At 62.8% G+C, this 114,008-nt stretch carries 102 protein-coding genes, 4 tRNA genes and 1 pseudogene (1 of these 107 cut by a window edge); 62 read left to right on the top strand and 45 right to left on the bottom strand.

What is annotated here, in order from left to right:
• The 3 genes in view from AU381_RS05735 to AU381_RS05725 are tightly spaced (at most 56 nt apart) and all read right to left on the bottom strand, a layout consistent with a single transcriptional unit that may run on beyond the window.
• A protein-coding gene (locus AU381_RS05735; protein ID WP_064240810.1) for an undecaprenyl-phosphate glucose phosphotransferase crosses the window boundary here: on the bottom strand, positions 1–483 show its 5' end (the start). It extends 1,080 nt beyond the left edge of the window; the window shows 483 of its 1,563 coding nt (coding positions 1–483); the start codon lies at positions 481–483; its stop codon lies off the left edge, out of view.
• 56 nt (positions 484–539) lie between these two features.
• Complete coding sequence (locus AU381_RS05730; RefSeq protein WP_064240809.1) at positions 540–1,712, bottom strand: glycosyltransferase family 4 protein; 1,173 nt, start codon at positions 1,710–1,712, stop codon at positions 540–542.
• Between the two features lie 4 nt (positions 1,713–1,716).
• Positions 1,717–2,292 (bottom strand): polysaccharide biosynthesis/export family protein, encoded by a 576-nt coding sequence (locus AU381_RS05725; protein WP_064240808.1) that lies wholly within the window; start codon positions 2,290–2,292, stop codon positions 1,717–1,719.
• A 209-nt stretch (positions 2,293–2,501) separates the two neighbouring features.
• Here AU381_RS05725 and AU381_RS05720 point away from each other — a divergent pair, with 209 nt between their 5' ends.
• Entirely contained in the window at positions 2,502–4,634 is a 2,133-nt protein-coding gene (locus tag AU381_RS05720; protein ID WP_064240807.1) for a GumC family protein, read from the top strand.
• 7 nt (positions 4,635–4,641) lie between these two features.
• On the opposite strand, the gene AU381_RS05715 is transcribed toward AU381_RS05720, so the two are convergent.
• From AU381_RS05715 to AU381_RS05705, 3 genes are all read right to left on the bottom strand, one after another.
• Positions 4,642–5,766: a GNAT family N-acetyltransferase gene (locus AU381_RS05715; protein ID WP_244520044.1), complete on the bottom strand. Its 1,125-nt coding sequence runs from the start codon at positions 5,764–5,766 to the stop codon at positions 4,642–4,644.
• Positions 5,767–6,195: 429 nt separating this feature from the next.
• On the bottom strand, positions 6,196–6,936 hold the full coding sequence (locus tag AU381_RS05710; protein ID WP_064240805.1) for a metallophosphoesterase family protein: 741 nt from the start codon (positions 6,934–6,936) through the stop codon (positions 6,196–6,198).
• Between the two features lie 17 nt (positions 6,937–6,953).
• Positions 6,954–7,166 carry a DUF2842 domain-containing protein gene (locus tag AU381_RS05705; RefSeq protein WP_064240804.1) on the bottom strand — a complete coding sequence of 71 codons (213 nt, stop codon included), beginning with the start codon at positions 7,164–7,166 and terminating at the stop codon, positions 6,954–6,956.
• Positions 7,167–7,379: 213 nt separating this feature from the next.
• Between AU381_RS05705 and AU381_RS05700 the strand changes: the two genes are divergently transcribed.
• Entirely contained in the window at positions 7,380–8,483 is a 1,104-nt protein-coding gene (locus AU381_RS05700) for a COX15/CtaA family protein (protein ID WP_064240803.1), read from the top strand.
• Between the two features lie 72 nt (positions 8,484–8,555).
• On the opposite strand, the gene argC is transcribed toward AU381_RS05700, so the two are convergent.
• From argC to AU381_RS05670, 6 genes are all read right to left on the bottom strand, one after another.
• On the bottom strand, positions 8,556–9,488 hold the full coding sequence (gene argC, locus AU381_RS05695) for an N-acetyl-gamma-glutamyl-phosphate reductase (protein WP_064240802.1): 933 nt from the start codon (positions 9,486–9,488) through the stop codon (positions 8,556–8,558).
• A 78-nt stretch (positions 9,489–9,566) separates the two neighbouring features.
• Positions 9,567–10,523, bottom strand: coding sequence for an agmatinase (gene speB, locus AU381_RS05690; protein WP_064240801.1), 957 nt, complete (start codon positions 10,521–10,523; stop codon positions 9,567–9,569).
• A gap of 2 nt (positions 10,524–10,525) precedes the next feature.
• Entirely contained in the window at positions 10,526–10,861 is a 336-nt protein-coding gene (locus tag AU381_RS05685; RefSeq protein ID WP_064240800.1) for an antibiotic biosynthesis monooxygenase family protein, read from the bottom strand.
• A gap of 79 nt (positions 10,862–10,940) precedes the next feature.
• Positions 10,941–11,408, bottom strand: coding sequence for a 30S ribosomal protein S9 (rpsI, locus tag AU381_RS05680; protein ID WP_064240799.1), 468 nt, complete (start codon positions 11,406–11,408; stop codon positions 10,941–10,943).
• 2 nt (positions 11,409–11,410) lie between these two features.
• Complete coding sequence (rplM, locus tag AU381_RS05675; protein ID WP_064240798.1) at positions 11,411–11,875, bottom strand: 50S ribosomal protein L13; 465 nt, start codon at positions 11,873–11,875, stop codon at positions 11,411–11,413.
• Positions 11,876–12,081: 206 nt separating this feature from the next.
• Positions 12,082–12,525 carry a PaaI family thioesterase gene (locus AU381_RS05670; RefSeq protein ID WP_064240797.1) on the bottom strand — a complete coding sequence of 148 codons (444 nt, stop codon included), beginning with the start codon at positions 12,523–12,525 and terminating at the stop codon, positions 12,082–12,084.
• Positions 12,526–12,675: 150 nt separating this feature from the next.
• Between AU381_RS05670 and AU381_RS05665 the strand changes: the two genes are divergently transcribed.
• The gene (locus tag AU381_RS05665) at positions 12,676–13,497 is read left to right on the top strand and encodes an enoyl-CoA hydratase (RefSeq protein ID WP_064240796.1); all 822 of its coding nucleotides are present in this window, start codon (positions 12,676–12,678) and stop codon (positions 13,495–13,497) included.
• Positions 13,498–13,802: 305 nt separating this feature from the next.
• On the opposite strand, the gene AU381_RS05660 is transcribed toward AU381_RS05665, so the two are convergent.
• On the bottom strand, positions 13,803–14,639 hold the full coding sequence (locus AU381_RS05660; protein ID WP_064241824.1) for a DMT family transporter: 837 nt from the start codon (positions 14,637–14,639) through the stop codon (positions 13,803–13,805).
• A 214-nt stretch (positions 14,640–14,853) separates the two neighbouring features.
• Between AU381_RS05660 and AU381_RS05655 the strand changes: the two genes are divergently transcribed.
• From AU381_RS05655 to AU381_RS05645, 4 genes are read left to right on the top strand one after another with little or no spacing between them, the layout of a single operon-like run.
• The gene (locus AU381_RS05655) at positions 14,854–15,282 is read left to right on the top strand and encodes a CoA-binding protein (RefSeq protein ID WP_064240795.1); all 429 of its coding nucleotides are present in this window, start codon (positions 14,854–14,856) and stop codon (positions 15,280–15,282) included.
• Positions 15,283–15,305: 23 nt separating this feature from the next.
• Positions 15,306–16,589, top strand: a complete 1,284-nt coding sequence (locus AU381_RS05650; protein ID WP_064240794.1) for an O-acetylhomoserine aminocarboxypropyltransferase — start codon at positions 15,306–15,308, stop codon at positions 16,587–16,589.
• A gap of 29 nt (positions 16,590–16,618) precedes the next feature.
• A complete protein-coding gene (locus AU381_RS30220; protein ID WP_082909670.1) occupies positions 16,619–16,783 on the top strand; it encodes a hypothetical protein in 165 nt (54 codons plus the stop codon).
• 19 nt (positions 16,784–16,802) lie between these two features.
• Positions 16,803–17,147, top strand: a complete 345-nt coding sequence (locus tag AU381_RS05645) for a cupin domain-containing protein (protein WP_064240793.1) — start codon at positions 16,803–16,805, stop codon at positions 17,145–17,147.
• A 25-nt stretch (positions 17,148–17,172) separates the two neighbouring features.
• Here the strand turns inward: AU381_RS05645 and AU381_RS05640 are convergent, their stop codons facing one another.
• The gene (locus AU381_RS05640; RefSeq protein ID WP_064240792.1) at positions 17,173–18,378 is read right to left on the bottom strand and encodes a NosD domain-containing protein; all 1,206 of its coding nucleotides are present in this window, start codon (positions 18,376–18,378) and stop codon (positions 17,173–17,175) included.
• Between the two features lie 85 nt (positions 18,379–18,463).
• Positions 18,464–19,711 carry a cytochrome P450 gene (locus AU381_RS05635; RefSeq protein WP_064240791.1) on the bottom strand — a complete coding sequence of 416 codons (1,248 nt, stop codon included), beginning with the start codon at positions 19,709–19,711 and terminating at the stop codon, positions 18,464–18,466.
• A gap of 181 nt (positions 19,712–19,892) precedes the next feature.
• Between AU381_RS05635 and AU381_RS05630 the strand changes: the two genes are divergently transcribed.
• From AU381_RS05630 to AU381_RS05600, 7 genes are all read left to right on the top strand, one after another.
• On the top strand, positions 19,893–20,750 hold the full coding sequence (locus tag AU381_RS05630) for an endonuclease/exonuclease/phosphatase family protein (RefSeq protein WP_064241823.1): 858 nt from the start codon (positions 19,893–19,895) through the stop codon (positions 20,748–20,750).
• A 121-nt stretch (positions 20,751–20,871) separates the two neighbouring features.
• Positions 20,872–22,431: a phospholipase D family protein gene (locus AU381_RS05625; RefSeq protein WP_064240790.1), complete on the top strand. Its 1,560-nt coding sequence runs from the start codon at positions 20,872–20,874 to the stop codon at positions 22,429–22,431.
• Between the two features lie 282 nt (positions 22,432–22,713).
• Positions 22,714–23,346, top strand: coding sequence for an ATP-dependent Clp endopeptidase proteolytic subunit ClpP (gene clpP, locus AU381_RS05620; protein WP_064240789.1), 633 nt, complete (start codon positions 22,714–22,716; stop codon positions 23,344–23,346).
• A gap of 286 nt (positions 23,347–23,632) precedes the next feature.
• The gene (clpX, locus tag AU381_RS05615) at positions 23,633–24,910 is read left to right on the top strand and encodes an ATP-dependent Clp protease ATP-binding subunit ClpX (protein WP_018239383.1); all 1,278 of its coding nucleotides are present in this window, start codon (positions 23,633–23,635) and stop codon (positions 24,908–24,910) included.
• Positions 24,911–25,353: 443 nt separating this feature from the next.
• Positions 25,354–27,771, top strand: a complete 2,418-nt coding sequence (gene lon / locus AU381_RS05610; protein ID WP_064240788.1) for an endopeptidase La — start codon at positions 25,354–25,356, stop codon at positions 27,769–27,771.
• 220 nt (positions 27,772–27,991) lie between these two features.
• On the top strand, positions 27,992–28,264 hold the full coding sequence (hupB, locus tag AU381_RS05605) for a DNA-binding protein HupB (RefSeq protein WP_064240787.1): 273 nt from the start codon (positions 27,992–27,994) through the stop codon (positions 28,262–28,264).
• Positions 28,265–28,563: 299 nt separating this feature from the next.
• Positions 28,564–30,759, top strand: a complete 2,196-nt coding sequence (locus AU381_RS05600) for an esterase-like activity of phytase family protein (RefSeq protein ID WP_064240786.1) — start codon at positions 28,564–28,566, stop codon at positions 30,757–30,759.
• A 92-nt stretch (positions 30,760–30,851) separates the two neighbouring features.
• Here AU381_RS05600 and AU381_RS05595 read toward each other — a convergent pair whose 3' ends face one another.
• Entirely contained in the window at positions 30,852–31,325 is a 474-nt protein-coding gene (locus AU381_RS05595; protein ID WP_064240785.1) for a MarR family winged helix-turn-helix transcriptional regulator, read from the bottom strand.
• Between the two features lie 241 nt (positions 31,326–31,566).
• On the opposite strand from AU381_RS05595, the gene AU381_RS05585 reads away from it, so the two are divergent.
• The 3 genes from AU381_RS05585 to AU381_RS05575 all read left to right on the top strand — a co-directional run bounded on the left by AU381_RS05585 (position 31,567) and on the right by AU381_RS05575 (position 36,787).
• Positions 31,567–32,847 carry a metallophosphoesterase family protein gene (locus tag AU381_RS05585; protein WP_064240783.1) on the top strand — a complete coding sequence of 427 codons (1,281 nt, stop codon included), beginning with the start codon at positions 31,567–31,569 and terminating at the stop codon, positions 32,845–32,847.
• Positions 32,847–36,302, top strand: a complete 3,456-nt coding sequence (locus AU381_RS05580) for an ATP-binding protein (RefSeq protein WP_064240782.1) — start codon at positions 32,847–32,849, stop codon at positions 36,300–36,302. The genes AU381_RS05585 and AU381_RS05580 overlap by 1 nt, the downstream gene beginning before the upstream one ends.
• A gap of 86 nt (positions 36,303–36,388) precedes the next feature.
• Complete coding sequence (locus AU381_RS05575) at positions 36,389–36,787, top strand: (R)-mandelonitrile lyase (protein WP_064240781.1); 399 nt, start codon at positions 36,389–36,391, stop codon at positions 36,785–36,787.
• A gap of 60 nt (positions 36,788–36,847) precedes the next feature.
• Here the strand turns inward: AU381_RS05575 and AU381_RS05570 are convergent.
• Positions 36,848–36,923: transfer RNA gene (locus tag AU381_RS05570), tRNA-Val, on the bottom strand.
• Positions 36,924–37,329: 406 nt separating this feature from the next.
• On the opposite strand from AU381_RS05570, the gene AU381_RS05565 reads away from it, so the two are divergent.
• From AU381_RS05565 to AU381_RS05445, 25 genes are all read left to right on the top strand, one after another.
• Positions 37,330–37,406: transfer RNA gene (locus tag AU381_RS05565), tRNA-Asp, on the top strand.
• A 69-nt stretch (positions 37,407–37,475) separates the two neighbouring features.
• A tRNA-Asp gene (locus AU381_RS05560) sits at positions 37,476–37,552 on the top strand.
• 298 nt (positions 37,553–37,850) lie between these two features.
• Positions 37,851–38,216 (top strand): NADH-quinone oxidoreductase subunit A, encoded by a 366-nt coding sequence (locus AU381_RS05555; protein WP_012707618.1) that lies wholly within the window; start codon positions 37,851–37,853, stop codon positions 38,214–38,216.
• Positions 38,207–38,785, top strand: a complete 579-nt coding sequence (locus tag AU381_RS05550) for a NuoB/complex I 20 kDa subunit family protein (RefSeq protein ID WP_012707619.1) — start codon at positions 38,207–38,209, stop codon at positions 38,783–38,785. Before AU381_RS05555 ends, AU381_RS05550 begins: the two co-directional genes overlap by 10 nt.
• An 18-nt stretch (positions 38,786–38,803) precedes the next feature.
• Positions 38,804–39,409 (top strand): NADH-quinone oxidoreductase subunit C, encoded by a 606-nt coding sequence (locus AU381_RS05545; protein ID WP_064240780.1) that lies wholly within the window; start codon positions 38,804–38,806, stop codon positions 39,407–39,409.
• Positions 39,410–39,465: 56 nt separating this feature from the next.
• Positions 39,466–40,656: an NADH-quinone oxidoreductase subunit D gene (locus AU381_RS05540; protein ID WP_064240779.1), complete on the top strand. Its 1,191-nt coding sequence runs from the start codon at positions 39,466–39,468 to the stop codon at positions 40,654–40,656.
• On the top strand, positions 40,656–40,910 hold the full coding sequence (locus AU381_RS05535) for a hypothetical protein (protein ID WP_014327988.1): 255 nt from the start codon (positions 40,656–40,658) through the stop codon (positions 40,908–40,910). The genes AU381_RS05540 and AU381_RS05535 overlap by 1 nt, the downstream gene beginning before the upstream one ends.
• 16 nt (positions 40,911–40,926) lie before the next feature.
• Entirely contained in the window at positions 40,927–41,754 is an 828-nt protein-coding gene (gene nuoE / locus AU381_RS05530; protein WP_064240778.1) for an NADH-quinone oxidoreductase subunit NuoE, read from the top strand.
• Positions 41,755–41,766: 12 nt separating this feature from the next.
• Positions 41,767–43,071, top strand: coding sequence for an NADH-quinone oxidoreductase subunit NuoF (nuoF, locus tag AU381_RS05525; RefSeq protein WP_064240777.1), 1,305 nt, complete (start codon positions 41,767–41,769; stop codon positions 43,069–43,071).
• A 6-nt stretch (positions 43,072–43,077) separates the two neighbouring features.
• Positions 43,078–43,770 carry an NADH-quinone oxidoreductase subunit E gene (locus AU381_RS05520; protein WP_064240776.1) on the top strand — a complete coding sequence of 231 codons (693 nt, stop codon included), beginning with the start codon at positions 43,078–43,080 and terminating at the stop codon, positions 43,768–43,770.
• Positions 43,771–43,869: 99 nt separating this feature from the next.
• Positions 43,870–45,948 carry an NADH-quinone oxidoreductase subunit NuoG gene (gene nuoG / locus AU381_RS05515; protein WP_064240775.1) on the top strand — a complete coding sequence of 693 codons (2,079 nt, stop codon included), beginning with the start codon at positions 43,870–43,872 and terminating at the stop codon, positions 45,946–45,948.
• A 20-nt stretch (positions 45,949–45,968) separates the two neighbouring features.
• The gene (gene nuoH / locus AU381_RS05510) at positions 45,969–47,012 is read left to right on the top strand and encodes an NADH-quinone oxidoreductase subunit NuoH (RefSeq protein WP_064240774.1); all 1,044 of its coding nucleotides are present in this window, start codon (positions 45,969–45,971) and stop codon (positions 47,010–47,012) included.
• Positions 47,013–47,076: 64 nt separating this feature from the next.
• A complete protein-coding gene (nuoI, locus tag AU381_RS05505) occupies positions 47,077–47,568 on the top strand; it encodes an NADH-quinone oxidoreductase subunit NuoI (protein WP_064240773.1) in 492 nt (163 codons plus the stop codon).
• 150 nt (positions 47,569–47,718) lie between these two features.
• Positions 47,719–48,333: an NADH-quinone oxidoreductase subunit J gene (locus tag AU381_RS05500; RefSeq protein WP_064240772.1), complete on the top strand. Its 615-nt coding sequence runs from the start codon at positions 47,719–47,721 to the stop codon at positions 48,331–48,333.
• A 29-nt stretch (positions 48,334–48,362) separates the two neighbouring features.
• A complete protein-coding gene (gene nuoK / locus AU381_RS05495; protein WP_003531854.1) occupies positions 48,363–48,671 on the top strand; it encodes an NADH-quinone oxidoreductase subunit NuoK in 309 nt (102 codons plus the stop codon).
• 7 nt (positions 48,672–48,678) lie between these two features.
• Entirely contained in the window at positions 48,679–50,673 is a 1,995-nt protein-coding gene (nuoL, locus tag AU381_RS05490) for an NADH-quinone oxidoreductase subunit L (RefSeq protein ID WP_064240771.1), read from the top strand.
• Positions 50,673–52,184 carry an NADH-quinone oxidoreductase subunit M gene (locus AU381_RS05485; protein WP_064240770.1) on the top strand — a complete coding sequence of 504 codons (1,512 nt, stop codon included), beginning with the start codon at positions 50,673–50,675 and terminating at the stop codon, positions 52,182–52,184. Before nuoL ends, AU381_RS05485 begins: the two co-directional genes overlap by 1 nt.
• Before the next feature lie 19 nt (positions 52,185–52,203).
• Positions 52,204–53,646 carry an NADH-quinone oxidoreductase subunit NuoN gene (gene nuoN / locus AU381_RS05480; protein WP_064240769.1) on the top strand — a complete coding sequence of 481 codons (1,443 nt, stop codon included), beginning with the start codon at positions 52,204–52,206 and terminating at the stop codon, positions 53,644–53,646.
• On the top strand, positions 53,643–54,410 hold the full coding sequence (locus tag AU381_RS05475; protein ID WP_064240768.1) for a biotin--[acetyl-CoA-carboxylase] ligase: 768 nt from the start codon (positions 53,643–53,645) through the stop codon (positions 54,408–54,410). The genes nuoN and AU381_RS05475 overlap by 4 nt, the downstream gene beginning before the upstream one ends.
• A gap of 23 nt (positions 54,411–54,433) precedes the next feature.
• A complete protein-coding gene (locus AU381_RS05470) occupies positions 54,434–56,101 on the top strand; it encodes a ribonuclease J (RefSeq protein ID WP_064240767.1) in 1,668 nt (555 codons plus the stop codon).
• A gap of 59 nt (positions 56,102–56,160) precedes the next feature.
• Positions 56,161–56,565, top strand: a complete 405-nt coding sequence (gene mce, locus AU381_RS05465; RefSeq protein WP_064240766.1) for a methylmalonyl-CoA epimerase — start codon at positions 56,161–56,163, stop codon at positions 56,563–56,565.
• 162 nt (positions 56,566–56,727) lie between these two features.
• Complete coding sequence (locus AU381_RS05460) at positions 56,728–56,997, top strand: DUF1467 family protein (protein ID WP_064240765.1); 270 nt, start codon at positions 56,728–56,730, stop codon at positions 56,995–56,997.
• A 698-nt stretch (positions 56,998–57,695) separates the two neighbouring features.
• Positions 57,696–59,024 (top strand): proline--tRNA ligase, encoded by a 1,329-nt coding sequence (gene proS / locus AU381_RS05455; protein WP_064240764.1) that lies wholly within the window; start codon positions 57,696–57,698, stop codon positions 59,022–59,024.
• Positions 59,025–59,040: 16 nt separating this feature from the next.
• Complete coding sequence (locus tag AU381_RS05450; RefSeq protein ID WP_064240763.1) at positions 59,041–60,351, top strand: lipoprotein-releasing ABC transporter permease subunit; 1,311 nt, start codon at positions 59,041–59,043, stop codon at positions 60,349–60,351.
• A 17-nt stretch (positions 60,352–60,368) separates the two neighbouring features.
• Positions 60,369–61,055 (top strand): ABC transporter ATP-binding protein, encoded by a 687-nt coding sequence (locus tag AU381_RS05445; RefSeq protein WP_064240762.1) that lies wholly within the window; start codon positions 60,369–60,371, stop codon positions 61,053–61,055.
• A 13-nt stretch (positions 61,056–61,068) separates the two neighbouring features.
• Here AU381_RS05445 and AU381_RS05440 read toward each other — a convergent pair whose 3' ends face one another.
• Complete coding sequence (locus AU381_RS05440) at positions 61,069–61,536, bottom strand: DUF5680 domain-containing protein (protein WP_064240761.1); 468 nt, start codon at positions 61,534–61,536, stop codon at positions 61,069–61,071.
• A gap of 527 nt (positions 61,537–62,063) precedes the next feature.
• Here AU381_RS05440 and dnaE point away from each other — a divergent pair.
• A complete protein-coding gene (gene dnaE, locus AU381_RS05435) occupies positions 62,064–65,558 on the top strand; it encodes a DNA polymerase III subunit alpha (protein ID WP_064240760.1) in 3,495 nt (1,164 codons plus the stop codon).
• 23 nt (positions 65,559–65,581) lie between these two features.
• On the opposite strand, the gene AU381_RS05430 is transcribed toward dnaE, so the two are convergent.
• The 3 genes from AU381_RS05430 to AU381_RS05420 form a co-directional block, all read right to left on the bottom strand.
• Positions 65,582–66,811 carry a L,D-transpeptidase family protein gene (locus AU381_RS05430; RefSeq protein WP_064240759.1) on the bottom strand — a complete coding sequence of 410 codons (1,230 nt, stop codon included), beginning with the start codon at positions 66,809–66,811 and terminating at the stop codon, positions 65,582–65,584.
• Positions 66,812–66,985: 174 nt separating this feature from the next.
• Entirely contained in the window at positions 66,986–68,275 is a 1,290-nt protein-coding gene (locus AU381_RS05425; protein ID WP_064240758.1) for a DNA polymerase IV, read from the bottom strand.
• 170 nt (positions 68,276–68,445) lie between these two features.
• Positions 68,446–68,718 carry a DUF3572 domain-containing protein gene (locus AU381_RS05420; protein WP_064240757.1) on the bottom strand — a complete coding sequence of 91 codons (273 nt, stop codon included), beginning with the start codon at positions 68,716–68,718 and terminating at the stop codon, positions 68,446–68,448.
• A 156-nt stretch (positions 68,719–68,874) separates the two neighbouring features.
• Between AU381_RS05420 and AU381_RS05415 the strand changes: the two genes are divergently transcribed.
• Both AU381_RS05415 and AU381_RS05410 read left to right on the top strand, forming a co-directional pair.
• Positions 68,875–69,246, top strand: coding sequence for a response regulator (locus AU381_RS05415; protein WP_003537642.1), 372 nt, complete (start codon positions 68,875–68,877; stop codon positions 69,244–69,246).
• Between the two features lie 17 nt (positions 69,247–69,263).
• Positions 69,264–70,631: a PleD family two-component system response regulator gene (locus tag AU381_RS05410; protein WP_064240756.1), complete on the top strand. Its 1,368-nt coding sequence runs from the start codon at positions 69,264–69,266 to the stop codon at positions 70,629–70,631.
• Positions 70,632–71,203: 572 nt separating this feature from the next.
• On the opposite strand, the gene rpmG is transcribed toward AU381_RS05410, so the two are convergent.
• The 10 genes from rpmG to AU381_RS05360 all read right to left on the bottom strand — a co-directional run bounded on the left by rpmG (position 71,204) and on the right by AU381_RS05360 (position 83,164).
• Positions 71,204–71,371, bottom strand: a complete 168-nt coding sequence (gene rpmG / locus AU381_RS05405; protein ID WP_012707650.1) for a 50S ribosomal protein L33 — start codon at positions 71,369–71,371, stop codon at positions 71,204–71,206.
• Between the two features lie 95 nt (positions 71,372–71,466).
• Entirely contained in the window at positions 71,467–72,651 is a 1,185-nt protein-coding gene (locus tag AU381_RS05400; RefSeq protein ID WP_064240755.1) for an MFS transporter, read from the bottom strand.
• An 11-nt stretch (positions 72,652–72,662) separates the two neighbouring features.
• The gene (locus AU381_RS05395; RefSeq protein ID WP_064240754.1) at positions 72,663–73,379 is read right to left on the bottom strand and encodes an NUDIX hydrolase; all 717 of its coding nucleotides are present in this window, start codon (positions 73,377–73,379) and stop codon (positions 72,663–72,665) included.
• Positions 73,376–73,831, bottom strand: a complete 456-nt coding sequence (locus AU381_RS05390) for a DUF983 domain-containing protein (protein WP_064240753.1) — start codon at positions 73,829–73,831, stop codon at positions 73,376–73,378. The genes AU381_RS05395 and AU381_RS05390 overlap by 4 nt, the downstream gene beginning before the upstream one ends.
• A 41-nt stretch (positions 73,832–73,872) precedes the next feature.
• Positions 73,873–76,242, bottom strand: coding sequence for a ribonuclease R (gene rnr / locus AU381_RS05385; protein WP_064240752.1), 2,370 nt, complete (start codon positions 76,240–76,242; stop codon positions 73,873–73,875).
• Between the two features lie 2 nt (positions 76,243–76,244).
• Positions 76,245–78,905: a type I DNA topoisomerase gene (topA, locus tag AU381_RS05380; protein WP_064241822.1), complete on the bottom strand. Its 2,661-nt coding sequence runs from the start codon at positions 78,903–78,905 to the stop codon at positions 76,245–76,247.
• Between the two features lie 228 nt (positions 78,906–79,133).
• Positions 79,134–80,294: a DNA-processing protein DprA gene (gene dprA, locus AU381_RS05375; RefSeq protein ID WP_064240751.1), complete on the bottom strand. Its 1,161-nt coding sequence runs from the start codon at positions 80,292–80,294 to the stop codon at positions 79,134–79,136.
• Positions 80,294–80,905 carry a glycerol-3-phosphate 1-O-acyltransferase PlsY gene (plsY, locus tag AU381_RS05370; protein ID WP_064240750.1) on the bottom strand — a complete coding sequence of 204 codons (612 nt, stop codon included), beginning with the start codon at positions 80,903–80,905 and terminating at the stop codon, positions 80,294–80,296. The genes dprA and plsY overlap by 1 nt, the downstream gene beginning before the upstream one ends.
• A gap of 28 nt (positions 80,906–80,933) precedes the next feature.
• The gene (locus AU381_RS05365; protein WP_064240749.1) at positions 80,934–82,226 is read right to left on the bottom strand and encodes a dihydroorotase; all 1,293 of its coding nucleotides are present in this window, start codon (positions 82,224–82,226) and stop codon (positions 80,934–80,936) included.
• A complete protein-coding gene (locus AU381_RS05360) occupies positions 82,223–83,164 on the bottom strand; it encodes an aspartate carbamoyltransferase catalytic subunit (protein WP_064240748.1) in 942 nt (313 codons plus the stop codon). Before AU381_RS05360 ends, AU381_RS05365 begins: the two co-directional genes overlap by 4 nt.
• A gap of 167 nt (positions 83,165–83,331) precedes the next feature.
• Between AU381_RS05360 and AU381_RS05355 the strand changes: the two genes are divergently transcribed.
• The gene (locus AU381_RS05355; RefSeq protein WP_064240747.1) at positions 83,332–84,984 is read left to right on the top strand and encodes an acyl-CoA dehydrogenase family protein; all 1,653 of its coding nucleotides are present in this window, start codon (positions 83,332–83,334) and stop codon (positions 84,982–84,984) included.
• On the opposite strand, the gene AU381_RS05350 is transcribed toward AU381_RS05355, so the two are convergent.
• Entirely contained in the window at positions 84,966–85,901 is a 936-nt protein-coding gene (locus tag AU381_RS05350; RefSeq protein ID WP_064240746.1) for an AEC family transporter, read from the bottom strand. The two genes, AU381_RS05355 and AU381_RS05350, sit on opposite strands and share 19 nt — an antisense overlap.
• Positions 85,902–86,101: 200 nt before the next feature.
• Here AU381_RS05350 and AU381_RS30075 point away from each other — a divergent pair, with 200 nt between their 5' ends.
• Both AU381_RS30075 and AU381_RS30070 read left to right on the top strand, forming a co-directional pair.
• Entirely contained in the window at positions 86,102–86,254 is a 153-nt protein-coding gene (locus tag AU381_RS30075; RefSeq protein ID WP_162273403.1) for a hypothetical protein, read from the top strand.
• The gene (locus AU381_RS30070; protein WP_064240745.1) at positions 86,251–86,595 is read left to right on the top strand and encodes a DUF6105 family protein; all 345 of its coding nucleotides are present in this window, start codon (positions 86,251–86,253) and stop codon (positions 86,593–86,595) included. Before AU381_RS30075 ends, AU381_RS30070 begins: the two co-directional genes overlap by 4 nt.
• On the opposite strand, the gene ruvX is transcribed toward AU381_RS30070, so the two are convergent.
• Positions 86,538–87,026 carry a Holliday junction resolvase RuvX gene (gene ruvX / locus AU381_RS05340; protein ID WP_064240744.1) on the bottom strand — a complete coding sequence of 163 codons (489 nt, stop codon included), beginning with the start codon at positions 87,024–87,026 and terminating at the stop codon, positions 86,538–86,540. The two genes, AU381_RS30070 and ruvX, sit on opposite strands and share 58 nt — an antisense overlap.
• Positions 87,027–87,141: 115 nt before the next feature.
• On the opposite strand from ruvX, the gene AU381_RS05335 reads away from it, so the two are divergent.
• The 4 genes from AU381_RS05335 to AU381_RS05320 all read left to right on the top strand — a co-directional run bounded on the left by AU381_RS05335 (position 87,142) and on the right by AU381_RS05320 (position 90,322).
• The gene (locus AU381_RS05335) at positions 87,142–87,846 is read left to right on the top strand and encodes a metal-dependent hydrolase (RefSeq protein WP_064240743.1); all 705 of its coding nucleotides are present in this window, start codon (positions 87,142–87,144) and stop codon (positions 87,844–87,846) included.
• A gap of 104 nt (positions 87,847–87,950) precedes the next feature.
• Positions 87,951–88,238: an Asp-tRNA(Asn)/Glu-tRNA(Gln) amidotransferase subunit GatC gene (gatC, locus tag AU381_RS05330; protein WP_064240742.1), complete on the top strand. Its 288-nt coding sequence runs from the start codon at positions 87,951–87,953 to the stop codon at positions 88,236–88,238.
• A 48-nt stretch (positions 88,239–88,286) separates the two neighbouring features.
• Positions 88,287–89,768, top strand: coding sequence for an Asp-tRNA(Asn)/Glu-tRNA(Gln) amidotransferase subunit GatA (gene gatA / locus AU381_RS05325; protein WP_064240741.1), 1,482 nt, complete (start codon positions 88,287–88,289; stop codon positions 89,766–89,768).
• Positions 89,769–89,848: 80 nt separating this feature from the next.
• Positions 89,849–90,322 carry a GNAT family N-acetyltransferase gene (locus AU381_RS05320; protein ID WP_064240740.1) on the top strand — a complete coding sequence of 158 codons (474 nt, stop codon included), beginning with the start codon at positions 89,849–89,851 and terminating at the stop codon, positions 90,320–90,322.
• Positions 90,323–90,393: 71 nt separating this feature from the next.
• Here the strand turns inward: AU381_RS05320 and AU381_RS05315 are convergent, their stop codons facing one another.
• The 3 genes from AU381_RS05315 to AU381_RS05305 form a co-directional block, all read right to left on the bottom strand.
• Positions 90,394–90,648 (bottom strand): YjhX family toxin, encoded by a 255-nt coding sequence (locus AU381_RS05315; protein WP_064240739.1) that lies wholly within the window; start codon positions 90,646–90,648, stop codon positions 90,394–90,396.
• A 174-nt stretch (positions 90,649–90,822) separates the two neighbouring features.
• A complete protein-coding gene (locus tag AU381_RS05310) occupies positions 90,823–91,125 on the bottom strand; it encodes a DUF1294 domain-containing protein (protein WP_244520028.1) in 303 nt (100 codons plus the stop codon).
• A 193-nt stretch (positions 91,126–91,318) separates the two neighbouring features.
• Positions 91,319–93,544 carry a DUF3857 domain-containing transglutaminase family protein gene (locus AU381_RS05305; RefSeq protein WP_244520027.1) on the bottom strand — a complete coding sequence of 742 codons (2,226 nt, stop codon included), beginning with the start codon at positions 93,542–93,544 and terminating at the stop codon, positions 91,319–91,321.
• Between the two features lie 76 nt (positions 93,545–93,620).
• On the opposite strand from AU381_RS05305, the gene gatB reads away from it, so the two are divergent.
• Both gatB and AU381_RS05295 read left to right on the top strand, forming a co-directional pair.
• Entirely contained in the window at positions 93,621–95,123 is a 1,503-nt protein-coding gene (gene gatB, locus AU381_RS05300; RefSeq protein ID WP_064240737.1) for an Asp-tRNA(Asn)/Glu-tRNA(Gln) amidotransferase subunit GatB, read from the top strand.
• A gap of 2 nt (positions 95,124–95,125) precedes the next feature.
• Positions 95,126–95,626, top strand: coding sequence for a GNAT family N-acetyltransferase (locus tag AU381_RS05295; protein WP_064240736.1), 501 nt, complete (start codon positions 95,126–95,128; stop codon positions 95,624–95,626).
• Between the two features lie 63 nt (positions 95,627–95,689).
• Here AU381_RS05295 and AU381_RS05290 read toward each other — a convergent pair whose 3' ends face one another.
• Entirely contained in the window at positions 95,690–96,370 is a 681-nt protein-coding gene (locus AU381_RS05290; RefSeq protein WP_064240735.1) for a redoxin domain-containing protein, read from the bottom strand.
• A 208-nt stretch (positions 96,371–96,578) separates the two neighbouring features.
• Between AU381_RS05290 and AU381_RS05285 the strand changes: the two are divergent.
• The 3 genes and pseudogenes from AU381_RS05285 to AU381_RS05275 all read left to right on the top strand — a co-directional run.
• Positions 96,579–96,822 (top strand): annotated as a pseudogene (locus AU381_RS05285) (GNAT family N-acetyltransferase); the annotation flags it as partial.
• A gap of 109 nt (positions 96,823–96,931) precedes the next feature.
• Positions 96,932–97,327: an NADH:ubiquinone oxidoreductase subunit NDUFA12 gene (locus AU381_RS05280; protein ID WP_064240734.1), complete on the top strand. Its 396-nt coding sequence runs from the start codon at positions 96,932–96,934 to the stop codon at positions 97,325–97,327.
• Between the two features lie 129 nt (positions 97,328–97,456).
• Positions 97,457–97,909, top strand: a complete 453-nt coding sequence (locus AU381_RS05275; RefSeq protein WP_064240733.1) for a DUF2155 domain-containing protein — start codon at positions 97,457–97,459, stop codon at positions 97,907–97,909.
• A 102-nt stretch (positions 97,910–98,011) separates the two neighbouring features.
• Here the strand turns inward: AU381_RS05275 and aat are convergent, their stop codons facing one another.
• The 5 genes from aat to AU381_RS05250 all read right to left on the bottom strand — a co-directional run bounded on the left by aat (position 98,012) and on the right by AU381_RS05250 (position 101,853).
• Positions 98,012–98,626: a leucyl/phenylalanyl-tRNA--protein transferase gene (aat, locus tag AU381_RS05270; RefSeq protein ID WP_064240732.1), complete on the bottom strand. Its 615-nt coding sequence runs from the start codon at positions 98,624–98,626 to the stop codon at positions 98,012–98,014.
• A 9-nt stretch (positions 98,627–98,635) separates the two neighbouring features.
• On the bottom strand, positions 98,636–99,979 hold the full coding sequence (accC, locus tag AU381_RS05265; RefSeq protein WP_064240731.1) for an acetyl-CoA carboxylase biotin carboxylase subunit: 1,344 nt from the start codon (positions 99,977–99,979) through the stop codon (positions 98,636–98,638).
• A gap of 12 nt (positions 99,980–99,991) precedes the next feature.
• On the bottom strand, positions 99,992–100,468 hold the full coding sequence (accB, locus tag AU381_RS05260) for an acetyl-CoA carboxylase biotin carboxyl carrier protein (protein ID WP_064240730.1): 477 nt from the start codon (positions 100,466–100,468) through the stop codon (positions 99,992–99,994).
• 23 nt (positions 100,469–100,491) lie between these two features.
• Positions 100,492–100,938, bottom strand: coding sequence for a type II 3-dehydroquinate dehydratase (aroQ, locus tag AU381_RS05255; RefSeq protein WP_064240729.1), 447 nt, complete (start codon positions 100,936–100,938; stop codon positions 100,492–100,494).
• A gap of 147 nt (positions 100,939–101,085) precedes the next feature.
• The gene (locus tag AU381_RS05250; RefSeq protein ID WP_064241820.1) at positions 101,086–101,853 is read right to left on the bottom strand and encodes a DsbA family protein; all 768 of its coding nucleotides are present in this window, start codon (positions 101,851–101,853) and stop codon (positions 101,086–101,088) included.
• Positions 101,854–102,184: 331 nt separating this feature from the next.
• On the opposite strand from AU381_RS05250, the gene AU381_RS05245 reads away from it, so the two are divergent.
• Positions 102,185–103,342 carry a pyridoxal phosphate-dependent aminotransferase gene (locus tag AU381_RS05245; RefSeq protein WP_082909667.1) on the top strand — a complete coding sequence of 386 codons (1,158 nt, stop codon included), beginning with the start codon at positions 102,185–102,187 and terminating at the stop codon, positions 103,340–103,342.
• Positions 103,343–103,433: 91 nt separating this feature from the next.
• Here the strand turns inward: AU381_RS05245 and AU381_RS05240 are convergent, their stop codons facing one another.
• Positions 103,434–106,214 (bottom strand): Rne/Rng family ribonuclease, encoded by a 2,781-nt coding sequence (locus tag AU381_RS05240; RefSeq protein ID WP_064240727.1) that lies wholly within the window; start codon positions 106,212–106,214, stop codon positions 103,434–103,436.
• An 821-nt stretch (positions 106,215–107,035) separates the two neighbouring features.
• Here AU381_RS05240 and AU381_RS05230 point away from each other — a divergent pair.
• The 3 genes from AU381_RS05230 to prfB all read left to right on the top strand — a co-directional run bounded on the left by AU381_RS05230 (position 107,036) and on the right by prfB (position 112,234).
• Complete coding sequence (locus AU381_RS05230) at positions 107,036–108,205, top strand: N-acetylmuramoyl-L-alanine amidase (RefSeq protein WP_082909818.1); 1,170 nt, start codon at positions 107,036–107,038, stop codon at positions 108,203–108,205.
• Between the two features lie 346 nt (positions 108,206–108,551).
• Positions 108,552–111,005 (top strand): penicillin-binding protein 1A, encoded by a 2,454-nt coding sequence (locus tag AU381_RS05225; RefSeq protein WP_064240725.1) that lies wholly within the window; start codon positions 108,552–108,554, stop codon positions 111,003–111,005.
• Positions 111,006–111,102: 97 nt separating this feature from the next.
• Positions 111,103–112,234, top strand: a protein-coding gene (gene prfB / locus AU381_RS05220) for a peptide chain release factor 2 (protein ID WP_156528550.1) whose coding sequence is annotated in 2 segments (ribosomal slippage) — positions 111,103–111,171 and positions 111,173–112,234 — 1,131 coding nt in all. Because the reading frame shifts where the segments join, the coding sequence is not laid out codon by codon here.
• Between the two features lie 60 nt (positions 112,235–112,294).
• On the opposite strand, the gene AU381_RS05215 is transcribed toward prfB, so the two are convergent.
• Both AU381_RS05215 and AU381_RS05210 read right to left on the bottom strand, forming a co-directional pair.
• A complete protein-coding gene (locus AU381_RS05215; RefSeq protein WP_064240723.1) occupies positions 112,295–112,783 on the bottom strand; it encodes a hypothetical protein in 489 nt (162 codons plus the stop codon).
• Between the two features lie 94 nt (positions 112,784–112,877).
• Complete coding sequence (locus tag AU381_RS05210) at positions 112,878–113,648, bottom strand: NAD kinase (protein WP_064240722.1); 771 nt, start codon at positions 113,646–113,648, stop codon at positions 112,878–112,880.
• Positions 113,649–113,802: 154 nt separating this feature from the next.
• On the opposite strand from AU381_RS05210, the gene AU381_RS05205 reads away from it, so the two are divergent.
• Positions 113,803–113,878, top strand: a tRNA-Thr gene (locus AU381_RS05205).
• Positions 113,879–114,008 lie beyond the last annotated feature (130 nt).

Below are 114,008 nucleotides of genomic sequence, written 5' to 3'. Positions count from 1 at the left end.
GCCGCCGACCCAGACGCGCGAATAGAGATGGCCCGATTTCAGAAAGAACAGGACAAGCGCGATCGTGCCGAAGGTCGCCGTCCAGGCGGCCAGAATGCGGGGCGTCATCCGCAGCCAGGCCCGGAGTGCCGGTACCTGGTAGGTATCGGCGCTCTGCATGGCGATCACGGCGAGCGCCGAGCCGAGCGCGAGAATGGCGAGGTAGACGGGCAAGTCCTGAAGCGCCGGACGGACATATTGCGTATTGATGGCATAGCCGATTGCAAAGAGGGCGCAGAGATCGAGCAGCCGGATGAGGCCGGTCATCATGGACGGCGTATAGGTATCGGCGCGGAACTGGAGCGCGATCTGGCGGGCCAGCGGGTTGAGCGGCGTCGGGTTCTTCTCGGCCTTCTTTTCGACGGGAGAGATCGTCCGGATATCGGCGACCTTCTTGCGAATGGCCTCGGTATCGAAGGTTTCGGGCCTGTCAAACTGGTTCATGGTGGCTTTCCGGCGCTGTCCCTTCGCCCGGATAGCACGAAGCCACTAAGAAACGCTTACGTTGTACGAAGACGTGCCTCGGCGAACAGCGATTCCTCTGTGAGTTCGCGATAAAGTTGCATGACGCGCCTGGTCATCACGGCAGCCGAGAAACGGGACTTGAATCGCTCCGCATCGGGCATCGTCCGGGCAGCCCAGTCCTGGTCGACGGCTGCGGCCGCCATGACCTCGGCTAGCGCCCTTGCATCTGTCGGCTCGACGAGGGCTCCGCTGTCGGCACCCAGCACCTCCGGCATGCCGCCGACACGGGATGCGATGACCGGCTTTCCGGCGGCGAGCGCCTCGAGAAGGATGTAGGGCATCGATTCTGCGCGAGAGGGGATCACGACGGTGCGGGCAAGGGCAAACGCGTCGCGAGCCTTCATCGCCGGGAGCATCCTGACGCGATTGCCGAGCCCCATGCGGGTTATCATGTCTTCATATCGGGATTGCTGCGGACCGTCGCCGACCATCAGGGCCGAGAGCGGCCGGCCGGCAAGATCCTCCGCCTTTGCAACGCCTTCGATAAAGACATCCGGGCCCTTCAGATCCCGCATCATGCCTATATAGAGAAAATCGGCCGCATCCCGCCCGGCTGCGACCGGCGCGAACTCCGTGTCGCCGATACCGTTATAGATCAGCTCGTTGCGCCCCGCAGGCCGCCCGACCTTGGCGAAATAGGTCTGCCGCTCGAAATCGCAGACGAAGACGAGCGCGTCGGTGAGACGCTCCTGCAAGCGCTCCATCCGGAAGATGGCGCTGCCGGCCACCGATCTCCGGTCATAATGGAGGCTGCCCCCATGGGGCGAATAGAGGCGGGCTACGCGATACTTGTTGACCCGCAGCGCTGAACCGATGATGCGTGCGAGCGCGCCGCCCTTGGCGCCGTGCCCGTGCAGTACATCCGGTTGCAAGCTTCTGATTTCATTGTAGCTGCGCCAGAGCGCGCGAAGATCCGAAGGCCCGATCGTGCGATGGATCGGCGTGCGGACGACACCCAGAGCCAAAAGCGGTCGGATCTCGTCGAAGAGCGCGTCCTCGTAGGAGCCGCCCGTGGTGCTGTCGCAGAGAATTCCCACCTGATGCCCGGCTTCCGCATGCGCCTCTGCGAGATCACGAACGTGGCGGAAAATGCCGCCGATCGGCGATCTGAAGCAATGGAGAATGCGCAAGGGCCGCTGGTTCGACATGGGCTCAGAACAGCCGTTCGCGAACGTAGATCGTATCGCCCGCAAGCACCGGATCGGTGATCGGCACGCGGCCCGTTATGATGCGGCCATTGATCTTGCGGGTGATGTCGGCATTCGTCTGGTTCGCGCGGGGGGTAAAGCCGCCAGCGACCGCGATGGCGTTCTGCACGGTCATACCCGGAACGTAGCTGTATTGGCCGGACTGGCCCACTTCGCCCATGATGAAGACCGAGCGGTAGCGGTCGACTTCGATCGTCACGTCCGGATCGCGCAAAAAGCCTTCGCGCAGCTTGGATGCGATCATCCCCTCCAGTTCCGGAAGCGTATGGCCGCGTGACGGCACCGCTCCAATCAGCGGGAAGGCGACATAGCCGGCCTGGTCGACCGTGTAGGTTCCGCTAAGGCCCGGCTGTTCGAACACGGTGACGCGAAGGCGGTCGCCGCTGTCCAGCCTGTAGGGCTGGATCGTCGCCTCGCTGAAGGCCTTGGGAGCCGGCTGATAGCTCGTGCAGCCGCTGGCGAGCGCCGACAATATTGCCACGGCGAAAGCGCGTGCTGTCTTCTTGCCTGCGGTCGACATGCGGGTCTTCGGCTCCGGAAATGATCACCTCTCCGCGATGTTATCGATCCGTTAGGGTTAATAGCCGGTAAACTCCCGGTGGAATTCGCCGGCACGGCTGCGTCCGATCCGTCGCCGAGGCGGACACCTCACGGTTGTGCCGACGATTAACCGTTGCGTTACCATGTTCCTTTACCTTCCAGGCAACGCGGAAGTTTTTGGGGTAGGGCATGTCGGGCGTCGGCGGTCAGCAGGATGTGGATATCGATCTCGGCGGGCTCTTTCGCGCCATCTGGCAGCGTCGCGCCCGCGTCATGCTCGCGACAGTCGGTGCCGCTGCGATCGCCTTTGGCGCGGCGAAGATGATCGCGCCGGCTTATGAGAGTGAAACGCGCGTCCTGATCGAGTCGCGCGAGCCGGAATTCAGCGGCCCGAACCAGCTTTCCCAGACGGGCTCGGACCGGATTTTCGACGAGTCCGGTATCGCCAGCCAGGTGCAGGTGCTGCGCTCCGCCGACCTCATCAAGCAGGTCGCCCGCAATATGAAGCTGCACGAGCTGGAGGAGTTCGATCCGTCTGCGCAGCCCTCCGCGATTTCCGATCTCCTGGTCATGCTGGGGCTCAAGAAGAATCCGCTCGATCTGCCGCCGGAAGAGCGGATACTGAAGGAGTTCAACACCAAGCTGCAGGTCTATCAGGTCGAGAAGTCGCGCGTGATCGCCATTGCGTTCACCTCCAAGGATCCAAAGCTCGCCGCTGCAATTCCAAATGAGATGGCCGAAGTCTATCTCTCGCTGCAGAGCGGTGCGAAGCTCGACTCCAACTCCGAAGCCAGCCGCTGGTTGGAGCCGGAAATCGCCAATCTGCGGGAAAAGGTTCGCGAGGCGGAGGCCAGGGTCGCCGCCTATCGTGCCGAATCCGGTTTGCTTCCGACCGGCGAGACGGAGAATTTCGCGACCCGGCAGCTCACCGACATCTCAACCGAGCTGGCGCGGGTCCGGGGGGAAAGGGCGAATGCGGCGGCGCGCGCCGAGGGCGTGCGCGCAGCGCTTGCCGACGGCCGCTCGGTCGATACGCTCACTGACATCGTGGGCTCGCCGATGATCCAGCGACTGAAGGAGAACCAGGCGGGTCTGCAGGCCCAGATCGCCGATATGTCGACAGCGCTGCTTGATGGCCATCCGCGACTAAAGGGGCTGAAATCACAGCTCGAGGGCATCCAGGCGCAGATTCGTGCGGAGACGCGAAAAATCCTCTCCAGCCTCGACAACGAGGCGAAGGTGGGTCAGCTTCGCGAACAGCAATTGCTTCAGCAGTTGAACGCGCTGAAGGCCCAGTCGGCGCAAGCCGGCGAGGAAGAGGTGGGGCTCCGCGCGCTGGAGCGCGAGGCGGCGGCCCAGCGTCAGCTTTTGGAGACCTATCTCGCCCGTTACCGCGAAGCGACATCGCGAACCGCCGCGAACGCAACGCCTGCCGATGCCCGGGTGATTTCGAACGCCGTGGTTCCAACCGTTGCGAGCTTTCCCAAGGTGGTGCCGATCACGATCGTAGCGGCGCTTGCAAGCTTCCTGATCACCTGCGTCGTCATCATGCTGGGCGAACTCTTCAGCGGCAGGGCTCTGAGGCCGGTCTCGGGTTCCGGAAAGATGTCCGAGACTGCTACTCCGACAACGCCGCATGTCGCGGACGAGGCGCCGGCACCCGTTGCCGCGGCCGAAGGACCCGCCGGCAGGGAGCGCGAGGAGCAAGAGCCAAGCATTGCTGCAGAGCACGACTTCTCGATCGAGTCGGTGGCCGAGCATCTGCTCGGCAACGACATTCGGGTCGCCGTTTCGGTCTCACCGGGAGGGGACGAGGGATCGACGGCAACTGTGATGCTGGCGCGTCTGCTCGCCGAAGAGGAACGCAAGGTTGTGGTCATCGACCTTTCCGGCTCCGCGTGCCCGACGCGGCTGATGGCCCAGTCGCCGCATCTGCCCGGAATAACGAACCTGCTGTCTGGCGAGGTCGCGTTCACGGACACGATCCATGCGGACAGATTTTCCGAGGCCCATATCATCCCGCAAGGCGACGCCGACCCCCACGCGGCGATGCGCGGCATCGAGCGCCTGCAGATGATCATCGACGCACTGAGGAACGCCTATGACGTGGTGCTGGTCGAATGCGGTGCGGCCGACGCAACTGCCGTCGCCAAGGTGGCTCGACGCGAGGAGGTCGAAATCATCGTTTCGGCGCCGTCCGTGAGCGAGGAAAAGATCATCGAAGAACTGACAAGCTTCGGGGAGGCCGGCTACCGCGACATCGTGCTGATGACCGGTGGCGGCGAAAGCGGTCCCGACCTTCGCGACCGCCGCGCGGCCTGAAGCGGCCTCAATCTTCCGCGATTTCTGCAGTGGCCCGCAACTGGCGCCGTCGTCGCTGCACGAATGCATAAAGGGTGCGGTTGGCCTTGATGGCGCGCTTGGCGCGGACGATGGCACGGTGCAGGCCGGCTGCCCCATATCCGCGCACCGTCAGCGGCAGGGTGATGTCCCGCAAGGCGGTCTCCATCGTGCACCACGATCGCTTGTAGGGCTGGTCGCCGATGCCGAAATCGAAGAGTGCGACGCCTTCGCCGCAGAGTCGTTCGATCACCCGGTAGAACAGCAGCTCGCCGGGGCTGCTGTCGGCAGCGATCGCGTCGTCGATCGAACCGAACTGGCAGATGACGTGGTCGCCTTTTCGCGACAGCCCGGTCACGGCGATGATCCTGCCCTGATGCTCGCCCTTGAGGCGGATCGCGTTGAGTTCGAGCAGCCTGTCGCCGGCGGACTGCCGTTCGATCAACAGGCGAAAGAAGGCGCGCGTCTGCGGGTCGTCGAAGACGTCCGGCAGGCCCTGGGCCTCCAGGCGCGCGGCCTTCTGTCGGAAGAAGGCATCCAGCAGCGCATGCGCTTCCGCCGGCTCACGGGCGATCACGTAGTCGTAGCCGCCGAGTTCCGCGAGACGCCTTTCGGAGAGACGCATCTTCTTGCGCCGGCGTTTTGCGTTGAGCTGGACAAGCGTACGCTCCATGTCGCCGGCGAGCCCGAGCTGGAAAGAGGCGTTCGGATTGGAGATCGCGGGCAGGACGGCGAGGGGATGGGGCAGGCCGCGCCAGGCTGCCGGCGTTTTTTCCAGAGCGACGACATCGGCATATGCGCGAAGTGCGCGGCGAATTCCTCCGGTCAGCAAGCGGAAGAGTTCGTCCCGCGGCACGCGTTCGATCTCGGCGGCAAATAGCCCGGTGTTGAGATTGCTGTGCCCAGTAGCGATCAGCCTGGCGGTGCGGAACAAGCGACCGCGTTCGATCTCGAATGGCAGGAGGAAAAGCGGTTGCCCGCCAATGCCGCCGCGCACCACCAGCAATTGGCTCTCATGCGCGCTCTTCCAGGCGGCGCACCAATCGAAGCTCTGGTGCAAGGAGTTCAGCTTGTTTGTATCGAGCGCCCGCCAGTCCGCCTCAAGCTCCGACATGTCACGATGAACGGAAAGCGTGATCCGGTCTGCGTGGCGACTTTGGGCAACCGGGTGCGTCGGACGGTCGCACGTCGAATGCCCGCTCGGGGCGGCAAGGGTGAAACAGGGATTGGCCATCTCTCGGGTCGTTCAGCATGCGTGGTGTCTCGATTGGGCGGCAAAAATCGCTAAATCCCATTAAAGCCGTCGTGGCTTCTTCCGCGACCGGTAAATGCGGTTAGCAAAGCATGAAGCGAGCGGTTCATCCGCGGCTTGGAAATCGTCGCTGGGGCGTTACATCACGCAGCCGGTACGAATGTCGCGAAGTACTCGAATGGTGGAGCTGCTGATGAGCCATGCCCTGCCGGACCCTGGCGCCAAGCTCCCGCTCCACATCGCGGCGATCACCCGCCCCGACACTGAGGCACTCGAAACGACGCGGTAGCCTCAATCCAGGAAGCCGGTCGCGAGCACTCTTGCCCATTCCGGCCGGTTGCGATCCGCAGCAAGGCGCGACATCGCCATGTGGTCGTAGGGCACGCAGCGGAAAGTGACGCTCCAATCGACGCCATTGTGTTCCAGGATGGCATATCGCGCGTCCGGCGAGCCGGTTTCGACCTTGTGTGCCACCGGCTGGTCATCGTCGTAGCCGGGGCAGCCGACGCTGCCGGGATTGACGAGGAGGCGCCCGTTCGCCAGCCGCACCGCCCGCGGAATGTGGGTGTGTCCGCAGAGGATCACCGGGTAGCCGATACCCTCGGCGAAACGTTCGATCGCCGCACGCGCCGCCATGTGGACGATGCCGTCGGCCGTCAACGCCTCCATCCAATAGGTCTCGTCGCTTGCGGGCGTGCCGTGGCAGAGGAAGACCGTGTCGCGATAGGCGAGTGTTTCCGGCAGTGTAGCGAGCCAGTCCGTGTGGCGCGGCTCGAGCTCGTCGTATGCCGCACGGTCGGACAGTCCCATTTCGCGAGGGTCAAGCGTCAGAAGATAGCGATCATGATTGCCGCGGATCGCCGGCACCTTGCGGCCGATCAGAATGTCGGCGGTGCGCGCGGCATTGAGCGGGCCGCTCAGATGGTCGCCGAGATTGACGGCGTCTTGGATCCCTTGGGCGCTGATATCCGCCAGCACCGCCTCGAGCGCCAGATCGTTGCCGTGAATATCGGAGATGACGGCGATCTTCATTGCAGCGCCTCGGTTGGTCAGCGGTTGTTTGCGGGTTTTTCCATCCATTTGATGATCAGCATCGCGGGAAGGATCCATAGGAGCCCGGTGAAGAAGAAATAGAGCAGATGGACCCACCAGGGTGACGCGCCGAGGAGAAGGGAGGCAAAGGTGACCGCCGCCAGCGCATAGAAGATGACGAGGATGATGATGAGGATGGTGCCGATGAGTTTTCTGAGGCGTATGGGCATCGGATTTCTTTCGGATGACGGCATCGGGCGGGATGATGAAAAAGCGGGTGCGGCTCGCCGCATCCCGCTCAACCTGGAATCGGCCGCGACGGCATGCCGCAAAGGCTTCGGTCTTGTTTTGCACGGCGCTCTGGTGCAAATCAACGGCTTTCGGACCGGCTCGGCAGGCAACCCGTTCTTTACGGGGCTGCCGCTGGCAAAGAGGAAGACGTTATGGCGCATGCCGACCTGGCAACGGAACGGACGCTGCGGAGCGAGATCGACAGAACCGAGCGCAATCGCCGACAGATCCGCGGCTGGCTCGCCGTCGTCCTGTTTGCCCTGTTTGCACTGGTGATTGTCGGCGGCGCGACGCGCTTGACCGAGTCCGGCCTATCGATCACCCAATGGAAGCCGATCCACGGCGTCGTTCCGCCCTTGTCCGCGGAAGAGTGGGAGGAGGAGTTCCGCCTTTACCAGCGCATTCCTCAATATGAACAGATGAACAAGGGAATGACGGTCGACGAGTTCAAGACGATCTTCTGGTGGGAGTGGGCGCACCGGCTGCTCGCGCGCGGAATCGGCGTGGTCTTCGCCCTGCCGCTTCTTTTCTTCTGGCTGGCCGGACGGGTCGAGCGGCGACTGCGGCTGCCGCTCCTCGGCATCCTGGCGCTCGGGGGCGTTCAGGGTTTCATCGGCTGGTGGATGGTTTCCTCGGGCCTCGTCGAACGGACCGAAGTCAGCCAATATCGACTGGCCACGCATCTCGTCATCGCCTGTCTGATCTTTGCCGCCTGCATGTGGATCTATCGCGGGCTTTCGCCGCATTCCGGCGACGCGGCGCCGACGAGAAGGTCGCAAACGATGGCCGGCATCATCGCCGCGATGAGCCTCTTCCAGATCTATCTCGGCGCTCTGGTCGCCGGTCTCGACGCAGGCTTGAGCTACAACACCTGGCCACTGATGGATGGCGCCGTCGTGCCCGTCGATCTTTTCGTGCAGCAGCCTGCCTGGATCAATCTCTTCGAGAATCCGAAGACCGTGCAATTCCTGCACCGCGCCGGCGCCTACCTGCTGTTTGCACTCGTCCTCGCGCATATGGTGGTGGCCCTCAGGGCCGCGCCGGGCACCACGCACGCACGCCGTTCCGTGCTTCTCTTTGCGCTGGTCACCATCCAGGCGGTGGTCGGGATCACCACGCTTCTCCTGCAGGTGCCGATCGGCTGGGGCGTGCTGCACCAGGCGGGCGCGCTTGTGGTGCTCGGCTTCGCGATCGCCCATTGGCGCGGTTTCATAGGCGAATATCCGAGGCCCACAGCCATCGAAGTCCGCGACTGACCGGCCGTCGCATTGGACAAACGGAAACCCCGGCAGTGAAGGCTGCCGGGTTTTCCGTTTTTGAGCCTTTTGTCAGGCAGAGAGCATCAGGTCCATGTTCTGGACGGCGGCGCCCGAGGCGCCCTTGCCCAGATTGTCGAGCAGGGCGACGAGGTTCACATGGGCGCCACCCGGGGTGCCGAAGACGAAGAGCTTCATAGTATCCTTGCCGGCAAGCTCCGCCGCGTCGATCCTGCCAAGCTTTGCGCTTTCGGCAAGCGGGACCACCTCGACGATCGACTGGCCGGCGTAATGCTGCACGAGCGCGCCATGAATGCTCTCCAGCGTCGCGCCGGCGGCGAGATCGTCGAGATAGAGCGGCACCTGCACGATCATGCCTTGCGGGAACTTGCCGACCGACGGTGAGAAGATCGGAGCGCGCTCGAGCATGCCGTGCATCTTCATTTCCGGCACGTGCTTGTGCTTGAGAGGGAGGCCATAGAGGAAGTGCGGCGCGCTGATGCGGTCGGGATGGTTCTCGTCCTCGATCTGCGCGATCATCTGCTTGCCGCCGCCGGTATAGCCCGAGACCGCGTTGACCGTCACCGGATAGCCGTCCGGCAGGATGCCTGCCTGGCGTAAGGGCCGGATCACGCCGATCGCGCCGGTCGGGTAGCAGCCGGGATTGGAGACGTGGCGCGCGTCGCGGATCTTGGTGGGCTGTGCCTTGTCCATCTCGGCAAAGCCGTAGGCCCAGTCCGGCGCGACGCGATGCGCGGTCGACGTATCGATGATTCGCACCCGGTTGTTGCCGGCGACCATGGCGACCGCCTCGCGCGAGGCGTCGTCCGGCAGGCAAAGGATGGCGATGTCTGCGCCGTTCAGCAGATCTTCGCGCATCGCGGCATTGCGGCGTTCCGCTTCCGGAATCGACAGGAGCTCGAGATCCGAGCGACCGGCCATGCGCGCACGGATCTGCAAGCCCGTCGTGCCGTGTTCGCCATCGATGAAGATCTTCGGTTTCATGATTTTCCTGCTCCCGCAGATGGTTACGGAGTTTTCCGGAATCGATCTGGCATAGAATTGATTCGATTTCTCAGGGCATCAGCCGCGCCGCTCCGCGAGCCACTCGGCCCTGAGACCCAGCATATACATTGCGATAGTCGACCCAGCAATGGCGGTCATGTCGGCGTGGTCATACGCAGGCGCTACCTCGACCACGTCGCTGCCGGCGATGTGGAGCGCGCCCAGTTTGCGCAGTACCGAGAGTATCTTGGCGCTCGACGGACCGCCGGCGACCGGCGTGCCGGTGCCGGGCGCAAAGGCGGGGTCAAGGCAGTCGATGTCGAAGGTCAGGTAGGCCGAATGGCTGCCGACATGTCGCACGATCGTGTCTGCGATCTCCTCGGCACGCATCTCCTCGACTTCGTAGCCGTAGACGATGCGGATGCCGCAGTCTTCGGGCGCATGCGTTCGGACGCCGATCTGGATCGAGCGGTCGACGTCGATCAGCCCCTCGCGCGCGGCGCGGCCGACGAAGGAGCCGTGGTCGATGCGGCCCTTCTCATCCGGCCAGGTGTCCTGATGAGCGTCGAACTGCACGAGGGCGAGGGGGCCGTGGAGTTCCGCATGCGCCTTGAGGATGGGATAGGTGACGAAGTGGTCGCCGCCGAGCGTCAGCAGGTAGGCGCCCGATTTCAGGATCTTTGCCGCCTCCCGCTCGATCGAGCCGGGTGTCTTGGCATGGTTGCCGTAGTCGAGCAGGCAGTCGCCGTAGTCGATCGTCGCCATGTCGGCGAAGAGATCGCGTTGGAACGGATATTGCGGATCGTTGTCGAAGATCGCCGAGGCGCGGCGGATCGCCTGCGGGCCGAAGCGGGCGCCGGGTCGGTTCGAGGTGGCGGCGTCGAAGGGAATGCCCCAGACGACGGCATCCACGCCTTCAAGCTGCTTCGAATATTTGCGGCGCATGAAGGAAAGCACGCCGGCATGCGTCGGGTCGGTGGCGGCACTGTGCAGCGAACCGGCGGTAATCGCGTGATCGATGGTTTTCGGGGCCATCTTCAACCCTCTGCCTTGCTGAAGCCGTAGGCGCGTTCGACCCGCGCCACGCGCACCTCGTAGTGGCTGTACCATTCCGCACGGCCCTGTTTTTGCGCGGCGAGATGATCCACGTTTCGTTTCCAGGCTCTGATGGAGTCTTCATCGCGCCAGAAGGCATTGGTGATCCCGAAGCCGTCATTGCCGCGAACGCTCTCTATACCGAGAAAGCCGGGCTGCTCCCGTGCCAATTCCTCCATGGCGTCGGCGATCTCTCCATACCCGTTGTCGCCTTCGGTTCGGGCGGAAGAGAAGCAGACGACGTAGTAGGGCGGGGCAGGCAATTTGGCGAAGGGCATCCGATACTCCCATGATCGATCCGCAAAAGAAAAAGGCGGAGCTGAGCCCCGCCTTTCGATCTCGCAATTCTGTGAGCGATTAACGCTTCGAGAACTGGAACGAACGGCGTGCCTTTGCACGGCCGTACTTCTTACGCTCGACCACGCGGCTGTCGCGGGTGAGGAAGCCGCCACGCTTCAGAACGGAGCGCAGGCCCGGTTCGAAGTAGGTGAGAGCCTTGGCGATACCGTGACGAACGGCACCGGCCTGGCCGGAGAGGCCGCCGCCGGCAACGGTTGCGTCGATGTCGAACTGGCCGTCACGGGCAGCCGCGACGATCGGCTGCTGCAGGATCATCTGCAGAACCGGACGGGCGAAGTAAGCCGAAAAGGGCTTGCCGTTGACGGTGATCTTGCCGGAGCCGGCCTTGACCCAAACGCGGGCGACGGCGTCCTTGCGCTTGCCGGTCGCGTAGGAGCGACCCTGCGCATCGACCTTCTTGACGTGAACCGGAGCGGCCGGTTCCGCGGTCGTGGCGATATCCTTGAGAGCGGAAAGGTCAGCCATTATCAGGCGCTCCTTGTGTTCTTGCTGTTCAGCTTGGCGACGTCGAGGACGGTCGGCTGCTGTGCTTCATGCGGGTGGTTGGAACCGGCGTAGACACGCAGGTTCTTCATCTGGCGGCGGCCGAGCGGGCCACGCGGAACCATGCGCTCAACGGCCTTCTCGATGACGCGCTCCGGGAAGCGGCCTTCGATGATCTGGCGCGCGGTGCGCTCCTTGATGCCGCCGGGATAGCCGGTGTGCCAGTAGTACTTCTTGTCGGTGTACTTCTTGCCGGTGAGGACGGCCTTCTCGGCGTTGATCACGATGACGTTGTCGCCGTCGTCGACGTGGGGCGTGAAGGTGGCCTTATGCTTGCCGCGCAGGCGGTTTGCGATGATGGAAGCGAGGCGACCGACAACGAGGCCTTCGGCGTCGATGAGGATCCACTTCTTCTCCACCTCTGCAGGCTTCTGAACGAAGGTTGCCATATCTAAACTCTTTCGTTGGACCCGGTTTCGGGCCGGGCGTTTCTTGTTGCTTGCTTTGACCAGATGAGGTCAAAAAAGAAGGCGGCCCGAAGCGGACCGCGATCTGCGGCAGCTTATACGGAAGAGCGAAAACAAGGTCAAGGGCCGAGTTTTCTGCGTCGTCACAAAACCCCAAGGGAAATCAGTGGCTTATCTATGTGGTTTCATTATACCACACGCTGTTGCGGCGGAATCGAATAGGTCGCGCTGGCGTGAGCCACCAATTCGACCTCCCCGACGGGCCTGATCGAAGCGTCCAGAACCGCGAGCCGCTTGCCAAGCTTCAGGATCCGGCAGGTGCATTCGAGGGGTTCGGGATCGGGCTTTCTGAGAAAGTTGATGTTGAGGTTGGTGGTTACTGCGAGCGCGACCGGGCCAATATGGGCAATCAGCGCGATGTAGGCCGAGACGTCGGCGAGCGCGAACAGCGTCGGCCCGGATACGGTGCCTCCGGGGCGGATATGGCGCTCGTTCGGGTCGAGCCGCATCGTCGCATAGCCCGGGCCGGTATCCGTGACGGCGAAGATCTTGCCGTCCGTGTGGACCTGCGGGAAATCCGTGTCGAGGAAGCGATTGAGCTCCTCTACGGTCATGATCGGCTGCAAGGTCATATTTGTTTCTCCTCCCGCGGCTTCCTGTTACAGGACGTCGGCGCTGGCGATGCAAGGCGGAAAATGGTCGTAGGCGGAGACGCCGCCGGGGTTGAAAGACCGGTAGCCGCGGCGTACCACGGGCCGACGTACGGCGAACGGGAGAAGACCATGGCGGATGTCGTTGCATTCAAAAAGGAAGAGCCGAACGGGCTGTTGCTGCGGGAGACGAATGGTGCAGTCTTGCGGTTGACGCTCAACAATCCTCCAGCCAACGCACTGTCGATCGCGCTCATGCAGGCGCTCGCGGCCGAACTCGACGCTGTTGCCGTGGCGAAGGATATCAAGGTTGTCGCGATAGCCGCCTCCGGCAAGGTCTTCTCTGCCGGTCACGATCTCAAAGAGATGACCTTGCATCGCGCCGATGAGGATGGCGGAAAGGCTTTCTTTGAACGCGCAATCCGCCTGGCGGCCGATATCATGCTGAAGATCACGAAGCTGCCGCAGGCGGTCATCGCAGAGATCGATGGCCTCGCAACCGCGGCCGGCTGCCAACTGGTTGCAAGTTGCGACCTCGCAATCTGCACCGACACGTCGACCTTCTGCGCGCCGGGCGTGAATATCGGCCTCTTCTGTTCGACGCCGATGGTGGCGCTGTCGCGCGCCGCGCATCGCAAGCAGGCGATGGAGATGCTGCTGACGGGCGAGACGATCGATGCCTCCACCGCCAAGGACTTCGGCATCGTCAACCGCATCGTGCCGCAGCAATATCTGCGCCAGGTGGTCGACAAATACGCCTCCGTCATCGCCTCCAAGTCGCCGCAGGCGCTGAAGATCGGCAAGGAAGCCTTCTACCGCCAGGCCGACATGACGATCGCCGACGCCTATGACTATGCGGTCGGCGTGATGGTCGAGAACATGCTGGCAAGCGACGCGCAGGAAGGGATCGGTGCGTTCCTTGGCAAGCGCCTGCCGGAGTGGAAGGAAGACTAAATCGTGCGGACCGCGAGGGAGTGTCACCCGCATGCGGGATACGCTCAAGGTGGGTGCGAAAGACCCCCCTCTGCCCTGCCGGGCATCTCCCCCACAAGGAGGGAGATCGGACACCCTCAACGCTTTCCTCTGTTCGCGACGTTGCCGCGCGACCGATCTTAAGCAGTAAGACCAATATTGTCGCAAAGATGAAGTGCAGAACTGCGTCCTGCCAATCTCCCTCCTTGTGGGGGAGATGCCCGGCAGGGCAGAGGGGGGTGCGGCCACGCGATCGTCAGCTCTCTACGGCATACTGCTCAATCGACCTAAGCAAGCCTCAGCAGCAGGGCCCCAAGCGCGATTACGCAGGCCGCGGCAATGCGCCAGACACTGACCCGTTCCTTGAGGAAGATGACGGAGATCACCACGGCAAAGAGAATGGCGGTCTCTCGTAGCGCGGCGACGGTCGCGACAGGCGCCTTGGTCATCGCCCAAAGCGCCAGGCCATAGGCGGCGATCGAGCCGGCGCCGCCGATGAGGCCGCGCCACCAGTGGTGATGGACGTGCTTCAGCACCGGCTTGACTCCGCGGCTCGCGAAGGCCCAGGCAAAGAGAAGGACGGGCGGCAGCAGCGCCATCCACAGCGTGTATGAGATCGCATTGCCGGAGAGCCGCGCGCCGATGCCGTCGACGAAGGTGTAGCTGGCGATGACGCAGGCATTTGAGAGCGCCAGTGCGATGGCCTGTCTGCCGCCGTTGCGCGACTCCAAGGCGAGCGTCAGCACGCCGGCTGAAATCGTCAGGATGCCGGCGAGAGCTCCCCCGCTCAGATGTTCGCCGACGACGATGCTGCTGGTGGCGGCGACGATCAGCGGCGCCACGCCGCGCATCAGCGGGTAGACGAGGCCGATGTCACCGGCGCGGTACGAGGCCGCCACGAGCTGGAAATAGGCGAACTGCAGGACTGCCGAGACGAGGATGTAGGGCCAGGCATCGGACTTGGGCAGTGGCAGGAAGGGCAGGAAAGGCAGCGCCACGACGGCGGCGCCAAGCGCCACCATGGCGGCATCCAGCGACTTTTCCGAGCCCGCTTTGACGAGCGCGTTCCAGATCGCGTGCAGCAGCGCCCCGAAGAGCACGAGCGCAATGACATCAAGCGGCAAGACGGACCTCTGCGGGAGATTTGCAAGGAATTCTCTGCGTTTGTCGCTTTGCGTCACGCGAAATGCAACCGGATTCGCAGGATCGGCGTTGAGGCAGTGGCAACCGGCGAGGAAACGGTGCAAAGGCCCGGATGCGGACACAGGCTCGGTTGACTCGTTGCCGTGGGACGCCAACTATCCGTGCCAGCGAACAACGACACTTGGACGTGCAAGCATGAACCACGATGTCTACCCGGATCACTACCTCGCCGAAATCCTACGGGAGACCAGGACCATTGCTCTCGTCGGCGCGTCTCCGAAGCCGGAGAGGCCGAGCCACCGCGTCATGGCCTTCCTGTTGCGCAAGGGATACCGCGTCATCCCGGTCAATCCCGGCCATGCGGGCCGGACGATCCTCGACCAGCCCATTGTGGCAAGGCTCGCGGATATCCACGAGCCGATCGACATGATCGACGTCTTTCGCGCCGCCCACGCCTTGCCGGCACTGGTCGACGAAATCCTCGCGCTGCCGAATCTGCCCAAGGTGATCTGGGGCCAATTGTCGGTCCGCGACGACAAGGCAGCCGCCAAGGCCGAGGCGGCCGGCATCAACGTGGTCATGGACCGTTGCCCGGCCATCGAATATCCGCGCCTGATCGGCTGACCGACAAAGCTCTGGAGAAAAGAATGACGAACACCGGCCCCGGCTTCAGCACGCTCGCCGTCCACGCGGGGGCACAGCCCGACCCGACGACTGGCGCGCGGGCGACGCCGATCTACCAGACGACGAGCTTCGTCTTCAACGATGCGGATCACGCGGCAGCGCTCTTCGGCCTGCAACAGTTCGGCAACATCTACACGCGCATCATGAATCCGACGCAGGCCGTGCTGGAAGAGCCCATCGCGGCGCTCGAGGGCGGCACGGCGGCGCTGGCCACCGCCTCCGGGCATGCGGCCCAGCTTCTCGTCTTTCATACCATCATGAGCCCAGGCGACAATTTCGTCGCCGCAAGGCAGCTTTACGGTGGCTCCGTCAACCAGTTCGGCCAGGCCTTCAAGTCCTTCGACTGGCAGGTTCGCTGGGCGGATTGCGCCGAGCCCGAAAGTTTCGAGACGCAGGTCGACGAGCGGACGACGGCCATCTTCATCGAAAGCCTTGCCAACCCCGGCGGCGTCTTCGTCGATATCGCTGCCATCGCCGAAATCGCACGCCGGCACGGACTGCCGCTCATCGTCGACAACACGATGGCGACACCCTACCTGGTGCGCCCGCTGGAGCACGGCGCCGACATCGTCGTCCACTCGCTCACCAAGTTCATCGGCGGCCACGGCAACTCGATGGGCGGGATCATCGTCGACGGCGGCACCTTCGACTGGTCGAAATCCGGCAAATATCCGCTCCTCTCCGAGCCGCGTCCGGAATATGGCGGCGTCGTGCTGCACCAGGCCTTCGGCAATTTCGCCTTTGCGATCGCCGCGCGCGTCCTGGGTCTCCGGGATTTCGGCCCGGCGATCTCGCCGTTCAATGCCTTCCTGATCCAGACCGGGGTCGAGACCCTGCCGCTCAGGATGCAGCGCCATTGCGACAATGCGCTCGCGGTCGCCAGATGGCTGAAGGAGCAGGAAAAGGTCTCCTGGGTCCGCTATGCCGGTCTCGAAGACGACCCGAATCATGCGCTTCAGACGCGCTATTCGCCGAAAGGGGCGGGCGCGGTCTTCACCTTCGGTCTTTCGGGCGGATACGAGGCGGGAAAGAGCTTGGTTGAAGGCCTCGAGATGTTCTCGCACCTCGCCAATATCGGCGACACCCGTTCGCTGGTCATCCACCCCGCCTCGACGACCCATCGGCAGCTCACACCCGAGCAGCAGGTCGCGGCGGGGGCGGGGCCCGACGTCGTCCGCCTGTCGATCGGTATCGAGGATGTCGATGATATCATCGCCGACCTGCAGCAGGCGCTCGCAAGAATTTGATGAGGTCTACCGTCGATTAAGGGGACGACATGAGCGACGACAATATCGTTAAGTTCGAACGACGGAAGCCACGGCAGGAGCAGAGGACTGCCGGCCTCCTGCAGCGGAAAGCTCTTACCTGGATCGCGGTTATAGCTGCGCTGGTCCTGGTGTGGGCCTATTATCAGTTCGTCTCGCCGCCGAGCCTGCCATGAGAGCCGACGGAGGTGCCTCATGAGTCACGTGCTGCAATTCGACCTTGCTTCGATCGAGCCGGAGATTGACTCCCCGGCACCCGACCGGCTGATTTCCGGAAGCCCGGAGTTCCGGACCTGGAATTTCGAAGAAGCGCCGGGCGGGCTCTATGCGGGCATCTGGGAGTCGACGCCCGGGAAGTGGCGGATCGCCTATGACGAGTGGGAGTATTTCCACGTTCTGTCCGGCCATTCGGTCGTGACCGAGGACGGCGGAGAGCCGGTCCACCTCAAGGCCGGTGACAGCATGGTCCTGCGGCCGGGTTTCGCGGGAACCTGGGAGGTCGTCGAGACGACCCGCAAGGACTATGTGATCCGGCTCTGACGCGCGCCAGCTCTCGGCTCGCTTGTTACCCGCCGGTCGCTGTGTTCCCGCCGACGTCGTTTGTCGGATCATCGTTGCGGATGAGGCTGTCCGAACCGCCTTCGAGCCTGTTGTTGCGCACCACGTTGTTCTGGGCGAAATCGAGATTGCTGGCGCTGCTGCCGAACGGGTACGCCGGATCCGTGAAGCAATAGCTGCTGCTGCCATTGCGCGAATTCAGCCACACGGCCGGCTTCACGGGGAAGGACGAGCGGTAGCGGAACGTGTTGCCGATGATCTGATTGTACTGCGGCTTCTGGTGGCGGATCACGCCGCCTTCTCCGCAGTTGCGATAGGCGAATATGCCGCCGTTGTCGGAATGCTCGAAGACGTTGTTGGTGATCCTGTTGTTCGCCGAGCCGTCGATGGCGATCAGCTCCCGTTTCTCGGTGGAGATCCCGAAGACGTTGTTGCTGATGGTGTTGTTGGCGGACTCGGCATCGAGATAAACGGCGACGGCGGTCGACCGGCCGTTGATTTTCGAGTTGACGAGAGCCGCGTTGGTGACGCCGGGTCCGACATAGAAGGGAATGCCATCCGGCGCGTCGAAGGTGATGTTATCAAGCCGCACGTTCTTCGGCGCCGAGGCTTGAGCGAAAGCCGTGTGGTCGGGATTCCTCGAAGACGCCTTCATGACCGCGCCATTGGCGTTCTCGCCGAGACCGTAGATGCGGACAAAGCCCTTGATCTTGCAATTGCGGATGGTGACGCTCGACGGCGCGTCCCACGGGCCGGAGCCGGTTTTCTTGGAACGGACGGCGATGGCGGTCTTCTCTTTGCGCGATCCGCCTGCACTGACGTCGAGCGTTCCGCCGCCGCAGTCGAGCACTGATCCGGAAGCGGCGCTTCCCTCGAAGACCAGCGGGTGGGTGATAACATCGGCAGAAGTCAGGCGAAGGCTGCAGGAAAGCGCGATCGGACCGGTTCCCGGCGCCTTCAGCTTCGACTGCACGTCCGCGTCGCAGTCTGGCTTGGCGTCGACGTTCTCGACTGGCGGTGTGGACGGAACCGTCGGCGGGGTCGACGGATCGGTTGGCGTTGTGGGGGTCGTCGGCCGGCCAGTATCGGGTTGTGCGACCGGAAACCCCGGCGGAGTCCTGAAAGCCGCGTCGGCGACCGTCGCCAGATCGCTTTGGCAGCCGCTCAAGGCAAGGCTGACGAAAACCAGGCTTGTGAACTTGATCGGCGGCATCTGCAGGCTCCTGTCACGGTTCCGTTCAGACCCGAATAGGCCCTCATGGTTAATCGACCCTGAACGCCGGTCCTGACTTCGTCCGCTACCAGACGAGGTCCAGCCGCTCCAGCCCATGGAAGTGGAAGCTGTCCTTGACCGGCGGCTCGTGCTTGAGCCGCAGGCCGGGCAGGCGCCGGAACAGAATCGGCAGCGAAAGATTGAGTTCAAGCCGCGCCAGCGGCGCGCCGATGCAGAAGTGCAGGCCGGCGCCGAACGAAACATTGGCGCCCTCGTGGCGGTCCGGGTTGAACGTGTCGGGCGCTGTGAACTTGCGTGGATCGACATTCGCCGCCCCGAGCATCAGACCGATCTTGTCGCCCTTCCTGAGAGCAATGCCGTCCTCCAGTTCGATATCCGACAGTGCATAGCGCTGGAAGATGTGGAGCGGCGCGGCGAAGCGCAGGCATTCTTCCACCGTTCGCGCCGTCGCTTCCTCGCCTGAAAAAAGCGTGGCGGGCGAGAGGCCGGATTGCAGGATGGTGCTGACCGCATTGCCGATCTGGTGAACGGTCGCCTCGTGACCGGCGTTCAGAAGCAGGACCGTCGTCGAGATCAATTCGGCCTCCGAGAGGCGCTCGCCGTCCTTTTCCGAACTGATCATATGGGTAAGCAGGTCGTCTGCCGGCTCGGCTCGTTTTTCGGCGATGATGTCCTTCAGGTATTCGGCGAACTCCGCGGAAGCCTGGTTGGCGTCGAGTTCCGTTTCGAAGGACGGGTTGAAGACATACATTTTCACCATGCGGTGCGACCAGTCGAGAAGGCGAGGGGTCGCCCCGACCGGAATGCCGAGCATGTGGGCAATGATGGTAACGGGGATCGTCTCGGCGTAGGTCTTCAGCAGTTCGACCTCGCCGTCCTTCTCGAAGCCGTCGATTATCGCATGAGACAACGCGTCGATGTCCGGTCGGAGTTGCTCGATCTGCCGCGAGACGAAGGCTCGGTTGACGAGGGTGCGCAGTCGTGTATGGGCCGGAGGCTCCAGTTCGAGCAGCGAGTGTGCCTCCAGCGCGTCGAAGTCGTTGAGGTGCGGTTTCGGCTCGGGCAGGCCGAGTTCCTCGCGCGTCGCTACATGCAGGATCTGACGGCCGAAGCGGCGGTCGCGCAGAAGCGCGTTCACCTGGTCGTAGCCCGCGAAAAACCATTGCTGCGGCTCTTCCCAGAAGAAGGCCGGACAGTGCGCATGGAGCGCGGCATAGGCCGGCAGCGGATTGCGGAAGAAGGCCGGATTGCGGACGTCGAGAGAAACGCGCCGGGCTGGGCCGTCTATGGTGATACCGGTGACTGCGGACATGAAATCGGCTCTTGGAAAGCGGACGGATTGATATTCTAGTCCATCTCTATTGCTCCGCGGGCGGCTGCGGCAAGCGCAATCGATGCTGCATGAGCCGAAACGAACAAGATCCGTAATGTCGACTTTTTCAGTGGCAATGATCGGCCTCATTGAGCATGATGCGGCAGCAGCAGGGAGCGGCATGGTAAAAGCGCAGGGCAGTTTTTCCGCGGGCATCATGGCCGCGATCCGAAAACGGCGGCCGACCGTGGTCAATCGCGACGCGGCCGTGAGCCGCGGCGATATCGTGATCGCCTCCTACAACATCCACAAATGCGTGGGCACCGACGGCCGCTTCGATCCGGGCCGCATCGCTCAGGTCATCGGCGAGATCGGCGCGGATATCGTCGCCCTCCAGGAGGCCGATCAGCGGTTTGGCGAACGCGCCGGGCTCTTGGATCTCGAGCATCTGCGACGTGAGGCCCATCTCGTTTCGGTGCCGATCTCTCCGTTCTCGGAAAAAGGGCACGGGTGGCACGGCAATGTCCTCTTGTTGAGGGAAGGCGCGGTTTCGGACGTTCGGCAGTTGAAACTCCCGGGCGTCGAGCCGCGCGGCGCGCTGGTCGTCGATCTCGACCTGAAGGTCGGGCCGCTCCGCGTGATCGCCGCCCATCTCGGCCTGTTGCGCCACTCCCGGGCGCGGCAGGCGGAGACCATTCTGCGGGTGGCGGCCGATGGCGCCAGCCGGCCGACGCTGCTCATCGGCGACCTCAACGAGTGGCGCATGGGCAGGCGTTCTTCGCTGAGCTTCCTCAGTCCGCTCTTCGATCCGACCCATGCGACGGTTGCGAGCTTTCCGTCGCGCTTTCCGCTGTTTCCGCTCGATCGGGTGCTCGGCAACCCGCATCATCTCGTGACTTCGGTGTCGGTGCATGACACGCCACTCGCACGGGTGGCCTCGGATCATCTTCCGGTCAAGGCGTCGATCGATCTGAAGGCCGCTCTGCAGGAAGGCGACGCCGATGACCGCGCAGGGCTGATTGATCTGGAGTCGGCGTGAAGGCCCGTCTGCGCAGCCCCTTAAATCGGGACCGATTTTCAAGTAGAATCGCTCATCAATTCAAGGCTTTAAAGGGGCAACGGCGCGTCTGAGGACGTAGCCGATGCTGTGGACGGCGTGCATGTTCTTCTGGATTGCGCTTTTTCTTACCGTTCTCCTCGTCTTTGTCGTTGCGGCGACATTATATGTCTACGGCGTCTTCGGGCGCCGTCCGCAGGCGCCGCCATCCTTTGCCCTGTCTCTCACCGGGGCGCCGACCCGGATCGACCAAAACGTTGCGTCGCTCCTGGCCGCCAACCCCGGCCAGTGCGCTGTCGCCCTGATTTCGGACAACATCGAGGCATTTGTCGCGCGCGCCTATTCGGCGCGCTCGGCCGGCCGCAGCCTTGACCTGCAATATTATTATTGGAAGGACGAACTGACGGGTTTTCTTCTGACCCGCGAACTCATCCAGGCGGCCGACCGTGGCGTGCGTGTGCGGCTGCTGCTCGACGACATCAATGCCGGCATCCACGACCGGCTATGCATCGCGCTTGATGCGCATCCGAATGTCGACGTGCGCCTCTTCAATCCCAGCCGGGCGCGGACCGACCGCTTCCGGCGCGGCTTCGAAATGGCGGTGCGCGCCGTGAGCGCCACGCGGCGCATGCACAACAAACTGTGGATCGCCGACGGTCGGGTGGCCATTGCCGGCGGCCGCAATATCGGCGACGCCTATTTCGATGCCGCCGAACTGTCGAACTTCCGCGACCTGGATGTCTGGATGACTGGGCCGGTGGTCGATCAGGCCACGGCCATGTTCGACCAATACTGGAACAGCGCATCCGTGCTGCCGATCGCGGCGCTCAGGACCCCGCGCAAGCACTACCTGCCGGCGCTCCGCGAAACACTCGACAACCTGGCACGCACCGCGGCGGCGCGCTTCTATCTGGAAAGGGTGAGTGACGCTGAGGCCGCAGCGCATCCTTATTGGGGCAGCCGCAGGCTTCACCGCAGCGCCGGCGTTCGCCTTGCCTTCGATCCGCCGGAAAAGGCGCTGTTGCAGAAGCGGCAGAACTGGTTGCTGCGCGAGCTTTTTCCGCTGATCAACGGCGCCGAGCGCGACCTGCGCATCATGTCGCCCTATTTCATACCGGGCGCCGAGGGAACACGCCAACTGACGGCGCTGGCGAAAAGGGGCGTGCGGGTGGCGGTGCTGACGAATTCGCTCGCCGCGACGGACGTCGCGGCCGTGCATGGCGGCTACATGAAATACCGCAAGGGTCTCCTCCAGGGCGGCGTCGATCTCTACGAACTCAAGGAATACGGCGATGTGGTCGACCGCCATCGCATGTCGCTGTTCGGCGCCCGCAACGCCAGCCTGCACACCAAGGCCTTCGTCGTCGACGGCAAATCCGGCTATGTGGGATCGATGAACTTCGATCCGCGTTCCGCCTCCCTCAACACTGAGATGGGGGTCATTTTTTCCGACGAGGCGCTGGCTGCCGAGCTCCAGTCGATCTTCGACGAGGAGACGCTGCCGGAGAGGAGTTATCGGCTGGCGCTCGAGGGAGGAAAGCTCGTCTGGCGCGATCGGGCGAATGGAGCGATACGGCTGCTCGGACGCGAGCCGGATGTGGGCGCCCATCGCCGGCTGATTGCCGGGGCGATCCGCTTTCTGCCGTTGGAATCGCAACTCTGATAGGAGGGGCTGCCGGGTTTACGGATCGTTTACCGCGACTTCGCCAATGCCTGTGTGCAAGGTCGCAATGGCGGCGCCATCGGGCCGCAGCCTTGCAAGAATGTTCTATCGGCAGGGTGCTGCGGTCGATGAAAAACGTTGGCCCGCAGCGCCGCGACCATTAAGCTTATCGAATGTTCGCGACTTGAAGTGAAGGGCATTGACACTCTATGTAAGGACTGAGGCTTATCCGATGATTCCCGGTCCGCGAAGGGATTGCGGGCCTGACTATGAAGGTTCGATATGAGAAATCCAGTTGATACGGCCATGGCGCTGGTGCCGATGGTTGTTGAGCAGACCAACCGCGGCGAACGGTCCTACGACATCTATTCGCGGCTGCTCAAGGAGCGCATCATCTTCCTTACGGGGCCCGTCGAAGATCACATGGCGACGCTCGTCTGCGCGCAGCTGCTCTTCCTGGAAGCGGAGAACCCGAAGAAGGAAATCGCCCTCTACATCAACTCGCCGGGCGGCGTCGTGACGGCTGGCATGGCGATCTACGACACCATGCAGTTCATCAAGCCGGCAGTCTCGACGCTTTGCATCGGCCAGGCAGCGTCGATGGGCTCGCTGCTGCTGGCCGCGGGCCACAAGGACATGCGCTTTGCGACGCCCAACGCGCGCATCATGGTGCATCAGCCCTCCGGCGGCTTCCAGGGGCAGGCCTCCGACATCGAGCGGCATGCCAGAGACATTCTCAAGATGAAGCGCCGCCTGAACGAAGTATATGTGAAGCATTGCGGCCGCACCTACGAGGAAGTCGACCAGACGCTCGATCGCGACCATTTCATGAGTGCCGACGAGGCGCTCGATTGGGGCCTGATCGATAAAGTGATCACTTCGCGCGAAGCTGCCGAGGGCGGTGAACGCGGTTGACATCGGGCTTTGTGTCGCCGCTGATGCGATTGTGACACATTTGTAACGGCTGAGGGCTTTATCGGAAGGGCAAAGCCGTTAATATGAACCGTTAATGCTATGCTGGTGTTTAGGGTATAGCGTTCGGATTTGACGGGAGAGTCGTTGCAACCGCAATCAGGCGTTATCGGCCTGAGGCGGGGAGTACTCCCAGGAAGCCTGCGCGGCGCCTTTAGCGCGCGCAAGGCGAATTGACTGGTCCGTGATATCTTTCCGAAGGTGTCCGGCGTGCTGGAAGGAAGTGAAAATGAGCAAGGTCAGCGGTAGCAACGGCGGTGACTCGAAGAATACCCTCTATTGTTCGTTTTGCGGCAAGAGCCAGCACGAAGTGCGCAAGCTGATTGCCGGCCCCACCGTGTTCATCTGCGATGAATGCGTGGAACTCTGCATGGACATCATCCGGGAAGAGAACAAGACCTCGATGGTCAAATCCCGCGATGGCGTTCCCACCCCGCAGGAAATCATCAAGGTTCTCGACGAATACGTCATCGGCCAGCAGCAGGCCAAGCGCATCCTGTCCGTCGCCGTGCACAACCACTACAAGCGCCTTGCGCATGCGGCAAAGAGCAGCGACGTGGAACTCGCCAAGTCGAACATCATGCTCGTCGGACCGACCGGCTGCGGCAAGACCTATCTGGCACAGACGCTCGCCCGCATCATCGACGTCCCCTTCACCATGGCCGACGCAACGACGCTGACGGAAGCGGGTTATGTCGGCGAGGACGTCGAAAACATCATCCTGAAGCTGCTTCAGGCCGCCGACTACAATGTCGAGCGCGCGCAGCGCGGTATCGTCTACATCGACGAGGTCGACAAGATTTCGCGCAAGTCGGACAATCCGTCGATCACGCGCGACGTTTCGGGCGAAGGCGTGCAGCAGGCGCTTCTGAAGATCATGGAAGGCACCGTGGCCTCCGTCCCGCCGCAAGGCGGCCGCAAGCATCCGCAGCAGGAATTCCTGCAGGTGGATACCACGAACATCCTCTTCATCTGCGGCGGCGCCTTCGCGGGTCTCGACAAGATCATCTCCGCCCGCGGCGAAAAGACCTCGATCGGCTTCGGTGCGACGGTTCGCGCGCCGGAGGACCGCCGGGTCGGCGAAGTGCTGCGCGACCTCGAGCCGGAAGACCTGGTCAAGTTCGGCCTCATCCCGGAATTCATCGGCCGTCTGCCGGTTCTCGCGACGCTCGAGGATCTCGACGAGGATGCACTGATCCAGATTCTTTCGGAGCCGAAGAACGCGCTCGTCAAGCAGTACCAGCGGCTGTTCGAGATGGAAGACGTGGAGCTGACCTTCCACGAGGACGCGCTCCGCGAAATCGCCCGGAGAGCCATCGTGCGCAAGACGGGCGCCCGCGGCCTGCGTTCGATCATGGAGAAGATCCTGCTCGACACCATGTTCGAACTGCCGACGCTCGAGGGCGTTCGCGAGGTGGTCATCTCGGACGAAGTGGTCAAGGGAACGGCCCGGCCGCTCTATATCTACTCGGATCGCTCCGAGGAAAAGACCAACGTCTCGGCTTGACCGCCGAGCACTCCGCCATGCAGACAGAGCCCGCCCGAGTGCGGGCTTTTTCGTGCGTGCCGGCAAGCTTTGCTGCTCGCGAAGATGTGAAGCCGCCGTCCCGGCCATTCCCCGTCCGCGGCGTTCATGATCTCCGGTCAAGGCCTGCGCAATTTGCCCCAAAATGATTGGGGTCAATCGAATAGAATATTGCGAATGCTCCACAACAACGCGATGATACGACGATTCAAAGGAACGCGTTTGGGCGCCGGCGTCGGGGAGCCAGGTAAGGCCGGCATCAGCCTCTCAGCGTAGAAAGCAAGAATTGTCCACGGAGGCGGAGATTGCGCCCGGCCTTGAAATGGCCCCTGTTGCACTCCACTTTCGTGAAGGAAATTTGACAGCCGGGAGTGCCGCTGAGGCTCCCGGGAACGGGCCCGAAATCGGGACGGAAAGGAAAAGACATGACGAACAAAACGTCTCCGGCCGAAAGCGCGACCTATCCGGTTCTGCCGTTGCGCGACATTGTGGTCTTCCCGCACATGATCGTGCCGCTTTTCGTCGGCCGCGAGAAGTCCATCCGCGCGCTCGAAGAGGTCATGGGCACCGACAAGCAGATCATGCTGGCGACCCAGATAAATGCGACGGATGACGATCCGGAAGCTTCCGCGATCTACCGCGTCGGAACGATCGCCAACGTGCTGCAACTCCTGAAGCTCCCCGATGGCACCGTGAAGGTTCTCGTCGAGGGGCGCGCCCGGGCGGAGATCGACCGCTACACCTCGCGCGACGACTTCTACGAAGCGGTTGCCCATGTGCTGCGCGAGCCGGAAGAGGATCCGGTCGAGATCGAGGCGCTGAGCCGCTCGGTCGTTTCTGAATTCGAAAGCTACGTGAAGCTGAACAAGAAGATCTCTCCGGAAGTCGTCGGCGTCGCCAGCCAGATCGACGACTATTCCAAGCTCGCCGACACGGTCGCTTCGCACCTGTCGATCAAGATCGTCGAGAAGCAGGAAATGCTCGAGACGACCAGCGTGAAGATGCGCCTGGAAAAGGCGCTCGGCTTCATGGAAGGCGAGATTTCGGTTCTGCAAGTCGAAAAGCGCATCCGTTCGCGCGTCAAGCGCCAAATGGAGAAGACTCAGCGCGAGTACTACCTCAACGAACAGATGAAGGCGATCCAGAAGGAGCTCGGCGACAGCGAGGACGGCCGCGACGAGATGGCCGAGATCGAGGAGCGCATCGCCAAGACGAAGCTCTCCAAGGAAGCGCGCGAGAAGGCCGATGCGGAGCTGAAGAAGCTGCGCCAGATGAGCCCGATGTCGGCGGAAGCGACGGTCGTGCGCAACTACCTCGATTGGCTGCTGGGCCTGCCCTGGGGCAAGAAGTCGAAGATCAAGACGGATCTCAATCACGCCGAGAAGGTGCTCGACGCCGATCACTTCGGTCTCGACAAGGTCAAGGAGCGTATCGTCGAGTATCTCGCCGTCCAGGCCCGTTCCTCGAAGATCAAGGGCCCGATCCTGTGCCTCGTCGGCCCTCCGGGCGTCGGCAAGACCTCGCTCGCCAAGTCGATCGCCAAGGCGACCGGCCGCGAATATATCCGCATGGCACTCGGCGGCGTCCGCGACGAGGCTGAGATCCGTGGCCACCGCCGCACCTATATCGGCTCCATGCCCGGCAAGGTCGTGCAGTCGATGAAGAAGGCCAAGCGATCCAACCCGCTCTTCCTGCTCGACGAGATCGACAAGATGGGCCAGGACTTCCGTGGCGATCCGTCTTCGGCGCTTCTGGAAGTGCTCGATCCGGAACAGAACTCGACCTTCATGGATCACTATCTCGAGGTTGAATACGACCTCTCGAACGTGATGTTCATCACCACGGCGAACACGCTGAACATTCCGGCACCGCTGATGGACCGCATGGAAGTCATCCGCATCGCCGGCTACACGGAAGAGGAAAAGCTGGAGATCGCCAAGCGGCACCTGCTGCCGAAGGCGATCCGCGACCATGCGCTGCAGCCGAACGAGTTCTCGGTGACCGACGGCGCCCTGATGGCGGTGATCCAGACCTACACGCGCGAGGCGGGCGTTCGCAATTTCGAGCGCGAGCTGATGAAGCTGGCGCGCAAGGCGGTGACCGAGATCCTCAAGGGCAAGACCAAGAAGGTCGAGGTTACGGCCGACAACGTTCACGACTACCTCGGCGTGCCGCGCTTCCGCCATGGCGAAGCCGAGCGCGACCACCAGGTGGGCGTTGTCACGGGTCTCGCCTGGACCGAGGTCGGCGGCGAACTGCTGACGATCGAAGGCGTGATGATGCCGGGCAAGGGCCGCATGACGGTCACCGGCAACCTGCGCGACGTCATGAAGGAATCGATTTCCGCGGCGGCCTCCTATGTCCGTTCGCGTGCGATCGATTTCGGCATCGAGCCGCCGCTCTTCGACAAGCGCGACATCCACGTACACGTGCCGGAAGGCGCGACGCCCAAGGACGGTCCGTCCGCCGGTGTCGCCATGGCGACGGCGATCGTCTCGGTGATGACCGGCATTCCGATCTCCAAGGATGTTGCGATGACCGGCGAGATCACCCTGCGTGGTCGCGTCCTGCCGATCGGCGGCTTGAAGGAGAAGCTGTTGGCGGCGCTGCGTGGCGGCATCAAGAAGGTGCTGATCCCCGAAGAGAACGCCAAGGATCTCGCCGAGATCCCGGATAACGTGAAGAACAACCTCGAAATCATCCCGGTTTCGCGGATGGGCGAGGTGCTCGAACACGCATTGATGCGGCGTCCCGAGCCGATCGAATGGGATCCGGCAAGCCAGGCCGGCACCATTTCGCCGGTTGATTCGCAGGACGAAGCGGGTGCCTCGATCGCCCATTGACGGTGCATGAAGAGGGCCGGGACTGTGTCCCGGTTGCGCCCTTCGCTCCGAAAAACCGAAAAGACCGGCCATTTGCCGGTCTTTTTTGTTGTAAAAGCACCCTCTAAGCCTTGCATTTCAAGGGATTCGGCGCAATTGGGAATGGCAAGACGTGGGTATGCGCCAGCGGCCCCGGCTTAAGAAGACAGTCGTTTCGAACCAGTATGAAAGGGGTGGAAACATGAACAAAAATGAGCTCGTGGCTGCCGTTGCCGAGAAGGCCGGACTTTCCAAAGCTGATGCGTCTTCTGCTGTTGATGCAGTGTTTGAGACCATTCAGGGCGAACTGAAGAGCGGTGGCGACATCCGCCTCGTCGGCTTCGGCAACTTCTCCGTGACCCGCCGCGAAGCGAGCAAGGGCCGCAACCCGTCGACGGGCGCGGAAGTTGACATCCCGGCGCGCAACGTGCCGAAGTTCACGGCCGGCAAGGGCCTGAAGGACGCCGTCAACTAATCGGACGCGTTGGGGTCCGCGAGGACTTCAACGATGCCCGCACGGCCGCTGCCTGGTGGCGACGCTACAGAGGCCGGAAATAGTTCATGTTCCATCTGCCGCGCTCCTCGCAGATCGTCGGCAGGTTGATTGGGGCCCGGTCGATCCGGGCCTCTTTTCATTTCAACCCCCGCTGTCATAGGGCTGTTACAGGATGGTTGCACAAGCCTCCCATCCGGAAGGTGGCGAGTACCGATTCCGGATGCACCGCGGTGTGAGAATGCCTGATCCCCGGGCGCGCGCCGCGACAGGAGGGACGAATGAGGGCTTTTTCCATAACCGCTGCATTGGCCACGGTGCTCGCCGCATCGACGGCGCCCGCCGCTCAGGCCGAACAGGTCTTCAACCGCATTGCATCCTTTGCCGTCGCCGGCAACCACCCCGAAGGTGCCGACCGAGAAGCGCCGACGTCGGCGGAAATCATTAGCGCCAGCGAGGACGGCAAGACGCTCGTCTATACGGACAGCCCCGGCAAGCGCATCGGCTTCATCGACATCACCGACGCGCGCACGCCGAAGGCCGGCGGCGTCGTGTCCTTCGAGGGCGAACCGACCTCGGTGGCGGTCGCCGGAGCGAAGGCGCTGGTCGCCGTCAACACGCGCGAAAGTTTCACCAAGCCCTCCGGCCTTCTTGCCGTCGTCGATGTCACGACGAAAAAGGTCGAAGGCACTTGCGATCTCGGCGGCCAGCCGGATTCCGTCGCGGTCAACAAGGACCGGACGCTTGCCGCAATCGCAATCGAGAACGAGCGCGACGAGGACGTCAATGACGGGCAGGTCCCGCAGCTGCCGGCCGGCGATCTGGTGATCCTGTCGCTGAAGGATGGCGCCGCCGATTGCGCGACAATCAAGCATGTGGCGCTCACCGGTCTGGCTGACATCGCTGGAGCGGATCCGGAACCGGAGTTCGTCGCCTTCAACGGCAAGGGCGAGATTGCGCTGACGTTGCAGGAAAACAACCACATCGTCGTCATCGACGGAAAGTCGGCGACGGTGAAGTCGCATTTCTCCGCCGGCACGGTGGATCTCAAGAACGTCGATACCAAGCGCGACGGTGCCATCGCCTTTACTGGTGAACAGGCCGACCGCAAGCGCGAACCGGATGCCGTGAAGTGGCTCGACGACAACCGTCTTATCGTCGCCAACGAAGGCGACTACGAAGGGGGCTCCCGAGGCTTTACGATCTTCGACGCGACCGGCAAGGTCTTGTTCGAGTCCGGCGCAAGCCTCGAGCACGCGATCGCTCGGATCGGCCATTATCCGGAGAAGCGTTCGTCTGCGAAGGGCATCGAGCCCGAAGGTCTGGAATTGGCGCAATACGGCGACGACAAGCTCTTCTTCGTGCTCTTGGAGCGCGCCTCAATCGTCGGCGTTTACAGGGACACCGGCACTGAACCGGAACTGCTCCAGCTTCTGCCCTCCGGCATCTCGCCCGAAGGCGCGGTCGCCATTCCCGGCCGCAATCTGTTGGCGACCGCCAACGAGGTCGATCTCGTCGAGGACGGCGGTGCGCGTGCGCATGTGATGATCTACGAACGTGGGGAAGGGGAGGCCGCCTACCCGCAGATTCGCTCGGCGGAAAAGGACGGTCTGCCGATCGGCTTCGGCGCGCTTTCCGGCCTTGCGGCGATTGCCGAGAAGCCGGGCTTCCTGCGGGCGGTGAACGATTCCGTCCTTTCGTCGCAGCCGACGATCTTCACGATCGATGCGACGCAGAAGCCTGCGCTGATCACGGAGGCGCTGCCGATTACCCGCGATGGCGCTCCGGCCCAGAAGCTCGACATCGAAGGCATCGCCCATGACGGCGAAGGCGGATTCTGGCTGGCGTCCGAAGGCAATTTGGACAAGCTTTACAGCCATGCACTCTTTCACGTGAACAAGAAGGGTGAAATCAAGCAGGAGATCGCTCTTCCGGCAGAACTCGTCGCCAACGAAATTCGTTACGGATTTGAAGGGATCACGGCGGTTGGCGAAGGGGACGACCTTACGCTCTGGATGGCAGTTCAGCGCGAGTGGAAGGACGACGAGAAGGGCTTCGTCAAGCTCGTCTCCTACAAGCCCGCGACGGAAGAGTGGGGCGCGGTGCGCTATCCGCTCGACAAGTCCGAGGAAGGATGGGTCGGCCTTTCGGAGATCTCCGTCCATGGCAGCCACGCCTATCTCATCGAGCGCGACAATCTGGTCGGCGAAGCGGCGAAGCTCAAGAAGCTCTACCGCGTCGCGCTTGCCGATCTGAAGCCTGCCGCGCTCGGCGGCGAACTGCCGGTCGTCAAGAAGGAAGAGGTGCGCGATCTCATTCCCGAGCTGAAATCGCTGAACGGCTATGTGGTCGACAAGGTGGAAGGCTTCACGGTCGACGCAGCTGGAAATGGCTACGTCGTCACGGACAATGACGGTATCGACGACTCGTCCGGCGAGACCCTGTTCTTCTCCATTGGCGCTATCGACGCGATGTAAGCGTCGGGCCCGGAGAAAACGGAAGAGGCCGGGACATGACGTCCCGGCCTCTTGTTTTTGATCCCGCGAAGGCCTGAGCTCTGCACGGCCGCTTACCGCACGGCGGCGATGCCAGCCTCTTCCTCTGCTTCCTTGCGTTTGCGGATTTCATCTGTCTTGTCGACGAGCTTGCTGACGATACCGTAGAGCTGATCGAGCTGCTCGTCGTCGAGGGCCGAGAAGATTTCCTCGAGGAGTTGCTTGCGCGGGTGTTCCGCCGCTTGGAGAACAGCCCGACCGGTCTCGGTAATGGAGACGATCTTTGCGCGGCGATCGTCCGGATCCGGCTTGCGCATCACAAGGCGGTCGCGCTCCAGCCCATCGATAGCCTCCGTCACCGTTCTGGGGGCAAAGTTCAACGCGCAGGCAATGTCAGTGGAGCGGCAGGGGCCGAGCTTGCTCAGGAAGAACAGGAACTTGCTTCTGGCGAGCGATACACCTTCCTCGGTCATCGACTCGTTTACCAGGCGATGGACGCGATGGTAGAGTTCGAACAGTTTGTCGGAGACTTCGAATGTCGTCTTCATGAACACCGTTGAAATATTGTGAGGTGCCATGTCAAATGGCAGTCGACCTATATTTAGTTGTGAACGCCGTATTTGTCGACAAAAACCTCCTGATTCTTATGGACAAGGCCTTCTTCAAAAGCAAACTGCCCCGGGTGCTGATGCGGCTCGCTTGGACACGTGCGCGCCGTTGCCCACAGCTGAGTTGGGCCCCGGCCGCCGGCGTCGTTGACGACGGGGGCGGGGCCGGCCATGGTCGGCCATGCCCTTCCGATTTGTTCACACCGCAGATCTCCATCTCGATTCGCCGTTGCGCAGCCTGGCACTCCGCAACGAGGAGCTTGCCGCGATCGTCAGGGGCGCCACCCGCAATGCGCTGGTGCGTATCGTCGATCTCTGCATTGCGGAAAACGTCGATGCGCTGCTGATTGCCGGAGATCTCTATGACGGCAATCAGACCTCGATGAACACGGCACTTTTCCTCGCGGGTGAGCTCCGCCGTCTCGACGAGGCCGGCATCCGCACCTTCGTCATCCGCGGCAACCATGACGCCCAGTCGCAGGTGACGCGCGAGCTGACGCTGCCTCCGTCGGTCCACGTCTTCGCGGGCCGCGGCAAGCCGATGCTCGCCAAGACGCTGGAGAACGGCAGAACCGTCCATATCCACGGCATGAGCTTTGCCGACCCGCATGCGCCGGAAAGCCTGCTGCCGCATTTCCATCCCCCCGTTGCGGATGCCATCAACATCGGCATGCTGCACACGAGTCTCGCCGGGTCCGCCGGCCATGATCCCTACGCGCCATGCAGCGTCGCCGATCTGGAGCGCCATGGCTACGACTACTGGGCGCTTGGCCATATTCACCAGCGGCAGGTCCACAGCCAGAGCCCTTGCATCGTCATGCCTGGCATGCCGCAAGGGCGCGATATCAACGAATCGGGGGTGAAGGGCGTCACCCTTGTCACGATCGACGACGACGGTGAGGTGACGCTGGAAGAGCGGTCGGTGGGCGCCGCGGTGTTCGAGCGGGTCTCGATCGACCTGACGGGGACCGCCGAATGGCGCGGCATGCTGGACGTCGCCGGCCGGCAGCTCGCCCTGCTTCGAAAGGGCCTGCCGGAAGCCGATCTCATCCTGCGGATCACGCTGACCGGTGCGACCCCGCTCTCCTGGCGCCTGCGGCGAGATTTCGACCTGCTGCAGGCAGAGCTGGCGAATATCGCCGCCGGGCTCGGCCGATGCTGGATCGAGAAGATCGAGACCCTGTTTGCAAACTGCAGCAGGCATGCGGGGACAATCGCTGCCGATCCGATCGGCGAACTGACGGCGCTCGTCGAGACCGAAGTGTTGTCGGCCTTTGCCTACCGCGCCGACATGCGCGCCGTCGCCGAGGAGCTGCTGCCGCATCTGCCTGCCGAACTGCGGCACCTGCTCGCCGGGGACGAGGGCATGCTCGAAGCGCTGGTGGAGAACGCTGCCCTCTCGGGAAGCGCCGATGTCCTGTCGCATCTCCATGGCCGCAGCGTCGTCGAGGGTATCGACTGATGCGGCTGCAACAGCTGGATCTCGTCCGCTACGGCAAGTTCACCGGGCGCAGCCTCGATTTCGGTGGCGGAAAGGCGGGAGAGCCTGATTTCCACCTCATCTACGGCCCGAACGAGGCGGGTAAATCGACCCTGTTCTCAGGCTTCCTCGATCTGCTCTTCGGCATAGAGCGTATGAGCCCCTACGGTTTCCTGCACCCCTACCAGACGATGCGGATCGGCGGCATCGTGGAGGCCGGCGGAAAGCGGCATCACGCCTACCGGATCAAACGCAACGCAAACAGCCTTGTCGGTCCCGACGAGCAGCCGCTGCCGGACAACCTTTTCTCCGCAGCTCTCGGTGCGATGGACCGCGACACCTATCGCATGATGTTCTCGCTCGACGACGACAGCATCGAGGAAGGCGGGGAAGCCATCCTGAAGAGCGAAGGGGAGCTCGGGTCGCTGCTGTTTTCGGCAAGCTCCGGCCTGCCGGACAGCAGTGCGGTGCTCGCCAATCTGCGCACCGAAGCGGATGCCTTCTTTCGTCCCCAGGCGCGCAAGCATCAGCTTGCGGAACTGAAGGCGGAGCTGGACGCCTTGAAATCCCAGCGCAAGGCAGTGGACGTCAATGCGCGCGAATATGCCGACCTTCGCAAGACGCTGACGAAGGCCCGCGAGCGCCATGATGCGGCATCGCGGCAGCGCGCCGAACTGCGCGTCCGGCGGGATCGGCTGCGCGCCGAGCTCGAATCCCTGCCGCTCCTGGCAAGGCTCAACCATGCACGGGAACAGCTTGCGGGGAGTGAGGCCCTGCCGGTGCCGCCTGAGGTCTGGTGGAGCGATCTGCCGGCGCTTCGCCGGCAGGAGGTGGAAATAGCCACCCGGCTTCGGCAAATGGAGGAGGAACTGGCGCAGCGCCGGGCGGAACTCGAAGAACTGCCTCGGGACGAGCAGGCGCTTGCGCTCGCGGGGCGGTTCGAGGCGCTGCGGGACTCTGCACTCGACGCCCGCTATCAGACGGCCGCCCGCGACATGCCGGCGCGACTCGACGAACTGGCAAGGACCTCGGCCGAGATCCGCGCCTGCCTCATCCGCCTCGGCGAGGCGGACAACGCCGATCCTATTTCACTGGTGCTGCCAACCGCGCGTGCCGCCCGGTTGCAGGAGCTGGTTCGCCGGCATGCCGGCCTTTCGGAAAAGCTGGCATCGGCGCGCGAGGAACTCGAGAGCGCAAGGCGCGATCGCGCTCGGTCGGAACACGAGCTGGACCGGCTCAAGGGCGGCGTCGCCGACACCGGCCTGCTCGTCGAACGGCTGCATGTGCTGCGTCAGAGCGACTGCCTTCTGCGCCAGCAGGCCGCCACCAGGGAGATCGACCGGCTGGAGGCGGCGCTTGCCGATGCAATGGACAGCCTGCGGCCTTTCGCCGGCGATGCGGATGAGCTGGCGACGCTTCCCGTTCCCGCGCCCGGTGTTGTCGCCACCTGGAGAACGGAGGAAGCTGCTTTCTCGGAGCGGCGGCTGCGGCTCGACGATCGGATCGCCGACGAGCGCGAGCGCCAAGCCGGAGATGAGGCGCGCCTCGCCGCGATGGTCGCGGACGGCGCGGCGGTGGACGACCCGACGGCGGGCGAGCTGCGCAGGCGCCGGGATCTTGCCTGGCAATTGCATCGTTCCAATCTCGACGATGGGACGGCACGCGCATTCGAGACGGCGTTGAGGGAGGACGATGCCGCCGTGGCGCTTCGTCTGGCCTATGCCGAGCGGGTAGCGGAGATGCGCGGCCTCACTCTCGCCCTTTCCGAAAGGCGCGCCCGTCTTCAGGCACTCGAGACTCAGCGGGCGGCGGTCTCCGAAGAGAGCCAACGACTGGAGACAACCGTGGCCGCTGCCGCAAGCGCCAGCGGCTCACCCAACGTGAAGCTGGTCTCGCAACTGGAGGCCTGGCTTGCCACGCGCGCGGCAGCGCTCGCCTTGCGCGCCGATTTGCGCGCCGAGCGCCAGACACGCGACAGGGCGTCGTCGGAAGAGCAGGCGGCGACACGCGCGTTGCGGGAGGAATTGCTGCGGCTCGGCGTGGCGGACTACCTGCCGGGCCGCCTGGATGAACTCCTCGTGGCTGCGGAGCATTTCGTCTCCCGTGCGCAAAGTGCATCGGCCGCTCACAGCGCGGCTGTTGCGCAGCTTCGCCGCGCCTCCGAAGCCCTGGAAAATCGCGAGACGGTTCTCGCCGCCGCCGAGGCCGCCATGGTCCGCTGGGAGGAGGAGTGGGCGGAGGCGCTCGCCGCGACTTGGCTTGCCGGCCGCGCCGACCGGCCGCCGCCGCACGAAATCGGCCCGGTGCTCGCCGTGCTGCAGGATTTCGACAAGCTGATGCAGAAGAAGAGCGAGCTCGACCATCGCATCGGCGGCATGCGCAAGGACCAGAAGAGCTTTGCCGAGGTCATCGCGGATCTCGCCCGCGAAGCCGGAGAGCAGGGCGATCCGCTCGCGCTCTATGCGTCGCTGCGCGACCGCATCGCCGCCGCACAGCGCCAGGAAGAGCGCCGCCTCGATGTTTCGAGCAGCGTCGCACGCCTGGAGGAAGGTCTTTTTCTGCTGCGCAACGAAGAGCGGCAGCATGGGGTGATGAGGCAGGCGATCCTCGACTTCTTCGGATGCGGGACGTTGGAGGAGGCCGGGCTTTGCCTGGAGGCGGTTCGTGAGCAGGAAAGGCAACGGCAGAGGTCCGCCGAGCTTGAACAGGATCTGGTGACCAGGCTCGGCACCGCCAACCACGAAGAAGCCGAATCCATTCTCGCCGGCCTGGACGAGCCGGAACTCAGGCTTGAGCTCACCCGGCTGGACGAGGCGATCGATGTCGCCGATCGCGACGTCAGCGAGCTGCATTCGGAGGTGCGAAACAAGGAAAGGGCGCTTGCGGAAATCGAGGGCGGCGACCGGGTCGCCGAACTCGAACAGCGGCAGCGAACCATCCTGCTCGACATCGAGCACAAGGCGGTCGGCTATTTGAGGCTCAAAGCGGGTGTTTTTGCCGCCGAGCATGCGCTGCGGCTGTTTCGCGAGCGGCACCGCAGCGCCATGATGCAGCGCGCCTCGCGGACCTTTTCGCATATCAGCGGCGGCGAATATGCCGGTCTCTCCACCCAGGCGGACAAGGGCCAGGAATTCCTGATCGCCAACACCGCAGCGGGCGGCTCGAAGCTTGCCGGCGACCTCTCGAAAGGCACGCGCTTCCAGCTCTATCTCGCCTTGCGGATGGCCGGCTACCACGAGGTCGCCGCGGCCCGCGAGACGCTGCCCTTCATCGCCGACGACATCATGGAGACTTTCGACGACAACCGCGCCGGCCGCGCCTTCGAGCTGATGGCCGAGATGGCGCGCGTCGGCCAGGTGGTCTATCTGACCCACCACGAGCACCTTTGCGACATCGCCCGCAGCGCCTGCCCGGGGGTTAAGCTTCACAAGCTGTAGCGACCGGGCGGAAAAGCGCTACGCTGCTCACGCTGTTGCCCGCATCGCAGGCTACGCTTCGACGCGATTTGCCAAGGGAGGTTCGGATGGAAATCTTTGAATGTGGATCGAGACCCTCGTCCCGCGGGCCGGCCGAATATTTTGAGGGCGCCGTCCGCATCGACCTGGCCTTCGAGGCGCCCGCGCCGGCCCGGGCGCGCGGAGCGACGGTCACCTTCGAGCCCGGCGCACGTACCGCCTGGCACACCCACCCGCTCGGCCAGACCCTGATCGTCACCGCTGGCCGCGGCCTCGCGCAAAGCTGGGGCGGCGAACTCCGCGAAATCCGCGCCGGCGATATCGTCTGGTTCCCGCCGGGCGAAAAGCATTGGCACGGAGCGGCCGCGGATACCGGGATGACACATATCGCCATTCAGGAGGCGCTGGATGGCAAGGTGGTGGATTGGCTCGAACATGTGACGGATGAGCAGTATCGAGGGGAGTGACGAGGACGCGTGGGCGACGCTCGTTTGCCACCCGTGTTCAATTTCAAACTCTCGGAAAAATGGTGGGCGATGAGAGACTCGAACTCCCGACATCCTCGGTGTAAACGAGGCGCTCTACCAACTGAGCTAATCGCCCTTTCGCGTGTCGAACCGCTGTCCGCCGCGTCGGTGGGCGTGATCTATGCGCTACCGGCGAAAACCGCAAGAGGATTTGCGCGATTTTTTTGATTTTTTTGCGGGCGGCTCGCGAAGCCCTCGGGGATGGCGCACCGCCGGCGCTGTGGACAAACCGCCGGGGGGAGGGGCGCGCAGGCGGTGGCGGCCTTGATGGTGTCGGGCGGCGGAGAGGGGCTCTGCGATCGTCTCGCCTCGTGCAGATTTTCCTCTTAAGAATGGCCTGTGGATCAAAATTCCGTCCGTCACGGATTTGTCTTCAAACACGCTTGACACCCCAAGGCGAACCGCTTAGTTAGCCGCTCATCGAAACGGCACGGCCGCTTTGATGAATGGGGTGCGCGAGCGCCCCGGCCAGTTCGAGAGATGCGGGTGTAGCTCAGTCGGTTAGAGTGCCGGCCTGTCACGCCGGAGGTCGCGGGTTCGAGCCCCGTCACTCGCGCCACTCTTCTGGTGCATTGGCATTCTCAAAGAGTGTCGATGGTGAGATAATGGCCAGCCATGGCCACGATGCGCGGGTGTAGCTCAGTCGGTTAGAGTGCCGGCCTGTCACGCCGGAGGTCGCGGGTTCGAGCCCCGTCACTCGCGCCATTTCTCTTCCTTCCATCCTTCAAGGCAAGTAGACCGGTTTTTGCATGGCGGCAATGTGTCTCGGAGCAGTTGTCGCGAGCGGGATGAGTCCGCTCCCGCAATTCCGCGCTTCGGTGTGTCAACGGTGCGAAAGTGCCGTTCAAACCTGTGGCGCGAACCGGTTTAAATGCCGCGTCGAGGCTTGCGCATGGGCGCGGGCTGCGCTAACCACTCTGGCGTTGCAACATGATTTTCGGCCTGCGGCATTCGTTGTTCAAGCGCCTCTCCCGGTGCGCTTCGCAGGCAGGGACGGATAACAATGACAGAACTTCTCGGTTCCTATGTTCCGATCGCGATTTTCATTGGAATCGCTCTTGTGATCGGTCTGGCACTCCTGATTGCTCCCTTCGCCGTTGCCTTCAAGGCGCCCGATTCGGAAAAGCTGTCGGCCTACGAGTGCGGCTTCAATGCGTTCGACGACGCCCGCATGAAGTTCGACATCCGCTTCTATCTCGTGTCGATCCTCTTCATCATCTTCGACCTGGAAGTCGCCTTCCTCTTCCCCTGGGCGGTTTCGTTCGGGGAGCTGGGCTGGTTCGGCTTCTGGTCGATGATGGTCTTCCTCCTGGTGCTGACGGTCGGCTTTATCTATGAATGGAAAAAGGGAGCGCTGGAATGGAACTAGCATCCGGCACCACGCTCGTTGCGCCGCAGCCGAAGGGCATCATCGATCCCGCGACCGGCAAGCCAATCGGCAGCAATGACGCATTTTTCGGCGAGATCAACAACGAGCTCGCCGACAAGGGCTTCCTCGTCACCTCGACCGATGAGCTGATCAACTGGGCGCGCACCGGCTCGCTGATGTGGATGACCTTCGGTCTCGCCTGCTGCGCCGTCGAAATGATGCAGATGTCGATGCCGCGCTACGACGCCGAGCGCTTCGGTTTCGCGCCGCGCGCCTCGCCGCGTCAGTCCGATGTCATGATCGTCGCCGGGACGCTGACCAACAAGATGGCGCCGGCGCTGCGCAAGGTCTACGACCAGATGCCCGAGCCGCGCTACGTCATCTCGATGGGCTCCTGCGCCAATGGCGGCGGCTACTATCACTATTCCTATTCGGTGGTGCGCGGCTGCGACCGCGTCGTGCCCGTCGACATCTACGTGCCAGGCTGTCCTCCCACGGCAGAAGCGCTGCTCTACGGCGTGCTTCTGCTGCAGAAGAAGATCCGCCGGACCGGCACGATCGAGCGCTAAGGCAGGGGGTTCTTTTCAATGAGTGAAGCCCTGAACGAGCTTGCGACCTACCTTCGCGAAGCGCGCGGATCGCTGATCGCCGATGCCGCGATCAAATACGGCGAGCTGACGCTGACGGCGACGGCGGAAAATCTCATCGAGTTGCTGACCTTCCTGCGCGACGACGCGCGGTGTGGGTTCATCAGCTTTATCGACGTCTGCGGCGTCGACTATCCGCAGCGGCCGGATCGCTTCGATGTCGTCTACCACCTGCTGTCGCCGCGCCAGAACCTGCGCGTCCGCGTCAAGGTTGCGACCGGTGACGGCGAGCCCGTACCGTCGGCAACCTCCGTCTACCCCGGCGCCGACTGGTTCGAGCGTGAAGCCTACGACATGTACGGCATTCTCTTCACCGGCCACCCGGACCTGCGCCGCATCCTCACCGACTACGGGTTCGAAGGCTATCCGCTGCGCAAGGACTTCCCGCTGACCGGCTTCGTCGAGGTTCGCTACGACGACGAGGTCAAGCGGGTGGTCTATGAGCCCGTCGAGCTGAGGCAGGAATTCCGCAACTTCGATTTCCTTTCGCCCTGGGAAGGCACGGAATACGTGCTGCCCGGCGACGAGAAGGCGAAGGCACGGTGAGATAAGTCGGCCCGCGGCCGTCCCGAGGGGGCGCCGTTCGGCCTGGAGCAATCGGTATGACCGAACATAACGTCCGCAACTTCAACATCAACTTCGGTCCGCAGCATCCGGCGGCACACGGCGTTCTGCGCCTCGTGCTGGAGCTCGACGGCGAGATCGTCGAGCGCGTCGATCCGCATATCGGCCTCTTGCATCGCGGCACCGAGAAGCTGATCGAGGCGAAGACCTACCTGCAGGCGGTGCCCTATTTCGACCGGCTCGACTACGTTGCGCCGATGAACCAGGAGCACGCCTTCGCGCTCGCCGTCGAAAGATTGACGGGCACGGAAGTGCCGATCCGCGGCCAGCTCATCCGCGTTCTCTATTCGGAAATCGGCCGTATCCTGTCGCATCTCCTGAACGTCACGACGCAGGCCATGGACGTCGGTGCGCTGACGCCGCCGCTCTGGGGTTTCGAGGAGCGCGAGAAGCTGATGGTCTTCTACGAGCGGGCCTGCGGCGCGCGCATGCACTCGGCCTATTTCCGTCCGGGCGGCGTGCACCAGGATCTGCCGCATGAGCTGGTCGAGGATATCGGCAAGTGGATCGATCCGTTCCTGAAGACCGTCGACGACATCGACGAGCTCCTGACCGGCAACCGCATCTTCAAGCAGCGCAACGTCGACATCGGCGTCGTCAAGCTGGAGGACGCCTGGGCCTGGGGCTTCTCGGGCGTCATGGTGCGCGGTTCGGGCGCTGCCTGGGACCTGCGCCGTGCGCAGCCTTATGAATGCTATTCGGACATGGAGTTCGACATCCCGATCGGCAAGAACGGCGACTGCTACGACCGCTATCTGATCCGCATGATCGAGATGCGCCAGTCGGCACGGATCATGCGCCAGTGCGTCGACCGCCTGCTCGGCGACGCCAAGGTCGGGCCGGTCTCCTCGCTCGACGGGAAGATCGTGCCGCCGAAGCGCGGCGAGATGAAGCGCTCGATGGAAGCGCTGATCCATCACTTCAAGCTCTATACCGAGGGCTACCACGTGCCGGCCGGCGAGGTCTATGCCGCGGTCGAGGCGCCGAAGGGCGAGTTCGGCGTCTATCTGGTCTCCGACGGCACCAACAAGCCCTACCGCTGCAAGATCCGCGCGCCGGGCTATGCGCATCTGCAGGCCATGGATTTCCTCTGTCGCGGACACCAGCTTGCCGACGTCTCGGCCGTGCTGGGCTCCCTCGATATCGTGTTCGGCGAGGTGGATCGCTGATGCGTCTGGCGCCGCTTGCCGTTCTCGGATTTCTTGCGCTCAGCCCAGCTGCCGTCGCCCAGGAGGATGTCGGCAGCACATCCTCGTCGGGGCTGCACGGCGGTTCGATGGCCACGCTGCTGTCGAAGGGATACGAGATCAAGGCAGCTGTCGCCAACGGCACGCGCTACATCGTGTTCATGCAGAAAGACCAGTCCGCCTATGCCTGCGAATTCGTCACGTTGACGAAATCGCGGTGCGGTTCGATTAATTGATAAGGTGTCCACTAGAATGTCCGTTCGTCGACTAGCCGAAGACACTGTCCAGCCAGCGAGCTTTGCCTTCAGCAAGGAGAACGCCGCCTGGGCTAAGGCAACGATCAACAAATACCCGAAGGGCCGCGAACAGTCGGCGATCATTCCGTTGCTGATGCGCGCCCAGGAACAGGACGGCTGGGTGACGCGGGCGGCCATCGAGTCCATCGCCGACATGCTCGGCATGGCCTATATCCGCGCCCTCGAAGTGGCGACCTTCTACACGCAATTCCAGCTGAAGCCGGTCGGATCGCGCGCCCATGTGCAGGTCTGCGGCACGACGCCCTGCATGCTGCGCGGCGCGGAAGACCTGATCAAGCTCTGCAAGAAGAAGATTGCCGCCGAGCCCTTCACGCTGAACGAGAGCGGGACGCTCTCCTGGGAAGAGGTCGAATGTCAGGGCGCCTGCGTCAACGCGCCGATGGTGATGATCTTCAAGGACGCTTACGAGGACCTGACGCCGGAGCGACTCGAGGAGATCATCGACGGCTTCGACGCAGGCAAGGGTGCCGAAATCCAGCCCGGGCCCCAGGTCGACCGGATCTACTCCGCGCCGGAAGGCGGGCTGACGACGCTTCAGCTCGTGGAAACGCCTGAAAAGCCGAAGGCGCCGGCTCGCGCAAGCAAGGCCAAGGATGAGGCCGTGAGCGTGCCCCCATCGAATGCCGCCAAGCCGAAGACCGCCACAGACGTCACCAATCCGGCGCTGAAGACCCCCGCGACCGCGAGGAAGGCGGCGGCGAAGAACGCCAAGATCGAAGGCGAGACGGTCGACAAGTCCAAGCCGGCGAAGAAGCCGCGGTAAAGAGGTGATACCATGCTCAGAGATGAAGATCGCATCTTTACCAACATCTACGGCCTCAAGGACAGGTCGCTCAAGGGCGCGATGGCGCGCGGCCATTGGGACGGCACCAAGGCGCTTCTCGAAAAGGGCCGAGACTGGATCATCAACGAGGTGAAGGCTTCCGGCCTGCGCGGCCGCGGCGGCGCCGGCTTCCCGACCGGCCTCAAGTGGTCCTTCATGCCGAAGGAAAGCGACGGCCGGCCGCATTACCTCGTCGTCAACGCCGACGAGTCCGAGCCCGGCACCTGCAAGGACCGCGACATCATGCGCCACGATCCGCACACGCTGATCGAGGGCTGCGTGGTGGCAAGCTTCGCCATGGGCGCGCACACCGCCTATATCTACGTGCGCGGTGAGTTCATTCGCGAGCGCGAAGCGCTGCAGGCGGCGATCGACGAATGCTACGACTACGGCCTGCTCGGCAAGAACAACAAGCTCGGCTACGACATCGACGTCTTCGTCCATCACGGCGCCGGCGCCTATATCTGCGGCGAGGAAACGGCACTGCTCGAAAGCCTCGAGGGCAAGAAGGGCCAGCCGCGCCTGAAGCCGCCGTTCCCGGCCAACATGGGCCTCTATGGCTGCCCGACGACCGTCAACAACGTCGAGTCGATCGCCGTGACGCCGACCATCCTCAGGCGCGGTGCGGGCTGGTACACCAGCTTCGGCCGCCCGAACAACCATGGCACCAAGCTCTATTCGGTCTCCGGCCATGTCAACCGTCCCTGCACGGTCGAGGACGCGATGTCGATCCCGTTCCACGAGCTGATCGAGAAGCACTGCGGCGGCATCCGCGGCGGGTGGGACAACCTGCTTGCGGTCATCCCCGGCGGCTCGTCGGTCCCCTGCGTGCCCGGCGCGCAGATGAAGGACGCCATCATGGACTATGACGGCCTGCGCGAGCTCGGCTCGGGCCTTGGAACGGCGGCGGTCATCGTCATGGACAAGTCGACCGACATCATCAAGGCGATCTGGAGGCTCTCCGCCTTCTACAAGCACGAAAGCTGCGGCCAGTGCACGCCCTGCCGCGAAGGAACCGGCTGGATGATGCGCGTCATGGAACGCATGGTGCAGGGCCGCGCCCAGAAGCGTGAGATCGACATGCTCTTCGACGTGACGAAGCAGGTCGAGGGCCACACGATCTGCGCGCTCGGCGATGCGGCCGCCTGGCCGATCCAGGGCCTGATCAAGCATTTCCGTCCGGAGATGGAACAACGAATCGACGAATATACGCGCAATGCCACGTCGCATGGCGCGGTGTTGGAAGCAGCGGAGTAACGAGCAATGGCCGGGACGCGCAATGAAGGACAGGGCATGAAAGCGGCTGCAGTCATTCCTTTCGTGCGGCCCTTGGGTGCCGGCTCGGCCGACCCGTTCGGCATGGCCGAATGGATGAAGAGCATGCCGGCTGTTCCGCTGATGGCCAATCCCGTGGCCGCCGTTGCGGCGGCGACGGCGCTGGGTTTCGGCCTGTCGAGCCACTTCGCAGGCGTCATGTTCGGCGCCATGCAGGGGGCTGCAAGCGCCCTGCAGAAAAGCGTCGGCGCGCTCGAACCGGCGGAGATTGCCGAACCGGCCCCGGCGGTCGTGAAGCCGCAGCCGGTAAATCAGGAAGCTTCGCCAGCGCCGGCCGCGCGCGAGGCCAAGGCCGTACCGGCCGCCCGTGAGGACCGTCCGGCTCCGGCGGCCCGCGAGCCCAAGCCCGCACCGGCCGCCGTCGCCAAGCCGAAGCGCGGCGCCAGGAAACCTGTCGCATCGAAGCCGAAAGGCCGCGCCGATGACGATCTGAAGCGGATCTCCGGCATCGGCCCGAAGCTCGTGCAGGTGCTGAATGGCCAGGGCCTTCGCCGGTTTGCCGACATCGCTGCTCTCACCGAGGCGGATGTCGCGCGTATCGATGCCGAGTTCGCCCTCAACGGCCGCATCCTGCGGGACGATTGGGTCGGACAGGCAAAGGCGCTGATGCGCGAGAAATGACGTGACGGCTGTCCGGTCGTCACCATACCGGAAGAGCCGTGAAGGAATTGTCCGGCGCCGCGGAAGGCAGCCGGACGGAAGACAGGATTGAGTGCGAAGATGGCAAAGCTGAAAGTCGACGGAAAAGAGATCGAGGTCCCGGATCATTTCACGCTGCTTCAGGCGTGCGAAGAGGCCGGCGCCGAGGTTCCGCGCTTCTGTTTCCACGAGCGGCTTTCGGTTGCCGGCAATTGCCGCATGTGTCTGATCGAGGTGAAGGGCGGCCCGCCGAAGCCGGCTGCCTCCTGCGCCATGGGCGTGCGCGACCTGCGCCCCGGCCCGAATGGCGAAGCGCCGGAAGTCTTCACGACCACGCCGATGGTCAAGAAGGCCCGCGAAGGCGTCATGGAATTCCTGCTGATCAACCATCCGCTCGATTGCCCGATCTGCGACCAGGGCGGCGAATGCGACCTGCAGGACCAGGCGATGGCCTTCGGCATCGACAGTTCGCGCTACCAGGAGAACAAGCGCGCCGTCGAGGACAAGTATATCGGCCCGCTCGTCAAGACGGTGATGAACCGCTGCATCCACTGCACGCGCTGCGTCCGCTTCACGACCGAAGTCGCCGGCATCGCCGAGCTCGGCCTGATCGGCCGCGGCGAAGATGCCGAGATCACCACCTATCTCGAACAGGCGATGACCTCGGAGTTGCAGGGTAACGTCGTCGACCTCTGCCCGGTCGGCGCGCTGACCTCGAAGCCCTTCGCCTTCACGGCGCGTCCATGGGAGCTCAACAAGACCGAATCGATCGATGTCATGGACGCCGTCGGTTCGGCGATCCGCGTCGACACGCGTGGCCGTGAGGTGATGCGCATCATGCCGCGCGTCAACGAGGAGATCAACGAAGAGTGGATCTCCGACAAGACCCGCTTCATCTGGGACGGGCTGAAGACGCAGCGTCTCGACCGGCCCTATGTCAGGAAGGACGGCCGCCTGCAGCCGGCGACCTGGGGCGAGGCCTTCCAGGCGATCAAGGCTGCCGTCGGCAAGACCTCGGGCGACAAGATCGGTGCGATCGCCGGCGACCTCGCATCCGTCGAGGAAATGTACGCGCTGAAGGAACTCATTGCCTCGCTCGGTTCTGAGAACGTCGACTGCCGCCAGGACGGCGCAGCGCTCGATCCGTCGCTCGGCCGCGCCAGCTACCTCTTCAATCCGACGATCCAGGGGATCGAGAGCGCCGATGCGCTGCTCATCATCGGTTCCAACCCGCGCTTCGAGGCTTCGGTTCTCAATGCGCGCATCCGCAAGCGCTATCGCATGGGCAAGTTTCCGATCGCCGTCATCGGCGAGCGCGGCGAACTGCGCTACGAGTATGAATATCTCGGGGCCGGTACGGAGACGCTTGCAGAGCTCGTTGCCGGCAAAGGCAAGTTCTTCGAGACGCTCAAGAAGGCCGAGCGGCCGCTGATCCTCGTCGGCCAGGGCGCCGTCGCAGGGGAGGGGGGTGCTGCCGTTCTCGCCAATGCCGCCAAGCTCGCCGTCGCCGTGGGCGCGGCCGGCGCGGAGTGGAACGGGTTCGCCGTCCTTCATAACGCGGCATCGCGCGTCGGCGGCCTGGATCTCGGCTTCGTCCCCGGCACGGGCGGCAAACCGGCCGCCGGCATGATCCATGGTACCGACGTGCTCTTCCTGCTCGGCGCCGACGAGATCGACCTCACGGCACGGAAGGGCTTCACCGTCTATATCGGCTCGCACGGCGACAACGGCGCGCATGCGGCGGACGTCATCCTCCCGGGCGCCGCTTATACGGAAAAATCCGGCATCTGGGTCAACACCGAAGGCCGCGTGCAGATCGGCAACCGCGCCGGCTTCGCACCGGGCGACGCGCGCGAGGATTGGGCAATCATCCGCGCCCTTTCCGACGTGCTCGGCCGCAAGCTGCCGTTTGATTCGCTTGGCGAATTGCGTGCAAAGCTCTGTGCCGCCTATCCGCATTTCGCAGAGGCCGACGCCATTGCCGCCGCAAGCAGCGACGAAATTGCCGCACTTGCGCAAAAAGCCGGTGAGATGGCCAAATCCGTGTTTGCGTCTCCGGTCAAAGACTTCTATTTGACGAACCCGATAGCGCGCGCATCCGCCGTCATGGCCGAATGCTCGGCCTTGGCGCGCAACAACTTCAAAGCCGCAGCGGAATGAGCGCGAGGGACTAGAGCATCATGGACGCTTTCATTTCGAGCTACGTCTGGCCCACGGCCATCATCATCGGCCAGTCGCTGCTGCTTCTGGTCGCGCTGCTGGTCTTCATCGCCTACATCCTGCTCGCAGACCGTAAGATCTGGGCAGCCGTGCAGCTTCGCCGCGGCCCGAACGTCGTCGGCCCCTGGGGGCTGTTCCAGTCCTTTGCCGACCTGCTGAAATTCGTCTTCAAGGAGCCGGTCATTCCGGCCGGCGCCAACAAGACGATCTTCCTGCTCGCGCCGCTCGTCTCGGTGACGCTGGCGCTCGCTGCCTGGGCCGTCATTCCGCTCAATGCCAACTGGGTAATCGCGAACATCAACGTCGGCATCCTCTTCGTCTTCGCCATATCTTCTCTCGAGGTTTATGGCATCATCATGGGCGGCTGGGCCTCGAACTCGAAATATCCGTTCCTTGGCGCGCTGCGCTCCGCCGCGCAGATGGTCTCCTATGAAGTCTCGATCGGCTTCGTCATCGTCACCGTGCTGCTCTGCGTCGGCTCGCTCAACCTGACCGACATCGTCAATGCGCAGTCGGACGGCCTTGGAACGATGATCGGCCTGCCGGCCTCCTTCCTCGACTGGCATTGGCTGTCGCTGTTCCCGATGTTCATCGTGTTCTTCATTTCGGCGCTCGCCGAGACGAACCGCCCGCCCTTCGACCTGCCCGAAGCCGAATCCGAACTCGTTGCCGGCTTCATGGTCGAATACGGCTCGACCCCGTACATGATGTTCATGCTCGGCGAATACGCGGCGATCTGCCTGATGTGCGCGCTGACGACGATCCTGTTCCTCGGCGGCTGGCTGCCGCCCGTCGACATCTGGATCCTGAACTGGGTGCCGGGCATCATCTGGTTCGTTCTGAAGGCCTCGTTCGTGTTCTTCATGTTCGCGATGGTGAAGGCCTTCGTCCCGCGCTACCGCTACGACCAGTTGATGCGTCTCGGCTGGAAGGTCTTCCTGCCGCTGTCGCTGGCGATGGTCGTCATCGTCGCATTCGTTCTGAAGCTGATGGGATGGGCATGATGGCCGCCCGAGCTTCGCTGCATACCGCCGGCTTCTCCCAGGCCGGCAAAATTGGAGGTTAATGATGGCCGGTCTTTCGCAAGCCGTCAGCTCGCTGTTCCTCAAGGAGTTCGTCGGCGCATTCCTTCTGTCGATGCGCTATTTCTTCCGGCCGAAGGCGACACTGAACTATCCCTTCGAAAAGGGTCCGGTCAGCCCGCGTTTCCGCGGCGAGCATGCGCTGCGCCGTTATCCGAACGGCGAAGAGCGTTGCATAGCCTGCAAGCTCTGCGAGGCGATCTGTCCTGCCCAGGCCATCACCATCGAGGCCGGCCCGCGCCGCAACGACGGCACCCGCCGCACGGTGCGCTACGACATCGACATGGTGAAGTGCATCTATTGTGGTTTCTGCCAGGAAGCCTGTCCGGTCGACGCCATCGTCGAAGGGCCGAACTTCGAGTTCGCCACCGAGACGCGCGAAGAGCTCTACTACGACAAGGAAAAGCTGCTCGCCAACGGTGACCGGTGGGAGCGGGAAATCGCGCGCAACATTGCAATGGACTCGCCCTATCGCTGAGACCATCTGCGTAAACGCAGCATCGTCCCTCTCGTAACAGAGGGTGCATGCGGAACGGGTTTGGGCACTGGCCGGACGGTTGTCCGGCTTTGCCTCATGGAGTGAGGGCGGTGCGCCTTCACGCCGAGCAAGACGAAAAAGGCACCGATCATGGGTCTGCAGGCTCTTTTTTTCTATCTCTTCGCCTTCATCGCGGTGGCGTCGGCATTCATGGTCATCGCGGCCAAGAACCCGGTCTATTCGGTTCTGTTCCTGATCCTGACCTTCTTCAACGCGGCGGGGCTGTTCCTGCTGACGGGCGCCGAGTTCCTGGCGATGATCCTGCTGGTCGTCTACGTCGGCGCCGTCGCGGTTCTCTTCCTTTTCGTGGTCATGATGCTCGACATCGACTTCGCCGAACTGCGCGCCGGTGTGCTTGAATACGCGCCGGTCGGTGCGTTGATCGGTCTGATCCTCGCCGCCGAGCTCATCATCGTCGTCGGCGGTTCGACCTTCTCGCCGGAGATCGCCAAGGGCATCGCCATGCCGATCCCAGCCGTCACCGAGCGGACCAATACCGCCGCGCTCGGCGACGTGCTCTACACCCATTACGTCTACTTCTTCCAGATCGCCGGGCTGGTGCTGCTCGTCGCCATGATCGGCGCCATCGTGCTCACCCTGCGTCATCGTGAAAACATCAAGCGCCAGAGCATTCCGCGCCAGGTTGCCCGCTCGCCCGAGACCGCCGTCGAGGTGGTCACGGTCAAGCCGGGGCAGGGCCTTTAATCGGGACGCGAGGTCGAGGGATCAGACTTATGGAAATCGGAATTTCCCACTATCTCACCGTCAGCGCCATTCTCTTTACGCTCGGCGTCTTCGGCATCTTCCTCAACCGGAAGAACGTCATCATCATCCTGATGTCGGTGGAGCTCATCCTGCTCGCGGTCAACATCAACATGGTGGCCTTCTCGGCTTTCCTGAACGACATCACCGGCCAGGTCTTCGCGCTGTTCATTCTGACCGTCGCGGCCGCCGAAGCCGCAATCGGACTCGCAATTCTCGTCGTCTTCTACCGCAACCGCGGCTCGATCGCCGTCGAAGACGTCAACATGATGAAGGGCTGACAGGGCCATGGACACCATTATCAAGGCTATCGCCTTTCTGCCTCTGATCGGCTTTCTGATCGCCGGCCTTCTCGGCACGCAGATCGGCGCCAAGGCATCCGAATATGTGACCAGCGGCCTGATGCTGATCGCGCTGGCGCTCTCCTGGTTTGTCTTCTTCGACGTCGCCCTCGGTCATGAAGAGATGATCAAGGTCTCGGTGCTGCGCTGGATCCAGTCGGGCAGCTTCGACGTCGAATGGGCATTCCGCGTCGACACGCTGACGGCCGTCATGTTCGTGGTCGTCAACACGGTTTCGACGCTGGTGCATATCTATTCGATCGGCTACATGCACCACGATCCGCACCGTCCGCGCTTCTTCGGCTATCTGTCGCTCTTCACTTTCGCGATGCTGATGCTGATTACGTCGGACAACCTGTTGCAGATGTTCTTCGGCTGGGAAGGCGTGGGCCTGGCGTCGTACCTGCTGATCGGCTTCTGGTACAAGAAGCCCTCGGCCAATGCCGCGGCGATCAAGGCCTTCATCGTCAACCGCGTCGGCGACTTCGGCTTCTCGCTCGGCATCTTCTCAGTCTTCGTTCTCTTCGGCTCGATCAATCTCGAAACGGTCTTCGCCGCCGCCCAGAGCTATCTGCCGGCTGAAGGTGCCGAGGCAGGGGAGGCCGTGATCACGCTCTTCGGCATGCACCTCGACAAGGCCGATGCTCTGACGGCGACCTGCCTGCTGCTCTTCATGGGCGCGATGGGCAAGTCGGCCCAGTTCCTGCTGCACACCTGGCTGCCGGACGCCATGGAAGGCCCGACGCCGGTTTCGGCCCTCATCCATGCCGCGACCATGGTGACCGCCGGCGTCTTCCTCGTTGCCCGCATGTCGCCGCTCTTCGAGCTGTCGCCGGATGCGCTGACGGTCGTCACCCTGATTGGTGCGATCACCGCCTTCTTCGCCGCGACGGTCGGTCTCGTGCAGAACGACATCAAGCGCGTCATCGCCTATTCGACCTGTTCACAGCTCGGCTACATGTTCGTGGCACTCGGCGTCGGCGCTTACGGCGCTGCGATCTTCCACCTGTTCACGCACGCCTTCTTCAAGGCGCTCTTGTTCCTTGGTGCCGGCTCGGTGATTCACGCCGTCGACGGCGAGCAGGACATGCGCTACATGGGCGGCCTGCGCACGCACATTCCCGTCACCTACTGGATGATGTTCATCGGCACGATTGCGCTGACCGGCGTCGGCATTCCGGGAACGCTCTTCGGAACGGCGGGCTTCTTCTCGAAGGATGCGATCATCGAATCCACCTTCGCGTCGCACAGCATCGTTTCGGGCATTGCCTTCACGCTGCTGGTGATCGCCGCACTGTTCACCAGCTTCTATTCCTGGCGCCTGACGTTCATGACCTTCCACGGTACGCCGCGCGCCTCCCACGAGGTCATGCATCACGTCCACGAGTCGCCCCAGGTCATGCTGGTGCCGCTCTATACCCTCGCCCTCGGCGCGCTCGTCGCAGGCTTCCTGTTCCACGACTACTTCTTCGGCCATCACTACGTCGAATTCTGGAAGGGTGCGCTGTTCACCTCGGCCGAGAACGAGATCCTCGAGGAATTCCACCATGTGCCGCTGTGGGTGAAATGGAGCCCGTTCTGCGCCATGGCGCTCGGCCTCTTCACGGCCTGGTACATGTATATCAGCCGGCCGGAGCTGCCGAAGTATCTGGCAGATCAGCATCGCGGTCTCTACCAATTCCTGCTCAACAAGTGGTATTTCGACGAGCTCTACGATTTCCTCTTCGTCCGTACCGCCAAGCGTCTCGGCACCTTCCTCTGGAAGGAGGGTGACGGCCGCGTCATCGACGGCTTCGGGCCGAACGGGGTGGCGGCCCGCGTTCTCGACGTGACCGACCGCGTCGTCCGGCTGCAGACCGGATACCTCTATCACTACGCGTTCGCCATGCTGATCGGCATCGCAGCGCTCGTTACATGGATGATGCTCGGGAGTTCCTTCTGATGACCGATTGGCCCTTACTTTCCGCGGTCACCTTCCTGCCGCTCGCCGGCGCCCTGCTTCTCCTGCTGATGAGGGAAGACAGCGCAGCCGGCCGCCGCAACATCCTGAACATCTCGCTGTTCACGACGATCGTCGTTTTCGGCCTGTCGCTCTATGTCTGGTACCAGTTCGACAGCTCGAACCCCGGCTTCCAGATGGTCGAGAAGCATGAGTGGCTCGGCACCGGCATCTCCTATCATCTCGCCATCGACGGCATTTCGGTCCTGTTCCTGCCGCTGACGGCGTTCCTGATGCCGTTCTGCGTGCTGGCGAGTTGGGTCACGATCGAGAAGCGCCTGAAGGAATACATGATCGCGTTTCTGCTGCTGGAAACGCTGATGCTCGGCGTCTTCGTCTCGCTCGACATCGTGCTCTTCTACGTCTTCTTCGAGGCGGGCCTCATCCCGATGTTCATCATCATCGGCGTCTGGGGCGGCCGCGACCGCGTCTATGCGAGCTACAAGTTCTTCCTCTACACGCTGCTCGGCTCGGTGCTGATGCTGCTCGCCATCATGGCGATGTACTGGCAGGCCGGCACCACCGACATCACCGAACTGCTGAAGTATGATTTCCCGCGCCAGATGCAGACCTGGCTGTGGCTAGCCTTCTTCGCGTCCTTTGCCGTGAAGATGCCGATGTGGCCGGTCCATACCTGGCTTCCCGATGCGCACGTCCAGGCGCCGACGGCGGGCTCGGTCATCCTGGCCGGCATTCTCCTGAAGCTCGGCGGCTACGGCTTCCTGCGCTTCTCGCTGCCAATGTTCCCGCTGGCGTCCGATTATTTCGCCCCGCTCGTCTATACGCTGTCGATCATCGCGATCATCTACACCTCGCTGGTGGCGATGATGCAGACCGACATCAAGAAGCTGATCGCCTATTCGTCGGTTGCCCACATGGGCTATGTGACGATGGGGACCTTTGCAGCCAACATCCAAGGGGTGCAGGGCGCGATCTTCCAGATGCTCTCGCACGGCATTGTCTCGGGCGCGCTCTTCCTTTGCGTCGGCGTCGTCTATGACCGGCTGCACACGCGCGAAATCTCCGCCTATGGCGGCCTCGTCAACAACATGCCGAAATACGCCGTGGCCTTCATGGTCTTCACCATGGCAAATGTCGGGCTCCCGGGCACTTCGGGTTTCGTCGGCGAAGTTTTGACGCTGGTCGGCGCCTTCCGCGCCAACACCTGGGTTGCGCTCTTTGCGACCAGCGGCGTCATCCTGTCGGCCGCCTATGCGCTCTGGCTCTATCGCCGAGTGATCTTCGGCGCGCTGGAGAAGGAGAGCCTGAAGGCCATGCTCGACCTTTCGACCCGCGAGAAGGTCATCCTCTATCCGTTGGTGATCCTGACCATCTTCTTCGGTGTCTACCCGGCGCCGGTCTTCGACGCGACGGCGGCCTCCGTGGATCTGCTCGTCAACAACTACGCCGCAGCCCTGCAGGCAGCGCAAGACGTTGCGCTTTCGGTGCAATGACCACAGGACGTGATTGGACATGACTGCTGAAACCCTTTTTGCAAGCCTGCAACTCTCCGCCCCCGAGCTGATCCTGGCAGTCGGCGCGCTGGTGCTGCTGATGGTCGGCGTCTATTCGAGCGAGCGCGCGGCGCCGGTCGTGACCGGGCTCTCCGTCGCGGTGCTCGTTGTCGCCGGGCTGTGGCTCGTCCTGAATACGGGTGACGGCGAGGCCTATGCCGGCGCCTTCCTTTCGGATCCCTTCGCGAAGTTCATGAAGGTTCTGGCGCTGATCGGCTCGGTCACCGTCATGATCATGACAGTCGGTCAGGCCCGTGCGGCGCAGATCGACCGCTTCGAGTTCCCGGTGCTTCTGCTGCTTGCGACCCTCGGCATGCTGCTGATGATCTCGGCCAATGACCTGATCTCGCTCTATCTGTCGCTTGAGCTGCAGTCGCTGGCGCTCTATGTCGTGGCGGCGATCAATCGCGACAGCGTGCGGTCCACGGAAGCGGGGCTCAAATATTTCGTTCTTGGCGCCCTGTCCTCGGGCATGCTGCTCTACGGCATGTCGCTCGTCTATGGCTTCACCGGCCATACCGGTTTCGACGAGATTGCCGCGGCCCTGACTGCGGAAGGCCGCTCCCTCGGCCTGGTCTTCGGTCTGGTGTTCATCCTCGCCGGCCTTGCCTTCAAGATCTCGGCCGTTCCGTTCCATATGTGGACGCCGGATGTCTATGAAGGTGCGCCGACACCGGTGACGGCCTTCTTTGCGGGTGCGCCGAAGGTGGCGGCCATGGCGATGCTCGTCCGCATCGTCATCGAAGCCTTCGAGCCGGTCGTCGCCGACTGGCAGCAGATCGTCGTCTTCATTTCCATCGCCTCGATGCTGCTCGGCTCCTTTGCCGCGATCGGCCAGCGCAACATCAAGCGGCTGATGGCCTATTCCTCGATCGGTCACATGGGCTATGCGCTCGTCGGTCTGGCCGCCGGATCGATGGCCGGCGTGCGCGGCGTCATTCTCTACATGCTGATCTACATGGTGATGACGCTCGGCACCTTCGCCTGCATTCTCGCCATGCGCCGCAGGGACGGCGAGCATGTCGAAGGGATTGACGACCTTGCCGGTCTGTCGCAGACCAATCCGTTCATGGCGACGGTGCTGACGATCCTGATGTTTTCCCTCGCCGGCATCCCGCCGCTCGCCGGCTTCTTCGCGAAGTACTTCGTGTTTGTTGCTGCGATCGAAGCTCAGCTCTACGGGCTGGCGATTATCGGCGTGCTCGCTTCCGTCGTCGGCGCATACTATTACCTGCGGGTCATCAAGGTCATGTGGTTCGACGAGGCGAAGGGCGAATTTGCCCGCTCGGCGGGCGAATTGCGGCTGGTCTACGGACTTTCCGGCCTGTTCGTGCTCGGTTACGTGCTGATCGGCGGCCTGCTCGGAAATGCCGCAGAAGTCGCGGCACGGACATTCTTTTGAGCGGCGGGCAGGGCAGCGGCCGGATTTCCCCTGACGATTTCCGGCATATAGCGCTTGCCGAAACTGTCTCGACGAACAACGAATGCCTTGCGAGGGCGCGTGAGGGTGATCCCGGCAATCTCTGGATCACCGCTGCGCGCCAGACCGGCGGGCGCGGCCGGCGCGGCCGCGAGTGGTTTTCCGAGCCGGGCAATCTCTATGCATCCTTGCTGCTGATCGACCCAGCGCCGGTGCAGCACCTGCATTCACTGCCGCTCGCGGCAGCCGTTGCGGTGCATCGGGCTATTCGCAGGGTCATGCCTCCGGGCTCCCCGGAGGTGGCGATCAAGTGGCCGAACGACATCCTCGTCGACGGCCGGAAAACCTGCGGCATCCTGCTCGAAGCCGAAGGCCTTCCAGACGGCCGTCATGCGCTGGTGATCGGCTGCGGCGTGAACGTCGCGGCCATGCCGGAAACGGGGCTCTACCCCGTGACTTCGCTTCGGCAGGAGGGTGCGACGATCTCGGCCGAGGAGCTGTTCGCCCACCTGTTCGTGACCATGGCGGAAGCGCTTTCCGTGTGGGACCGCGGCGCCGGCATCGCCTTGATCATCGATCAGTGGCGGGCTGCCGCGGGGGGCATTGGCGAGGCCATTACCGTTAATCTGCCGGACCGGTCGCTTGCCGGCCGTTTCGTCGGCATCGACGCCGACGGTCGGCTGCTGCTCGACACTGGCTCCGGCGCACCGCTGGCAATCGCGGCGGGCGACGTATTTCTCGGATAAACAAGAATAGAGGCGCAGCGCAGATGGCGCAGGAAGAAGAATTGGTGTTCTTGCCGCTCGGCGGCGTTGGCGAGATCGGCATGAACCTCGGCCTTTATGGCTATGGCAGGCCCGGCAGCCGCCAATGGATCATGGTCGATTGCGGCGTGACCTTCCCCGGGCCGGAACTGCCCGGCGTGGAACTCGTCCTGCCCGACATCTCCTTTCTCGCCGAGGAGCGTCGCAATCTCAAGGCGATCATCATCACGCACGCCCACGAGGATCACTACGGCGCGCTGAATGATCTTTGGCCGGGGCTGAACGTTCCGGTCTATGCTTCGCCGTTTACCGCCGGCATGCTGGAGGCGAAGCGCGACTTCGAAAAGAGCCGCGGCGAAATTCCGGTGACTGTCTTCAAGGCGGGCGACCGCATTAACGTCGGCCCCTTCAGCATCGAGGCTGTCGGCGTCAACCATTCTATTCCCGAGCCGATGTCGTTGGTGATCCGAACGCCGCTGGGCGCCGTCGTGCATACGGGCGACTGGAAAATCGACCTCGAACCTTCGCTCGGCCCGATCACCAATGAAGCGCGGTTTCGTCAGGTCGGCGAAGAGGGCGTGCTGGCGCTCGTCTGCGACTCGACCAATGCGCTGCGTGACGGCGTTTCGCCGTCGGAGCGCGAGGTATCGGAAAGCCTGGCGAAGATCATCGCCAATGCCGAGGGGCGCGTCGGCATCACCACCTTTTCGTCGAATGTCGGCCGCATCCGCTCGGTCGCCGAAGCCGCGGAGGCGGCGGGCCGCGAAGTGCTGCTGCTCGGCAGTTCGATGAAGCGCGTCGTCGACGTCGCGAAGGATCTCGGCATCATGGAGGGGCTGAAGCCGTTCCTGGCGGAGGATGAATTCGGCTATATCCCGCGCGACAAGGTGGTCGTCATCCTGACGGGAAGTCAGGGCGAGCCGCGTGCCGCCCTTGCAAAGATCTCCCGGGACGAGATGCGCAACGTGGCGTTTTCGGCCGGGGATACCATCGTCTTCTCGTCGCGGACCATCCCCGGCAATGAAAAGGCGATCAACGATATCAAGAACGGCCTGATCGAGCAGGGCATCCATATCGTCACCGACAGCGAGGCGCTGGTGCATGTGTCCGGCCATCCGCGCCGCAACGAGCTGCAGCAGATGTATCAATGGCTGAAGCCTGAGATCGTCGTGCCGGTGCATGGCGAGGCAGCGCATCTGACAGCGCATGCCGAGCTTGCGCTGCACTCGGGCATTGCGAGCGTCCCGCGGCTGCGCAATGGCGAGATGCTGCGCTTGGCGCCTGGACCGGCGCAGGTCATTGATGAAGCGCCGCACGGCCGCATCTACAAGGACGGGACGCTGATCGGCGATTTCGAGGAAATGGGCATTGGCGAACGCCGCAAGCTCTCCTTTGCGGGCCACGTCTCGGTCAACGTCGTGCTCGACAGCCGCTACGACTTCCTCGGTGACCCGGACGTCGTGCCGATCGGGCTTCCGCAGTTCGACGACGAGGGCGACGACATGGACGACGTGCTCTACGATGCCGTCCTCGGTGCGGTGGAAAGCATCCCGCGCGCCAAGCGCAAGGATCTGGCGATGCTGCAGGAAGCGGTACGCCGCGCTGTGCGCAGCACGGCCAACCAGATCTGGGGCAAGAAGCCGATCGTCACGGTCTTCGTCACCAAGATCTGATTTGTCCGGCGGGTGAGCCGGTGTAAACCGGTTGAGCCGTCGATCTGGGAGGACGTTCGATGCTCGGAAGAGTGAATCATGTGGCTATCGCCGTGCCAGATCTCGCCTCCGCCGCGGAAAGCTATCGGACGACCCTCGGCGCTGCGGTCACGGAACCTCAGGCCCTGCCGGAACACGGGGTGACGGTGGTCTTCGTCACGCTTCCCAACACCAAGGTCGAACTGCTGGAGCCGCTCGGCGATCGGTCGCCGATCGCCGCTTTTCTCGCGAAGAACCCGGCAGGTGGCATGCATCACATCTGCTACGAAGTGGAGGACATCATAGCGGCGCGCGACCGGCTGAGAGAGGCGGGGGCGCGTGTGCTCGGCGACGGCAATCCCAAGATCGGCGCCCACGGCAAGCCGGTGCTCTTCCTTCATCCAAAGGACTTTCAAGGCACTCTGATCGAACTCGAAGAGGTGTGACAGTCGGGCGCGGGGGAAGCCATTTGCGCGATCGATGGCAATAGCGCTATAAGGTGATGGCCTGCGGAGCTTCTTTTGGAAGCCCCTGTGATCCGTGCAAGACAAGGTGCAGGGCTGCTTGCCAAAGGGCCGTCTGAACAAGCCTTCCTTCAGGGGACCTGAATGTCCGCCTTTTCGACCTTTGCCGTCTTTTTCATCATCTGGTGGCTCACGCTTTTCACCGTGCTGCCGTTCGGTGTGAAGACCCAGGCCGAGGAGAACGACGTCGTTCCCGGCAGCGTCGAGAGTGCTCCGGCGCGCTTTCATGGGCTGCGGGTGGTCCTGATGACAACGGTCGTCGCCGCCCTGATCCATCTCGGTTGGTATGTCCTGTCCGTTAAGTTCGGCTATGATCTTGATGCGATATTCGGCTTCATCGGTCCTGAAGCCTGATCGCTCACGGCGTCGAAAATTCCCACACGCAAGAAACGTGCCGCAAGGTGAAGGGGGCTTTCGATGGAGGCTCTGCGACACGGCTCCGATCCGAGCCTCTTGACAGTCAACGAATTGACATCTTTCGCCGCTGCTTCGCTTCGATCTCGGGAAGAAAAGCAAAAAAAAACAAGGCCAAAGCCTTGTTTTCAAGTTTCGCGTGATCTTTCAACCGTTACCGGCGGCAGCGAACGAGCGCGCCTAAGATCTTATCCTCCCAAGACTTGACCGCGAAATTCGGCAAGAATTTGGTCTTCTTGCCTGTTTTGTGAGCCGAAACTAGCTCAAACATTGGGCTATGTCATCAGTTTTTTTTGCATTTTTGCTACAGTTCGGCAAAAAATTCCGGTTGACAGGAACGGTCCTTGCCCTGTTACTACCGTGCTCTTTTGACGCAGGGCTCAAGCGTATTTCCGCCGGAGCATCACGTCTGGCGTGCTCTCTTCCCGATGAGGCAGGGTTTTCTTCCGCGCGCGAAGCGGCTATGAACGCTGAACTCGAAGGCTTCCCATCGGCTGCGCCCTGGGAATTCAAGAGCCAGATTTCATACGGCAATTTCCACCTTTGCCCTGTCCCAGGGCGAGGGCGGTTGTCGCAGCACAACGTCATTTCGCCCGAATCCACCGATAGTGCGAGAGTCACCAGTTCCGGAACCCGTCATGCGCCTGTCCCGCTATTTCATGCCCATCTTGAAGGAAAACCCGAAGGAAGCGGAAATCGTTTCCCATCGGCTGATGCTGAGGACCGGCATGATCCGCCAGCAGTCGGCCGGCATCTACAGCTGGTTGCCGCTCGGCAAGCGCGTGCTCGACAAGGTCAATGCGATCATTCGCGAGGAACAGAACCGCTCCGGCGCGGTCGAGCTCTTGATGCCGACCCTGCAATCGGCGGAGTTGTGGCAGGAGAGCGGCCGCTACGATGCCTACGGCAAGGAAATGCTGCGCATCAAAGACCGGCAGGATCGGCCGATGCTCTACGGCCCGACCAACGAGGAGATGATCACCGACATCTTCCGCTCCTCCGTGAAGTCCTATCGCAACCTGCCGCTCAACCTCTACCATATCCAGCTCAAGTTCCGTGACGAGATCCGCCCGCGTTTCGGCACCATGCGTTCCCGCGAGTTCCTGATGAAGGACGCCTATTCCTTCGACCTCGATCGTGAAGGCGCGGAGCATGCCTATAACAAGATGTTCGCCGCCTATCTGCGCACCTTCGACCGCATGGGCCTGCGCGCCATTCCGATGCGAGCCGACACAGGTCCGATCGGCGGCAACCTCAGCCATGAATTCATCATCCTCGCCGATACCGGCGAGTCGGAGGTGTTCTGCCACAAGGATTTCCTCGGCTTCGACATTCCGGGCAAGGACACGAATTTCGACGATGTCGCCGGACTGAAGGCGATCTTCGACAAGTGGACGTCCCGCTACGCCGCGACCTCGGAGATGCATGACGAGGCCGCCTTCGACGCGATTTCTGAGGGCGAGCGGCTGTCGGCGCGCGGCATCGAGGTCGGCCATATCTTCTATTTCGGCACGAAATACTCGGAGGCAATGGGCGCCAAGGTGCTTGGACCCGACGGCAAGGAGCACATCGTGCATATGGGCTCCTATGGCATCGGCCCCACACGGCTGGTGCCGGCGATCATCGAGGCGTCGCATGACGAGAACGGCATCATCTGGCCGAAGTCGGTGGCCCCGTTCGACGCGGTCGTCATCAACATGAAAACGGGCGACGCCGCTTGCGATGCGGCTTGCGGCACGCTCTACTCCGACCTCGACAAGGCCGGATTCGACGTTCTCCTGGACGACACGGACGATCGCGCCGGTGCCAAGTTCGCGACCGCCGATCTCATCGGCGTTCCGGTGCAGATCATCGTCGGGCCGCGCTCGATCGCCAATGGCGAAGTCGAGGTGAAGGACCGCAAGACCGGCGCGCGCGAGACGATGACGGTGGAAGCCGCGATCAACAAGCTGGTTGCGACAAGATAAGAGGCAAGGGACGACAATGACCGCGGCGACGGAAGAGCAAGTGCAGGTTGCCGCGCCATCCGGCAAGTCGTTGAGCCGTCCCTTCTCCGCCTTCGAGCGCATGGTTGCCTGGCGCTACCTGCGCTCGCGGCGGAAGGAAGCCTTCATCTCCGTCATCGCCGGCTTCTCCTTTATAGGCATCATGCTCGGCGTGGCGACGCTGATCATCGTCATGGCAGTAATGAACGGATTCCGCACCGAGCTCATATCGCGCATTCTCGGCATGAACGGCCATGTGATCGTCCAGCCGCTCGATGGGCCGCTCACCAACTATGCGGAACTCGCCACCAAATTCTCGGCCGTGCCGGGAGTGACGATGGCGATCCCGATGGTGGAAGGGCAGGTGCTCGCTCAAGGCGTTGGCGATGCCTCGACAGGTGCCCTGGTTCGCGGCATTCGCTCCGAAGACCTCATGAAGCTCAAATCGATCTCGGAGCATATTCAATCCGGCGATCTCGTGGGTTTTGCCTCAGGTGCCGGCGTCGCCATCGGTTCGCGCATGGCCGAGCAATTGGGAATTCGCGTCGGCGGCACGATCACGCTCACCTCGCCGAACGGAGACGTCACGCCGCTCGGCATGAATCCGCGCGTCAAGGCCTATACGGTTTCGGCGATCTTCGAGATGGGAATGTCGGAGTACGACGCGACGATCGTCTTCATGCCGCTCGAGGAGGCGCAGCTTTATTTCAACGCCGAGGGCCTCGTCCAGTCGATCGAGCTCTTCGTCGAGCAGCCGGACACCGTCGACGCCTTGCGCAAGCCGATCGAGGACGCCGCCGGCCGGCAGGTCTATCTGACCGACTGGCGCGACCGCAACAGAACCTTCTTCTCGGCGCTCGAGGTGGAGCGCAATGTGATGTTCATGATCCTGACGCTGATCGTGCTTGTCGCGGCGCTCAACATCGTCTCGGGCCTGATCATGCTGGTGAAGGACAAGGGCAGCGACATTGCAATCCTGCGAACGATGGGTGCGACCTCCGGTTCGGTGATGCGTATCTTCTTCATGACGGGCGCGGCCATCGGCGTCGCAGGAACGATCGCCGGTGTCATCCTCGGCGTCGTCGTCTGCTTCAACATCGAGTCGATCCGGCAGTTCTTCTCCTGGGTATCCGGGGCGACGCTCTTCGATCCGGAGCTTTACTTCCTGAGCCAGCTGCCAGCCGATATGAACGCCGACGAGACCATCTCCGTCATCATCATGGCGCTCGCGCTTTCCTTCCTGGCGACGATTTTTCCGGCCTGGCGCGCCTCACGCCTCGATCCGGTGCAGGCCCTGCGGTACGAATAACAAGGACAAAAACGTAGATGAATGCGCGCGTGGCACTGCAGCTCTCCGGCGTAGAGCGACATTATGGCGAGGGAGATACCTATCTTCCGATCCTCAAGGGTGTCGATCTGACCTTGCGGAGCGGCGAAACGATTGCCCTGGTCGCACCCTCTGGCACGGGGAAATCGACACTGCTTCATGTCGCCGGGCTGCTCGAACATCCGGACACGGGCGACGTGATCGTCAACGGCATGCCATGCAACGGCCTCAGCGACGACCGGCGCACGGCGATACGCCGGAACGAGATCGGCTTCGTCTACCAGTTTCATCACCTGCTGCCGGAATTCTCGGCGCTCGAGAACATCATGATGCCGCAGCTGATCGCCGGCTTGTCAAAGGCGGAAGCGGCCGAGCGGGCGAGGGCGCTGCTGGACTATATGCGCATCGGACACCGTGCCGCGCACCGTCCGGCTGAACTTTCCGGCGGCGAGCAGCAGCGGGTGGCGATAGCGCGGGCGGTAGCCAACGCACCGCTCATTCTGCTGGCCGACGAGCCCACCGGCAATCTCGATCCGGAGACCGCCGGTTATGTCTTCGAGGCGATGGAAGCTCTAGCACGTCAGTCCGGGCTGGCGGCGCTGATCGCCACCCACAATCACGAGCTCGCGGCGCTTATGGATCGCTGCGTGACGATCGAGGACGGCAAGGTCGTCGAACTGAGATAGGCCGGAAGGAAGCTCACGGAACGATCAGCCCGCCGCGATAATCGAGCTCATAGGCTTCTTCCCCATCGACGAAAATGGTCTCGCGTCCGGAGAAATGATCGGTTCCGCCGCGGCTGCTGTCGACATAGCAGCCATAGGCGTGCTGATATTCCATGCCGCCGAGGAAATGGCGCTTTTCGCGATACATCGTCTGCAGTGCCGCCTTGATGACGGCGCCCGCCCGCCGCGCATTGATAAGTTCCGGACGGATGATTCGGCCGAAGTAATTCATGGCCCAGCACGGTGTGCCGTCATGCCAGACCGCTTCCTGGCCGGCGAAATCGGTCCCGCCGAAATAGCTGTCGAGGTAGCGCCAGGAGCCGCGGTGATGGCCGAGATCGTGGGAACCGGTTCGGCAGGCCGGCAGTCTTGAGCCATCGCCAATATAGGTCTTCGCCTTCGCCTCGACGATAAAGTCGGTCAGTTCCTCGATGCTGATCATGCACGCTCCTCCGTCTTTCGCGGAGGATGCCGCAGCAAATGCCGGCTGTAAAGAACAAAAAGAGAACATGCATCCTCTTCGCGGCCGCGTTGGGCTCCGTGAAGAACCGAGTTCATGAGAGTGGGCGTAGCCCGCGCGCTCTGCAGTTCAATAAGCCTGTTGCTGGTCTTCGGAAGGCGTCTCGCTTTGAGTTGACCGCCTCGGTTGCATTAACCATAGCCGATGAATAACGGGCGTTTCATTCACGCTTGCTTGACTATCGAACATAAATGGAACAAAGATAGAACAATAGCCGAAAGGAGCCATGTTATGACTGATTTCGTCCGTGATCTCGCTGCCTTCGCCTCGATGACCCTTTTCATCGCAAGCATTTCGATGATCGCACTCGGCATGTGATCGCCGCCCGCTGCAAATCCGTCCTGCCAAGCGCGGCCGGGCAAAAAGGGGGCAGGGCCTCGCGGTAAGGCTGGACAGTCGGGGCGGGAAACGGGATATCCTCCGCACCAGACAGGAATCGGAGTGCGGCAATGGCAGGCGACGAAAGCATCAACCAGGGCTCGGGCGGCGTGGATCCGCAATTCGTTCACCTGCGCGTGCATTCGGCCTATTCGCTGCTGGAAGGCGCGCTGCCGCTGAAGAAGATCATCGCCAAGGCGGTGGCCGACGATCAGCCGGCCATCGGCATTGCCGATACCAACAATCTGTTCGCCGCGCTGGAGTTTTCCCAGAAGGCGGCAGACGACGGATTGCAACCGATCATCGGATGTCAGCTGTCCATCGACATGGAGGACGAGGCGGAGGGGGAGCGACGCAGCCACGCGCAGCAGCTAGCCAAGCTGCCTTCGATTGTCCTGATTGCGGCGACCGACGAAGGCTACACCCGCCTCGTCGACCTGGTCAGCCGCGCTTATCTCGAAGGCGAAGGTCATCAGGCAGCGCGGATAACGCGCTCCTGGCTCGCCGCGGGCGGCACGGATGGTCTGATCGCCTTGTCCGGTGCCGGCGGCGGCCCGGTCGACCTTGCGCTGATGGCGGGCTCGCCCGCCCTTGCCGAAGGGCGCCTCAAGGCGCTGAACGAGCTGTTCGGCAATCGCCTTTATGTCGAACTGCAGCGCCACGGCAGTTACGATCGACGCCATGAGAGCCGTCTGGTCGACCTTGCCTATCGCCACGACATTCCGCTCGTTGCGACGAACGAGGCCTTCTTTCCATCGCCGGCTGACTATGATGCGCATGACGCGCTGATGGCCGTTGCCCACAATGCCGTCGTTTCCGACGATCGCCGCTTCCGGCTGACGTCGGATCATTATCTGAAGAGCCGCAAGGAGATGGCGGCGCTTTTCGCCGATCTGCCGGAGGCGCTGGAAAATACCGTCGAGATCGCGCGCCGCTGCTCCTTCATGCTGAAGACCCGCGGACCGATCCTGCCGCGCTTCACCGGTGTTTCGGACGATCCTGTGGAGGCCGAGCGCGCCGAGTCCGCTGAGCTTCGTCGTCAGGCGGAGGAGGGGCTGGAACTGCGGCTCGCCAAGCTCGGCATGGCGCCGGGCTACAAGGAAGAAGACTATCGCGAGCGCCTTGCCTTCGAGCTCGGCGTCATCGAGCGAATGAAGTTCCCGGGTTACTTTTTGATCGTTGCGGACTTCATAAAGTGGGCGAAGCAGCACGACATTCCCGTCGGGCCGGGTCGCGGCTCGGGTGCCGGCTCGCTGGTCGCCTATGCGCTGACGATCACCGACGTCGATCCGATGCGCTTCTCGTTGCTCTTCGAGCGCTTCCTCAATCCGGAGCGCGTCTCGATGCCGGACTTCGACATCGATTTCTGCCAGGACCGCCGCGAAGAGGTGATCCGCTACGTGCAGCAGAAATATGGGCGCGAGCAGGTGGCTCAGATCATCACCTTCGGATCGCTGCAGGCACGCGCCGCGCTGCGCGACGTCGGCCGCGTGCTCGAAATGCCCTATGGCCAGGTCGACAAGATCTGCAAGCTGGTGCCGAACAATCCGGCCAATCCGACGCCGCTTTCGAAGGCGATCGAGGAGGAACCGCGCCTGCAGGAGGAGGCGGAAAAGGAGCCCGTCGTCGGCCGGCTTCTCGACATCGCGCAGAAGATCGAGGGTCTCTATCGTCACGCGTCGACGCATGCGGCGGGCATCGTCATCGGCGACCGGCCGCTGTCGCAGCTGGTGCCGATGTACCGCGATCCGCGCTCCGACATGCCGGTCACCCAGTTCAACATGAAATGGGTCGAGCAGGCCGGGCTCGTCAAGTTCGACTTCCTCGGCCTGAAGACGCTGACGGTGCTGAAGACGGCGGTCGACTTCGTCGCCAAGCGCGGCATCGAAGTGGATCTCGCAAGCATCCCGCTCGACGATCCGAAGACTTACGAGATTCTTTCGCGCGGCGAGACCGTCGGGGTGTTCCAGGTGGAAAGCGCCGGCATGCGCAAGGCGCTGATCGGCATGCGGCCCGACTGCATCGAGGACATCATCGCGCTGGTCGCGCTCTACCGGCCGGGCCCGATGGAAAATATCCCGGTCTACAACGCCCGCAAGCATGGCGAGGAAGAGATCGAATCGATCCACCCGAAAATCGACTACCTGCTCAAGGAAACGCAAGGCGTTATCGTCTATCAGGAGCAGGTGATGCAGATCGCCCAGGTGCTCTCGGGCTATTCGCTCGGCGAGGCGGATCTCTTGCGCCGCGCCATGGGCAAGAAGATCAAGGAGGAGATGGACAAGCAGCGTGCCCGCTTCGTCGAAGGCGCGGTCGGCAATGGGGTCTCGAAGCCGCAGGCGGACCTGATCTTCGATCTGCTCGCCAAATTCGCCAACTACGGCTTCAACAAGTCGCACGCGGCGGCCTACGCCATCGTCTCCTACCAGACCGCCTATATGAAGGCGCATTACCCGGTCGAGTTCCTGGCGGCGTCGATGACGCTCGACATGTCGAACACGGAGAAGATCAACGACTTCCGCCAGGACGCGATGCGCCTCGGCATTCAGGTGATCGCACCCTCGGTGCAGAGCTCGTTCCGTCCTTTCGAGACCGGCGATAACCGCATCTACTACTCGCTTGCCGCCATCAAGGGCGTCGGTGAATCCGCCGTCGACCACATCGTCGCCGTCCGCGGCGACCGTCCCTTCGCGAGCCTCGAGGACTTCTGCCTACGGATCGACCCGAAGCTCTTGAACCGGCGTGTCTTCGAAAGTCTCATCGCCGCCGGCGCCTTCGACTGCTTCGGATACGACCGGGCCGAACTGATCGGCGGGCTCGACCGGATCCTCGGCTTCGCGCAGCGCGCCCAGGAAAACAAGCTGAGCGGCCAGAGCGACATGTTCGGCGCCGGAGCCGCGACGGGGCCTGAGAAGATCGCCCTGCCGGCCTATACGCCCTGGCTCGCCTCGGAGAAGCTTCACCGGGAGTTCCAGGTGCTCGGCTTCTACCTTTCCGCTCATCCGCTCGATACCTACAACAAGCTGCTGGAGAAGCTGCGCGTTCAGAATTTCGCCGACTTTGCCGCAGCGGTCAAAAAAGGTGCGGGAAGGGGTAAGCTCGCAGGCACCGTGACGTCGAAGCAGGAGCGCAAGACGCGCACCGGCAACAAGATGGGCATCGTCGCCTTCTCCGACGCCTCTGGCCAGTTCGAGGCGGTGCTCTTTTCGGAGATGCTGCACCAGTATCGCGACCTGCTCGAACCCGGCAAATCGCTGGTGATGACCGTCGAAGCGGAGGAGCGGCCGGAGGGCATCGGCCTGCGTATCCAGACTCTACGGTCGCTCGAAGAGGAATCGCTGCAGATGCAGAAGGCGCTGCGCGTCTATGTGCGCGATTCGGGCCCCTTGCGATCCATTGCCTCGCATCTGAACGCCAAGGGAGACGGCCTCGTCTCGTTCATCGTCATCAAGGACAATGGTCAGCGGGAGATCGAGGTCGAGCTCAGCGAGAAATATCGGATCTCGCCGGAGATTGCCGCAGCTCTTCGCTCCGCGCCGGGTGTGGTGGACGTCGAGCTCGTATAGGAGACGGCCTCGGCGAGTGATCGTCAGCCGCCGGTTACCGGACGCGTGATGGTGATGAAGTCGGTCCCTTCGCCGGTCTCCAGTCCCGTGTCGGTGTCGGAGATTGAAAGTGAGGACCCATCGGCCAGAAGGCCGGCGATGCTTTGGCGCACCTCGTCGGGCACCCTAATGCGATTCAGGGCTCGTTGAAGGGCGTTGAACTCCATGGGATCGGCGTCGACAGTGATGCCCAGCCGATGTTTCGTGGCCTTTGAGAGCGCGTTGTCCAGCGACATGCCGAACCATTTGCCTTGCCCGGTTGCCGCCTCTGTATCCTGGAACTGTAGGAAATGTGTGCCGAGCGCGAACTCAGGTCTCTCGATCGTGATACCCGCCTCGAGGAGCGGTTGAAACTGGCGGCGGATGCGAAGAACGCCGTTCGGCGGCACGGCCCGGCCAGCCTTGCGATAGACCGCCTCGACCAGCTTCCGGGTCACCTGGCCGTCCACCGGCAGCCCCTCGGCCGTTTGGAAGGAGCGGATCGCGGCAAGCGTCATGGGCCCACTGTGGCCGTCCGGATTGCCCGCGTCGTGGCCGAGCGCGGTCAAAAGCATCTGGAGATCGCGCAATGTTTCCATCATGCCGCGCCGGGTGATCAGGATTCGAACGGGCGCCCGGTCGTCATCGAGCAGCCATGGCGCGGGGCGACTGTCCGTCATGGCGACCTCGACGGAACCTCCCTCGAGCTGGCTGAGGGCGGGCCGGAGGGGTACGTCCGACATCGGCGGCTGCGGTGGGCGCGACTGATTCGGCTGAAACAGCATGGTGCTCACGATCTCGACAGGCGTCACCTGGCGGTCGGAGATCACCACATGGATGCCGCGTTCAGTCATCTTGAAGAGTCCGGCGGCAAATTTGCTCGGGAGGCGCACGCAGCCATGCGAGGCCGGATAGTCCGGCACGTGGTTCGATCCATGCAGTGCGATGCCGGACCAGGTGAGCCGCTGCATGAACGGCATCGGCGCATTCGAATAGATGTTGGATTTGTGATGGCGGCGTTTCTCGAGAATCGAAAAAATCCCCGTCGGCGTCGTGTGGCCGCGCTTGCCGGTAGAGACATTGGACGTGGCGACGACGGTGTCGCCGTCATAGACGACGAGCGATTGCTGCTGTCTCGATACGACGATCTGCAGGGGCGCCTTCGTGCCGGCCGCAAAGGCGGACGGCGCCGATACGATGAGAACGGCCAGTCCTATCCTGAGAGTGATATGCAATACAAACCCTCAATCCGACCATTAAGCGCAATCAACCGTCGTAGTGCTTCCAATCCGGCGCTTTGCCGTGCGCGCCCGGTTCGGGCACGCCGAACCTGTTGAGCGAGGATACTGTTCAATATTTAACGAATTGAAACGCAGGGAGCCGCGCCGGTGACCGGGCGAGTTCACGCCCTATTGATCGCGTCGGCGATGGCCGAAGGTGTAGCCCGTTTCAACGCTGGTCTTGCCGAATTTGTCGTGCAGCTTGTTGATCGCCTCTTCGGCGGCGGCCCTTCTGGTGGCGATAGGATCGACGAGATCCGGCGGGTCGGCGAGATCGGGGTGGGCGAGATCGCTGACGCCGATGCCGATCAGCCGGTATTTCGTGCCGTCAACTTCCTTTTCGAGCAGCTGGAGGCCTACGCGAAAGATGCGGTCGGCGAGGCGGGTCGGGCTTTCGAGCCTCCGGTTGCGCGTGCGCAGCTTGAAGTCTGCGGTCTTGAGTTTCAGGACGACGGTGTGCCCGGCAAGCTCCGACTTGCGCAACCGCAGGGCGACCTGCTCGCTTAGGCGCCTGAGATGCGGAACGAGCTCTTCCGGGCGCGACAGGTCGTCGTTGAAGGTCGTCTCCGAGGATACGCTCTTCGCCTCGCCATCGGTCTCGACGATTCGCTCGTCCTGGCCGCGCGACAGGCGATAGAGCCTTTGCCCCATCGAGCCGTAGCGGCGCATGAGATCTGCTTCCTCCATCGTCTGCAATTGACCGATCGTGCGGATGCCGTCCCGCTCGAGCGTCGTGGCGAAGGCCTTGCCGACGCCCCAGATCAGCGTGACGGGGCGCTCCTTCAGGAAGTCGACCGCCTCGGCCTGGCCGATGACGGAGAAGCCGCGCGGCTTCTGCAGATCGGAGGCGACCTTGGCGAGGAACTTGCAGTAGGAGAGCCCGACGGAGACGGTGATGCCCACCTCGGTCTCGATCCGCCTCGCGAAGCGCGCCAGCGTTCGGGCAGGGGGATCATGATGCAGCCGCTCGGTGCCGTTCAGGTCCAGGAAAGCCTCGTCGATCGACAGCGGCTGCACGAGCGGCGTCAGTTCGAGCATCATCGCCCTGACCTCGCGTCCGACGCGCACATATTTCTCCATGTCCGGCTTGATCACCACGGCCTGCGGGCAGGCTTCGAGCGCCTTGAACATCGGCATCGCAGAGCGGACGCCGTGGATACGGGCGATGTAGCAGGCCGTCGAGACGACGCCGCGCTTGCCGCCGCCGATGATCACCGGCTTGTCGGCAAGTTCCGGATTGTCGCGCTTCTCGATCGAGGCATAGAAGGCGTCGCAGTCGATATGGGCCAGGGTCAGCCGATAGAGCTCGGAATGGCTGAGAAGCCGCGGACTGCCGCAGGCCACGCAGCGTCGCGCCGGCGCGGCCAGTTCCTTGAGGCAGTCTCGGCAGAAGCCGGAAAACGGTGCAGCGCTGGGCATGGCCGGAACAAATGTTGAACGCGGCGACTTTACGCTCTAGGCTGGTGAGTCTCAAGGCGGCGATCGGAGGCCATAGTGGATATCGCCCTGCAATTTGCGCCGGTGACAGGGGAGCTCTGGCCGGATTTTGGGAAGCTGTCTGGGCCGAAGGGGCCGGATGATGGAAAAGCTCAGACGTCCTCGAAGTTCCCCGGACCGGAAAATGCCTGGTGCGCCCCGACGACCTCCTCCGGAGCGGTCTGGGTCGCCGTGCAGAAGGCGATCAATGTCGGCTCGTGGTCCATCAGAAACGCGACGAGCCCGCCCATGAAGCCCGGCTCCCCGATAGCCTTGCGCAACGAAGCGGGCTCGGTGCCGGTCAGCGCCAGGAAACGCGACAGGAGTTCTGGTTCGCCGGCAAGCCAGCCGAGGATCGCAATCGCCGTTTCGTCAGGGCTCTTCATGCTGTTGAACCTCTTCTCATATGGCGTCCGGAGTTACCTCTTTTTCAACCAAATATCGTTAGTCTTGCGGCCGAGGAAGTGGGTCGAGTCACCGTTTGTGAAGCTTATATCTCTTCAGGGGACTTGCAAGGCGGCGACAGACAACAAGGGATCGACATGCCCAAACAGGTGATGATTGTTGAGGATAACGAGCTGAACATGAAGCTCTTCCGCGACCTGATTGAGGCTTCTGGTTATGCGACGATCCAGACGCGCAACGGCATGGAAGCGCTCGAACTTGCCCGCAAGCACCGGCCCGACCTCATTCTCATGGACATTCAGCTGCCGGAGGTGTCCGGCCTGGAAGTGACGAAATGGCTCAAGGAAGACGACGAGCTCCACGTCATTCCGGTTATCGCCGTAACCGCTTTCGCCATGAAGGGCGACGAGGAGCGCATTCGCCAGGGCGGGTGCGAAGCCTATGTTTCCAAACCTATTTCCGTTCCCAAATTCATTGAAACGATCAAGACTTACCTGGGCGATGCCTGAGTGCCGGGAAACTTTCTATGACTGCGCGCATCCTCGTCGTCGATGACATACCAGCCAATGTGAAGCTGCTTGAGGCGCGGTTGGTCGCCGAGTATTTCGACGTCTTGACGGCCGGTGACGGACGCTCCGCATTGGCGATCTGTGAGAACACATCGGTCGACCTTGTGCTCCTCGACATCATGATGCCAGACATGGACGGCTTCGAGGTCTGCGAGAGGCTGAAGGCAAACAGCCGGACCGCCCATATTCCGGTGGTCATGGTGACGGCGCTCGACCAACCCTCGGATCGGGTGCGCGGGCTAAAGGCCGGTGCAGACGATTTCCTCACCAAGCCGGTCAACGATCTCCAGCTGATGTCCCGGGTGAAGAGCCTTGTTCGGCTGAAGAACGTCAGCGACGAGTTGCGCCTCAGGGCGCAGACGGCGCACACGATCGGCCTACAGGAGCTTGCGCGCGCCGACCGCCCCGACGAGCCCGGCAACGTGCTCCTCGTCGACGGTCGTGCCTCCTCGCAGGAGCGGCTCCTGCGCGCCTTGAAGCCGATTGCCGAAGTCTCGGTCATCGCCGATCCCCAGGCCGCCCTCTTCGAAGCGGCGGAGAACAGCTTCGATCTGGTGATCGTCAACGCGAATTTCGACGACTACGACCCGCTGCGCCTCTGCTCGCAACTGCGTTCACTCGAGAGGACGCGCTTCATACCGATCCTGCTCGTGACCGAGCAGGGGAGCGAAGAGATGATCGTTCGTGCGCTTGAGCTTGGCGTGACGGACTACATCATGCGTCCGGTCGATCCCAACGAGCTGGTGGCGCGCTCCCTGACGCAGGTCCGCCGCAAGCACTGCAATGACCGGCTGCGCGCCAGTGTCCAGCACACGATCGAACTGGCGATCACCGACGACCTCACCGGCCTCCACAATCGCCGCTATCTCGATGGCCATCTGAAGCTCCTGATCGATCGCGCGAGCGCCCGCGGCCGGCCGCTTTCGATCTGCATCACCGATATCGATCGCTTCAAGCTGGTGAACGACACCTATGGGCATGATGCGGGTGACGAAGTTCTGCGTGAATTTGCGAACCGTGTACGCGCGACGGTACGCGGCGCCGATCTCGCATGCCGGTTCGGCGGCGAGGAGTTCGTGATCGTCATGCCGGACACGACCCCCGAGATGGCGGCGATCGTTGCCGAGCGGCTTCGCTTGATGATTGAGGGACGCGCCTTTGGCATTTCGCACGGAGGCACGGTCCTCAGCGTCACGGCATCCCTCGGGATAGCCACGTTGCGCCCGCAGGATGATACGCCCGAGGCGCTGCTGAAGCGCGCCGACACGGCGTTGTACCAAGCCAAGAACAACGGGCGTAACCGGGTCGTCGCGGCGGCCGCGTAAGCCGAATTGGCAAGCGACGCTCGCCGGCTGTCTCGGACTTCGCCATTGGGCGTAGGAGGAGGCTGGAGCATACGCCCAAACTCAGCTTGCGAACTTACTTATAAGTTGTATCTTTTGCCGCGTCGCTGGTGCTGGGGCAAGCATTTCCAAAGAGCGGCGAGTTCGGATTTGTCCGAATACGAGACAGAATTAACCAAACGCCGAGCAACCCGCTTCGGCGATTAAGAATTCGTTGATTTTTTTTTATTTTCAAGCAATGCTGATATTAAGGAAGTGAGACTTCCACGATCGATCGGTTACCCCATGATGCTCAGGTCCGCCGCATCTCCTGGGTCGTGGGGTCGGTCGGCTGGATTCCGACACCCGCGGATTCCTCGTGCCGCAGTCGGAGCCAGCCGACCCCCTTTCGAGACGCCGCTTCGACAAGAGGCGGCGTTTTTCGTTTCCGGTCTAATGCGCGCGCGTGTCCCTGAAGACATAGCCAAAAAGAACCGCCGCAACCGGCAGAACGCGCCAAAGAAAAGCGCCGAACCTTGCGGCCGGCGCTCGTCGATCGAAATCGAAACGTGATCTTACTTGATCTTCGTTTCCTTGAATTCAACGTGCTTCTTGACGACCGGATCGTACTTCGTCTTCGTCATCTTTTCCGTCATCGTGCGGCTGTTCTTGGTCGTGACGTAGAAATAACCCGTGTCGGCCGTCGACAGCAGCTTGATCTTGATGGTGGTAGCTTTCGCCATGGTCGTCCTGCCTTTGTAGAAAGATGAAAGCCGTGGACAACCGGTTGCGGGCCACGGTCAAGGTTGGCGCGAAACTACAAATCGCGGTCGAAAAGTCAAGGCCGTTTTGGCTTCAAAACGATACGGACCAGGGAAAGCACGACATAAAGACCGAAGAAGGCGGCGATCGCCCAGGCAAATCCATCGTTCCCGGTCACATCCATCGCGGCTCCGATCACCTGCGGTCCCGCCACGGTGCCGACCGCATAGGAGAAGACGAAGGCGGCATTGGCGGCCGCAAGATCGGCGCCTTGCAGCCGCGAGCCGAGGTGGCTGAGGCCGACGGTATAGAGGCCGGAGACACAGCCGCCCCAGAACAACAAGACGAGCGCCATTAGAAACCAGCTTTCGACCAGCATAGGCAGGAACAGCGCGCCGACGAGGCCGATCAATGTCAGCGCCGACAAGATCGTCCGACGGTCCTTCACATGATCGGAAAGCATGCCGAGCGGGATCTGGAAGATGAAATTGCCGATTCCCATGACCGTCAACAGCAGGGCCGCCTGCGATTCGGTGAAGCCGGCCCGTGTCCCGAAAATCGGAAACAGGGAGAGGCCACCATATTCCACCGCGCCGAAAATAAAGACGGCAGCGGTGGCGGTCGGCACGAGCAAGACATAACGCATGAAGTGGCGCTTCGGCTTCTCATCGAGTACCGGGCTTTCGTTGCGCGCCAGAAAGATCGGGATCGCGGACAGCAGGATGACGCCCGCGCCCACAGTGAAGGGCAGGACGCCCTCGCTGCCCAGGATCGAAAAGAGCAAAGGGCCGCTCGCGAAACCGAGCGAGAGTACGGTGCCGTAGATGCCGAGCACGAAGCCGCGCCTATTGGGCGGCGCAGTGGCATTGATCCAGAATTCCGAGAGGATGAAGAGGACCGTGATCGCACCGTGGAAGACGATTCTGAGCGGAAACCAAAGCCAGAAATTGGTGATGTAGTAGAAGCCGAGCGCGCTTGCCGCTGCAACCACGATTGCCAGCAGCATGGTCGGTGCGACGCCGTGACGATGGGCGAACTTCATCGTGAACGGAGCGGCGGCCATCGATGCGATGCCGGCCATTGCAGCATTCAGCCCGTTCAGCGTAGGCGCGATGCCGCGCTTCTCCATGATGATGCTCAGCAGCGGAAGCCCCAGGCCCATCGCAATGCCGACGGCGGTGATCGACGCAAGCGCCGCGGCCAGCGAAGGCCAGTGGATTTCGTCAACCGGCGCAGATGTGCCGGACGGCGGCTTCGACATTCGACAGATCCCTAGAGAAGCGTGCGAAGAAAGCGCCCGCGGCGCGTGAAGTAGAACGGTATCGCCCGTTCAGGAGGAAGCGAGGGATCCGATTCGAGGCCGCTTCTCAGATCCGAAAGGATGATTGCGGTGATCTCCGGCACTTGTAGAGACGAGAAGTCGTTGACATCGATCCATTGCAAATCCTGAAGCTCCCGGCTTTCCAGGACTTTGGACGGATCGATCTCCACCTCATCCGCGAAGACCGCAAAGAAGCGCGTATCGAACCGCCTCGATTGTCCCGGCGGCGTGATGGCCCGAGCCATATAGCGCAAGTTTGTGAGATCGGGAAGAAAGGGAAGGGGAGCGCGTGACCGGTGGTGTTCCGTGCCGAGGCAGACTCCCGCCTCTTCGAAGAGTTCTCGCGCTGCCGCGAGCGCCAGCGCCCGGGCGCGCCCGTCGCTGATCGGGCGCCCCTCGCTTGCCTTCAGGGCGCGCAGCACCGTGGGATTGAGATCGCCGGAAAACCCCAGCCGATGGTCCGTCGGGTCGCGGCGGCCGCCCGGAAAGACATAGAGGTCCGGCATGAAGGCATGGGCGCTGTGGCGCTTTCCCATCAACACGCGCACGCGCTTGCCGGAGCGGTCGAGCAGCATGATCGACGCCGCGTCACGCGGCCTGAGCGGCTGATGCCTGGGTGCCCCGGCCTGCGATTGAGCGGGGCCGCCGCTGCCACGATCCGGCCTCATGCCGACGGATCCCGCGGTGGGAGAATATCTTCCGGCCGGTCTTCGTGCCCGCCGAAGCCGTGCATTTTCAGAGCCCATTGCAGCCCGATGACCGCGCCTTTGACCGGCTGCATCAGGACGAGTGCGCTGACGAGAGTCACCGGCGCCCAGACCGCCAGGTGCTGCCAGGTGGAGAGCGGCAGGACCAGATCCGTCATCATGTATCCGCCGAGGACCAGATGACCGACGATCGTCACGACGATATAGGGTGGAAAGTCGTCGGCGCGATGATGGTCCATCCGTTCGCCGCAGGCGGCGCAGGCATCCACCGATTTGACGAAGCCTCGAAACAGCCGGCCTTGGCCGCAGGCGGGACATTTGCCCAGAAAGCCGCGCTTCATTGACCGGCCGACTGGCCGCTCCTCCTGCTGCTCCCCACCCAGCTGGAGCTTCTCCGTTGCCATTGCCTTCATTCCAATCCTTGTCGAACGAGGACCTTACCGGCCGCTGGCCGTCAGCGCCTGCCGCGCGGGGGCCGTGTTCCCGGCCGCTTGCCTGCGTTCACCCGATCGCGGCGGCCGGACTTGTGGAAGGAGCGCATTGCCGTCGGCATCTTTCGCCCTTCGCTCAGCATCTCGAAGCGGAGCGCACCGGCGAGCGGCACGGCTTCGGCGAGCTTGACGCGGACAGGATCGCCGAGACCATAGCCAAGTCCGGTCTTTTCGCCGGAAAGGGCCTGATGCGCTTCATCATAGATGAAATAGTCTCGCCCGAGCGTAGATATAGGGATGAAGCCGTCGGCGCCATAGGCGGGGAGGGTGACAAAAAGTCCCGCCTTGATCACGCCCGAGACGCGCCCGTCGAACTCCTCGCCGACGCGTCCGCTCAAGTGATGGGCAATCAGCCGGTCGACCGTATCGCGTTCGGCAGCCATTGCGCGCCGCTCGAAGGTGGAGATTTCCGCGGCGATATCGTCGAGCACCCCCTCTTCCTGAGGCGTCAGGCCGCCCTCGCCAAGGCCAAGCGAGCTCACCAGCGCCCGGTGCACGACCAGGTCGGCATAGCGCCGGATCGGCGAGGTGAAGTGGGCATAGCGCATCAGGTTGAGGCCGAAATGGCCGATGTTTTCCGGGCTGTAGATTGCCTGGCTTTGCGACCTGAGCACCATCTCGTTGACCATGGTCTCGTAGGGCTTGCCGTCGGCGCGGGCGAGAACGCCATTGAAGTGGTTGGCTCGCATATTGCCGCCCTTGGCGAGCGAGATGTCCAGTGTCTGCAGGAACTCACGCAGAGTTTCCTGCTTGGCGAGCGACGGCTGGTCGTGGACGCGGTAGATCAGTACCTGTCGTTTCTGCTCCAAGGTCTCCGCCGCGGCGACGTTGGCCTGTATCATCATTTCCTCGATCAGCTTGTGGGCGTCTAGGCGTTCCGGCACGAAGACCCGGTCGACCGTTCCGTCCGGCTTCAGGATGATCTTGCGTTCGGGCACGTCGAGTTCGAGAGGCTGGCGCCGTTCCCGCCCGCGGCTGAGGATGCGGTAGCCCTCCCACAGCGGCTTCAGGATCGGTTCCAGGATCGGCCCGGTCTTGTCGTCCGGCGACCCGTCGATCGCCGCCTGGGCCTGTTGATAGGAAAGCTTGGCAGCGCTGCGCATCATGATGCGGTGGAACGTATGGCCTGCCTTGCGGCCCTCCTTCGAGAAACGCATCCGTACCGCCAGTGCCGGTCGGTCGACGCCCTCCTTGAGCGAGCAGAGATCGTTGGAGATGCGCTCGGGCAGCATCGGCACGACACGATCGGGGAAATAGACCGAATTGCCGCGCTTCAACGCTTCGAGGTCGAGAGCCGATTTCGGCCGGACATACCAGGAGACGTCGGCGATCGCGACAGTAACGATGAAACCGCCGGGATTGTCCGGGGAGGGATCCGGTTCGGCATGGACGGCGTCGTCGTGGTCCTTGGCGTCGGCCGGGTCGATGGTGATGAGCGGCAGCGAGCGCCAATCCTCGCGGTGCGCCATCGTTACCGCCTGCGCCGCGTCGGCCTCCTGCAGCACGCGTTCCGGAAACACATGCGGAATGCCATGCGCATGAATGGCAATCATCGAGATCGCCTTTTCGGAGGCGACGGAACCGATGACGTTCTGCACTTGGGCGCGCGGCAGGCCGTAGCGCCCGAGGCGGGCGAGATGCACTTCGACGAGGTCGCCGTCCTTGGCATCGGCGGTGAAATCCGGATCGACGAGGACTTCCTCGCCGCGCTTGTCGATCGGCAGCAGCCGCCCGCCGCCGCCCGGGGTCGAGCGGAACACGCCGAGCACGGCGTCCTTGCGCTTGTCGAGAACCTTGATGATGCGCGCCGTATAGGCGGGTCCGCCCCTCTCCTTGGCAGGGAAGATCTTGGCAAGAACCCGATCCCCGAGACCGGCGACGGGCGCCTTGCCCTTCGCCTTTCCGCCGGCCGACTGGCGGATGAGCACGGCCGGCGCGACGCCGTCGGCGTCCAGCCATTCGGCCGGGCGGCCGATCAATTCGCCGTCGATATCGCGGATGGTGATGTCGAGAACGGTGACGGGCGGCAGGGCGCCGGGGCGAACGAGCGACTTGCGCTTCTTCTCGACCAGCCCGTCCTCTTCCAGCGAGCGGAGCAGCGCCTTGAGTTCGACGCGAGCCTCGCCCTTGAGGCCGAACGCCTTAGCGATCTCGCGCTTCGAGGCCTGCTGCGGGTTCTCGGCGATGAAGCGCATCAGCACGTCGCGCGGCGGAACGGCGCCGTGGATGATCGGTTCCTTTTGGGCGGGCGCCGCCGCCTGGGCCGCGCGCAACTGCTTCTTGCCGGCACCTCTTGCGGGCCGTTCGGTCGGATCGCGCGGAATTCTGCTCAAGGTCAGTCCTTCTTGGCCTTCGCGGCCGTCTTGCTCTTCGCCTTCGCGGCGGTCTTGGGCTTCTCGGTTTTCGCCGCCGTGCTCTTCGCCGCCGCCGCGGATCTGCCCTTGCTCGCTTTGCCCTTCGATACGCCACCCTTCGCCGCGCGTTCGGCAATGAGGGCGAGCGCTTCATCGACGGTCACGGCCTGCGGATCCTTGCCCTTCGGCAGGGTCGCATTCACCTTGCCCCAGTTGACATAGGGGCCGAAGCGCCCGTCGCGCACCGTAATCGCGCCGCCGTCCGGATGTTCCCCGAGTTCCTTGAGGGCGGCTGCGGCGGTGCGTCCGCGGCCGCCGCCTGCACCTTTGGACTGCTTGTCGGCGAGTGCCGAAACGGCGCGATTGAGGCCGATCGAGAAGACGTCCTCGACGGATTCCAGATTGGCATAGGTGCCGTCATGCAGCACGAACGGGCCGTAGCGGCCGATGCCGGTCGAAATCATCTTGCCGGTTTCCGGGTGCCTGCCGATGTCGCGCGGCAACGACAGAAGCGCGACCGCCTTTTCGTGGTCGATCGTCGCCGGCGTCCAGCCCTTGGGCAGGCTCGCACGTTTGGCATCCTTGCCGTCGCCGCGCTGGACATAGGGTCCGAAGCGACCGCTCCGCAGGGTGATTTCCTCGCCGGTGTGCGGATCCTTGCCGAGGCTCTGCGGCTCGTTCGACACGGCCGCTTCCGCCTCGCCGTTGCCTTCGGACGACAGCTGGCGCGTGTAGTTGCACTCGGGATAATTGGAGCAGCCGACGAAGGCGCCGTATTTGCCGAGCTTCAGCGAGAGCTTGCCGGTACCGCAAACCTGGCAGGTGCGCGGATCGCCTCCGTCTTCCCGATTCGGGAAAACGAGCGGCGCCAGTTCCTCATTGAGCGCATCGAGCACGTTGGTGACGCGCAGTTCCTTGGTGTCCTCGATCTGCGAGAAGAAATCCTTCCAGAACTCGCGCAGGACGTCTTTCCAGTTGAGCTCGCCGGCGGAAATCTGGTCGAGCTTCTCTTCCAGGGATGCGGTGAAATCATACTCGACATAGCGCGTGAAGAAGCTCTCGAGGAAAGCCGTCACCAGCCGGCCCTTTGCCTGCGGAATCAGCTTGCGCTTGTCGATCGTCACATAATCGCGGTCGACGAGGGTGCTGATCGTCGCGGCATAGGTCGAGGGGCGCCCGATGCCGAGTTCTTCCATCTTCTTGATCAGTGTCGCTTCCGAATAGCGCGGCGGCGGTTCGGTGAAGTGCTGGGTGGCGTTGATCTTCTGCTTGGCGAGATTTTCACGCGCATTGATCTCAGGCAGCCGACCGTCCTCGTCGCCGTCGTCCGCCTGCTCGCCGTCTTCCTTCATGTCGGTATAGGCGGCGATGAAGCCGTCGAAGCGGATGACGGAGCCGGTGGCCCTGAGGCCGGCCTTCTTGCCGCCATTGTCGGCGGCGATCTCCGCCGTCGTCCGTTCGATCTCGGCCGATGCCATCTGGCTGGCGATGCCGCGCTTCCAGATCAGGTCGTAGAGCTTCAGCATGTCGCCGTCGAGGAAGCGGCGCACCTGATCGGGGGTGCGGTTGAAGTCCGTCGGGCGGATCGCTTCGTGGGCTTCCTGGGCGTTCTTCGCCTTGGTCGAATAGAAGCGCGGCTTTTCCGGCAGGTAGCGGGGGCCGAACTGGCTGCCGATCGCCCGGCGGGCGGCGTCGATCGCTTCCGGCGCCATCTGCACGCCGTCGGTACGCATATAGGTGATGAGGCCGACGGTTTCTCCTCCGACGTCGACGCCCTCGTAGAGCTTCTGCGCCACCTGCATGGTGCGAGACGCCGAGAAGCCGAGCTTGGAGGAGGCGGCCTGCTGCAACGTCGAGGTTGTGAAGGGCGGACCCGGGTTTCGCTTGACGGGCTTCGCCTCGACGCTTTCGACCACATAGCTCGCGCCGTCGAGCAGGGCCTTCAGCCGATTGGCCTCGTCGCCGTTGCCGATCGACTTCGCCTGCAGCCGCTTGCCGTCGGCCGAGACGAGCCTTGCTTCGAACTCGTCGCCACGTGGCGTCTTCAGGAGTGCCGAGATGTTCCAGTATTCTTCGGTGACGAACCGTTCGATCTCCGCCTCGCGGTCGCAGACGAGGCGCAGCGCCACCGATTGAACGCGGCCGGCCGACCGCGCGCCCGGCAGCTTGCGCCAAAGCACCGGCGACAGGTTGAAGCCGACGAGGTAATCGAGCGCGCGGCGGGCGAGATAGGCGTCGACCAACGAGATGTCGATGTCGCGCGGCTCCGCCATCGCATCGAGCACGGCCTTCTTGGTGATGGCATTGAAGACGACGCGCCGGACCGGCTTGTCGCCGATGACCTTCTTCTTCTTGAGCAGATCGAGCACATGCCAGGAGATCGCCTCACCCTCACGGTCCGGGTCGGTTGCGAGGATCAATCCGTCCGACGACTTCACGGCGTCGGCAATGTCCTTCATCCGCTTGGCGGAGGCGCCGTCGACTTCCCACGACATTTCGAAGTCTTCGTCCGGGCGAACCGAGCCGTCCTTGGCCGGCAGGTCCCGCACGTGGCCAAACGAAGCAAGTACCTTGTAGCCGGGGCCGAGATACTTGTTGATCGTCTTGGCCTTGGAAGGCGACTCCACCACTACAACATTCATCGTCATTCTCTGAGACAATCTCTTCTGGCAAGGCGCAGGCGTTGCGCGGCCTTTATTGTGGCCACGAAATGGACAGGGATTCGGGCGCGGTCAAGGGGCTTCACGAAAATAGCGACATCCCGACAGATCGCAACCAAACCGCAACATTCGATTTGCCGCAACTCCTGGTGGTTCGTTTTTCGATTTCTGCGCGTGTTGCGAGGCGGTGTACATCTGCATTTTCGCGCCCTATTGCGCAGGAGCGAGGGATACGAGATTGGCCCCGTGGCGGCAGAGCTGGCCGGCGAGATCGAGTTCGAGGAGGACGAGGTGGACCTCGGAGGCGGCAAGTCCGGTGTGGCGAATGACATCGTCGATCTCGACCGGGGTCGGGCCGAGCGCTTCGACGACAAGCGCGCGGCCGCCTTCGCCGAGCGTCGCCGTTGCCGGCGGCCCAGAGGAGACTGGTTCGACCGCCGGTTCCCGGGCATTCAGGCGTGAGAAGAGATCGTCGCGGCTCAGGGGCGCCAATCCCTCGAGCACATCGGCAGGGGAAGTGGTGAGGATCGCCCCCTGTTTCAGGAGGTCGTTCGTGCCGTGACAGCGCGGGTCGAGCGGTGAGCCCGGTACGGCAAAGACGAGCCGGCCGAAATCGGCCGCGTAGCGGGCGGTGATGAGCGACCCCGAACGGCTGGCCGCCTCGACAATGGCGACGCCGAGACTGGTGCCGGCAACCAGGCGGTTCCTTCGCGGAAAGTCGCGGGCGCGCGGCTCCCAGCCGAAGGGCATTTCACTGATCGCCAATCCTTCGCCGGCGGTGATCTCCTGCAGGAGACCGATATTCTCCGGCGGGTAGGGTCGGTCGAGGCCGCCGGCGAGAGCGGCGATTGTACCGGTTCCGAGGCTGGCGCGATGCGCGGCGGTGTCGATGCCGCGGGCAAGACCCGAGGTGATGACGTAGCCGGCGGCGCCGGCATCGCGGGCGATCATCGCGGCGAATTTCGCGCCGCTGGCCGAGGCGTTGCGCGAGCCGACGATGCCGAGCGAGGGGCGGCTTGCCGCCTGGGGGTTGCCCTTCATCGCAAGGAGCGGAGGGGCGCCGTCGATCTCTTTCAGCGCCGCCGGGTAGTCGGGTTCGCCGATGCCGACGAACACTGCGCCGAACCGGTGCGCCGCCTCGAGCTCACGCTCCGCATCCGCCACCGAGGCGATGCGAAACTGTCGGTCCGCGCCGCCGCGGCGCGACAGGTCCGGCAAGGCCTCGAGCGCCGCCTCTGCTGAGCCGAAGTGATTGACGAGATCCCGGAAGGTGGCCGGACCGACATTGTCGCTGCGGATCAGCCGCAGCCAGGCGATCCTCTGCCGTTCCGTCAGCGCGGTTCCGTTACGTCGAGCGCCGCCGATCGGCATTATCCCTTTTCTCCGATCCGGCTTTCCGTGCCGCTCAAGAGTCGCTGGATATTGGCGCGGTGCTTGATCCAGGTGATCACCGTCATCAGGGCGAAGAGCAGGGCGACTTTCCCATATCCGGTCGCGTAGAGGGCAATCGGCATGACGGCGGTGGCAATGAGTGCCGACAGTGAGGAGTAGCGGGTGATCTTCGCCGCGGCGAGCCAGATCGCTGCGAAGGCGGGCACCATCAGCGGCGCCAGGCCAAGCAGGACGCCGATATAGGTGGCGACGCCCTTGCCGCCCTTGAAGGAGAGCCAGACGGGGAAGAGATGTCCGAGAAAGGCGGCGAGACCAGCGGCAATGCCGGCTTCAACGCCCCAGAGAGACGCGATCGCGGCCGCTGCCGTGCCCTTCAGCGCATCGAGCAGCAGCGTGGCGGCCGCGAGCTTCTTGTTGCCGGTTCTCAGCACGTTCGTCGCGCCGATATTGCCGGAGCCGATCTTGCGGACGTCGCCGAGCCCCGCCATGCGGGTGAGGATCAGGCCGAACGGTATAGAGCCCAGCAGATAGCCGAAGACGAGGCACAAAATCGTTGCAGGCAGCGCCAACTGCCAGGAAAACAGATCCACCGGTTCCTCCCCGCCTAAGTGCTTCGGCTCACAATGAATGGACGAGCTTGCCGCCAACATAGGTTTGCACGACCCGGCCGGTAAAGCGCGCATTTTCGAACGGCGTGTTCTTCGAGCGGGAAACCAGTTCTTTTTCGTAAAGGACCCAGGGTTCGTCAAGATCGAGTACGGTGATGTCCGCCTTGGCGCCGGGTTTCAGCGTGCCCGCTTCCAGGCCGAAGATCGAGGCAGGCCGCGTCGAGAGCGCATCGACGAGCCGCATCAGCGGGACCTGGCCGCTGTGGTGGAGCCGAAGTGCAGCCGCCGCCAGGGTTTCCAGCCCGATCGCGCCGTCCGCTGCGTCCGCGAAGGGCAGGCGCTTGGTATCTGCGCCCTGCGGGTCATGCGAGGAGACGATGATGTCGATCTTGCCCGAGGCAAGCGCCTCGACCATCGCGACCCGGTCATCTTCGCCGCGCAGCGGCGGCGTCAGCTTGAAGAAGGTCCGGTATTCGCCAATGTCGTTCTCGTTCAGCGTCAGATGGTTGATCGAGATGCCGCAGGTGACGTTTGCCCCGCGCTCTCGGGCCGAATGCACGGCGTCCGCCGATTCGGGGACGGAGATTTCGGCCGCATGATAGGCGGCCTTCGTCAGTGCGGCGATGCGCAGGTCGCGCTCGAGCGGAATGATTTCTGCCTCGCGCGGAATGCCGGGAAGTCCGAGCCAGCTTGCCAGCAGGCCTTCGTTCATGACGCCGTTGGCGCCGAGATATTTGTCGCGGGTCTCCAGCGCAACGACTGCATCGAACTCGCGCGCATAGGTCATCGCGCGGCGGAGCACGAGCGTGTCGTGGACCGGTTGCCGGCCGTTGGTGAAGCAGACTGCCCCCGCATCCCGGAGCAGTCCGAGCTCGCTCATTTCCAAACCGAGCAGGCCCTTGGTGAGCGCTGCGGCCGGATAGACGTTGACGAGCGCCTTGTCGCGGGCGGTCTTCTGCACGAATTCGACGAGGGCGATCTCGTCGATCACCGGATTGGTGTCGGGCATGGAGATAAAGGACGTGACGCCGCCGGTTGCTGCCGCACGCGAGGCGGATTCGATCGTTTCGCGATATTCGCTGCCCGGTTCGCCGACGAAGACGCGGGCGTCCACGAGGCCGGGCACGGCGACGAGACCGGCGCAATCCTTGACGAAGGCGCCTGCCGGGGCGCCCTGGTTTTGGGCGTCCTTTCCGGCCGCAAGGATCCGACCGTCACTCCCGACGACGATTGTGCCGATCTCGTCGAGGTTTCGCGAAGGGTCGACGATGCGCAGGTTCGCAAGAACGAGCGGTCTGGTCATAGGCGCGGCCCCTGGTTCTGAGAAAGAAGAAGCGTTTCCATCACCGCCATGCGCACGGCGACGCCCATCTCGACCTGCTGTTCGATGACGCTTTGCGGTCCGTCGGCGATCTCGGACGCGATCTCGACTCCGCGGTTCATCGGTCCGGGATGCATGACGAGCGCATCGTCCTTTGCGGCCTTCAGCTTTTCCGCGTCGAGCCCGTAATAGTGGAAGTATTCGCGCACCGATGGAACGAAGGAGCCGGCCATCCGCTCGCGCTGGAGCCGCAGCATCATCACCACATCCGCATCCTTCAGGCCTTCCGCCATGGAGCGATAGACCTCGACGCCCATCTGCTCGATGCCGGCGGGGAGCAAGGTCGCCGGCGCGACGACGCGGACGCGGGCGCCCATCTGGTTGAGAAGCAGGATATTGGAGCGGGCAACGCGCGAATGCAGGACGTCGCCGCAGATCGCCACGATGATCCGCGACAATTTTCCCTTGGCGCGGCGGATCGTCAGCGCGTCGAGAAGCGCCTGGGTCGGATGCTCGTGCTGGCCGTCGCCGGCATTGACGACGGAGCAGGAGACCTTCTGCGCGAGCAGGGCTGCCGCGCCGGCCGACGCGTGGCGCACGACGAGCACGTCCGGGTGCATCGCATTCAGCGTCATCGCCGTGTCGATCAGCGTCTCGCCCTTCTTCACCGAAGAATTGCCGACCGACATGTTCATGACGTCGGCGCCGAGGCGCTTGCCAGCCAGTTCGAAGGAGGATTGCGTGCGGGTCGATGCTTCGAAGAAGAGGTTGATCTGCGTCAGGCCACGCAGCGAAGAGGTCTTCTTCTCCCTCTGCCGGGAGATCTTCACGGCTTCGTCGGCGCGATCGAGCAGGAGCGTGATGTCCTGTTCGGTCAGCCCCTTGATGCCAAGCAGGTGGCGATGCGGGAAAGTGATCATGAGCCGCCCTTGCATACTGGAATTCGGCTCGCTCTATAGAACGTGGCCCTTGGCGCGGCAAGTGGCCGGCAAGCCGCGAGCCGGGCCTTCCGAAGAAAACTTGCAGCGGCCGCGGTTCTTGCCGCGGGCCTGTTTCGTACCCGCGAAACTTGCGCTAGAACCGGCCTATGAATCAGATGAACCGGACCGAACAGAAACTCGCCGAACTGAACCAGCCGAAGCCCTGGTCCGGTATCAATGCCTATCGCTCCGACCCCCTGGTGGTCGACATCACCTCGGCCATGCCGAAGACGCTGCGCGACGAGTTCGACGGGCTCGGCCGTTATGTGACATCGCCGGAGGCGCAGGAACTGGCGCGCATGGCGAATGAGGGCGTGCCGAAGCTCAAGACCCACGGACCGCGCGGCGAGCGCCTCGACGTCGTCGAGTTCCACCCTGCCTGGCATGCGCTGATGCGCCGCTCGATGACGACGGGACTGCACTCGTCCGCATGGGAGAACCTGCCGGACGAGCGTGGCCGTTCGCACAAGGCGAGGGCGATCCGCTTCTATCTGACGGCGCAGCTCGAATGCGGCCATCTCTGCCCGCTGACGATGACCAGCGCCTCGGTTGCCGCAATCACCGCCTCGCCGGCCGTTCAGAAGGAATGGGCGCCGAAGATCCTGTCGCGCAGATATGACTCGACCAACCGTCCCTGGATGCAGAAGTCCGCGGTTACGATCGGCATGGGCATGACGGAGAAGCAGGGCGGCACGGACGTGCGCGCCAACACCTCGACCGCCGAACGGGTCGGCGAGGGGATCTATCGCCTCAACGGCCACAAGTGGTTCATGTCGGCGCCGATGAGCGACGCCTTCGTCATGCTGGCGCAGACCCGCGAGGGGCTCGGTTGCTTCCTCGTCCCGCGGCTGCTCGAGGACGGTGCCGCCAACGGTCTGCGCTTCCAGCGTCTCAAGGACAAGCTCGGCAACCGCTCCAACGCGTCGTCGGAGGTGGAATTCACGGATACGTTCGGTTTCCTGCTCGGAACGCCGGATGCGGGCATTCGCACGATCCTCGACATGGTGACGCTGACGCGGCTCGATTGCGCGCTCGCTTCGGCCGGGATGATGCGGGCCTCGCTCGCCGAAGCCGTACACCACACCCGCGGCCGCAAGGTTTTCGGCCAGGCGCTCGTCAGCCAGCCGATGATGACCCGCGTTCTGGCCGACATGGCGCTCGATGTCGCCGCGGCAAGCGCGCTGTCGTTCCGACTTGCCGAAGCCTTCGACAATGCGCATAGCAGTGCCGAGGATGCAGCTTACGCCCGCATCATGACGCCGGTCGCGAAATACTGGTGCTGCAAGATCGCCCCCGCCTTGATCTACGAGGCGATGGAGTGCCTTGGCGGCAACGGTTACGTGGAAGAGCGGGCGCTGGCCCGGCATTATCGCGAAGCGCCGGTCAACGCGATCTGGGAGGGCTCCGGCAATGTCATGGCGCTCGACGTGCTCCGGGTGCTCGGGCGCCGCAAGGAACTCTTCGAGCAGTTGTTCGGCGTCTTCAGCCGCGACCTCGGGCCCGCCGGACCCAAGACGATCGACGTGCTGCGCGCCGCCATGTCGCTCTGCGAGCGTGACGAAGGCGCGGCGCGCTTGCTGGTCGAACAGCTTGCGCTTGCGGCGGCCGCCGCCGAGCTCTATCGATTGGGTGCGGGCCGCATCGCCGATGCCTTCCTGGAGTCGCGACTGGCCGCCGGCTGGCGCGCCACTTACGGCATGCTCGATTCGCGCTTTGATTCCGCCTACGTGCTCGATCTGCTCTATCCGGCCGCGACATAGCGTGTGACGGATAGGACGAGCGGGATCGTGAAGAACGACACGGCCGTCTGCACCGTGGCGACGGCGGCGTAAAGCTCCGCATCTCCCCCCATCTGCTTGGCAAGAAGATAGCCGTTCATCGCCGTCGGCACGGCGGCGCCGAGCGCGATGACGAGCAGGGCATCGCCGGTGATGCCGAGCAGCGCGCTGGCACTCACCATGAAGATCGGCATGACGATCAGCTTGAGGGCGACCGCGAGGATCGCGGCGCCGGTGGGCTTCAAAGCATCGGCGATCCTCAGTCCGACACCGACCAGCACTAGCCCGAGGCTCAGCGAGGCCGTTGCCAGCATGTCGATCGCCGTCATTACCGGCTCATAGAGCTCGATGCCGGTGAGATTGAACAGGATGCCAGCCGCCGACGCGATGATCAGCGGATTGGTGATGATTTTCAGGAAGAAGAATCCGACGCCGCCGCCTCCGCCTCCGAACCACACCAGCACGGCGACATTGTAGAAATTGATCGGAATGATGATCAGCGTCATCACCAGCGCCGTCAGGCTGAGGCCGATCGCGCCGTAGAGCTTCTCGGCGACGGCAAGGGCGATGAAGGCGTTCCAGCGCGTCGCCGTTTGGAAGATCGAGGTGAAGGTGGCGCCGGAAATGCCTTTGCTGCGCAGCAGGGGCCAGGCCAGGAGAAGAGCGATCGACATCAGAGTGACGCTGCCGATCGCCGCGATGGCCGTCGCATCGGCCTCCATGCCCGTGAAATCCGCCTTCGCCAATGTGGAAAACAGAAGTGAGGGAAAGAGAAAATAATAGCCGAACTGCTCGAGCCCCACCCAAAGCCCCTGGTCGACGAGCCTCGAACGGCGGAGCCAGACGCCAAGCAACACCAGCAGGAAGACGGGAAGAATGCTTTCGAAAATGGCGGTCATCGCGGCTCATGCAGATGGAAGTGTTAAGCTGGGGCAAGGCGGCGAAGTCCGCTCGCACCCCTATTAGAACCGCCTGGCCGCGGGCCGCAACCCGGCTTGGCTTGTTGATATTAACCTTAACAGATGGTTTACGTTGCGCAGGGTCGGTGATGGCAGAGATACTGGCGGCCGTTCAATGAAGCTCGGAACGGAGCGGTCCGGTGAGAACTGGCTTGATGATCGTCATGATGATGTTTTTCGCCGCACTGGCGCTCGACATAGCGACGTTCGCCGTCGGCCTGGTCGGCTTCGTTCTCGCCGACCGTGCCATTTATCCACTGCTGCGCGGCTGGGCCGGGGGGAGGGGCGCATGAAGTGGCTTATGATCTTCTGGGGCGGTCCGGTAATCCTGCTGACCGGCTGGTACTCACTCTCCTATTACGACATGAGCTTCGGCATCTTCATGCTGACGCGCGAGGCGCACGACCTGGTGTTCCGCGTATACGGCCACGTCCTCGGTATCCCGCCGGAAAGCATTCCGCCGCTCGTTGCGCGGGCGATGGTCGTCGATACGATCGTTCTTTTCGGGCTCGTCGCGCTCCGCAAACACCGGCAGATCGCCTCCTGGTTCGGCGCGCGCCTCGGCGGCGCGACCTCTCAGCCGGCGGGCGCGTCGCCTCTGCCAAGCAACGCCAATCTGTCGAGCGCCCCCTGAAGGATGAACGAGGCGGCGGCCGAGTCGATGCGCTCGGCGCGCTTCCTGCGCGACACGTCCATCTCGATCAATACCCGCTCGGCCGCGACCGTCGAAAGCCGCTCGTCCCAAAGCACGAAGGGGATCTCGGTCTTCTCGCCCATGTTGCGTACAAAGGCACGCGTCGCCTGGCAGCGCGGCCCTTCCGTTCCGTCCATATTGACCGGCAGGCCGATGACAAAGGCGCCGACCTTTTCCTTTTCCGCGATCGCGAGCAGCGCTTGCGCGTCGACGCCGAACTTGACGCGTCGAATGACGTAGCGCGGCGTCGCGAAGCGTCGCCCGAGATCGGAGACCGAGAGGCCGATCGTCTTGGTGCCGAGGTCCAGACCCGCGATCGCCTGATGCGGCGGTAGCCGCGCGGCGAGTTCTTCGATGGTGATAATTGCCATGGGATGCCGATTCGATCTTTTCAGTTCGCAGGTCCGATCCATATGCTCGTCTGTCAGATAAATCGATCACCTTTATGGTTTGCTTCGAAGCCGCCATGATTTCAGGGAGAACGTCATGAAGATCAAATGGCTGGGCCATTCCGCCTTTCACATCGAAACCGCCAAGGCCAAGATCCTCATCGATCCGTTTTTCACCGGCAATCCGGCGTTCCGCGACAACGAGCGCAGGGCCGCGACCGCCGGGCTGACGCATATCCTTCTGACGCACGGCCATGGCGACCACGTCGGTGACACGGTGGCGATCGCCAAGGAGACGGGCGCCACCGTCGTTGCCAATTTCGACCTCTGCATGTGGCTCGGGCGGCATGGTATTACGAAGATGGAACCCGGAAATACCGGCGGAACGATTCAGCTCGGCGCCTTCTCGGCCACCTTCGTCAACGCTCTGCACTCCTCGGCCCAGATCACCGAGGACGGCGTCTCGCACTGCCTCGGCAACGCCAACGGCCTCGTTCTGCATTTCCCGGACGAGCCGACGCTCTACCACATGGGCGACACGGACATTTTCTCCGACATGGCGCTTATCCAGGAGTTGCACCAGCCGGATATCGGCATCGTGCCGATCGGCGACCGCTTCACGATGGGTGGAGCCGTGGCGGCGCTCGCCTGCCAGCGCTATTTCAAGTTCAACACGGCGATTCCCTGCCACTATGGCTCGTTTCCGGTCATCGACCAGACGCCGGAGACTTTCATCACCGGCATGGACGGCGCCTCGACGCTGATTGCGGCGCCCGAGGTCGGCGGCGTCGTCACCGCTTAAGGGCCGGCGTCGAACTCTAAGAGGCCAGTTCGGCGGCATTCCCCGTTGCACGCCTTGCAACTCGCCATTATAGCGGGGGAAATCTTGAGATACCGGAGACGATCATGTCCGTAGACCTAGCCACCGTGAAGCGTGTCGCGCGCCTTGCCCGCATCGCCGTCAGCGAGGAGGAAGCCGAACGGATGACCGGCGAACTCAACGGCATCCTCGGCTTCGTCGAACAGCTTTCCGAAGTGAACGTCGATGGCGTCGAGCCGATGACATCGGTGATGCCGATGGAGATGAAGAAGCGGGACGACATTGTCGCCGACGGCGACAAGGCGGCCGATATCGTGGCCAATGCGCCGAATTCGGACCGCAACTTCTTCCTCGTTCCCAAAGTGGTCGAGTAAGAGCCGCTTCCCGCCGCCCGCGTCCAGATTCGAAAGTTCGATTGCACCATGACCGACCTGACCCGCCTCACGATCGCCGAAGCCCGTGCCAAGCTTTCCGCCAAGGAAATCACCGCGGTGGAATTGACCGATGCCTATATCGCAGCGATCGAGGCAGCCAACGAGACGATCAACGCCTATGTCACCGTGACGCCGGAAAAGGCGCGCGAGATGGCCAAGGCCTCCGATGCCCGTATAGCCGCCGGCAAGGCCGGCGCGCTGGAAGGCATCCCGCTTGGCATCAAGGACCTTTTCGGCACCGAAGGCGTCCACACGCAGGCATGCAGCCATATCCTCGACGGCTTCAAGCCGCGTTATGAATCGACCGTCACCCAAAACCTCTGGAGCGACGGCGCCGTCATGCTCGGCAAGCTGAACATGGACGAGTTCGCCATGGGATCCTCCAACGAGACGTCCTACTACGGTGCCGTCAAGAACCCATGGCGCGCCAAGGGCTCGAACGTCGATCTCGTGCCCGGCGGCTCTTCGGGCGGCTCTGCGGCCGCAGTCGCTGCCTACCTTTGCGCCGGCGCCACGGCGACCGATACCGGTGGTTCCATCCGCCAGCCGGCGGCCTTCACCGGCACCGTCGGCATCAAGCCGACCTATGGCCGCTGCTCGCGCTGGGGCATCGTCGCCTTCGCCTCCTCGCTCGACCAGGCCGGCCCGATCGCCCGCGACGTGCGGGACGCTGCGATCCTCCTGAAGTCGATGGCGAGCGTCGATCCGAAGGACACGACCTCCGTCGACCTTCCGGTTCCTGACTACGAGGCGTCGATCGGCCAGTCGATCAGGGGCATGAAGATCGGCATTCCCAAGGAATATCGCGTCGACGGCATGCCGGAGGAGATCGAGGCGCTCTGGCAGCAGGGCATTGCCTGGCTGAAGGAAGCCGGCGCCGAGATCGTCGATATAACGCTGCCGCATACGAAATACGCGCTGCCGGCCTACTATATCGTCGCGCCGGCCGAGGCTTCGTCCAACCTCGCGCGCTACGACGGGGTGCGCTACGGCCTGCGTGTCGACGGCAAGGACATCGTCGACATGTACGAGAAGACGCGTGCCGCCGGCTTCGGCCGCGAAGTCAAGCGCCGCATCATGATCGGCACCTATGTGCTTTCGGCCGGCTACTACGATGCCTATTACCTGCGCGCCCAGAAGGTCCGCACGCTCATCAAGCGCGACTTCGAGCTCGCCTTCCAGGCCGGCGTCGACGCGATCCTCACGCCGGCCACGCCGTCCTCGGCCTTCGGCATCGCCGACGAGGATCTCGCATCCGATCCGGTCAAGATGTACCTGAACGACATCTTCACCGTGACGGTCAACATGGCCGGGCTTCCGGGAATCGCGGTACCGGGCGGGCTCGACCACAAGGGCCTGCCGCTCGGCCTGCAGTTGATCGGCAAGCCATTCGACGAAGAGACGCTGTTCAAGACAGCCCATGTCATCGAACAGGCGGCCGGCCGCTTCGCTCCTTCCAAGTGGTGGTGAAAAGGGCCCCCGCCAGATCACCGGCAATAGTCAAGCGGCGCCAGAAATGATGTAATGCAAGCGGAAGGGGGCTCCGCTTGATGATCGTCATTCGCCACGCTCGCCAGGACGAGGCCGGTCTCCTTGCCGCGATCGGGCTCAGGGCCTGGGCAAAGGCGATTGCAGGGCTCGCGGATGCCGCGGGAATGCGAGACGCGGCGGAGCGCGCCTTTGTCGATTTCCTGGCGAAGCACTGGCTTGCCGTCCTCCTGATCGAGGAGGACAACCGCGTCTGCGGCTGGGCGGCCCGCGAGGACCTCGACGGCACGATCTCCGATCTCTGGATCGATCCCGCGGCGCAGGGCAGGGGTCTCGGCCGGGCGCTGCTGGCCGACATGGAGCAACGCATGGCGGCTGAGGGTTTCGACGTCGCGAGCGCAAAGACACACGCGCAGAATACCGCCGCCGTCGCCTTCTTCCAAAACGCCGGCTACCGGGTGAAGTGGCTATCGACCGCCTATTCGCAGAAGCTCGACCGCGACATGGAATTCATCGGCCTCTCCAAGCAGTTATAGGCGATGGAAGGAGCCAAACCGGAGATGGCAGTCACCTCCGGTTTGTAACCAGATGGTTACATGCCCCAGTGTCACCTGTTGTCGAGTTCGGAACGGACGAGATGCAGCCCGCGTTCGGTGATGCGATAGGGCCTCCCGCTCGACGACTTGATCGCCCGCTTGCGTTTCAGCTTGCGAAAGAGCTCAAGGTTGACGCCGGGATAGACCCAGCCGTCGCGTGTGAAGCAACGGATTTCGGCGATCGCCTTGCCGTCTCGCGTGATCTCGATGCGGCCGCCCTGGGCCAAATGGTGAAGAATGCGCTGTTCGGCGCGCGAAATGTCCATGTTTGAGTGTTCCGGAATGGCGTTCCTCAGAACGCAGGAAAACGATCCGCCAATCGTCAGATAGCGGGGTTCGCGTTTCCGGCCCGTGCGCGCGATCCTTGGAGAATGCGGGCAGGGGCCCTTACCGGGACTCAAGCTGAAGGAACATAAAGACTCCGTTCGGACGGGCCTTTTCTAGAAGGCGGCCGCCCAGGCGTCAAGAAGCGCCGGCAATTCCGGACTCGTAGCGACAGTGGCGATAATGAGGCCGAGATGGAACGTGACGATGGCGAGAAGCAAAGTGCGGAACGGCTCTTTCCTTGTCTTGTGCCGATAAGTTCGGCACGCAAGAAGCGCCCCGAGGCTGCCGCCCATGGCGGCAAACGTCAGCAACATTCGCTCCGACACACGCCAAGAGTTGCGTTGCGCCGCTTGCTTGTCCAGCCAGAACAAGCAGTAGGTCGCGAGGTTGATACTTGTGAGGACGGTGAGGATCATCAATGGCGACATGGGCAACGATAGTCACAAGGTGCACAAAGTTTCGTTAAACGCGACCGCAACGGCCGCCCGAGCGTCAAGGAGTCCCGGCGTTTCCGAATCTGTAGCGGCAGTGGCGGTAATGAGGCCGGGATAAGGAGCTGCACGCGACACAAAACGCATCCATCGCCCAGCTAATGGCGCCCTTCGCCTCTTAGTGCCCTCGGTCGGCCCTTTGCGCCGCAGAATTCAGATCCCCGAGGGCATCAGCAAGTGCCTTGACCATGGCTGCGATGCCGACACTCGGCGCAGCGTCACTGCTTGTGGCGTCAGCGTCGACCTGGGTGAAATCATAGTACCATTCCGACTTGCGGTTGCCGTCGGCGACCGCTTGGAGATAGGCGCTGATCGCTCCGACGGGCACCCGCTCTGCCAGTGTACGAAAGCTCCATTCCAGTTCGAGCTCGGTCGGAAGGGTCGACCAGCCCAGTTTGAGTGAGAAGTGCGGGTCGTAGACGTCTGCGCTTTCCGGTGGGCGGAACCGAGCCTTGAGGTTGGTCACGGTGACCTTGTGGCTCTTGTAGACCGGAGATCCAAGCGCAATCGGCCCTGTACGGCCAACTGCCGTCGGTGCTGGCATGCCGCCGATGCCGATATCTGCCCGCAACGGGAAATTCTTGGCAAGATCATTGGCAAGGAGAGCTTCGGAGGGAAGCTCGTAAGCCTCCTTTGTCGTCAGAATATTGCGGTCACGATCATCCACGGTTTCAAGCATCGCCGTGCTTTTGATGCCCGGATACTGCCGGTTGTAGTATTGGATATAGTCGTCGGCGAGCTTGGCCCTCGATGCTTCTGCAATCCGGCGTCGCATCCTGTCGGCATCGCCGTTGCGGTAGCTGGTGTTTACGGTGAGCACCAGGGGCTCGCCATTCCGTCTGGGGAACGCAAATCGTTCCGCGATCGACTGGGTGGGCTCCAAAAGTTCCTTCTGCGGAATTTTTTCGAGGGCGGCTCCGGAAGCAACCAGCGGCAATGCAAAGCCATAGTCGGGCGGAACGATGTTCGCGGCGCGTCCACCCTGCAGATAATCGGTCGCGTCGAGCCACCAGACCCGTTCGCCGATCTTCGCTTTGACGATCACATGGTCGAAGGCCTCAAGTGCGGGAAGGCTGTGTTCGAGCGCCCGGCCCGCATCGATGTCCGTAAGAGCCGCAGTTGCCTCGATGCCCAGTCGACGCAAGGCTGAAACAAGGAGCAGCGCCTTGTCCTTGCAGTCGCCGAAGCCGCTGGCCAGCACCGTTTCCGGACGGCGTGGAACATAGGATCCCGCTCCCATCGAAAGGCTGACATAGCGGATTTCGTCCTGGATCAGCCGCAATGCGGCGATGAGACGGTCCTCACGTGCAGCATGGCGCCGCTCGATTTCATCGAGCTTGGCCTCGAAATCGGCGGGAAAGCTCTCAACCGGCTGATAGTAGGGAAGGACGGCATCTACCACGGGCTGCCAGCCGAACTCGGAAGATATCTCCACCAATCCGAAGTTAGGATGGTCGACCGGCAGATTGTCCTGGAGTTTTACTGATGCAGGGTTGCTGGTTTCCCATAGATAGGTCGTTTCGCCTTGAGCCATTGTCACCTTGGGCTTCAGGGCTGTCCTGACTGTGCGTATGTTGAGCGGCTTTTCCGCCGGCCAGGTGATCCGTTCCCTCATAAGGGCGACGGGCTCGCTCCATTCAGCCAAAACGCGGTCGAAAAGCAGATCCCTCCCCACTGCAGGGGTGACCTCATGGGTCGTGGCATAGTCCACGATATCGCCGACACGCACATCGCTGAGTTCGACATGTGCCGTAAGGCGGCCGTCAAAAATCCCTCTTTCGGACTCCGTCTCCCGGCGAAATATCTCGAACTTCGCCTCTCCGAGCTTGTCGATGACGACCCCGTTTCTGATGATCATCAGTCGGTTGAAGGAGAGCTTGTGGCGCGAAGGATCGAATTGGATGTCCAGCCGTGCTCCGCTTTCCAGTCCCGGCCGGTCAGTCACTTTATAAGCCAGCCGGTCGAAGACCGAAAACCCGCCGTCTCTATGTCGGATCTGGGTGTCCACCAGGAGATAGGCCATGCCGTTCCTGATCTCGGCGTTGCGTGCCGGGTCAAGCTCAGGAAGGCCGACCATCTCCACCCAATTTTCGGCTGGCGCCTTGCGGACCTGCTCGTCCGCCCTGACTGTCGAATCCGCGCCCAGCAGTGTCCAGACAAGAAAAAGGAGGAAGATGAGTAATCTGCAGCCAGACAAAACCTGCTTGCACCGGGACTCAGACTGAAGGTACATAAACACTCCGTTCGGACAGCAGGATTTCTTAGAAGACAGCCTTGCAAACGTCAAGGTTGCACTGAATGGGAGCGCTGCATCATTGCGCGCGCGCGCCGGGTCGCGGGGCACCTCACAAGCCTTGCACCGCAGAACCAATTGCTCTACCGAGAAACCTCAAAATTCAGGCTTCAAAGAAGAGCATGAGATGAGCATCGTCGACGTCCGCACTCCCGATCCGAAACGCTTCATTCCCGGCGCAACCGGTGACTGGGAGGTCATCATCGGCATGGAGGTCCATGCCCAGGTGCTGAGCAACTCGAAGCTGTTCTCGGGGGCCTCGACCGAATTCGGCAATGCGCCGAATGCCAATGTCTCGCTGGTCGACGCGGCCATGCCCGGCATGCTCCCGGTCATCAACGAGGAATGCGTCAAGCAGGCGGTGCGCACCGGCCTCGGCCTCAAGGCTCAGATCAACCACCGCTCGATCTTCGACCGGAAGAACTATTTTTATCCGGACCTGCCGCAGGGCTACCAAATCTCGCAGTACAAGGATCCGATCGTCGGCGAAGGCAAGATCATCATCTCGATCGGCCCGGATCGCCAGGGCCAGTTCGAGGATGTCGAGATCGGCATCGAGCGCCTGCACCTGGAACAGGATGCCGGCAAGTCGATGCATGATCAGCATCCCTCCATGTCCTATGTCGATCTCAACCGTTCGGGCGTGGCGCTGATGGAGATCGTCTCCAAGCCGGACCTGCGCTCGTCGGACGAGGCTAAGGCCTATCTGACCAAACTGCGTTCGATCCTGCGCTATCTCGGCACCTGCGACGGCAACATGGACGAGGGCTCGATGCGCGCCGACGTCAACGTCTCCGTGCGTCGTCCGGGCGAGGCTTTCGGCACGCGCTGCGAGATCAAGAACGTCAATTCGATCCGCTTCGTCGGTCAGGCAATCGAATACGAGGCCCGCCGTCAGATCGCTATTCTCGAAGATGGCGGCGTGATCGACCAGGAAACCCGCCTATTTGATCCGAACAAGGGCGAGACGCGCTCGATGCGTTCTAAGGAAGACGCGCACGACTACCGCTATTTCCCCGATCCGGACCTGTTGCCGCTCGAGTTCGACGACGCCTTCGTGGAGGCGCTGAAAACCGATCTTCCGGAACTGCCGGACGACAAGAGGGAACGCTTCGTCCGCGACCTCGGGCTCTCGGTCTACGATGCCTCGGTTCTCGTTTCGGAGAAGGCGATCGCCGATTATTTCGAGGCGGTCGCCGCGGGACGCGACGGCAAGTTGGCCGCGAACTGGGTGATCAACGACCTGCTGGGCGCCTTGAACAAAGCCGGCAAAGCCATTGAAGAGACTCCCGTTTCGCCAGCCCAGCTTGGCGGCATCATCGACCTCATCAAGGCGGGGACGATCTCCGGCAAGCTCGCCAAGGATCTCTTTGAAATCCTATGGAACGAAGGCGGCGACCCGGCTGAAATCGTCGAGAGCCGCGGCATGAAGCAGGTTACCGACAGCGGGGCGATCGAAAAGGCGGTTGATGAAATCATCGCCGCCAACCCCGACCAGGTGGAAAAGGCCAAGGCCAAGCCGTCGCTGGCCGGCTGGTTCGTCGGCCAGGTGATGAAGTCGACCGGCGGCAAGGCGAACCCGCAGGCAGTGCAGGCCCTCGTCAAGTCCAAGCTCGGCATCGAAGAGTGACGATGTTCTTCGTCCGCACGGCGAGCGAGCGCGACCTGGAACAGGTGCGCGCCCTGCTCGTCGCGACCTGGCATGCGACCTATGACAGCTTCTACGGCGTCGACAAGGTCGAAGAGCTGACAGCCAAGTGGCATTCGGTCGATGCCCTGAGGGCTCGGCTGCAAAAGAAGAATGCCGAGTTCGTCGTCGCGGACAACGGCCGCGAAATCGCCGGCATGGGGTTTGCAGCCATGTCGGACGCGCTTCCGAAGACCATCATCCTTCATCAGCTCTACGTCCTGCCGAGATACCAACGGCAGGGCATTGGCCGCGACATGTTCGCCGAACTCGAGACCTGCTTTCCGGATGCAGAGCGCATGCGGCTCGAGGTCGAGCCGCAGAACCTGCATGCGCTCGCCTTTTATCGGGCGCACGGGTTCTCAGAGGTCGGAACGACGCCGAATTGTGGAGACGAACAATCGGGCATCCCGGCACTCATCCTGGAAAAGCGCCTCATCCGCTAGGCGGCCACGTTCCATCCACGCTTAGGAGTTTCGCGGCGGGTAAGGAGAAATGGCGGCTGCGGATCACCGGCGAAGGCCGCCGGCGGCGGCGAGGATCTCAGTTGCGGTCGGGAAAACGCACAGGTTGTCCGGTCCGTCGCACGCCTCGATTTGCGCCCAGCCGATCACACCGGCCGCATCGACCAGGAAGTGGCCGACGAGCTGTGTGCCGTGGTTTGCCAGGATCGCATTGTCGGCTTCGTCAAGCTCGAATCCGTCGCTGGCGTTCAGTACGACGTTGGCTTCCATAGGATGCAAGGGTTTCGGAAGCTCGCCGGTGGGGTTGATGCGGGCCGCCTCGAATTGCGACATCGCTGCGCGATAGGGCCATTCGGGCTGCGCGTTGCTACCCTCGGGAAGGAACTCGCCATACGGTACGCCGAAGGCTCGGTGTGTGCTGCAATCCGGGTCGCACAGAAGCATGACCGGCGTCGGCCGGTGGCGGTAATACAGGCGGGCGCGCTCCACCGGCGTGTTGATCACGGCGAGGGTCTCTATTTCGTCGGCGCGGAGCGCAGTTTGCACGCCGGCAAGCTGTTCCACCTGACGCCGGCAAAATGGGCAATGCAGCCCGCGAAAAAAGCCGATCAGGAACGGGCGGCCATGCAAACTGGCGAGAGAGAGCATCCCTTCTCGGTTGGCTGCGGGAAGCGTGAAGGAGGGCGCGGCCTCTCCCGGCTGCAGCGGACGCCTTTGCTCTCCCATGGCATGTTCCTATGAAGGTTGTTCACGCGAACAGCGGATTTATTGAAGGCCTCACCGACCATCCCAAGGCCCTGCACTGTACCGGAAATGGCATCTTCACTCTATCTGCAAGGCACAGAATACCGGGGTCTCCCACGAACGGCGGGACGCATCTTGCCTGTTGTCACAATATTGACGTCCCTTATGGTCGATGTGGCTGAGGACGCATTCGACTTCGCTGCCGGGGCGCGGCAGCTCCAGCCTGGCAGTCGAGGCGGTGCAGACAAGAGAGTACATGCGCGGCCGCGGCATCGGCGAGCGCATGGTCCGTCACGCCATTGGCGAGGCGCGTGAAAAGGGTGCCTCGAAAGTGCGGCTCACTTCCAACGCAGCGCAGCTCGACGCGCATCGCTTCTATCAACGCGTCGGTTTTCGCGCGCAGCAATTCCGGCTTCAAGATGCAGCTGAAATGACCGCCGGTCCGGTGGAATCACTGGACAAGGCATGAGTGGCACGGCATAAGCGGGAACGAGATTTTGATATCCGGCTGCCCCTCGATCGGCCGGCAAGGAACGAATGCCTATGAAGCTCCTGCTGCAGATATTCACCTGGTGGAACGGACAGACGATCGGTACGCGCTTTCATACTTGGCGGAATGGCCAGCGTGTCGGCGAAGACGAGTTGGGCAATGTCTACTACCAGGGCGGTCAGGATTCGGAGGGCCGCACGCGGCGCTGGGTGATCTATAACGGCCCAGCCGAAGCCTCTGCCATTCCGCCCGGTTGGCATGGCTGGATGCATCACCGCACCGACATTTCCCCCGCCGATGAAAAATACGCCGCGCGCGAATGGCAGCAACCGCATCGCCCGAACCCGACCGGCACGCCCAGTGCCTACCGGCCGAAAGGCTCCTTGGCCAATGCAGGCCGGCGCCCGCGCGTGACCGGCGACTACGACGCCTGGACGCCGCGCTCCTGATTGGAATGGCGACAAGGCGGCCGGCGCTCGGATCTCAACTTACGAGGATCGATCACGGCGCAGCCACATTTCGGGTTTAGCGCCTGAATGGCTATCCGGAACTAACAGCATCGCGGGGGATTGGCGGGAATGGCAGGTTTCTGTCTGCGGAACTTGATCGGCCGGACGGCCCGGCGCACGGGTTTTGCCCTTCTCCTGGCTCTGCCATCGATCTCCGCCGTCGAGCCGGCACGCGCCGCGCGTCTCTCCAACGCCGTCGCCGTCTTTTCCGGCATCGACAAGATCACCGGCCGCATCACCACCTTTGACGTCTATATCGGCGAGACGGTGCAGTTTGGCGCCCTGCAGGTGACCCCGCACGTCTGCTACAGCCGTGACGAGACGGAGGCGCCGAAGACGACCACCTTTGTGGATGTCGACGAGATCACGCTCGATCGCAAGATCCGCCGCATCTTCACCGGCTGGATGTTCGCCGACAGCCCGGGTCTCAACGCCGTCGAGCACCCCGTCTATGACGTGTGGCTGCAGTCCTGCAAGCCGACCTCCGACGTTCCCCCGCCAGATACGGCGGCGAAGCAATGACTTTGCAAGAGCAGCGCATTGCCCTTGACCTGTAAAGACGGGCAGAAGGTGCCGGCAGGCGGATGAGGGCCTGACGGACGGACGGAAGCCCGCATTTCTCGATCAAAATTCTAGATTCGGCGAGGCGATCGCCCTGGCGAGCAGCAGGTCATACTCCGCCTTCGGCACATCGACTGCGCCGAAGGACTTCAGATGCTCCGTGGTAAATTGCGTATCGAGGAGCTGGAAATGCCGGGCGCGAAGTCGCTCCACAAGATGGACGAGGCAGATTTTCGAGGCGTCGGTGCGCAGCGAGAACATGCTCTCGCCGAAGAAGGCTGCCCCGAGCGAGACGCCATAGAGGCCGCCGACAAGCCTTCCTTCCTCCCACGCCTCGACGCTGTGGGCATAGCCCATGCGGTGCAATGCCGCGTAGAGCAAGCGGATTTTGTCGTTGATCCAGGTGGTCGGCCGACCGGGTGCGGGCTTTGCGCATCCCTCGACAACCGCTTCGAAGGCCGTATCGAAGCGGATCTCGAAAGGTCGCTTGCGAATTCTCTTGGCCAGGCTGTGGGAGATGTGAAACCGATCCAGCGGGATGACGCCGCGGATTTCCGGCTCGACCCAGAAGAGCTCAGGGTCGTCGGCCGAGTCGGCCATCGGAAACAGACCGATGGAATAGGCGCGCAACAACATGTCCGGGGTGATTTCCGGTTGTTTGCTGCGCGGTCCTTTCAATCTCTTACCCTATGCGGACGTTGCGGCCAGATGGTGCTCCAGCCAGTGGATATCGTAATCACCGTTGGCGATATCCTGATTGTTTATCAGTTCCTGGAAAAGCGGCAACGTCGTCTTGATGCCATCGATGACAAACTCGTCCAGCACGCGGCGCAGCCGCATCATGCATTCGACGCGGGTCCGTCCGTGGACGATCAGCTTGCCGATCAGGCTGTCGTAGTAGGGCGGAATGCGATAGCCCTGGTAGGCGCCGCTGTCGACGCGCACCCCGAGGCCGCCTGGCGCGTGGAAATGCGTGATCGTGCCCGGGGAGGGGACGAAGGTGCGCGGATCCTCGGCATTGATGCGGCACTCGATGGCGTGACCTGAAAAGACGACGTCTTCCTGCTTGACCGAGAGGCCGGCGCCGGATGCCACGCGGATCTGTTCGTGTACCAGATCGATGCCGGTGATCGCTTCGGTGATCGGATGCTCGACCTGCAGGCGCGTGTTCATCTCGATGAAATAGAACTCGCCGTCCTCGTATAGGAATTCGATCGTGCCGGCGCCGCGATACTTCATCTTTTTCATCGCGTCCGCGCAGACCTGGCCGATCTTCATGCGCTGCTCGACGTTGAGAGCCGGGGAATTCGCTTCTTCCCAGACCTTCTGGTGGCGGCGCTGCAGCGAGCAATCGCGTTCGCCGAGATGGATGGCATTGCCTTCGCCGTCGCCGACGATCTGGATTTCGATATGGCGCGGCTTTCCGAGGAATTTCTCCATATAGACCGCGTCGTTGCCGAAGGCGGCGGCCGCCTCCGAGCGTGCCGTGGCGACGGCATGCTCGAGGTCTTCTTCGGTTCTGGCGACCTTCATGCCGCGCCCGCCGCCGCCGGCCGTCGCCTTGATCAGCACCGGGAAGCCGATCTCGCGGGCGACCTTGAGGGCGTTCTCGGGCTTCACTTCGCCGTCGGAGCCGGGAACGACCGGGATGCCAAGCTCTTCCGCGGTCTTCTTGGCGGTGATCTTGTCGCCCATCAGGCGGATGTGCTCGGCCGTCGGGCCGATGAAGGTGATGCCGTGCGCCTCGAGGATATCGGCGAACTTGGCGTTCTCCGAAAGAAAGCCGTAACCCGGATGCACCGCATCCGCGCCGGTGATCTCACAGGCGGCGACGATCTGATGGATGTTCAGATAGCTCTCGCGCGACGGCGGCGGTCCGATGCAGACGCTCTCGTCCGCAAGCCGCACGTGCATGGCGTCGCTGTCTGCCGTCGAATGCACGGCCACGGTCGCGATGCCGAGCTCCTTGCAGGCGCGCAGCACGCGCAGCGCGATTTCGCCGCGATTGGCAATGAGGATTTTCGAGATCATCGCCACCGTGCCTTATTCGATCACGATCAGGGGTTCGCCAAATTCAACCGGGGCGGCGTCCTGCACGAGAATTTCCGTGATCTTGCCGGAGCGCGGCGCCGGAATCTGGTTCATCGTCTTCATCGCCTCGATGATCAGGATCGTCTGGCCTTCCTTGACCATCGCGCCGACTTCGATGAAGGGGCGGGCGCCGGGAGCGGGGGCGAGATAGGCGGTACCGACCATCGGAGCCGTAACCGCGTTCTTGGCGTTGTGGCCGCCTTCCAGTGCGGCGGCCGGCGCGGCCGCAGGAGCCGGTGCCGTGACCGCAGCCGGCAGCTGGTAGCCGGGCATTGCCGCCATAGGCATCGCGACAGGCGTGCCGTTCCGCGAAACGCGGATGCGCAGATCGTCCTGTTCCACTTCGATCTCGGTCAGGTCGGTATCCTTGAGGATATTGGCGAGATCGCGGATCAGCGCCTGATCGATACCCGGTTTCTTGTCAGCCATGGGATATGAGCCTCGTGTAATTCTTATTTCGACGTGTTTGTCAGGTTCTTTAGCGCATGCAGCGCCAGAATGTAACTCTGCGCTCCGAAGCCGCAGATCACGCCCTTGACGGCCGGCGCAATCATTGACTTGTGGCGGAATTCCTCGCGCGCATGGATGTTGGAGAGATGCAATTCCACGACGGGAACGGCGATCGCGCGAATGGCATCATGCATGGCAATCGACGTGTGCCCGTAGGCGGCCGGATTGATGGCGACGCCGACGGCCTTTTCACCCGCCTCGTGCAGCCAGTCGACCAGCACGCCTTCGATGTTGGATTGGCGGAAATCGACGTCGAAGCCCAGGAGCCTCCCCTCCGCTATGCACATCGCCTCGATATCGGCCAGGGTCTGGCCGCCGTAGATGCCCGGTTCGCGCTTGCCGAGGGCATTCAGGTTTGGGCCATTCAGCACAAAAATCGTCGAGGACATAAGGGATTCCGGTCCGGTGATGGGAGGGTTACCTATAGACCGATGGTTCGGCGAGGGAAAGCCCCCCGGGTCCCCGGGGGATTTGTCCACAAGTCATAGGCTGAGCGAAGGGCGAACGGCGATGACGCGTTCCGCTTCGGTGCTCGGTCAGCAGACCGTCTTGCCGCACTCACGCATATTGGCGACCTTGCCGCTGATCTCGGCGGCGCCGACCGCACCATAGACCGCCTCGTTGCCGATCACATAGGATGGCGTGCCGGTGATGCCGAGATCGTTGGCGAGCATGTAAGCTTCGCGCACCGACGCGTCATTCGGGTCGTCTTCCATTTTCTCGCGCAATTGCTCTTCCGTAACTCCGAGCTTGGCGGCAACGGCGATCGCCGTTTCTTCCGTGGCCCGCTCCTCGGCGCCGAGCAGGGCGCGGTGGAAATCACCGTATTTTTCCGGTGCGATCAAGCGGAATGCGGCGCTGACCTTGTGAGCGGCGAGCGAATCGGGGCCGAGGATCGGGAACTCCTTCAAGACGAAACGGACATTCTTGTCCTTGGCGACGATCTCATCCATGTCCGAAAGCGCCCGCTTGCAGTAGCCGCAATTGTAGTCGAAGAATTCGACGATCGTGACGTCGCCCTTCGGATTGCCGAGGACGACGTCATAGGCGGAATTGAAGATCGCCTTCTTGTTGTTGGCGATCGCGGCTTGTGACGCTTGCTGCTGTTTGGCACGCTGCTTGGCGGACAGCGCTTCCTGCACTTCCAGCATGATCTCCGGATTGGCGACGAGATATTCCTTGATGAAGGCGCCGATCTCTTCCTTCTGCTTTGCGTCGAGTGCAGCCGCGGACTGGGGCAGGGCGATGCCGGCTGCGAGCGCCATCAGCGTCCCGGCGGCAATCATCGTCTTCTTGAGCGTCATCATTCCCTCGTTGTCTTCTCGTACCTGTCTGTCGCCCATTTCGCACCGCCGCGTCAACGCATCTTCGAAGGACAACGACGACGGCATGCCTGCAACGCTACTGCATGCTTCTTAAATCGTAGCCGACTTAAAGATAAACGTGCAGCAATTCAAAATGCTACGGCGACCTTTGTGCGTCTGAAAAGACGTACGGCGCTGTTGATGCGAGCATAGGGTGCGCGGGCGCGAAACGAAACGGCAAAATCGGCCGAATTGCGGCGCTCCCATACTTGTGAAGGGTGCAGCGATCGGGCAAAGGGCGGCAGTCCGGTCAACTTGTGAGGATCAGCCATTGGCACAGATGTCAAAACGCGGCGCGGTCGAACCGTTCCATGCCATGGATGTGCTGGCGGAAGCGACGCGTCGCCGCGATGCTGGCTATCCCGTCATCTCGATGGCGGTCGGCCAGCCGGCCCATCCCGCCCCGGAGGCGGCACTCGAGGCGGCGCGGCGGGCGCTGGAACACGGCCGGCTCGGCTATACCGACGCTCTCGGCACCCTCTCTCTCAAGCGAGCGATCGCCGCGCACTATCAGAGCCGCCACGGCATCGCGCTCGATCCGCAGAGGATAGCGATCACCACCGGCTCTTCGGCGGGCTTCAATCTTGCCTTCCTGGCGCTCTTCGATCCGGGCGATTGCGTCGCCATCGCCCGTCCGGGGTACCCCGCCTATCGCAACATCATGGCCGCACTCGGCCTGCGCGTGGTCGAGATCGAAGCGAGTGCCGAAACGGGCTATACGCTCACGCCCGAAAGCCTCGATCGGGCGGCGGCGCAAGCCGGCAGGCCCCTGAAGGGGGTGCTTCTTGCCAGTCCGGCCAACCCGACCGGCACGGTGACGGGAAGGGCGCGCCTGAAGGCGCTCGCCGACTATTGCCGCGCACGGTCGATCGCCTTCATCTCCGACGAGATCTATCACGGTCTGACCTTCGCCGGCGAAGAAGCCTCCGTGCTGGAGGTCGCCGACGACGCGGTCGTCATCAATTCGTTCTCGAAATACTACTGCATGACCGGGTGGCGCATCGGCTGGATGGTGCTGCCGGAAGACCAGATCCGTGTCTTCGAGCGCATCGCCCAGAGCCTCTACATCTCGCCGCCGGAGCTTTCGCAGATTGCCGCGGAGGCGGCGCTTGGCGCGCATGAGGAACTGGACGGTTACAAGCGGGCCTATGCCGCCAACCGAGATCTTCTACTCAGGCGCTTGGCCGAGATCGGCCTGTCCATAGCCTCGCCCATGGACGGCGCCTTCTATGCCTATGTGGACGTCAGCCGCTTCACCAATGACAGCATGGCCTTCGCCCGTCGCATGCTGGCCGAGATCAATGTCGCCGCCACACCCGGCTTCGATTTCGATCCGCTCGAAGGACATCGCACCATGCGTTTTTCCTATGCGGGTTCGGCTGCCGATATGGCCGAAGCGATGGACCGCATTGCAAACTGGCTGAAATAGCGGTCCTCCCGGTTGCTCCGGCCAACAGGCGGGCACAAACAAAAAAACCCGGAGCGATCCGGGCTTTTTTGTTTGGTAGGCCTGTGCTTTCTTAGAAGAAGCCGCGGCGCTGCCACCAGCCACCTTTTTTGGGCTTGGTCGGCTCTTCCTCTTCGTTCTTGGCGACATTCGAAGTGACGACGGGCTCCGAGGCAATCGTCGCCAGATCGCGGTTCGAACGCGCAGGCTTGGCGCCCTCCAGATCTGCGACCGCTTCCTCTACTGCAGCAGGGGCGGAGTCGTCCGGCTGCGCTTCGATCGCCTGTTCGGCGGTTGCGTCGGCATTCTCCGCCGTTGCTTCGGTCGCGGCGGCTTTCTTGCGGCTGCGCTTGGGCTTTGCAGGCTTTGCTTCCGCTGCCGGGAGGGTGTCGACTGGCGCGGCATCTACGGCGTGTTCGACAGCCGCGGCTGCAGCAACATCCGCCTCTTCGGTATCCGCGGCTTCCTCTGCTTCAGCCGCTTCTTCACCGGCTTCCGCGGCAAGAGCGGCGTCACCCTCGGCCTCCGTCAGTTCCGGCCGGTTGCGGCGGCCGCCGCGCTTGCCGCGACGGCGGCGCTTGCGCTTCTGGTCGCCGTCTGCCGTTACAGCATCCTGGGCTTCGCCTTCGTCCTCGGTATCGTCGGCGTCGTCATCCGCGCTGTCGGCCATGTCTCCGGCTTCGGCCGCGGCCGATTCCGGCGTCTGGCCTGGGCCCTTGCCGCGGCGCCGGCGGCGACGCTTGCGCTTGCGGCCACCCTGGTCGTCGGACTGCTGTGCCTTCGGCTGCTCCCGGCGCTCGGCGGTGATCTCTTCCGCTTCTTCTTCGTCCAGATCTTCCTCGATGACGACGTCTTCGTCGTCTTCCGGTTCCGGCGCGAATTGCAGGATCTGCTCGATCTTCACCGGATTTTCGACCGGTTCGCCCCGGTCGATCGCGAAGTGCTGGGCGCCCACATGCGCATCCGCTTCGATAATGATGGAGACGCCGAAGCGCCGCTCATAGTCGGTGATGGTGCCGCGCTTCTGATTGAGCAGGTAAAGCGCGATTTCCGGGATCGTCCGCACGGTAATGTCGTGCGTGGTGTTCTTGAGCAGATATTCCTCGATACCGCGCAGGACATGCAGCGCGACGGAAGACTGCGATCGGACATGACCCGTGCCGTTGCAATGCGGGCAGGACTGCATCGTGCTTTCGAGCACCGAGGCGCGAATGCGCTGGCGCGACATTTCAAGAAGTCCGAAATGCGAGATGCGGCCGACCTGGATACGCGCCCGGTCGTTCTTCAGGCAATCCTTGAGCTTCTTCTCGACGGCGCGGTTGTTGCGCTTTTCTTCCATGTCGATGAAGTCGATGACGACAAGGCCGGCAAGGTCGCGAAGCCGCAATTGCCGCGCAACCTCCTCGGCTGCCTCCAGATTGGTCTGAAGGGCGGTATCCTCGATCGAATGCTCGCGGGTGGAGCGCCCGGAGTTCACGTCGATCGACACGAGCGCTTCGGTCTGATTGATGATGATATAGCCGCCCGATCTCAGCGTTACCTGCGGCTGCAGCATGCGATCGAGCTGGGCTTCGATGCCAGAACGCGAGAAGATCGGATGCACGTCGCGATAGGGCTGCACGACCTTCGCGTGGCTCGGCATCAGCATCTTCATGAAGCCCTTGGCTTCCTTGTATCCCTCTTCACCGGAAACGATGATCTCGCTGATATCCTTGTTGTAGAGATCGCGGATCGAGCGCTTGATCAGGCTGCCTTCCTCATAGACGAGGCAGGGAGCGGTCGAGTTCAACGTCAGCGTGCGGACGTTTTCCCAGAGTCGCATCAGATATTCGAAGTCGCGTTTGATCTCGACCTTGGTGCGGTTCGCGCCGGCCGTGCGCAGGATCACGCCCATGCCCTGCGGCACGTCGAGCCCGCGGGCGATTTCCTTCAGGCGCTTGCGGTCCTGCAGGTTGGTGATCTTGCGGGAGATGCCGCCGCCGCGCGCCGTGTTCGGCATCAGCACCGAATAGCGGCCGGCAAGCGAAAGATAGGTGGTGAGAGCCGCGCCCTTGTTGCCGCGCTCTTCCTTGGCGACCTGAACCAGAAGGATCTGTCGGCGCTTGATTACTTCCTGGATGCGATACTGCTTGCGCGGCTTGCGGACCTGCCGGTCCGGTACTTCTTCCATCGCATCTTCGGCACCGACGGACTCGATGATTTCCTTCTCGCCATCGTGACCGTCGTCATCGTCGTCATCATCGTCGTCGCGGCGGCGGCGGGTGTCGACGTCCTCGGAAATCGAATCGACATCGACCATTGCGGCCATTTCGCCGCTGCTGCCTTCTTCGCTGGCGTCGGCGTCGCCCTGGGCTTCTTCTTTAGGCTCGCTGGTCTTGGCTTTCGCCCGACGGGTGCGCTTCGGCTTGGCCTTGGGCTTCTCCGCCTCCGCCGCGACTTCCGTTGCCGCTTCCGGCGTCTCGGTCGTCTCGGCGGGTTCGGCTTCTGGCGGAGCCTTGTCCTTCGTCGGCGCGGCGGCCTGTTCGTTCGCGGCTTCGACCGGCTCGATGTCGTCCTCGCGACGGGCCTCCTCGGCTTCCGCCTTCAACAGCGCCTGACGATCGGCGAGGGGGATCTGGTAGTAGTCGGGGTGAATTTCTGCAAAGGCCAGGAAGCCGTGGCGATTGCCGCCATAATCCACGAAGGCCGCCTGGAGCGACGGCTCCACCCTGGTCACCTTCGCCAGGTAGATATTGCCGCGGATTTGCTTCTTATGTTCCGATTCGAAATCGAATTCTTCTATGCGGTTCCCGCGAACGACAACGACGCGCGTCTCCTCTGAGTGAGACGCATCGATAAGCATTTTCTCTGCCATCTAAGTTCTGCTCCTCGGCGCAGAGGAACGGCAGACAGAGGCACTTCGCTCGGAAGGCTGTCGGACACGTCGGAAACTGCGCCGGATGTGAAAGGTCCTGTTTGGCGCAGGTGATGGTGCAGCAGCCAGACGGCAGCCGGAACGATTCCGTCCCGGGGCCCCTTTACTTCTGACCGATGCTGCTGAGTCACATCAAAGACCAAACAAGAATGCCAATGTCCTGGGCCTCGAGGGGAGGCCCGATGAATACGCCCGCTGGCGGGCATTCGGTGAAAATCACCATCAAGAACTCCGGCCACCGCCGGAAATTGCGAACCAGTGTACGGGAGGAAATGCAGCGACGGCGGATGAATACCTGCGGCCGCGGAAGCATGATACGGTTGCAACCGGCTGTTCCGGCTCGATCACTTCCCTGGCGCCAAGCTTCTCAAAGCTCCGGCTGCCAGCCGACGATTCTATCCCGTCAACACTTTCTCCTTGTGACGCTTTTATGTTTTCTATGTCACATTGGCAAGGGAAAAGCCTTTGCCGCCACAATATTGATCGATTCGCTTGCGCGGGTGAAATCACGTGTTCGGTGAGCATTCCATCGGTTTCGAACCGCGTCGCATTCGCCACTTTCAATGGCCTTGCGGCAAGGTTTGGTTAACCATGAAGGTTCATTGGTGGGCGGTGCTGGCGGCGGTCCCTTGGGGCCCGCGCCGATTTCGAATGACGATGGGGGAGCCTGGGTGAACCGTTCCGCAACAGAGCTGCATCTGCCGCAGGCGAAGAGGCTGTCGCGCCGCGTCGCACGGGCGACTGCCATCCTGTTCGCGGCGATGGCCGTGCTGCTGCCCGCCACGAGCCGGGCCGAAGGGACCGCGCCCCTATTGGCCTATGGCGCGCGAGTCGCCGGCGACGATGCGCGCACGCGCCTCGTGATCGAGTTCGATCGCAATCCCGAATACTCAATTCACTACGTCGCAAATCCGGTGCGGGTTATCATCGACCTTCCGGAGACGTCCTTCGGCCTGAAGCCGGAGAGTTTGGAACCACGGGGTCTCTTCGACGCCATTCGCTATGGCGGGATGGGGGCAGGGGCCTCGCGGCTGGTGCTCTCGGCTAAGGGCCCGACGGAAGTGACCCACGCGGAGGTGAAGCCCGAGGAAGACGGCAAGGGCTTCCGCCTCGTTATCGACGCCGAGAGGATCGACCAGGCCCGCTTCGACAAGCTCCTCAGCGATCAGCAGTGGACTGGAACGGTGAGTGCCGCCAAGACGGGCCGTCCGGCCCTTGCGCCGGCAAAGGCCTCGGGCGCATTTGTGGTTGCCGTGGATGCAGGGCACGGCGGCATCGACACCGGCGCGATCGGCAGCGTTACCAAGACGGAGGAGAAGCACGTCACGCTCGCCTTTGCGCGCGATCTGGTGGCGACGCTCAACCGTGAGGCCGGCATCGAGGCCTTTCTGACGCGCCGCGGCGACGAGTTTCTGTCTTTGCCGCAGCGTGTCCAGATCGCCCGGCAGGGAGGCGCCAATCTGTTCATTTCCGTCCATGCCGATACGCTGAAGCAGAAGGACATTCGCGGCGCCACCGTCTACACGATCTCCGACAAGGCGTCCGATCATCTGGCGGCTAACCTGGCGGCGCGCGAAAACCTCTCCGATGAGATCGCCGGCATACCGCTCGAAAGCGAACCCGCGGAGGTTGCAGATATTCTGATCGATCTGACGCGCCGCGAAACCCAGGCCTTTTCGGTCAACCTTGCGCGGAGCGTCGTCTCCTCCTTTGAAGGACAGATCAAGCTGATCAACAACCCCCACCGCCATGCCGGCTTCCGCGTCCTGCAGGCGCCTGACGTCCCTTCGATCCTGCTCGAACTCGGCTTCCTGTCGAACATGGAGGACGAGAAGCAGTTGCTCGATCCGGAGTGGCGCAAGAAGGTGTCGCAACTGCTGGCTGTTGCCGTTCGGCGTTATCGCCAGACGGCGGTTGCGAATGGCGGGTGAGCGGCTGCCCTTCCCATGAAAGCGCTTCGGCGGCAGCCATGCGCGGGAAGTGATTTGTGTCGCCGGCGTAACAGCGATATGCTTTTCGGCGAGATGCGCACAGTATAACCGACCACCAGCCCTATTTTACTCACAATCCGGGCCTTTTGGGGAAGGGCGTCCCGATTTGTTGGGAAACGATGTTGAAGCTTGAGTTTCCTCGCCATATGAGGGAACCCGCGAAGCGTGTAGCTGTCGTGCCGGGCGATTTCTGACGAAAGCGTACGGCGCGGCCGCTTGCCTTGCGAAAGTGGGTCTTTCGAATGGCGACCCGGCAATGGGACAATAAGGTACCGGTATCTGGCTGATGATCAGACTGATAGGATATTTTTTCGGCATTGGTGCGTTTCTGCTGCTCGGCGCCGCCGCGGCCGTCGCGATCTATCTCGGCGCGATCACCAAGGACCTGCCAGACTATGAGGTGCTGGCGAAATACGCGCCGCCGGTCACCACCCGCTTTCACGCCGGAAACGGCGCTCTGATTGCCGAATATGCGCGCGAGCGCCGCCTCTATTTGCCGATCCAGGCCATACCGGATCGTGTCAAGGCGGCCTTCATTTCCGCCGAGGACAAGAACTTCTACAAGCATCCGGGCGTCGACGTCACCGGCCTCGCCCGCGCCATCGCCGTCAACCTCCAGAATTTCGGCTCTGGCCGGCGTCCGGTCGGCGCGTCGACGATCACCCAACAGGTCGCGAAGAACTTCCTGCTGACGGCCGACCAGACGATCGACCGCAAGATCAAGGAGGCGATCCTCTCCTTCCGCATCGAGCAGGCCTACAGCAAGGATCGGATTCTCGAACTGTATCTGAACGAGATTTTCTTCGGGCTGAACTCCTACGGAGTTGCCGGCGCGTCGCTCACCTATTTCGACAAGTCGGTAACGGAATTGACGGTTGCCGAGGCAGCCTATCTTGCCGCCCTTCCGAAGGGACCGGCCAACTATCACCCGTTCCGCAAGACCGAAGCGGCGATCGAGCGTCGCAACTGGGTGATCGACCGCATGGTCGAGAACGGCTACGTGACCAAGCCGGACGGCGAAGAGGCGAAGAAGCAGCCGCTCGGCGTGACGCCGCGGCGCGGCGGTGCCCATCTTTTCGCCTCGGACTACTTCGCCGAAGAGGTCCGTCGGCAGATCATCCAGAAATACGGCGACAACGCTCTCTACGAAGGCGGTCTCTCGGTGCGCACGTCGCTCGATCCGCACCTGCAGATCATCGCGCGCAAGGCGCTGCAGGAGGGGCTTCTGAGCTATGACGAGCGCCGCGGTTTTCATGGACCGGTCAAGACGATCGAGATCGGCGGCGACTGGGGCGAGCCTCTGAGCAAGATCCCGGCGCTGAACGACGTGCCGGAGTGGAAACTCGCCGTCGTGCTCGCCGTCGACAGCGAGGGGGCCGAAATCGGCATCCAGCCGGACAAGGAAGCCTCCGGTCAGATCGTCGCGGAACGGGTCACCGGACACATTTCCGCTGAGAACATGCGATGGGCCTATCGCTCCGCCGGCGGCCAGCGCAAAACCGCGAACTCACCCGAGGGCGCGCTCGGCCCCGGTGATGTCGTCTATGTCGAGCCGCTCGAGCAGCAGGGCCAGTATCGACTTCGCCAGCCGCCGAAGGTTCAGGGCGGCCTGGTGGCAATGGACCCGCATACGGGCCGCGTCCTGGCGATGGTCGGCGGCTTCTCCTATGGCCAGTCGGAGTTCAACCGCGCCACGCAGGCGATGCGCCAGCCCGGCTCCTCCTTCAAGCCCTTCGTCTATGCGGCAGCGCTCGACAGCGGCTATACGCCCGCCTCGGTCATTCTCGATGCGCCGATCGAGATCGTCGCCGGCGGCCAGGTCTGGCGCCCGGAAAACTATGGCGGCGGCTCCGCCGGTCCTTCAACGCTGCGTCTCGGCATCGAAAAGTCGCGCAACTTGATGACGGTGCGGCTTGCCAACGACATGGGCATGAATCTGGTCGCCGAATATGCCGAGCGCTTCGGTATCTACGACAAGATGCCGCCGCTTCTTTCCATGTCGCTCGGCTCCGGCGAGACGACGGTGCTGCGCATGGTCTCGGCCTATGCGGTTCTTGCCAATGGCGGCAAGCAGATCAAACCGTCGCTGATCGACCGGATTCAGGATCGCTATGGCAAGACGATTTTCCGCCACGAGGATCGCACCTGTGACAACTGCAACGCCGACGACTGGGCCGAGCAGGAAGAACCGGTCCTGACCGACAATCGCATGCAGGTGCTCGATCCAATGACCTCCTACCAGATCACCTCGATGATGGAAGGCGTCATCACCCGCGGTACGGCCGCCGGCAAGATCAAGCTGGATCGCCCCGTCGCCGGCAAGACCGGCACGACCAACGATGAAAAAGATGCCTGGTTCGTCGGCTACACGCCCGATCTCGTCGCGGGTCTCTATCTTGGCTTCGACGATCCGGCGCCGCTTGGCCGCGGTGCGACGGGCGGCAGCCTTTCGGCACCGATCTTCAACGCTTTCATGCAGGAGTCGGTGAAGGGCACGCAGCCCGGCAAGTTCGTCGTTCCGGAAGGCATGAGCCTCATTCCGGTGAACCGGAAGACCGGCATGGCAGCGGTCGAGGGCGAGCCCGACACGATCATCGAAGCCTTCAAGCCGGGGACCGGTCCGGCCGAAAGCTTCTCGGTCATCGGCGACCTCGATGAATATGCGCCGCCGGAGGAGATCCTGAAGAGCTCCCCACAGGCCAACCAGGCTGTGACCTCCGGCTCCAACGGCCTCTTCTGACCCAGTTTGGTCAACGAGATTGCCGTCGCCTTTACATCGGCGGCGGGCATCGCTATTTGACGCTCACATTTCTGAAGCCACACCAAGAAGCAGGAACATGCGCAGCGAAATCGAGAATATTGTCGACGAAATCAAGCAGGCCATAAGCCTGCTGAGGAGGCATCTTTGACTGGGACCAGGCGATAAGACGACTGGACTGGTTGAACAACAAGGCGGAAGACCCGTCGCTGTGGAACGATGCCGCCGAGGCGCAGAAACTGATGCGCGAGCGCCAGCAGCTCGACGACAGCATCGGTAACCTGCGCCGCTTCGAGCAGCAGCTCAACGACAACATCGAGCTGATCGAGCTCGGTGAAGAGGAAGGCGATGCGGCAATCGTCTCCGAGGCCGAGGAAGCGCTCCGGCAGCTGCGCCACGAGGCTGCGAAGAAGCAGGTCGAGGCCATGCTTTCGGGCGAGGCGGACCAGAACGACACCTATCTCGAAGTCCATTCGGGCGCCGGCGGCACCGAAAGCCAGGACTGGGCCAACATGCTGCTGCGCATGTACTCGCGCTGGGCGGAGCGTCAGGGCTACAAGGTGGAGCTCATGGAAATCCAGGACGGGGAAGAGGCCGGCATCAAGTCCGCCACGCTTCTCGTCAAGGGCCACAACGCCTATGGCTGGCTGAAGACGGAATCGGGCGTCCATCGTCTCGTCCGCATCTCGCCCTATGACAGCAATGCCCGAAGGCACACCTCGTTTTCGTCCATCTGGGTCTATCCGGTCGTCGACGATTCGATCCAGATCGACATCAACGAAGGCGATTGCCGCATCGATACCTATCGTTCCTCGGGCGCCGGCGGCCAGCACGTCAACACCACTGATTCGGCGGTGCGCATCACCCATATGCCGAGCGGCATCGTCGTGCAGTGCCAGCAGGAGCGTTCGCAGCACAAGAACCGCGCCAAGGCCTGGGACATGCTGCGCGCACGGCTTTACGAGGCCGAGCTCAAGAAGCGCGAGGATGCGGCCAATGCCGAAGCCGCTTCGAAGACCGATATCGGCTGGGGTCACCAGATCCGCTCCTATGTCCTGCAGCCCTACCAGCTGGTGAAGGACTTGAGGACCGGCGTCGAAAGCACGAGCCCCGGCGATGTGCTGGACGGCGAGCTCAACGAGTTCATGGAGGCGGCGCTTGCCCACCGCGTCAGCGGCGGGGCGGATGCGGTCGTCGACGACCTGAACTGATCTTTCCTGAGAGACAAGCGCGATCAACGGCCGGGCTCCCCGGCCGTTCTCTTTTGGAGGTCAGTTCGTCGCGCGCTCGATCTTGATGTCGCCGATTTCGTCGATCAGCACCGTCCAGGATTCGGCTTCTGTGGCGGAAGGTTCGGTCTTCAGGAAGACCGTCGCGTGCATTCCGGGCTGCCGGGTGATGCCAGTCGAGGTTTCGGGCCGGATATCGGTGACGAAAGCCTTCATCGCGGTGAATTCCTCAAGTTCCGCGGAAGAGACCACTTCGGGACCGGCCGGCGTCGAGGCGACCTGCTGGAGGTGGATCCGTGCGGTACCGTCCGTCTGCCGAACGGCAATCAGCTTGTAATAGCCACGCTGTGCGGCCGAGGACCCTGGCGCGCTGCCGGCCGGATCGGCGGACGGCGCCGCGCCTTCCGCGTTCTCCCAATAGCCGGTGCTCGTCACGAAAGTGATGTTCGAGGGAACGATGTCACCTTCCTGCGCCCGGAGAGCGCCGGCGGACAAAACCAGGCAAAGCGCGATCAACAGGGGCTTGTGCATCGTGAGGCTCCATCGTGAATGTCGGGTCGTCATCGCCGCATGCAGCGTGATGACAATCGCCTCTGCAGCATATATCGGTCTGCAACGTGTGATTTCAATTGGAGAATTGTTCGGCCAGGATGCGGTCGGACCAGGAATGGTCCGGATCGGACAGGATGCGGGCCGTCAGCTTTTCCGATTCGGCGATGCGCACCTGGACGACCGACTTGACCTCCTGGTGGTCAGCGACCGCGTTGACCGGGCGCTTGTCGGCCTCGAGAATCTCGATCTCGACCGTAACGCGATTCGGAAGCAGCGCGCCGCGCCAGCGCCGCGGCCGGAAAGGGCTGACCGGGGTGAGGGCGAGGAGAGGGGCCTCCAGAGGCAGGATCGGACCGTGCGCGGAAAGGTTGTATGCGGTCGAGCCGGCTGGTGTCGCGAGCAGCAGTCCGTCGCAGGTCAGTTCATCGAGCCGCACCTTGCCGTCGACGATGACCTTGAGCTTCGCGGCCTGATAGGACTGCCGGAAAAGGTAGACCTCGTTGATTGCGAGCGCGGTGAATGCATTGCCATTGACGTCGACCGTGCGCATCTCCAGTGGGTGGAACGCGTTGTCGACGGCGCTGGCGATGCGCTCGCGCAGGTTCTTGGTGCTGTAACGGTTCATCAGGAAACCGACCGAGCCGCGATTCATGCCGTAGACGCGCTTGCCGCTGTTCATCGTCTTGTGGAGCGTGTGCAGCATGAAGCCGTCGCCGCCGAGCGCGACGATCACGTCGGCCTCGTCCGGATCATGGTCCCCGTATATCGCCTTGAGTTCCTTTGCCGCCTTTTGCGCCTCTTCGGCCGTGGAGGCGATGAAGGCGAGTGTGCTGAACTGGCTCATGCATTCAGTCCGTTGTCGTTGCGGGCAGCGGGCGATCGACGCCATGCCCATTTTTCTGGCACGACCCTGCGGCGAGTGCACCCGAAATTTTCAGGGGAGCCGCATTTTTCCTTTACACGGAGTCAGAATATGGTAACTCCCGTGATCGAAACGTGCCCTTATAGCTCAGTTGGTAGAGCGGCTGATTTGTAATCAGTAGGTCGGGAGTTCGAGTCTCTCTGGGGGCACCAAATACTTCAATCACTTAGCTCCTCCCAATTCTGCCGAAACCTCGCCGGGGTAACATTTGGGGTAACAAGAGCGCTTGCTAGGCGCTTGTCTGGTCGCCCCGTTACCCCGTGACCTTACTGGTGCCTTGGG

It is taken from the genome of Sinorhizobium glycinis, from assembly GCF_001651865.1.
Lineage (GTDB): Bacteria > Pseudomonadota > Alphaproteobacteria > Rhizobiales > Rhizobiaceae > Sinorhizobium > Sinorhizobium glycinis.
Note: the sequence above shows the minus strand (reverse complement) of the source record. Positions and strands in the feature narration are given on the sequence as shown.

Excerpts from the sequence above, each read along its gene's own strand:
- AU381_RS05730 (WP_064240809.1), bottom strand. The coding sequence starts at position 1,712 with ATGTCGAACCAGCGGCCCTTGCGCATTCTCCATTGCTTCAGATCGCCG.
- AU381_RS05725 (WP_064240808.1), bottom strand. The coding sequence starts at position 2,292 with ATGTCGACCGCAGGCAAGAAGACAGCACGCGCTTTCGCCGTGGCAATA.
- AU381_RS05720 (WP_064240807.1), top strand. The coding sequence starts at position 2,502 with ATGTCGGGCGTCGGCGGTCAGCAGGATGTGGATATCGATCTCGGCGGG.
- AU381_RS05715 (WP_244520044.1), bottom strand. The coding sequence starts at position 5,766 with ATGTCGGAGCTTGAGGCGGACTGGCGGGCGCTCGATACAAACAAGCTG.
- AU381_RS05710 (WP_064240805.1), bottom strand. The coding sequence starts at position 6,936 with ATGAAGATCGCCGTCATCTCCGATATTCACGGCAACGATCTGGCGCTC.
- AU381_RS05705 (WP_064240804.1), bottom strand. The coding sequence starts at position 7,166 with ATGCCCATACGCCTCAGAAAACTCATCGGCACCATCCTCATCATCATC.
- AU381_RS05700 (WP_064240803.1), top strand. The coding sequence starts at position 7,380 with ATGGCGCATGCCGACCTGGCAACGGAACGGACGCTGCGGAGCGAGATC.
- argC (WP_064240802.1), bottom strand. The coding sequence starts at position 9,488 with ATGAAACCGAAGATCTTCATCGATGGCGAACACGGCACGACGGGCTTG.
- speB (WP_064240801.1), bottom strand. The coding sequence starts at position 10,523 with ATGGCCCCGAAAACCATCGATCACGCGATTACCGCCGGTTCGCTGCAC.
- AU381_RS05685 (WP_064240800.1), bottom strand. The coding sequence starts at position 10,861 with ATGCCCTTCGCCAAATTGCCTGCCCCGCCCTACTACGTCGTCTGCTTC.
- rpsI (WP_064240799.1), bottom strand. The coding sequence starts at position 11,408 with ATGGCTGACCTTTCCGCTCTCAAGGATATCGCCACGACCGCGGAACCG.
- rplM (WP_064240798.1), bottom strand. The coding sequence starts at position 11,875 with ATGGCAACCTTCGTTCAGAAGCCTGCAGAGGTGGAGAAGAAGTGGATC.
- AU381_RS05670 (WP_064240797.1), bottom strand. The coding sequence starts at position 12,525 with ATGACCTTGCAGCCGATCATGACCGTAGAGGAGCTCAATCGCTTCCTC.
- AU381_RS05665 (WP_064240796.1), top strand. The coding sequence starts at position 12,676 with ATGGCGGATGTCGTTGCATTCAAAAAGGAAGAGCCGAACGGGCTGTTG.
- AU381_RS05655 (WP_064240795.1), top strand. The coding sequence starts at position 14,854 with ATGAACCACGATGTCTACCCGGATCACTACCTCGCCGAAATCCTACGG.
- AU381_RS05650 (WP_064240794.1), top strand. The coding sequence starts at position 15,306 with ATGACGAACACCGGCCCCGGCTTCAGCACGCTCGCCGTCCACGCGGGG.
- AU381_RS30220 (WP_082909670.1), top strand. The coding sequence starts at position 16,619 with ATGAGCGACGACAATATCGTTAAGTTCGAACGACGGAAGCCACGGCAG.
- AU381_RS05645 (WP_064240793.1), top strand. The coding sequence starts at position 16,803 with ATGAGTCACGTGCTGCAATTCGACCTTGCTTCGATCGAGCCGGAGATT.
- AU381_RS05640 (WP_064240792.1), bottom strand. The coding sequence starts at position 18,378 with ATGCCGCCGATCAAGTTCACAAGCCTGGTTTTCGTCAGCCTTGCCTTG.
- AU381_RS05635 (WP_064240791.1), bottom strand. The coding sequence starts at position 19,711 with ATGTCCGCAGTCACCGGTATCACCATAGACGGCCCAGCCCGGCGCGTT.
- AU381_RS05630 (WP_064241823.1), top strand. The coding sequence starts at position 19,893 with ATGGTAAAAGCGCAGGGCAGTTTTTCCGCGGGCATCATGGCCGCGATC.
- AU381_RS05625 (WP_064240790.1), top strand. The coding sequence starts at position 20,872 with ATGTTCTTCTGGATTGCGCTTTTTCTTACCGTTCTCCTCGTCTTTGTC.
- clpP (WP_064240789.1), top strand. The coding sequence starts at position 22,714 with ATGAGAAATCCAGTTGATACGGCCATGGCGCTGGTGCCGATGGTTGTT.
- clpX (WP_018239383.1), top strand. The coding sequence starts at position 23,633 with ATGAGCAAGGTCAGCGGTAGCAACGGCGGTGACTCGAAGAATACCCTC.
- lon (WP_064240788.1), top strand. The coding sequence starts at position 25,354 with ATGACGAACAAAACGTCTCCGGCCGAAAGCGCGACCTATCCGGTTCTG.
- hupB (WP_064240787.1), top strand. The coding sequence starts at position 27,992 with ATGAACAAAAATGAGCTCGTGGCTGCCGTTGCCGAGAAGGCCGGACTT.
- AU381_RS05600 (WP_064240786.1), top strand. The coding sequence starts at position 28,564 with ATGAGGGCTTTTTCCATAACCGCTGCATTGGCCACGGTGCTCGCCGCA.
- AU381_RS05595 (WP_064240785.1), bottom strand. The coding sequence starts at position 31,325 with ATGAAGACGACATTCGAAGTCTCCGACAAACTGTTCGAACTCTACCAT.
- AU381_RS05585 (WP_064240783.1), top strand. The coding sequence starts at position 31,567 with ATGCCCTTCCGATTTGTTCACACCGCAGATCTCCATCTCGATTCGCCG.
- AU381_RS05580 (WP_064240782.1), top strand. The coding sequence starts at position 32,847 with ATGCGGCTGCAACAGCTGGATCTCGTCCGCTACGGCAAGTTCACCGGG.
- AU381_RS05575 (WP_064240781.1), top strand. The coding sequence starts at position 36,389 with ATGGAAATCTTTGAATGTGGATCGAGACCCTCGTCCCGCGGGCCGGCC.
- AU381_RS05555 (WP_012707618.1), top strand. The coding sequence starts at position 37,851 with ATGACAGAACTTCTCGGTTCCTATGTTCCGATCGCGATTTTCATTGGA.
- AU381_RS05550 (WP_012707619.1), top strand. The coding sequence starts at position 38,207 with ATGGAACTAGCATCCGGCACCACGCTCGTTGCGCCGCAGCCGAAGGGC.
- AU381_RS05545 (WP_064240780.1), top strand. The coding sequence starts at position 38,804 with ATGAGTGAAGCCCTGAACGAGCTTGCGACCTACCTTCGCGAAGCGCGC.
- AU381_RS05540 (WP_064240779.1), top strand. The coding sequence starts at position 39,466 with ATGACCGAACATAACGTCCGCAACTTCAACATCAACTTCGGTCCGCAG.
- AU381_RS05535 (WP_014327988.1), top strand. The coding sequence starts at position 40,656 with ATGCGTCTGGCGCCGCTTGCCGTTCTCGGATTTCTTGCGCTCAGCCCA.
- nuoE (WP_064240778.1), top strand. The coding sequence starts at position 40,927 with ATGTCCGTTCGTCGACTAGCCGAAGACACTGTCCAGCCAGCGAGCTTT.
- nuoF (WP_064240777.1), top strand. The coding sequence starts at position 41,767 with ATGCTCAGAGATGAAGATCGCATCTTTACCAACATCTACGGCCTCAAG.
- AU381_RS05520 (WP_064240776.1), top strand. The coding sequence starts at position 43,078 with ATGGCCGGGACGCGCAATGAAGGACAGGGCATGAAAGCGGCTGCAGTC.
- nuoG (WP_064240775.1), top strand. The coding sequence starts at position 43,870 with ATGGCAAAGCTGAAAGTCGACGGAAAAGAGATCGAGGTCCCGGATCAT.
- nuoH (WP_064240774.1), top strand. The coding sequence starts at position 45,969 with ATGGACGCTTTCATTTCGAGCTACGTCTGGCCCACGGCCATCATCATC.
- nuoI (WP_064240773.1), top strand. The coding sequence starts at position 47,077 with ATGGCCGGTCTTTCGCAAGCCGTCAGCTCGCTGTTCCTCAAGGAGTTC.
- AU381_RS05500 (WP_064240772.1), top strand. The coding sequence starts at position 47,719 with ATGGGTCTGCAGGCTCTTTTTTTCTATCTCTTCGCCTTCATCGCGGTG.
- nuoK (WP_003531854.1), top strand. The coding sequence starts at position 48,363 with ATGGAAATCGGAATTTCCCACTATCTCACCGTCAGCGCCATTCTCTTT.
- nuoL (WP_064240771.1), top strand. The coding sequence starts at position 48,679 with ATGGACACCATTATCAAGGCTATCGCCTTTCTGCCTCTGATCGGCTTT.
- AU381_RS05485 (WP_064240770.1), top strand. The coding sequence starts at position 50,673 with ATGACCGATTGGCCCTTACTTTCCGCGGTCACCTTCCTGCCGCTCGCC.
- nuoN (WP_064240769.1), top strand. The coding sequence starts at position 52,204 with ATGACTGCTGAAACCCTTTTTGCAAGCCTGCAACTCTCCGCCCCCGAG.
- AU381_RS05470 (WP_064240767.1), top strand. The coding sequence starts at position 54,434 with ATGGCGCAGGAAGAAGAATTGGTGTTCTTGCCGCTCGGCGGCGTTGGC.
- mce (WP_064240766.1), top strand. The coding sequence starts at position 56,161 with ATGCTCGGAAGAGTGAATCATGTGGCTATCGCCGTGCCAGATCTCGCC.
- AU381_RS05460 (WP_064240765.1), top strand. The coding sequence starts at position 56,728 with ATGTCCGCCTTTTCGACCTTTGCCGTCTTTTTCATCATCTGGTGGCTC.
- proS (WP_064240764.1), top strand. The coding sequence starts at position 57,696 with ATGCGCCTGTCCCGCTATTTCATGCCCATCTTGAAGGAAAACCCGAAG.
- AU381_RS05450 (WP_064240763.1), top strand. The coding sequence starts at position 59,041 with ATGACCGCGGCGACGGAAGAGCAAGTGCAGGTTGCCGCGCCATCCGGC.
- AU381_RS05445 (WP_064240762.1), top strand. The coding sequence starts at position 60,369 with ATGAATGCGCGCGTGGCACTGCAGCTCTCCGGCGTAGAGCGACATTAT.
- AU381_RS05440 (WP_064240761.1), bottom strand. The coding sequence starts at position 61,536 with ATGATCAGCATCGAGGAACTGACCGACTTTATCGTCGAGGCGAAGGCG.
- dnaE (WP_064240760.1), top strand. The coding sequence starts at position 62,064 with ATGGCAGGCGACGAAAGCATCAACCAGGGCTCGGGCGGCGTGGATCCG.
- AU381_RS05425 (WP_064240758.1), bottom strand. The coding sequence starts at position 68,275 with ATGCCCAGCGCTGCACCGTTTTCCGGCTTCTGCCGAGACTGCCTCAAG.
- AU381_RS05420 (WP_064240757.1), bottom strand. The coding sequence starts at position 68,718 with ATGAAGAGCCCTGACGAAACGGCGATTGCGATCCTCGGCTGGCTTGCC.
- AU381_RS05415 (WP_003537642.1), top strand. The coding sequence starts at position 68,875 with ATGCCCAAACAGGTGATGATTGTTGAGGATAACGAGCTGAACATGAAG.
- AU381_RS05410 (WP_064240756.1), top strand. The coding sequence starts at position 69,264 with ATGACTGCGCGCATCCTCGTCGTCGATGACATACCAGCCAATGTGAAG.
- rpmG (WP_012707650.1), bottom strand. The coding sequence starts at position 71,371 with ATGGCGAAAGCTACCACCATCAAGATCAAGCTGCTGTCGACGGCCGAC.
- AU381_RS05400 (WP_064240755.1), bottom strand. The coding sequence starts at position 72,651 with ATGTCGAAGCCGCCGTCCGGCACATCTGCGCCGGTTGACGAAATCCAC.
- AU381_RS05395 (WP_064240754.1), bottom strand. The coding sequence starts at position 73,379 with ATGAGGCCGGATCGTGGCAGCGGCGGCCCCGCTCAATCGCAGGCCGGG.
- AU381_RS05390 (WP_064240753.1), bottom strand. The coding sequence starts at position 73,831 with ATGAAGGCAATGGCAACGGAGAAGCTCCAGCTGGGTGGGGAGCAGCAG.
- topA (WP_064241822.1), bottom strand. The coding sequence starts at position 78,905 with ATGAATGTTGTAGTGGTGGAGTCGCCTTCCAAGGCCAAGACGATCAAC.
- dprA (WP_064240751.1), bottom strand. The coding sequence starts at position 80,294 with ATGCCGATCGGCGGCGCTCGACGTAACGGAACCGCGCTGACGGAACGG.
- AU381_RS05365 (WP_064240749.1), bottom strand. The coding sequence starts at position 82,226 with ATGACCAGACCGCTCGTTCTTGCGAACCTGCGCATCGTCGACCCTTCG.
- AU381_RS05360 (WP_064240748.1), bottom strand. The coding sequence starts at position 83,164 with ATGATCACTTTCCCGCATCGCCACCTGCTTGGCATCAAGGGGCTGACC.
- AU381_RS05355 (WP_064240747.1), top strand. The coding sequence starts at position 83,332 with ATGAATCAGATGAACCGGACCGAACAGAAACTCGCCGAACTGAACCAG.
- AU381_RS05350 (WP_064240746.1), bottom strand. The coding sequence starts at position 85,901 with ATGACCGCCATTTTCGAAAGCATTCTTCCCGTCTTCCTGCTGGTGTTG.
- AU381_RS30070 (WP_064240745.1), top strand. The coding sequence starts at position 86,251 with ATGAAGTGGCTTATGATCTTCTGGGGCGGTCCGGTAATCCTGCTGACC.
- ruvX (WP_064240744.1), bottom strand. The coding sequence starts at position 87,026 with ATGGCAATTATCACCATCGAAGAACTCGCCGCGCGGCTACCGCCGCAT.
- AU381_RS05335 (WP_064240743.1), top strand. The coding sequence starts at position 87,142 with ATGAAGATCAAATGGCTGGGCCATTCCGCCTTTCACATCGAAACCGCC.
- gatC (WP_064240742.1), top strand. The coding sequence starts at position 87,951 with ATGTCCGTAGACCTAGCCACCGTGAAGCGTGTCGCGCGCCTTGCCCGC.
- gatA (WP_064240741.1), top strand. The coding sequence starts at position 88,287 with ATGACCGACCTGACCCGCCTCACGATCGCCGAAGCCCGTGCCAAGCTT.
- AU381_RS05320 (WP_064240740.1), top strand. The coding sequence starts at position 89,849 with ATGATCGTCATTCGCCACGCTCGCCAGGACGAGGCCGGTCTCCTTGCC.
- AU381_RS05315 (WP_064240739.1), bottom strand. The coding sequence starts at position 90,648 with ATGGACATTTCGCGCGCCGAACAGCGCATTCTTCACCATTTGGCCCAG.
- AU381_RS05310 (WP_244520028.1), bottom strand. The coding sequence starts at position 91,125 with ATGATCCTCACCGTCCTCACAAGTATCAACCTCGCGACCTACTGCTTG.
- gatB (WP_064240737.1), top strand. The coding sequence starts at position 93,621 with ATGAGCATCGTCGACGTCCGCACTCCCGATCCGAAACGCTTCATTCCC.
- AU381_RS05295 (WP_064240736.1), top strand. The coding sequence starts at position 95,126 with ATGTTCTTCGTCCGCACGGCGAGCGAGCGCGACCTGGAACAGGTGCGC.
- AU381_RS05290 (WP_064240735.1), bottom strand. The coding sequence starts at position 96,370 with ATGGGAGAGCAAAGGCGTCCGCTGCAGCCGGGAGAGGCCGCGCCCTCC.
- AU381_RS05280 (WP_064240734.1), top strand. The coding sequence starts at position 96,932 with ATGAAGCTCCTGCTGCAGATATTCACCTGGTGGAACGGACAGACGATC.
- AU381_RS05275 (WP_064240733.1), top strand. The coding sequence starts at position 97,457 with ATGGCAGGTTTCTGTCTGCGGAACTTGATCGGCCGGACGGCCCGGCGC.
- accC (WP_064240731.1), bottom strand. The coding sequence starts at position 99,979 with ATGATCTCGAAAATCCTCATTGCCAATCGCGGCGAAATCGCGCTGCGC.
- accB (WP_064240730.1), bottom strand. The coding sequence starts at position 100,468 with ATGGCTGACAAGAAACCGGGTATCGATCAGGCGCTGATCCGCGATCTC.
- aroQ (WP_064240729.1), bottom strand. The coding sequence starts at position 100,938 with ATGTCCTCGACGATTTTTGTGCTGAATGGCCCAAACCTGAATGCCCTC.
- AU381_RS05250 (WP_064241820.1), bottom strand. The coding sequence starts at position 101,853 with ATGACGCTCAAGAAGACGATGATTGCCGCCGGGACGCTGATGGCGCTC.
- AU381_RS05240 (WP_064240727.1), bottom strand. The coding sequence starts at position 106,214 with ATGGCAGAGAAAATGCTTATCGATGCGTCTCACTCAGAGGAGACGCGC.
- AU381_RS05230 (WP_082909818.1), top strand. The coding sequence starts at position 107,036 with ATGGCCGTGCTGCTGCCCGCCACGAGCCGGGCCGAAGGGACCGCGCCC.
- AU381_RS05225 (WP_064240725.1), top strand. The coding sequence starts at position 108,552 with ATGATCAGACTGATAGGATATTTTTTCGGCATTGGTGCGTTTCTGCTG.
- AU381_RS05215 (WP_064240723.1), bottom strand. The coding sequence starts at position 112,783 with ATGCACAAGCCCCTGTTGATCGCGCTTTGCCTGGTTTTGTCCGCCGGC.
- AU381_RS05210 (WP_064240722.1), bottom strand. The coding sequence starts at position 113,648 with ATGAGCCAGTTCAGCACACTCGCCTTCATCGCCTCCACGGCCGAAGAG.